102 protein-coding genes and 1 other RNA gene (2 of these 103 only partly in view) are annotated in these 113,789 nt (G+C 60.1%); 58 read left to right on the top strand and 45 right to left on the bottom strand.

Annotated features, from left to right (window positions below; translation table 11 throughout):
• A protein-coding gene (gene zapE / locus AC1Q6Y_RS05210) for a cell division protein ZapE (RefSeq protein ID WP_007998226.1) crosses the window boundary here: on the top strand, positions 1–473 show its 3' portion. The gene continues 622 nt to the left of window position 1, outside the view; the window shows 473 of its 1,095 coding nt (coding positions 623–1,095); its start codon lies off the left edge, out of view; its stop codon occupies positions 471–473.
• Between the two features lie 195 nt (positions 474–668).
• Here the strand turns inward: zapE and AC1Q6Y_RS05205 are convergent, their stop codons facing one another.
• Positions 669–1,589, bottom strand: coding sequence for a GlxA family transcriptional regulator (locus AC1Q6Y_RS05205; protein ID WP_492624138.1), 921 nt, complete (start codon positions 1,587–1,589; stop codon positions 669–671).
• Between the two features lie 221 nt (positions 1,590–1,810).
• On the opposite strand from AC1Q6Y_RS05205, the gene AC1Q6Y_RS05200 reads away from it, so the two are divergent.
• Positions 1,811–2,947 (top strand): acyl-CoA dehydrogenase family protein, encoded by a 1,137-nt coding sequence (locus tag AC1Q6Y_RS05200; RefSeq protein WP_150814948.1) that lies wholly within the window; start codon positions 1,811–1,813, stop codon positions 2,945–2,947.
• A 101-nt stretch (positions 2,948–3,048) separates the two neighbouring features.
• Here AC1Q6Y_RS05200 and AC1Q6Y_RS05195 read toward each other — a convergent pair whose 3' ends face one another.
• Positions 3,049–4,089: an NADP(H)-dependent aldo-keto reductase gene (locus AC1Q6Y_RS05195; RefSeq protein ID WP_057713352.1), complete on the bottom strand. Its 1,041-nt coding sequence runs from the start codon at positions 4,087–4,089 to the stop codon at positions 3,049–3,051.
• A 245-nt stretch (positions 4,090–4,334) separates the two neighbouring features.
• On the opposite strand from AC1Q6Y_RS05195, the gene rplM reads away from it, so the two are divergent.
• The 7 genes from rplM (at position 4,335) to AC1Q6Y_RS05160 (ending at position 9,223) form a co-directional block, all read left to right on the top strand.
• Positions 4,335–4,763 carry a 50S ribosomal protein L13 gene (rplM, locus tag AC1Q6Y_RS05190; RefSeq protein ID WP_007917032.1) on the top strand — a complete coding sequence of 143 codons (429 nt, stop codon included), beginning with the start codon at positions 4,335–4,337 and terminating at the stop codon, positions 4,761–4,763.
• A 14-nt stretch (positions 4,764–4,777) separates the two neighbouring features.
• Complete coding sequence (rpsI, locus tag AC1Q6Y_RS05185; RefSeq protein ID WP_003228056.1) at positions 4,778–5,170, top strand: 30S ribosomal protein S9; 393 nt, start codon at positions 4,778–4,780, stop codon at positions 5,168–5,170.
• Between the two features lie 268 nt (positions 5,171–5,438).
• Entirely contained in the window at positions 5,439–6,032 is a 594-nt protein-coding gene (petA, locus tag AC1Q6Y_RS05180) for a ubiquinol-cytochrome c reductase iron-sulfur subunit (protein WP_057713353.1), read from the top strand.
• On the top strand, positions 6,032–7,243 hold the full coding sequence (locus AC1Q6Y_RS05175) for a cytochrome b (protein WP_034149536.1): 1,212 nt from the start codon (positions 6,032–6,034) through the stop codon (positions 7,241–7,243). The genes petA and AC1Q6Y_RS05175 overlap by 1 nt, the downstream gene beginning before the upstream one ends.
• A complete protein-coding gene (locus AC1Q6Y_RS05170) occupies positions 7,243–8,025 on the top strand; it encodes a cytochrome c1 (protein ID WP_057713354.1) in 783 nt (260 codons plus the stop codon). Before AC1Q6Y_RS05175 ends, AC1Q6Y_RS05170 begins: the two co-directional genes overlap by 1 nt.
• 150 nt (positions 8,026–8,175) lie before the next feature.
• Entirely contained in the window at positions 8,176–8,793 is a 618-nt protein-coding gene (locus AC1Q6Y_RS05165) for a glutathione S-transferase N-terminal domain-containing protein (RefSeq protein WP_007989864.1), read from the top strand.
• A gap of 16 nt (positions 8,794–8,809) precedes the next feature.
• Positions 8,810–9,223: a ClpXP protease specificity-enhancing factor gene (locus AC1Q6Y_RS05160; RefSeq protein ID WP_007998247.1), complete on the top strand. Its 414-nt coding sequence runs from the start codon at positions 8,810–8,812 to the stop codon at positions 9,221–9,223.
• Positions 9,224–9,365: 142 nt separating this feature from the next.
• On the opposite strand, the gene AC1Q6Y_RS05155 is transcribed toward AC1Q6Y_RS05160, so the two are convergent.
• The 4 genes from AC1Q6Y_RS05155 to AC1Q6Y_RS05140 form a co-directional block, all read right to left on the bottom strand.
• A complete protein-coding gene (locus tag AC1Q6Y_RS05155; protein ID WP_057713355.1) occupies positions 9,366–9,944 on the bottom strand; it encodes a BON domain-containing protein in 579 nt (192 codons plus the stop codon).
• Positions 9,941–10,534, bottom strand: coding sequence for a phosphoheptose isomerase (locus AC1Q6Y_RS05150; protein ID WP_007972584.1), 594 nt, complete (start codon positions 10,532–10,534; stop codon positions 9,941–9,943). Before AC1Q6Y_RS05150 ends, AC1Q6Y_RS05155 begins: the two co-directional genes overlap by 4 nt.
• Positions 10,535–10,637: 103 nt before the next feature.
• The gene (locus tag AC1Q6Y_RS05145; protein WP_090457618.1) at positions 10,638–11,000 is read right to left on the bottom strand and encodes a YraN family protein; all 363 of its coding nucleotides are present in this window, start codon (positions 10,998–11,000) and stop codon (positions 10,638–10,640) included.
• Complete coding sequence (locus AC1Q6Y_RS05140; RefSeq protein ID WP_492624117.1) at positions 11,000–12,811, bottom strand: penicillin-binding protein activator; 1,812 nt, start codon at positions 12,809–12,811, stop codon at positions 11,000–11,002. The genes AC1Q6Y_RS05145 and AC1Q6Y_RS05140 overlap by 1 nt, the downstream gene beginning before the upstream one ends.
• Positions 12,812–12,988: 177 nt before the next feature.
• Here AC1Q6Y_RS05140 and rsmI point away from each other — a divergent pair, with 177 nt between their 5' ends.
• From rsmI to lpxC, 18 genes are all read left to right on the top strand, one after another.
• Positions 12,989–13,894, top strand: a complete 906-nt coding sequence (gene rsmI / locus AC1Q6Y_RS05135; RefSeq protein WP_167362876.1) for a 16S rRNA (cytidine(1402)-2'-O)-methyltransferase — start codon at positions 12,989–12,991, stop codon at positions 13,892–13,894.
• 75 nt (positions 13,895–13,969) lie between these two features.
• Positions 13,970–14,323: RNase P RNA component class A (gene rnpB / locus AC1Q6Y_RS05130), an RNA gene on the top strand.
• 356 nt (positions 14,324–14,679) lie between these two features.
• The gene (gene mraZ / locus AC1Q6Y_RS05125; protein ID WP_007917012.1) at positions 14,680–15,135 is read left to right on the top strand and encodes a division/cell wall cluster transcriptional repressor MraZ; all 456 of its coding nucleotides are present in this window, start codon (positions 14,680–14,682) and stop codon (positions 15,133–15,135) included.
• The gene (gene rsmH, locus AC1Q6Y_RS05120) at positions 15,132–16,079 is read left to right on the top strand and encodes a 16S rRNA (cytosine(1402)-N(4))-methyltransferase RsmH (RefSeq protein WP_007972589.1); all 948 of its coding nucleotides are present in this window, start codon (positions 15,132–15,134) and stop codon (positions 16,077–16,079) included. Before mraZ ends, rsmH begins: the two co-directional genes overlap by 4 nt.
• The gene (gene ftsL / locus AC1Q6Y_RS05115; RefSeq protein ID WP_007998257.1) at positions 16,076–16,369 is read left to right on the top strand and encodes a cell division protein FtsL; all 294 of its coding nucleotides are present in this window, start codon (positions 16,076–16,078) and stop codon (positions 16,367–16,369) included. Before rsmH ends, ftsL begins: the two co-directional genes overlap by 4 nt.
• Complete coding sequence (locus AC1Q6Y_RS05110) at positions 16,369–18,108, top strand: peptidoglycan D,D-transpeptidase FtsI family protein (RefSeq protein ID WP_173677933.1); 1,740 nt, start codon at positions 16,369–16,371, stop codon at positions 18,106–18,108. Before ftsL ends, AC1Q6Y_RS05110 begins: the two co-directional genes overlap by 1 nt.
• Positions 18,108–19,571 (top strand): UDP-N-acetylmuramoyl-L-alanyl-D-glutamate--2,6-diaminopimelate ligase, encoded by a 1,464-nt coding sequence (locus AC1Q6Y_RS05105; protein WP_057713360.1) that lies wholly within the window; start codon positions 18,108–18,110, stop codon positions 19,569–19,571. Before AC1Q6Y_RS05110 ends, AC1Q6Y_RS05105 begins: the two co-directional genes overlap by 1 nt.
• A complete protein-coding gene (locus tag AC1Q6Y_RS05100) occupies positions 19,564–20,931 on the top strand; it encodes a UDP-N-acetylmuramoyl-tripeptide--D-alanyl-D-alanine ligase (protein WP_492624116.1) in 1,368 nt (455 codons plus the stop codon). Before AC1Q6Y_RS05105 ends, AC1Q6Y_RS05100 begins: the two co-directional genes overlap by 8 nt.
• Positions 20,931–22,013 carry a phospho-N-acetylmuramoyl-pentapeptide-transferase gene (mraY, locus tag AC1Q6Y_RS05095; RefSeq protein WP_015096766.1) on the top strand — a complete coding sequence of 361 codons (1,083 nt, stop codon included), beginning with the start codon at positions 20,931–20,933 and terminating at the stop codon, positions 22,011–22,013. Before AC1Q6Y_RS05100 ends, mraY begins: the two co-directional genes overlap by 1 nt.
• Before the next feature lie 6 nt (positions 22,014–22,019).
• On the top strand, positions 22,020–23,366 hold the full coding sequence (murD, locus tag AC1Q6Y_RS05090) for a UDP-N-acetylmuramoyl-L-alanine--D-glutamate ligase (protein WP_057713362.1): 1,347 nt from the start codon (positions 22,020–22,022) through the stop codon (positions 23,364–23,366).
• Positions 23,363–24,580 (top strand): putative lipid II flippase FtsW, encoded by a 1,218-nt coding sequence (gene ftsW / locus AC1Q6Y_RS05085; protein WP_056726220.1) that lies wholly within the window; start codon positions 23,363–23,365, stop codon positions 24,578–24,580. Before murD ends, ftsW begins: the two co-directional genes overlap by 4 nt.
• Positions 24,570–25,640: an undecaprenyldiphospho-muramoylpentapeptide beta-N-acetylglucosaminyltransferase gene (gene murG, locus AC1Q6Y_RS05080; RefSeq protein ID WP_218494226.1), complete on the top strand. Its 1,071-nt coding sequence runs from the start codon at positions 24,570–24,572 to the stop codon at positions 25,638–25,640. Before ftsW ends, murG begins: the two co-directional genes overlap by 11 nt.
• Complete coding sequence (gene murC, locus AC1Q6Y_RS05075; RefSeq protein ID WP_007989894.1) at positions 25,633–27,093, top strand: UDP-N-acetylmuramate--L-alanine ligase; 1,461 nt, start codon at positions 25,633–25,635, stop codon at positions 27,091–27,093. Before murG ends, murC begins: the two co-directional genes overlap by 8 nt.
• Positions 27,090–28,073, top strand: coding sequence for a D-alanine--D-alanine ligase (locus AC1Q6Y_RS05070; protein WP_492624115.1), 984 nt, complete (start codon positions 27,090–27,092; stop codon positions 28,071–28,073). Before murC ends, AC1Q6Y_RS05070 begins: the two co-directional genes overlap by 4 nt.
• Positions 28,074–28,077: 4 nt before the next feature.
• On the top strand, positions 28,078–28,947 hold the full coding sequence (locus tag AC1Q6Y_RS05065) for a cell division protein FtsQ/DivIB (protein ID WP_057713366.1): 870 nt from the start codon (positions 28,078–28,080) through the stop codon (positions 28,945–28,947).
• A 15-nt stretch (positions 28,948–28,962) separates the two neighbouring features.
• Positions 28,963–30,222 (top strand): cell division protein FtsA, encoded by a 1,260-nt coding sequence (gene ftsA, locus AC1Q6Y_RS05060; RefSeq protein WP_007989901.1) that lies wholly within the window; start codon positions 28,963–28,965, stop codon positions 30,220–30,222.
• A 73-nt stretch (positions 30,223–30,295) separates the two neighbouring features.
• Complete coding sequence (gene ftsZ / locus AC1Q6Y_RS05055; RefSeq protein WP_008016708.1) at positions 30,296–31,489, top strand: cell division protein FtsZ; 1,194 nt, start codon at positions 30,296–30,298, stop codon at positions 31,487–31,489.
• Positions 31,490–31,601: 112 nt separating this feature from the next.
• Positions 31,602–32,513: a UDP-3-O-acyl-N-acetylglucosamine deacetylase gene (gene lpxC / locus AC1Q6Y_RS05050; RefSeq protein WP_007916984.1), complete on the top strand. Its 912-nt coding sequence runs from the start codon at positions 31,602–31,604 to the stop codon at positions 32,511–32,513.
• Positions 32,514–32,685: 172 nt separating this feature from the next.
• Here lpxC and AC1Q6Y_RS05045 read toward each other — a convergent pair whose 3' ends face one another.
• The 7 genes from AC1Q6Y_RS05045 to AC1Q6Y_RS05015 all read right to left on the bottom strand — a co-directional run bounded on the left by AC1Q6Y_RS05045 (position 32,686) and on the right by AC1Q6Y_RS05015 (position 42,771).
• Positions 32,686–34,188, bottom strand: a complete 1,503-nt coding sequence (locus AC1Q6Y_RS05045) for a sensor domain-containing diguanylate cyclase (protein WP_492624114.1) — start codon at positions 34,186–34,188, stop codon at positions 32,686–32,688.
• A 247-nt stretch (positions 34,189–34,435) separates the two neighbouring features.
• Positions 34,436–34,660 (bottom strand): hypothetical protein, encoded by a 225-nt coding sequence (locus tag AC1Q6Y_RS05040; RefSeq protein ID WP_057713368.1) that lies wholly within the window; start codon positions 34,658–34,660, stop codon positions 34,436–34,438.
• 160 nt (positions 34,661–34,820) lie between these two features.
• A complete protein-coding gene (locus tag AC1Q6Y_RS05035; protein ID WP_492624113.1) occupies positions 34,821–36,185 on the bottom strand; it encodes a heavy metal sensor histidine kinase in 1,365 nt (454 codons plus the stop codon).
• The gene (locus AC1Q6Y_RS05030) at positions 36,175–36,852 is read right to left on the bottom strand and encodes a heavy metal response regulator transcription factor (protein ID WP_056726212.1); all 678 of its coding nucleotides are present in this window, start codon (positions 36,850–36,852) and stop codon (positions 36,175–36,177) included. The genes AC1Q6Y_RS05035 and AC1Q6Y_RS05030 overlap by 11 nt, the downstream gene beginning before the upstream one ends.
• A 9-nt stretch (positions 36,853–36,861) precedes the next feature.
• A complete protein-coding gene (locus AC1Q6Y_RS05025) occupies positions 36,862–39,963 on the bottom strand; it encodes a multidrug efflux RND transporter permease subunit (protein WP_492624112.1) in 3,102 nt (1,033 codons plus the stop codon).
• Entirely contained in the window at positions 39,960–41,120 is a 1,161-nt protein-coding gene (locus tag AC1Q6Y_RS05020; RefSeq protein WP_057713371.1) for an efflux RND transporter periplasmic adaptor subunit, read from the bottom strand. Before AC1Q6Y_RS05020 ends, AC1Q6Y_RS05025 begins: the two co-directional genes overlap by 4 nt.
• A 682-nt stretch (positions 41,121–41,802) precedes the next feature.
• Positions 41,803–42,771: a LysR family transcriptional regulator gene (locus AC1Q6Y_RS05015; RefSeq protein ID WP_150814291.1), complete on the bottom strand. Its 969-nt coding sequence runs from the start codon at positions 42,769–42,771 to the stop codon at positions 41,803–41,805.
• A gap of 332 nt (positions 42,772–43,103) precedes the next feature.
• Here AC1Q6Y_RS05015 and AC1Q6Y_RS05010 point away from each other — a divergent pair, with 332 nt between their 5' ends.
• The 4 genes from AC1Q6Y_RS05010 to AC1Q6Y_RS04995 are packed head-to-tail and all read left to right on the top strand — an operon-like array spanning position 43,104 to position 47,926.
• The gene (locus AC1Q6Y_RS05010) at positions 43,104–44,603 is read left to right on the top strand and encodes an efflux transporter outer membrane subunit (RefSeq protein WP_492624111.1); all 1,500 of its coding nucleotides are present in this window, start codon (positions 43,104–43,106) and stop codon (positions 44,601–44,603) included.
• A 52-nt stretch (positions 44,604–44,655) separates the two neighbouring features.
• On the top strand, positions 44,656–46,848 hold the full coding sequence (locus AC1Q6Y_RS05005; protein ID WP_492624110.1) for an FUSC family protein: 2,193 nt from the start codon (positions 44,656–44,658) through the stop codon (positions 46,846–46,848).
• Positions 46,838–47,038 carry a DUF1656 domain-containing protein gene (locus tag AC1Q6Y_RS05000; RefSeq protein WP_090457594.1) on the top strand — a complete coding sequence of 67 codons (201 nt, stop codon included), beginning with the start codon at positions 46,838–46,840 and terminating at the stop codon, positions 47,036–47,038. The genes AC1Q6Y_RS05005 and AC1Q6Y_RS05000 overlap by 11 nt, the downstream gene beginning before the upstream one ends.
• Positions 47,039–47,062: 24 nt before the next feature.
• Complete coding sequence (locus AC1Q6Y_RS04995) at positions 47,063–47,926, top strand: efflux RND transporter periplasmic adaptor subunit (protein ID WP_057395860.1); 864 nt, start codon at positions 47,063–47,065, stop codon at positions 47,924–47,926.
• Positions 47,927–48,041: 115 nt separating this feature from the next.
• Here AC1Q6Y_RS04995 and AC1Q6Y_RS04990 read toward each other — a convergent pair whose 3' ends face one another.
• The 16 genes from AC1Q6Y_RS04990 to yaaA form a co-directional block, all read right to left on the bottom strand.
• On the bottom strand, positions 48,042–48,431 hold the full coding sequence (locus tag AC1Q6Y_RS04990; protein ID WP_492624109.1) for a DUF4440 domain-containing protein: 390 nt from the start codon (positions 48,429–48,431) through the stop codon (positions 48,042–48,044).
• A gap of 145 nt (positions 48,432–48,576) precedes the next feature.
• Positions 48,577–49,401 (bottom strand): SDR family oxidoreductase, encoded by an 825-nt coding sequence (locus AC1Q6Y_RS04985; protein ID WP_340312935.1) that lies wholly within the window; start codon positions 49,399–49,401, stop codon positions 48,577–48,579.
• Positions 49,402–49,435: 34 nt separating this feature from the next.
• Positions 49,436–49,900, bottom strand: coding sequence for a multidrug transporter (locus AC1Q6Y_RS04980; protein WP_492624108.1), 465 nt, complete (start codon positions 49,898–49,900; stop codon positions 49,436–49,438).
• Between the two features lie 289 nt (positions 49,901–50,189).
• Positions 50,190–51,641 (bottom strand): mannose-1-phosphate guanylyltransferase/mannose-6-phosphate isomerase, encoded by a 1,452-nt coding sequence (locus tag AC1Q6Y_RS04975; RefSeq protein WP_057713378.1) that lies wholly within the window; start codon positions 51,639–51,641, stop codon positions 50,190–50,192.
• A 214-nt stretch (positions 51,642–51,855) separates the two neighbouring features.
• Entirely contained in the window at positions 51,856–52,512 is a 657-nt protein-coding gene (locus AC1Q6Y_RS04970; protein ID WP_057713379.1) for an alginate O-acetyltransferase AlgF, read from the bottom strand.
• A gap of 14 nt (positions 52,513–52,526) precedes the next feature.
• Positions 52,527–53,702 (bottom strand): alginate O-acetyltransferase, encoded by a 1,176-nt coding sequence (locus AC1Q6Y_RS04965; RefSeq protein ID WP_057713380.1) that lies wholly within the window; start codon positions 53,700–53,702, stop codon positions 52,527–52,529.
• 11 nt (positions 53,703–53,713) lie between these two features.
• Entirely contained in the window at positions 53,714–55,279 is a 1,566-nt protein-coding gene (locus tag AC1Q6Y_RS04960) for an MBOAT family O-acyltransferase (RefSeq protein ID WP_340312939.1), read from the bottom strand.
• A 213-nt stretch (positions 55,280–55,492) separates the two neighbouring features.
• Positions 55,493–56,617 carry a mannuronate-specific alginate lyase gene (locus AC1Q6Y_RS04955; RefSeq protein WP_150814295.1) on the bottom strand — a complete coding sequence of 375 codons (1,125 nt, stop codon included), beginning with the start codon at positions 56,615–56,617 and terminating at the stop codon, positions 55,493–55,495.
• Positions 56,618–56,625: 8 nt separating this feature from the next.
• On the bottom strand, positions 56,626–58,074 hold the full coding sequence (locus AC1Q6Y_RS04950; RefSeq protein ID WP_492587611.1) for an alginate O-acetyltransferase: 1,449 nt from the start codon (positions 58,072–58,074) through the stop codon (positions 56,626–56,628).
• Between the two features lie 10 nt (positions 58,075–58,084).
• Positions 58,085–59,659 (bottom strand): mannuronan 5-epimerase AlgG, encoded by a 1,575-nt coding sequence (algG, locus tag AC1Q6Y_RS04945; RefSeq protein WP_492624107.1) that lies wholly within the window; start codon positions 59,657–59,659, stop codon positions 58,085–58,087.
• A 26-nt stretch (positions 59,660–59,685) separates the two neighbouring features.
• The gene (locus AC1Q6Y_RS04940) at positions 59,686–61,170 is read right to left on the bottom strand and encodes an alginate export family protein (protein ID WP_150814297.1); all 1,485 of its coding nucleotides are present in this window, start codon (positions 61,168–61,170) and stop codon (positions 59,686–59,688) included.
• Entirely contained in the window at positions 61,167–62,678 is a 1,512-nt protein-coding gene (gene algK / locus AC1Q6Y_RS04935; protein WP_492624106.1) for an alginate biosynthesis TPR repeat lipoprotein AlgK, read from the bottom strand. The genes AC1Q6Y_RS04940 and algK overlap by 4 nt, the downstream gene beginning before the upstream one ends.
• A 9-nt stretch (positions 62,679–62,687) precedes the next feature.
• Positions 62,688–63,857, bottom strand: a complete 1,170-nt coding sequence (locus AC1Q6Y_RS04930) for an alginate biosynthesis protein Alg44 (protein ID WP_057713387.1) — start codon at positions 63,855–63,857, stop codon at positions 62,688–62,690.
• 36 nt (positions 63,858–63,893) lie between these two features.
• The gene (gene alg8, locus AC1Q6Y_RS04925) at positions 63,894–65,375 is read right to left on the bottom strand and encodes a mannuronan synthase (protein WP_057713388.1); all 1,482 of its coding nucleotides are present in this window, start codon (positions 65,373–65,375) and stop codon (positions 63,894–63,896) included.
• A gap of 95 nt (positions 65,376–65,470) precedes the next feature.
• A complete protein-coding gene (locus tag AC1Q6Y_RS04920) occupies positions 65,471–66,787 on the bottom strand; it encodes a nucleotide sugar dehydrogenase (protein ID WP_057713389.1) in 1,317 nt (438 codons plus the stop codon).
• A gap of 826 nt (positions 66,788–67,613) precedes the next feature.
• Complete coding sequence (yaaA, locus tag AC1Q6Y_RS04915; RefSeq protein WP_057713390.1) at positions 67,614–68,393, bottom strand: peroxide stress protein YaaA; 780 nt, start codon at positions 68,391–68,393, stop codon at positions 67,614–67,616.
• 267 nt (positions 68,394–68,660) lie between these two features.
• On the opposite strand from yaaA, the gene AC1Q6Y_RS04910 reads away from it, so the two are divergent.
• A complete protein-coding gene (locus tag AC1Q6Y_RS04910) occupies positions 68,661–69,785 on the top strand; it encodes a polysaccharide deacetylase family protein (RefSeq protein ID WP_492587607.1) in 1,125 nt (374 codons plus the stop codon).
• Between the two features lie 336 nt (positions 69,786–70,121).
• Positions 70,122–71,516, top strand: a complete 1,395-nt coding sequence (locus AC1Q6Y_RS04905) for a PhoH family protein (protein WP_008050144.1) — start codon at positions 70,122–70,124, stop codon at positions 71,514–71,516.
• A gap of 128 nt (positions 71,517–71,644) precedes the next feature.
• Here AC1Q6Y_RS04905 and AC1Q6Y_RS04900 read toward each other — a convergent pair whose 3' ends face one another.
• Positions 71,645–72,088, bottom strand: coding sequence for an HIT family protein (locus AC1Q6Y_RS04900; RefSeq protein WP_492587605.1), 444 nt, complete (start codon positions 72,086–72,088; stop codon positions 71,645–71,647).
• 736 nt (positions 72,089–72,824) lie between these two features.
• Between AC1Q6Y_RS04900 and moaC the strand changes: the two genes are divergently transcribed.
• From moaC to AC1Q6Y_RS04880, 4 genes are all read left to right on the top strand, one after another.
• Entirely contained in the window at positions 72,825–73,298 is a 474-nt protein-coding gene (gene moaC / locus AC1Q6Y_RS04895; RefSeq protein WP_057713392.1) for a cyclic pyranopterin monophosphate synthase MoaC, read from the top strand.
• Positions 73,295–73,537 (top strand): molybdopterin converting factor subunit 1, encoded by a 243-nt coding sequence (gene moaD / locus AC1Q6Y_RS04890; RefSeq protein WP_057713393.1) that lies wholly within the window; start codon positions 73,295–73,297, stop codon positions 73,535–73,537. Before moaC ends, moaD begins: the two co-directional genes overlap by 4 nt.
• A gap of 3 nt (positions 73,538–73,540) precedes the next feature.
• Complete coding sequence (gene moaE, locus AC1Q6Y_RS04885) at positions 73,541–73,993, top strand: molybdopterin synthase catalytic subunit MoaE (RefSeq protein ID WP_007989960.1); 453 nt, start codon at positions 73,541–73,543, stop codon at positions 73,991–73,993.
• A 305-nt stretch (positions 73,994–74,298) separates the two neighbouring features.
• Positions 74,299–75,075 (top strand): ABC transporter substrate-binding protein, encoded by a 777-nt coding sequence (locus tag AC1Q6Y_RS04880; protein WP_057713394.1) that lies wholly within the window; start codon positions 74,299–74,301, stop codon positions 75,073–75,075.
• Between the two features lie 130 nt (positions 75,076–75,205).
• Here the strand turns inward: AC1Q6Y_RS04880 and AC1Q6Y_RS04875 are convergent, their stop codons facing one another.
• The 5 genes from AC1Q6Y_RS04875 to AC1Q6Y_RS04855 all read right to left on the bottom strand — a co-directional run bounded on the left by AC1Q6Y_RS04875 (position 75,206) and on the right by AC1Q6Y_RS04855 (position 80,619).
• Positions 75,206–75,847 (bottom strand): helix-turn-helix transcriptional regulator, encoded by a 642-nt coding sequence (locus tag AC1Q6Y_RS04875; protein WP_007972668.1) that lies wholly within the window; start codon positions 75,845–75,847, stop codon positions 75,206–75,208.
• A 90-nt stretch (positions 75,848–75,937) separates the two neighbouring features.
• Positions 75,938–77,065, bottom strand: coding sequence for an NAD(P)/FAD-dependent oxidoreductase (locus AC1Q6Y_RS04870; RefSeq protein ID WP_090457579.1), 1,128 nt, complete (start codon positions 77,063–77,065; stop codon positions 75,938–75,940).
• 225 nt (positions 77,066–77,290) lie between these two features.
• Complete coding sequence (locus AC1Q6Y_RS04865; RefSeq protein ID WP_057713397.1) at positions 77,291–78,235, bottom strand: ornithine cyclodeaminase family protein; 945 nt, start codon at positions 78,233–78,235, stop codon at positions 77,291–77,293.
• A gap of 138 nt (positions 78,236–78,373) precedes the next feature.
• Complete coding sequence (gene rhlB, locus AC1Q6Y_RS04860; protein ID WP_492624105.1) at positions 78,374–79,864, bottom strand: ATP-dependent RNA helicase RhlB; 1,491 nt, start codon at positions 79,862–79,864, stop codon at positions 78,374–78,376.
• Positions 79,865–79,962: 98 nt separating this feature from the next.
• Complete coding sequence (locus AC1Q6Y_RS04855) at positions 79,963–80,619, bottom strand: alpha/beta hydrolase (RefSeq protein WP_057713399.1); 657 nt, start codon at positions 80,617–80,619, stop codon at positions 79,963–79,965.
• 469 nt (positions 80,620–81,088) lie between these two features.
• Here AC1Q6Y_RS04855 and AC1Q6Y_RS04850 point away from each other — a divergent pair, with 469 nt between their 5' ends.
• The 9 genes from AC1Q6Y_RS04850 to AC1Q6Y_RS04810 all read left to right on the top strand — a co-directional run bounded on the left by AC1Q6Y_RS04850 (position 81,089) and on the right by AC1Q6Y_RS04810 (position 89,426).
• A complete protein-coding gene (locus tag AC1Q6Y_RS04850; RefSeq protein WP_008018591.1) occupies positions 81,089–82,120 on the top strand; it encodes an amino acid ABC transporter substrate-binding protein in 1,032 nt (343 codons plus the stop codon).
• A 65-nt stretch (positions 82,121–82,185) separates the two neighbouring features.
• Positions 82,186–83,367, top strand: coding sequence for an amino acid ABC transporter permease (locus AC1Q6Y_RS04845; protein ID WP_057713400.1), 1,182 nt, complete (start codon positions 82,186–82,188; stop codon positions 83,365–83,367).
• 10 nt (positions 83,368–83,377) lie between these two features.
• Positions 83,378–84,475: an amino acid ABC transporter permease gene (locus AC1Q6Y_RS04840; RefSeq protein ID WP_057713401.1), complete on the top strand. Its 1,098-nt coding sequence runs from the start codon at positions 83,378–83,380 to the stop codon at positions 84,473–84,475.
• 28 nt (positions 84,476–84,503) lie between these two features.
• A complete protein-coding gene (locus AC1Q6Y_RS04835; RefSeq protein ID WP_007989979.1) occupies positions 84,504–85,268 on the top strand; it encodes an amino acid ABC transporter ATP-binding protein in 765 nt (254 codons plus the stop codon).
• A 255-nt stretch (positions 85,269–85,523) separates the two neighbouring features.
• Positions 85,524–86,183: a FadR/GntR family transcriptional regulator gene (locus AC1Q6Y_RS04830; RefSeq protein WP_492624104.1), complete on the top strand. Its 660-nt coding sequence runs from the start codon at positions 85,524–85,526 to the stop codon at positions 86,181–86,183.
• The gene (locus tag AC1Q6Y_RS04825) at positions 86,173–87,477 is read left to right on the top strand and encodes a CynX/NimT family MFS transporter (RefSeq protein WP_492624103.1); all 1,305 of its coding nucleotides are present in this window, start codon (positions 86,173–86,175) and stop codon (positions 87,475–87,477) included. The genes AC1Q6Y_RS04830 and AC1Q6Y_RS04825 overlap by 11 nt, the downstream gene beginning before the upstream one ends.
• Before the next feature lie 111 nt (positions 87,478–87,588).
• Positions 87,589–88,059: a nuclear transport factor 2 family protein gene (locus AC1Q6Y_RS04820; protein WP_057713404.1), complete on the top strand. Its 471-nt coding sequence runs from the start codon at positions 87,589–87,591 to the stop codon at positions 88,057–88,059.
• 40 nt (positions 88,060–88,099) lie between these two features.
• A complete protein-coding gene (locus AC1Q6Y_RS04815; RefSeq protein WP_223501940.1) occupies positions 88,100–88,402 on the top strand; it encodes a GIY-YIG nuclease family protein in 303 nt (100 codons plus the stop codon).
• A gap of 88 nt (positions 88,403–88,490) precedes the next feature.
• Positions 88,491–89,426 (top strand): glutathione S-transferase family protein, encoded by a 936-nt coding sequence (locus AC1Q6Y_RS04810; RefSeq protein ID WP_057713406.1) that lies wholly within the window; start codon positions 88,491–88,493, stop codon positions 89,424–89,426.
• A 100-nt stretch (positions 89,427–89,526) separates the two neighbouring features.
• Here the strand turns inward: AC1Q6Y_RS04810 and AC1Q6Y_RS04805 are convergent, their stop codons facing one another.
• Both AC1Q6Y_RS04805 and yejK read right to left on the bottom strand, forming a co-directional pair.
• Positions 89,527–89,877: a glutaredoxin family protein gene (locus AC1Q6Y_RS04805; protein WP_492624102.1), complete on the bottom strand. Its 351-nt coding sequence runs from the start codon at positions 89,875–89,877 to the stop codon at positions 89,527–89,529.
• Positions 89,877–90,881, bottom strand: coding sequence for a nucleoid-associated protein YejK (gene yejK / locus AC1Q6Y_RS04800; RefSeq protein WP_008018580.1), 1,005 nt, complete (start codon positions 90,879–90,881; stop codon positions 89,877–89,879). The genes AC1Q6Y_RS04805 and yejK overlap by 1 nt, the downstream gene beginning before the upstream one ends.
• A 396-nt stretch (positions 90,882–91,277) precedes the next feature.
• Between yejK and AC1Q6Y_RS04795 the strand changes: the two genes are divergently transcribed.
• Positions 91,278–91,559, top strand: coding sequence for an HU family DNA-binding protein (locus AC1Q6Y_RS04795; protein ID WP_007905514.1), 282 nt, complete (start codon positions 91,278–91,280; stop codon positions 91,557–91,559).
• 173 nt (positions 91,560–91,732) lie between these two features.
• On the opposite strand, the gene rlmF is transcribed toward AC1Q6Y_RS04795, so the two are convergent.
• From rlmF to AC1Q6Y_RS04770, 5 genes are all read right to left on the bottom strand, one after another.
• A complete protein-coding gene (gene rlmF, locus AC1Q6Y_RS04790; RefSeq protein ID WP_057713408.1) occupies positions 91,733–92,755 on the bottom strand; it encodes a 23S rRNA (adenine(1618)-N(6))-methyltransferase RlmF in 1,023 nt (340 codons plus the stop codon).
• A 269-nt stretch (positions 92,756–93,024) separates the two neighbouring features.
• On the bottom strand, positions 93,025–95,871 hold the full coding sequence (locus AC1Q6Y_RS04785; protein WP_057713409.1) for a valine--tRNA ligase: 2,847 nt from the start codon (positions 95,869–95,871) through the stop codon (positions 93,025–93,027).
• A gap of 239 nt (positions 95,872–96,110) precedes the next feature.
• Complete coding sequence (locus AC1Q6Y_RS04780; protein ID WP_057713410.1) at positions 96,111–97,427, bottom strand: MFS transporter; 1,317 nt, start codon at positions 97,425–97,427, stop codon at positions 96,111–96,113.
• Between the two features lie 260 nt (positions 97,428–97,687).
• Positions 97,688–98,920 (bottom strand): transporter associated domain-containing protein, encoded by a 1,233-nt coding sequence (locus AC1Q6Y_RS04775; RefSeq protein ID WP_492624101.1) that lies wholly within the window; start codon positions 98,918–98,920, stop codon positions 97,688–97,690.
• 12 nt (positions 98,921–98,932) lie between these two features.
• A complete protein-coding gene (locus AC1Q6Y_RS04770) occupies positions 98,933–99,745 on the bottom strand; it encodes a cytochrome C assembly family protein (RefSeq protein WP_154860474.1) in 813 nt (270 codons plus the stop codon).
• Between the two features lie 210 nt (positions 99,746–99,955).
• Between AC1Q6Y_RS04770 and ffh the strand changes: the two genes are divergently transcribed.
• The 5 genes from ffh (at position 99,956) to rplS (ending at position 103,527) form a co-directional block, all read left to right on the top strand.
• Complete coding sequence (ffh, locus tag AC1Q6Y_RS04765) at positions 99,956–101,332, top strand: signal recognition particle protein (protein WP_090457559.1); 1,377 nt, start codon at positions 99,956–99,958, stop codon at positions 101,330–101,332.
• A gap of 250 nt (positions 101,333–101,582) precedes the next feature.
• Positions 101,583–101,834 carry a 30S ribosomal protein S16 gene (gene rpsP, locus AC1Q6Y_RS04760; RefSeq protein WP_007972721.1) on the top strand — a complete coding sequence of 84 codons (252 nt, stop codon included), beginning with the start codon at positions 101,583–101,585 and terminating at the stop codon, positions 101,832–101,834.
• Between the two features lie 5 nt (positions 101,835–101,839).
• Positions 101,840–102,376: a ribosome maturation factor RimM gene (gene rimM, locus AC1Q6Y_RS04755; protein WP_057713414.1), complete on the top strand. Its 537-nt coding sequence runs from the start codon at positions 101,840–101,842 to the stop codon at positions 102,374–102,376.
• A gap of 2 nt (positions 102,377–102,378) precedes the next feature.
• Positions 102,379–103,131 carry a tRNA (guanosine(37)-N1)-methyltransferase TrmD gene (gene trmD, locus AC1Q6Y_RS04750; RefSeq protein WP_007897583.1) on the top strand — a complete coding sequence of 251 codons (753 nt, stop codon included), beginning with the start codon at positions 102,379–102,381 and terminating at the stop codon, positions 103,129–103,131.
• 45 nt (positions 103,132–103,176) lie between these two features.
• The gene (gene rplS / locus AC1Q6Y_RS04745; RefSeq protein ID WP_003175895.1) at positions 103,177–103,527 is read left to right on the top strand and encodes a 50S ribosomal protein L19; all 351 of its coding nucleotides are present in this window, start codon (positions 103,177–103,179) and stop codon (positions 103,525–103,527) included.
• Positions 103,528–103,731: 204 nt separating this feature from the next.
• Here rplS and AC1Q6Y_RS04740 read toward each other — a convergent pair whose 3' ends face one another.
• A complete protein-coding gene (locus AC1Q6Y_RS04740) occupies positions 103,732–105,543 on the bottom strand; it encodes a cation:proton antiporter (RefSeq protein WP_492624100.1) in 1,812 nt (603 codons plus the stop codon).
• A 107-nt stretch (positions 105,544–105,650) separates the two neighbouring features.
• Between AC1Q6Y_RS04740 and xerD the strand changes: the two genes are divergently transcribed.
• From xerD to AC1Q6Y_RS04710, 6 genes are all read left to right on the top strand, one after another.
• On the top strand, positions 105,651–106,547 hold the full coding sequence (gene xerD / locus AC1Q6Y_RS04735) for a site-specific tyrosine recombinase XerD (protein ID WP_056853624.1): 897 nt from the start codon (positions 105,651–105,653) through the stop codon (positions 106,545–106,547).
• Between the two features lie 266 nt (positions 106,548–106,813).
• Positions 106,814–107,545 (top strand): bifunctional protein-disulfide isomerase/oxidoreductase DsbC, encoded by a 732-nt coding sequence (gene dsbC, locus AC1Q6Y_RS04730; RefSeq protein WP_057713416.1) that lies wholly within the window; start codon positions 106,814–106,816, stop codon positions 107,543–107,545.
• Positions 107,546–107,678: 133 nt separating this feature from the next.
• Positions 107,679–108,983, top strand: a complete 1,305-nt coding sequence (locus AC1Q6Y_RS04725) for a homoserine dehydrogenase (protein WP_057713417.1) — start codon at positions 107,679–107,681, stop codon at positions 108,981–108,983.
• Between the two features lie 66 nt (positions 108,984–109,049).
• Positions 109,050–110,459 carry a threonine synthase gene (thrC, locus tag AC1Q6Y_RS04720; RefSeq protein WP_223447165.1) on the top strand — a complete coding sequence of 470 codons (1,410 nt, stop codon included), beginning with the start codon at positions 109,050–109,052 and terminating at the stop codon, positions 110,457–110,459.
• A 119-nt stretch (positions 110,460–110,578) separates the two neighbouring features.
• Positions 110,579–111,934, top strand: coding sequence for a transporter substrate-binding domain-containing protein (locus tag AC1Q6Y_RS04715; RefSeq protein WP_057713419.1), 1,356 nt, complete (start codon positions 110,579–110,581; stop codon positions 111,932–111,934).
• Positions 111,935–112,095: 161 nt separating this feature from the next.
• Positions 112,096–112,383: a DUF3509 domain-containing protein gene (locus AC1Q6Y_RS04710; protein ID WP_046041997.1), complete on the top strand. Its 288-nt coding sequence runs from the start codon at positions 112,096–112,098 to the stop codon at positions 112,381–112,383.
• A gap of 169 nt (positions 112,384–112,552) precedes the next feature.
• Here AC1Q6Y_RS04710 and AC1Q6Y_RS04705 read toward each other — a convergent pair whose 3' ends face one another.
• Together AC1Q6Y_RS04705 and AC1Q6Y_RS04700 are read right to left on the bottom strand one after the other, a co-directional pair.
• The gene (locus tag AC1Q6Y_RS04705; RefSeq protein WP_492587594.1) at positions 112,553–113,521 is read right to left on the bottom strand and encodes a TIGR02285 family protein; all 969 of its coding nucleotides are present in this window, start codon (positions 113,519–113,521) and stop codon (positions 112,553–112,555) included.
• Positions 113,475–113,789, bottom strand: the final stretch of a protein-coding gene (locus AC1Q6Y_RS04700; RefSeq protein WP_492624099.1) for a CaiB/BaiF CoA transferase family protein. The gene runs 885 nt beyond the window's last position; only the last 315 of its 1,200 coding nucleotides appear in the window; its start codon lies beyond the right edge, outside the window; the stop codon is at positions 113,475–113,477. The genes AC1Q6Y_RS04705 and AC1Q6Y_RS04700 overlap by 47 nt, the downstream gene beginning before the upstream one ends.

Here is a 113,789-nt window from a genome sequence, read left to right as displayed (position 1 = left end):
AGGCCGAGCTGTTCCACTACCCACTCGACGAAGCCGCCAACGAAAGCCTGCGCAAGAGCTTCCGTGCACTGACACCGGAATGCACGGCAGCGGTCGAAAATGACGTGCTGATGATCGAAAACCGCGAAATCCGTGCCCTGCGCACCTGCGATGACGTGGCCTGGTTCAACTTCCGCGAACTGTGCGACGGTCCGCGCAGCCAGAACGACTACATCGAACTGGGCAAGATCTTCCACGCCGTGCTGCTCAGCGATGTCGAGCAGATGAGCGTCACCACCGACGACATCGCCCGACGCTTCATCAACATGGTCGACGAGTTCTACGACCGTAACGTGAAGCTGATCATTTCTGCTGAAGTCGAGCTAAAGGATCTCTACACCGGCGGGCGCTTGAATTTCGAATTCCAGCGTACCCTCAGCCGACTGCTGGAAATGCAATCCCACGAATTCCTGTCCAGGGCGCACAAGCCGTAAGACAGTTCGGAAAATGAAAGAGGCCTGCAAATGCAGGCCTTTTTTGTGCGCCGAAGAACCTCTTTTGGGCTCACCAAAGTCCGTGTGGGAGCGAGCTTGCTCGCGATGACGGCGGCACATTCAGTATTGATGTGACTGATGCGCGGCTATCGCGAGCAAGCTCGCTCCCACAGGGGGGCATTTGTATGCCTGTGATTACGCCGCCTGCTGAAACTGCTGCCGATACTGATTCGGTGACAACTCCGTGTGCTGGCGGAACAGCCGCGCAAAGAAGCTCGCATCGTCATAACCAACCTCGTAGCTGATGGTCTTGATGCTCTTGCGGCTGCCGGACAGCAAGCCCTTGGCGGTTTCGATGCGCAGGCGTTGCAGGTAATGCAGTGGCTTGTCGCCGGTGGCGGTCTGGAAGCGGCGCATGAAGTTGCGGATGCTCATGCCGTGTTCGCGGGCGACGTCCTCGAAACGGAACTTGTCGGCGAAGTGTTCTTCGAGCCAGTGCTGGATCTGCAGGATGATCACGTCCTGGTGCAGCTTCTGCCCGCCGAATCCAATCCGTCCCGGTGAATAGCTGCGCTGCACTTCATAGAGGATGTCTCGGGCTACGGCCTGGGACACGTTGGCGCCGCAGAAGCGCTCGATCAGGTAAATGTACAGGTCGCATGCCGAGGTGGTGCCGCCGGCGCAGTACAGGTTGTCGGCATCGGTCAGGTGCTTGTCCTGATTGAGCTGGACCTGGGGGAAGCGTTCGGCGAAGGCATTGAAGAAGCGCCAGTAGGTGGTCGCTTCCTTGCCATTGAGCAGCCCGGCTTCGGCCAGCCAGAAAACACCAGTGGCCTCGCCGCACAGTACGGCACCGCGCGCATGTTGCTGGCGCAGCCAAGGCAGGATTTGCGGGTAACGTTTGCTGAGGCTGTCGAAATCGTCCCAGAACGCGGGAAGAACGATGATGTCGGCGTTTTCCAGTCCGCCATCCACCGGAATAATCACATCGCTGAAGGTGTTGACCGGCTTGCCATCGGGGCTGACCAGGCGGGTTTCGAACGCCGGTGTCAGGCCCTGGCCCAGCTGTTTGCCGTAGCGCAGGCTGGCGAGGTGGAAGAAATCCTTGGCTTGCATGAGGGTGGAAGCGAAAACCCGGTCGATGGCCAGGATGCTGACGCGCCGCAGGGGCGTGGAGGCTTGGTTAGACATAATTCAACTTTATTTTTATAGGGGGAAGTGGTCACCAGACGGCTGGATCGTCTTATTTTTTGTCGGATGTGTCCAGTGTCCTGTATCGGAAGCGAGGCATAGTCTCTGAAGGTCAATTCCTTCTAAAAACAAAGAAAAGGTGCCGCATGATCCCCAGAACCCTGTTCAGTTCCGAGCACGAGCTTTTCCGCGACAGCGTGCGGACGTTTCTCGAAAAAGAGGCGGTGCCGTTCCATGGGCAATGGGAGAAACAAGGCTATATCGACCGCAAACTGTGGAACAAGGCAGGGGAGGCGGGGATGCTTTGCTCGCACTTGCCGGAAGAGTACGGCGGCCTGGGGGCGGACTTTCTCTACAGTGCGGTGGTAATCGAAGAAGTGGGGCGACTTGGCCTGACCGGCATCGGTTTTTCCTTGCACTCGGACATCGTGGCGCCCTACATCCTGCATTACGGCAGTGAGACGCTGAAGCACAAATACCTGCCGAAACTGGTGTCCGGCGAGATGGTTACCGCGATCGCCATGACAGAACCGGGCGCCGGTTCCGATCTGCAAGGGGTGAAAACCACGGCCGTGCTCGATGGCGATGAATACGTGATCAACGGCTCCAAGACCTTTATCACCAACGGCTACCTGGCCGATCTGGTGATCGTCGTCGCCAAGACCGATCCGAAGGCTGGCGCGAAGGGTACGAGTCTGTTTCTGGTGGAAGCCAATACGCCGGGCTTCGACAAGGGCAAGCGCCTGGAGAAGGTCGGAATGAAAGCCCAGGACACCTCGGAGCTGTTCTTCCAGGACGTGCGTGTGCCCAAGGAAAACCTGCTGGGCCAGGCCGGGATGGGCTTTGCCTACCTGATGCAGGAGTTGCCCCAGGAGCGCCTCACGGTGGCCATTGGCGGGCTGGCTTCAGCCGAAGCGGCGCTGCAATGGACGCTGGACTACACCCGTGAGCGCAAGGCATTCGGCAAGTCGATCGCGGATTTCCAGAATACCCGGTTCAAGCTGGCGGAGATGGCCACGGAAATCCAGATCGGCCGGGTCTTCGTCGACCGTTGCCTGGAGCTGCACCTGCAAGGCAAGCTCGACGTGCCGACGGCGGCGATGGCCAAGTACTGGGGCACCGACCTGCAGTGCAAGGTGCTCGACGAGTGTGTGCAGTTGCACGGTGGCTACGGGTTCATGTGGGAGTACCCGATCGCGCGGGCATGGGCGGATGCACGGGTGCAGCGGATCTATGCCGGGACGAACGAGATCATGAAGGAGATTATTGCGCGGTCGCTTTGATTTGCGCTGACCGGGCGGACGCCATCGCGGGCAAGCCCGCTCCCACAGGTATCACCGAACCTGTGGGAGCGGGCTTGCCCGCGATTGGTTTTAAAGATCAATCAAGGCGCAGGATTCGGGTGATCCTTGTGAATCGCCTCGATCCCTTCCAGCACTTCCTCCGACAGCTTCAAGTCGAAACTGGCGATGTTGCTCTCCAGTTGCTCCATCGTCGTCGCGCCAATGATGTTGCTGGTCACGAATGGCTGCTGCGTCACGAACGCCAGGGCCATTTGCGCCGGGTCCAGGCCGTGCTCGCGAGCCAGGGCCACGTAACGGCTGCATGCCGCTTCCGACTGCGGGTTGAAATAGCGGCTGAAGCGACTGTAGAGGCTCAGGCGACCTTTTGGCGGGCGGGCGCCGCCTTCGTACTTGCCTGACAGGAAGCCGAACGCCAGCGGCGAATAGGCGAGCAGGCCGCATTGCTCGCGGATGGCAATTTCCGCCAGGCCGACTTCGAAGCTGCGGTTGAGCAGGTTGTACGGGTTCTGGATCGAAACGGCGCGCGGCCAGCCACGGGCTTCGGCCAGGGCCAGGAAGCGCATGGTGCCCCATGGCGTCTCGTTGGACAGGCCGATGTGGCGGATCTTGCCGGCGCGGACCTGCTCGTCCAGCGCTTCGAGGGTGTCCTCCAGTGGAGTCAGGTTGGCTTCGATCTTGTGCTTGTAGCCCAGTTGCCCGAAGAAGTTGGTGCTGCGCTCCGGCCAGTGCAGTTGGTAGAGGTCGATGTAGTCGGTCTGCAGGCGCTGGAGGCTGGCATCCACCGCTTCGGTGATGTGCTGGCGGTTGTGGCGCAGGTTTTTGTCGCGGATGTAGTCGATGGTGTTGCCGGGGCCAGCGATCTTGCTGGCCAGGATCCAGTCGGCGCGATCGCCGCGGCTTTTGAAATAATTGCCGATGTAGCGTTCGGTGGTTGCGTAGGTTTCGGCCTTGGGTGGCACCGGGTACATCTCGGCGGTGTCGATGAAGTTGATCCCGGCGCTCTTGGCTCGCTCAATCTGGGCGAAGGCGTCTGCCTCGCTGTTTTGCTCGCCCCAGGTCATGGTTCCGAGGCAGAGGGCACTCACGTTCAGATTGGTTCGGCCTAGCTGGCGATAGTCCATCGGGTGCTCCTTGGGCAAAACAATCATAAAAGCAGGTTGAATTATTTTTCGCAATCTGCATAATTGCGCACCTCTTTCTGCAGTGGAAGTGATGCGCCGCCGCCGAAGAATCTTGCCGTTGAACGGACGCGCCGACCCGAGCCCCCGAAAGCGTCTGTATCCGGCTGCCTTTGACTTGTCAAAGTACGCACTATTCAGTAAGATCCGCCGTCTAATTTACAGGGCGGCCCCTGAGGCTATAAAGAATGAAAACTTTTACTGCTAAACCGGAAACAGTAAAGCGCGACTGGTTTGTCGTCGACGCTGCTGGTCAGACCCTGGGTCGTCTGGCCACCGAAATCGCGAGCCGTCTGCGTGGCAAGCACAAGCCTGAGTACACTCCTCACGTTGACACCGGCGACTACATCGTCGTAATCAATGCTGAGCAGATTCGTGTTACCGGTGCTAAAACCACTGACAAAATGTACTACTCCCACTCCGGTTTCCCGGGCGGCATCAAGTCGATCAACTTTGAAAAGCTGATCGCCAAGGCCCCTGAGCGCGTGATCGAGACCGCGGTTAAAGGCATGCTGCCTAAGAACCCACTGGGTCGCGACATGTACCGTAAGCTGAAAGTCTATGCGGGCGCTGCACACCCACATACTGCTCAGCAGCCCCAAGAACTGAAGTTTTAACGGAATAGTACATTATGTCGGCGACTCAAAATTACGGCACTGGCCGTCGCAAGACCGCAACCGCACGCGTTTTCCTGCGTCCGGGTACTGGTAACATCTCCATCAACAACCGTTCGCTGGATAACTTCTTCGGCCGCGAAACTGCCCGCATGGTAGTTCGTCAGCCGCTGGAGCTGACTGAGACCGTCGAGAAGTTCGACATCTACGTCACCGTGATCGGCGGTGGTGTGAGTGGTCAGGCTGGCGCAATCCGCCACGGCATCACTCGTGCTCTGATGGACTACGACGAGACTCTGCGCAGCGCCCTGCGTAAAGCCGGCTTCGTAACCCGCGATGCTCGTGAAGTTGAACGTAAGAAAGTCGGTCTGCGTAAAGCGCGTAAGCGTCCGCAGTACTCGAAGCGTTAATTCGCTTTCACGTTCAAAAAAGAACGCCCAGTTTCCTCACGGAGCTGGGCGTTTTTTTATGTCTGCGATTTATCAAAGAATTGCGCTGTGACAACTTGCCACATCCGCAGACACCCTATACTACAAGGCTTGGGGGTGATGGGTTCCGGTAATTACCTTGTCAGAATTGGGGCTTTTCATTACCATTCGGCAAAATTTTTATAAGTACATAGTTTTACTTAGTAGATGCCTGATTTAACAGGCCACAAAGCTGATGGGAGAGGACTGAATGAGCAATGACGGCGTGAATGCAGGCCGGCGTCGCTTCTTGGTAGCAGCCACATCCGTGGTGGGTGCTGCAGGAGCGGTGGGGGCTGCGGTCCCGTTCGTGGGGTCATGGTTTCCCAGTGCCAAGGCGAAAGCCGCAGGTGCACCGGTGAAAGTGAATGTCAGCAAAATCGAGCCAGGCCAGCAGATGATTGCTGAGTGGCGCGGCCAGCCGGTGTTCATCGTCCGCCGTACACAGGAAATCCTGGGGAATCTTAAGAAGATCGAGGGCCAGCTCGCTGACCCGGCCTCCAAGAACTCGACACAACCGACTTACGTTGATCCGGAAACCCGTTCGATCAAGCCCGAGGTCCTGCTGCTGATCGGTATCTGCACGCACCTGGGTTGCTCGCCGACCTTCCGTCCCGAAGTGGCACCTGCGGATCTGGGTAAGGACTGGGTAGGCGGCTATTTCTGCCCTTGCCACGGTTCCCACTACGATCTGGCTGGTCGCGTCTACAAGTCGCAGCCTGCGCCTTTGAACCTGCCAGTTCCCCCGCATTCCTATGAGACCGATGAAATTATTATCATTGGCGTCGATACGGAGAAAGCGTGATGAGCAAGTTCATGGATTGGGTTGATGCGCGCTTTCCCGCCACCAAGATGTGGGAAGACCATCTCAGCAAGTATTACGCTCCGAAGAACTTCAACTTCTTCTACTTCTTTGGCTCCCTGGCGCTGCTCGTTCTGGTCAACCAGATCGTTACCGGTGTCTGGCTGACCATGAGCTACACCCCGTCGGCGGAAGAGGCATTCGCCTCCGTCGAATACATCATGCGCGACGTCGAGTACGGCTCGATCCTGCGTCTGCTGCACTCCACCGGCGCTTCGGCGTTCTTCATCGTGGTCTATCTGCACATGTTCCGTGGCCTGCTCTACGGTTCGTACCAGAAGCCGCGTGAACTGGTGTGGGTCTTCGGCATGCTGATCTACCTGGCGCTGATGGCCGAAGCCTTCATGGGCTACCTGCTGCCGTGGGGACAGATGTCCTACTGGGGTGCACAGGTGATCATCTCGCTGTTCGGTGCGATCCCGGTCATCGGCAACGACCTGACCCAGTGGATTCGTGGTGACTACCTGATTTCCGGTATTACCCTGAACCGCTTCTTCGCCTTGCACGTGGTTGCCCTGCCGATCGTTATCCTGGGTCTGGTGGTGCTGCACATCCTGGCGTTGCACGAAGTCGGTTCGAACAACCCGGACGGCGTGGACATCAAGAAGCACAAGGACGAAAACGGCATACCGCTGGACGGCATTGCCTTCCACCCGTACTACACCGTGAAAGATATCGTCGGCGTGGTGGTGTTCCTGTTCATCTTCTGCTCGATCGTGTTCTTCTTCCCGGAAATGGGCGGCTACTTCCTCGAAAAGCCGAACTTTGAAGTGGCGAACGCCTTCAAGACCCCAGAGCACATTGCTCCGGTCTGGTACTTCACTCCGTTCTACGCCATCTTGCGTGCGGTTCCGGACAAGCTCCTGGGCGTTATCGCCATGGGCGCGGCCATCGCCGTGCTGTTCGTCCTGCCGTGGCTCGACCGCAGTCCGGTCAAGTCGATGCGCTACAAAGGCTGGCTGAGCAAGATCTGGCTCTGGGTGTTCTGCATTTCGTTCGTAATCCTGGGCGTGTTGGGTGTTCTGGCTCCGACTCCAGGCCGTACGCTGTTGTCGCAGGTGTGTACCTTCCTGTACTTCGCCTACTTCATTCTGATGCCGTTCTACACCAGGCTCGAGAAGACCAAACCGGTTCCGGAAAGGGTGACTGGCTGATGAAAAAACTATTTGCTGTATTGATGCTTGCTGCACTGCCGGTGTTTGCTTTCGCAGCTGAGCACGGTGGCCCCGAGCTGGAAAAAGTCGACATCGACGTTTCCGATAAAGCGGCCATGCAGGACGGCGCGCGTACCTTCGCCAACTACTGTATGGGTTGCCACAGTGCCAAGTTCCAGCGCTATGAGCGTGTTGCCGACGACCTGGGCATTCCCCATGAGTTGATGCTCGAGAAGCTGGTGTTCACTGGCGCCAAGATCGGCGATCACATGAGCATCGGCATGCAGCCAGCGGACGCCAAGGCCTGGTTTGGCGCAGCGCCACCGGACCTGACCTTGGTTGCCCGTGTTCGCGGCACTGACTGGCTCTACGGTTACCTGAAGTCGTTCTACGAAGATCCTTCGCGCCCATGGGGTGTGAACAACAAGGTCTTCCCGAACGTGGGCATGCCTAACGTCCTGGTCGGCTTGCAGGGTCGCCAGGTGGTGGGTTGCAAACAGGTTCAGATCGTCGAAGACGGCAAGAAGCAATATGATCCTCTGACCGGTACGGCGCTGACTCATGAAGCGTGCGATCAGTTGACCATCGTGCCGAAAAGCGGTGCCCTGACTGCAGAGCAGTTCGATGAGAAGGTCAAGAATCTGGTAACCTTCCTGGCTTACTCGGCTAACCCGGTTAAGCTGCAACATCAGCGCATCGGTACGTACGTATTGTTGTACCTGGCGTTCTTCTTCGTCTTCGCTTACCTGCTCAAGCGCGAATACTGGAAAGACGTGCACTGATAAAGCTTCAAGCTATTGCTGTTAATCGCGCGCGCCCAAGGGCGCCTCTGAAGATGTAGCGAAACTGGTGATCCAGTCGTTACGGGAGGCGCCCTCTGGGCGCGCTCGTTTTTCCGCTTTCGATAATTTCTACAAGCGAGGAGGATCGCCATGGGCGTGACCAATCGGTTGGCCTGTTACTCCGACCCCGCCGACCACTATTCCCACCGAGTGCGCATCGTACTGGCAGAGAAGGGTGTCAGCGCCGAGATCATTTACGTGGAGGCTGGTCGCCAGCCACCTAAACTGATTGAGGTGAACCCTTACGGCAGCTTGCCCACGCTGGTCGATCGCGACCTGGCGTTGTGGGAGTCGACTGTGGTGATGGAATATCTGGATGAGCGTTACCCGCACCCGCCGCTACTGCCGGTTTATCCCGTGGCGCGTGCCAACAGTCGCCTGCTGATGCACCGCATTCAGCGAGACTGGTGTGGTCTGGTGGACCTGATTCTGGATTCACGGACCAAGGAAGCGGCTCGTGCCGTGGCTCGAAAAGAGTTGCGCGAAAGCCTGACGGGTGTGTCGCCACTGTTTGCCGACAAACCGTTTTTCCTCAGTGAGGAACAAAGTCTGGTGGATTGCTGCCTATTGCCAATACTCTGGCGATTGCCGATTCTGGGTATAGAACTGCCGCGGCCGGCGAAGCCGCTGCTTGATTATATGGAGCGCCAGTTTGCGCGTGAGGCTTTCCAGGCGAGTCTGTCTGGTGTCGAACGCGACATGCGCTAAGGCTTAAGGAGCCGTTATGAACTCCAGTCGACCTTATCTGGTCCGCGCGCTCTATGAGTGGATTGTGGACAATGATTGCACCCCGCATATGCTGGTCAATTCCGAGTACCCGTCGGTGCAGGTGCCTCAGGGGTTTGCCAGTGACGGACAGATCGTCCTGAACGTATCGCCACAAGCCGTGCGTCACTTGCACATGGATAACGAGGCGGTCAGTTTCGAGGGGCGCTTTGGTGGCGTACCGCACACCTTGTACGTGCCAATTGCTTCGATCCTGGGTATCTACGCCCGGGAGAATGGCCAGGGCATGGTGTTCGATCTGGAATCGCCCATGGGCGAGGACGACGAGATCGAGCCGGATGACGATCTTCCACCACCCGACAGTGAGCCACCGCGTCCAAGCGGTCGCCCGAGTTTGAAGGTGGTGAAGTAATAAAAAGGCGATCCGCAAGGATCGCCTTTTTTATTACGTTGTAGGAGCGAGCCTGCTCGCGATGGGCGTGAACGATGACGCGTGCAGTCTGAATGAACGCATTCGCCAAACGTTTTTCGCGAGCAAGCTCGCTCCTACAGGGTCAGTCGATGTACTCGAACAATTTCACGATCTTCTGCACACCGGAAACCCCTTGCACCAGGTTGGTCGCCTGCGCGGCTTCCTGCTTGGTCAGCAGGCCCAGCAAGTAGACGATGCCGTTTTCAGTGACTACCTTGATGCGCGAGCCAGGGATGTTCGCATCGGCGAGCATCTGGGTCTTGATCTTGGTGGTCAGCCAGGTGTCGTTCTGGCGTGCCAGCAACGAAGAGGGTGGCAGGACTTGCAGTTCGTTGTGCACCTTTTTCACGCGCTGGACAGCGGCGGCAGCCTGTTCGGCCTTGGCCTTGAGGTCTGCGCGTGGCGTTTGCCCGGCGAGCAGTACGACACCGTTGAAGCTGGTGACGACGATATGCGAATCCTTATCCAGGGCCGGGTCGGCCTTGGCGACGTTCACGCCAACCTTGGTGTCGATCAGGGAATCGTCGATCTTGCTGCCCAGTGTGCGAGTGCCGCGGTCATCTTCAATCGGTGCTTCACGGCTGGCAGTCACCACCGAGGTGCAACCGCTGATGCTGAGGCACAGGGTCAAGGCCAGTAGGCCAAGGCGATTAGGGGTCATTCTTCACTCCCGAACAATTGGCTGTCGATCAAGTCGCAAAGGCAATGGATCGCCAGCAGGTGGACTTCTTGAATACGAGCGGTGACGTTGGCCGGTACGCGAATCTCGACGTCCTCGGGCAACAGGAGCGACGCCATGCCGCCGCCGTCACGTCCCGTCAATGCTACGACAATCATTTCGCGATCATGTGCGGCCTGAATCGCTTGAATTATGTTGGCCGAGTTGCCGCTGGTGGAGATAGCCAGCAACACATCGCCCGGTTGGCCGAGTGCACGGATCTGCTTGGAGAAAATTTCGTTGTAGCTGTAGTCGTTGGCAATCGAGGTGATCGTCGAGCTGTCGGTCGTAAGGGCGATGGCCGGCAGGCTTGGGCGTTCGCGCTCAAAGCGATTGAGCAGCTCGGAGGAGAAGTGCTGGGCATCGCCGGCAGAGCCGCCATTGCCGCAGGAAAGCATTTTGCCTTCGTTGAGCAGGGCGTTGACCATGACCTGGCTGGCTTGCTCGATGTGCGGTGCAAGTACTTCCATCGCCTGTTGCTTGGTGTCGATACTGGCCTGAAAAAGCTGGCGAATTCGGGATTGCATGTCCATCTGTGTGACCTTAAGTAGCGCGGCTGTTCGGCACGTGAATGTGCAGCCCGCAAAGCAAAGAGCAAAATGTTGGGTGATAGTGTCCGGTTCGCAATGCCGGCGATCAGCCGTCGAAGGCATTCTGTAGCCAGTTCAACTGATCGAGGTGGCTGTCGATGGCAATCACGTCGAAGCGGCAAGGGGAATTGGCCCAGCGCGGCTCGCGCTGAAGATAATATTGCGCGGCGAAAATCAGTTTTTGCCGTTTGCGCTCATCGATGCTATCGAGCGCGCCACCCCATTGAGTGTTTTTTCTGTAGCGGACTTCAACGAATACTACTGTATCGCCATCTAGCATGACCAGATCAAGCTCGCCGCGTTTACACAACCAGTTCTGCGCCAGCAGGCGCAGACCCTGTTGTTGAAGATGCTCGAGCGCATGGCGCTCGGCATCCTTGCCGCTTTGCTGGCGTGACCTGTCAGGCATCAGCGAGCGGTGTCCGGCAGGCGCTGAATCTGGCCATTGGCGAACTCGGCCCATGGTAACTGGCGCACGACCCGCTGGCTCTGGGACATCCCAAGGCTGCCCGATTCACCGTCGATGCGGCTGTCCGGCAGTGACTTGAGCTGGCCCAGGCGTGGCGCCAGACGATAGGCGTCCACACCCATGGCATACAGGCGCCCCAGGCTACCGGCGGCTTGTGGCCACTGGGCAGTGACCTGGCGGCGTAGTGGATCATTGGCGTCCAGCAACCATGGCGTCTCGCAGAAGCGAATGCCATTCATGTCGTTGTACTGGTTGACGTCACCGTTGGCGCTGAACACGTGGGAGGTGGCGTAGACCGGAACATCGCCGGCGTACTGGAAGTTCAGGGTCGGTTTGATCTGCTGGGCCTGTTGCGGTGTAGCGGCGAGGAAAATGAACTCGATGTCCTGGCGGCGCGATGGCTGGGCAGCCACCTGTGAGCCAACGGTGCTTTGCAGGCTCTTGGCGCGACCTTCGCTCTGACGCAGCTGGAACATGTCGGCAATTTGCTGGGCCAACTGGACCGGTTGGTCGACGCGTTCGGTGGCGACGATGGTGCCGCCATTGGCTTGCCAATCCTGGCTGAACGCCTTGAGCACGCGGTCGCCCCATTCACCTTTCGGCACCATGATGGCTGCGCGATGCAGGCCGTCGGCGCGAGCGCGGCGCGACACTTCGCGGGCTTCGTCTTCAGCGGCAAGGCCGAACTGGAACAGTTGCGCCGGGCCTTGATCGCCCTCGCTGTAATTCAATGCCAGGGTGGTGATCGGCAACTGCGGGCGAGTGCTCAGCTGTTTGACCAGCGGCTTCTCCAGCGGGCCGACGACCAGTTGCACGCCATCGGCCTGGGCCTTGCGGTAGAACTCGTCCATGGAAGTCAGGCGCGAGCTGTCATAAAACTCGATGGCGGGTGGTTTCTGCCCGGCCTGTTGGGCCTGGTAGTGAGCGGCCATGAAGCCGTCGCGCAGTGCTTTGCCAGCCGCCGCCAGTTGGCCGTCCTGAGGCAGCAGCAGGGCGATCTTGTTCAGGGGCTGGCTGGCCAGTTCCTTGAGTTGGGTCAGTGGCTGCGGCAATTGAATGGCTGCCGGGTGCTTCGGATTCTGCGCGCGCCAGTTGTCGATGGCGGCCTGTTGCTGCTCCAGGGTGCCGGCGGATTTCACGGCCAGTGCCAGGGCCATCCAGCCGCCGAGATCGTCGGTGGCACTTGGCTGCAACTGATTGGTCGGCAGCGAAGCGATCAGGGTCCAGATGGCTTCGTGGTTTTTGCTCGCGGCTTCGCCTTCGAGCATCGGGGCGATGAAAATGCGCTGGCGAGCGGCGGCAAGGGTCTGGCCATCGGCTTCAAGTGCGCGGGCGTGGATGGTGCCGGTGCGGACCTGTTGTTCCTCGGGCAGTTCGCTCAAGTATTGCAGGCTCGGATGGCTCAAGGCGGCCAGCGCGGCCTTGGGCTGATTGCGCGTCATGGCCAGTTCCGCCGCCAGGGTGTTGGCGAAAACCTGTGGGCCCGGCTTGAGCTGTTCGACAGGAACCTGTTGCAGGATTTGCGCGGATTGGCCGGCATTGCCCTGGCGATAAGCCAGGTCGGCGGCGCTCAGGCGCAGCAGGGCGGCATCTTCCGGTGATTTGCTTTGGGAGGCCTTCTCAAGCAGTTGCTCGATACTGGCGTCCGGTGTCCGTGGAAGCTCGCCAAGGCTGGAGGAGGGCGAGCTGGCGCAAGCCGTCAGCAAGGCAGCGAGGCAGAGGGCAGATAACAGCCGCAGGCAAGCGATCATGTAAGCGTTCCTGATACTCGATCAAATTAGCGTGGAATTGTACCCAAGCACTGGCCGGGGTGCGATGTTACTGGCGTGAATCAATCAATTTAGCTGGTGTAAATGTTGCGCCAGCGCACAAACGGTCACCGATACCTCGTTTGCTTGCGGGTATCGTGAGTCTCGCTACGCGCTACAATGGCGACTTTTACCGATCATGAGGTGTGCGCTTTGACTGCTCCAGGTGCTTTGAATTCCGCTGCTGGCTCGCTTTATGTGGTGGCGACGCCCATCGGCAACCTGGATGACATCAGTGCGCGGGCGCTGAAGATTCTACGTGAAGTGGCCCTGATCGCCGCGGAAGACACCCGTCATTCCCAGCGCTTGATGCAGCACTTCGGCATTGCGACGCCATTGGCGGCCTGCCATGAACACAACGAGCGGGATGAAGGTAGTCGCTTTATCACTCGTCTGCTTGCCGGTGACAATGTGGCGTTGATCTCGGATGCCGGGACGCCGCTGATTTCCGATCCGGGTTATCACCTGGTGCGGCAGGCCCGGGCAGCGGGCATTAATGTAGTGCCGGTTCCGGGTGCCTGCGCGTTGATTGCAGCGCTGTCGGCAGCAGGGCTGCCTTCCGACCGCTTCATATTCGAAGGTTTTCTGCCTGCAAAGGCTGTGGGGCGACGTGCGCGTCTCGAGCAGGTAAAGGAAGAGCCTCGCACATTGATCTTCTATGAGGCCCCGCATCGCATCCTCGAATGTCTGCAAGACATGGAGCTGGTGTTCGGTCCAGAGCGCCCGGCGCTGCTTGCCCGCGAGCTGACCAAGACGTTCGAGACCCTCAAGGGGCTGCCTCTGGCTGAGCTGCGCGAGTTCGTCGAGTCGGATAGCAACCAGCAGCGCGGTGAGTGCGTGGTACTGGTGGCGGGCTGGTCCGCGCCCGAAGAGGAAGGTGCCGTCAGCAGCGAAGCGATGCGTATCCTCAACCTGTTGCTTGAAGAAATGCCGCTCAAGCGTGCGGCGGCATTGGCGGCGCAAATCACCGGCGAGCGAAAGAATGTGCTGTACCAAATCGCGCTGGATCAGCAGAAGGGCGAGTAAAACCCGACGCGCAGGCGTGCCCAATGGCGCTTGGTGCTTGTTCTTCGGGCGCTCTGCCGGTAACCTTCGCGGCGGAGAGTCGATCGGACAGTCGCTGCCCCCTATGAAAATTAGGGGGGGGAGGAAAGTCCGGGCTCCATAGGGCGAAGTGCCAGGTAATGCCTGGGAGGCGTGAGCCTACGGAAAGTGCCACAGAAAATAACCGCCTAAGCGCTTCGGCGCCGGTAAGGGTGAAAAGGTGCGGTAAGAGCGCACCGCACGTCTGGCAACAGTTCGTGGCTAGGTAAACCCCACTTGGAGCAAGACCAAATAGGGTCCCAAGGCGTGGCCCGCGCTGGGACCGGGTAGGTTGCTAAAGATGTCCAGTGATGGCCATCGTAGACGAATGACTGTTCAAGACAGAACCCGGCTTACAGATCGACTCTCCACCTTTTTCTTTCCTCTGCTTGAATCATTGAGCAGGGGGTTGGGTGATAGCAATTTCCCTCCTTACACATTCATCCGCAGAACCTCTTTTGTAATACCAAAAAAATCTTACTCTTAATAAATTACTTTAACTTTCGAACGCAGCCTTCTGTGCTGATTCAAGTTATCGATCAGTTTCATCTGCCGGATTCTCGTTGTCCCTCCGTTAATGCTCCTAAATCTCAGTTCTGTAAGGGTTTTCCTTTACTCCGCGCCTTGACGGTGTGGTGGGCGCATTCCTATAGTGTGCGCAAGTGGCGGAAAGTGGCATGAAGTGGGTTTTTTGAACTCAAAACGCTAGAATTTGGAGAAACGCAGACGTGTTTCGCGGAGCCAACGCTATCAGTCTCGATGCAAAGGGCCGTCTCGCAATGCCGAGCCGGTACCGTGACGAGCTCGATTCGCGCAGTTCCGGGCAATTGATCGTGACAATTGATGCCGTTGATCCTTGTTTGTGTGTTTACCCCCTCGATGAGTGGGAAATTATTGAAACCAAACTGCGCGCACTGCCTTCGCTTCGCGAAGAGAACCGCCGCCTGCAACGTTTACTGATTGGTAATGCCGTCGACCTCGAGCTCGATGGCAGTGGTCGTTTTCTGGTTCCGCCGCGTCTTCGTGAATATGCCAAGTTGGATAAGCGCGCGATGTTGGTAGGCCAACTGAACAAGTTCCAATTGTGGGACGAGGATGCCTGGAACGCGGTTTCTGCCGCTGACCTGGCTGCCATTCAACAACCGGGCGCGATGCCTGATGAACTGCGTGATTTGATCCTGTGACTATTGATAGCGGCTTTAACCACATCACCGTACTGCTTGACGAAGCCGTCGAGGCTCTCGCCGTACGTCCTGATGGCTGCTATCTGGACGGCACGTTCGGGCGCGGCGGACACAGCCGGTTGATCCTCAGTCAGCTCGGTCCCGATGGTCGGTTGCTCGGATTCGATAAAGATCCACAAGCGATTGCCACCGGGCAGACGCTAGCGGCCGAAGACGGCCGCTTTGTCGTTGTGCAGCGCAGCTTTGCCGAGCTCGGTTCGGAAGTCGCCGAGCGCGGTCTGGCCGGCAAGGTCAGCGGCGTGTTGCTGGATCTTGGCGTGTCCTCGCCACAGCTCGACGACCCTGAGCGCGGCTTCAGCTTCCTCAACGACGGTCCGCTGGACATGCGCATGGATCCGTCCCGTGGCATCAGCGCCGCCGAATTCGTCAACACCGCGCCCGTGGAAGAAATCGCCCGGGTGTTCAAGGAATACGGCGAAGAGCGTTTCTCCGGCCGCATGGCCCGTGCTGTGGCCGAACGTCGCGACATCAAGCCATTCGAGCGCACCGGTGACCTGGCAGAAGTCCTGAAAGTCGCCAACCCAGCCTGGGAAAAGGGCAAGAACCCCGCAACCCGCGCGTTCCAGGGGTTGCGTATCCACGTCAACAACGAACTGGGTGATCTGGAAACCGGCCTCGAAGCCGCGCTGGAGTGCCTGGAAGTGGGCGGTCGCCTGGTGGTGATCAGCTTCCATTCGCTGGAAGACCGTATCGTCAAACTGTTCATGCGCAAGCTGGTGAAAGGCGAAGCCGACAACCTGCCGCGCAACCTGCCGGTTCGGCATGTCGCCTTCGAACCGAAAATCAAAGTCCATGGCAAAGCGCAGACGGCCTCCGACGCCGAACTCAAAGCCAACCCACGTTCCCGTAGCGCTGTCATGCGTGTGGCGGAGAAGCTGCGGTGAGCAAGCTTTTCGCCAAGCCATTGCCCGGCGGAAGCTTCTTCATGCTGCTGCTGTTTGTCGGCGTGCTCGTGTCGGCCATCGGCGTGTCTTACAGCGCGCACTGGAACCGTCAGCTATTGAATTCGCTGTACAACGAACTGAGCGTGCGCGACAAGGCGCAGGCGGAGTGGGGCCGGTTGATTCTGGAGCAGAGCACCTGGACCGCCCACAGCCGTATCGAAGTGCTGGCCACCGAACAATTGAAAATGCACATCCCCGGTGCCGCTGACGTGAAGATGGTGGCGCCATGATGAAACTCGAAGGTGCACTCTTTCCTTGGCGGTTCCGCGTGGTGCTGGGTTTGCTCGGCATCATGGTGGCCGCGATTGCCTGGCGCATCATCGATTTGCAAGTGGTCGACCGTGCCTTCCTTAAAGGTCAGGGCGATGCCCGCAGTGTTCGTCATATTCCGATTCCGGCTCACCGTGGTCTGATCACCGACCGTAACGGCGAGCCTTTGGCCGTGAGTACTCCGGTCACCACCCTCTGGGCCAATGCCAAGGAAATGCAAACGGCCAAAGAGAAGTGGCCGGCACTGGCGGCTGCCCTGGGGCAGGACCCGAAAGCCCTGGCTGAGCGCCTTGAAGCGCAGGCCAACAAGGAATTCATTTATCTGGTGCGCGGGCTGACGCCTGAGCAGGGCCAGGCGGTGCTCGATCTCAAAGTGCCTGGCGTCTATGGCATCGAAGAGTTCCGCCGTTTCTATCCGGCCGGTGAAGTGACCGCGCATATGGTCGGCTTTACCGACATCGATGACCATGGCAAGGAAGGTATCGAGCTGGCCTATGACGAATGGCTGGCCGGGGTGCCGGGTAAACGACAAGTCATCAAGGACCGGCGCGGCCGGTTGATCAAGGATGTCCAGGTCACCAAAAACGCCAAGGCCGGCAAGCCCTTGGCGTTGTCCATTGACCTGCGCCTGCAATACCTGGCCAACCGCGAACTGCGTAACGCGATCATCGAGAACGGCGCCAAGGCCGGCAGCCTGGTGATCATGGACGTGAAGACCGGCGAGATTCTCGCGATGGTCAACCAGCCGACCTACAACCCGAACAACCGCCGCAACCTGCAGCCGGCGATGATGCGTAACCGCGCGATGATCGACGTGTTCGAGCCAGGCTCGACCATGAAAGCGATCTCGATGAGCGCCGCCATCGAAACCGGCCGCTGGAAACCGAGCGATACCGTCGAGGTGTATCCGGGCTCCCTGCAGATTGGCAAGTACACCATCAAGGACGTATCCAAGACCGAAGGCCCGGTGCTCGACCTGACCGGCATCCTGATCAATTCCAGTAACGTCGGCATGAGCAAGGTCGCGTTCGATATCGGCGGCGAGACCATTTTCCGTCTGGCGCAGAAAGTCGGCCTCGGCCAAGACACTGGCCTGGGCTTCCCGGGCGAGCGCGTCGGCAATCTGCCGAACTACCGCGAATGGCGCAAGGCAGAAACCGCCACGCTGTCCTACGGCTACGGTGTTTCCGTGACCGCGATCCAGCTGGTCCACGCCTTCTCGGCCCTGGCCAACAACGGTCGCCTTGCACCGTTGACCCTGATCAAGACCGACAAGGCGCCGCAAACCACCCAGGTGCTGCCGGAGGCCGTCGCAAAAACCATGCAAGGCATGCTGCAACAAGTGATCGAAGCCCCGCGCGGGGTGTTCCGTGCGCAGGTGCCGGCGTATCACGTGGGCGGCAAGTCGGGTACTGCGCGTAAAACCTCGGTCGGCACCAAGGGTTACGCCGTGAACTCCTACCGCTCGCTGTTCGCCGGTTTCGGCCCGATGAGCGATCCGCGTTACGCCATCGTGGTGGTCATCGACGAGCCGACCAAGGCCGGTTACTTCGGCGGCCTGGTTTCCGCACCGGTGTTCAGCCGTGTGATGTCGGGCACCCTGCGCCTGATGAACATTACCCCGGACAACCTGCCACCTACTCAACAAGCGAACGCAACACCGGTCGTTCCGCTGAAAGCCAATGGAGGGCGCGGCTGATGTCCCTGAGCCTGAACAAGATTTTCCCTCACGCCGGCCACGATCTGCTGATTCGCGAACTCGCCCTGGACAGCCGCAATGTGCGTGCGGGTGATCTGTTCCTCGCTGTGCCGGGCGGGAAGTTCGATGGGCGCGCGCATATGGTTGACGCCTTGCAGCGTGGTGCTGCCGCGGTGGCCTATGAAGTAGAAGGCGCCACGGTCCTGCCGATCACTGAAGTGCCGTTGATTCCGGTCAAAGGTCTGGCGGCTCAGCTGTCGGACATCGCCGGGCGTTTTTATGGCGAGCCGAGCCACCACCTGAACCTGGTGGGCGTGACCGGTACCAACGGCAAGACCAGCGTGACTCAATTGATCGCCCAGGCGCTGGACCTGCTCGGCCAGCACTGCGGCCTGGTCGGCACGCTCGGTTCGGGTTTCTATGGGGCGCTGGAAAGTGGCCTGCACACCACGCCGAACCCGATTGCCGTGCAAGCGACCCTGGCGGACCTGAAAAAGGCCGGGGCCAAGGCCGTGGCGATGGAAGTTTCTTCCCATGGCCTGGATCAGGGGCGCGTGACTGCCCTGGCGTTCGATGTGGCAGTGATGACCAACCTGTCCCGCGATCACCTGGATTATCACGGCACCATGCAGGCCTACGGCGAAGCCAAGGCCAGGCTGTTTGACTGGAATGACTTGAAATGCCGCGTGGTCAACCTCGACGACAAGTTCGGCCGGCAACTGGCCGCCGACAAGCGCGAGTCGCGGTTGATCACCTACAGCCTGGAAGACTCCAGCGCCTACCTGTATTGCCGTCAGGCGCAATTCGACGACGAAGGCGTGCGCGCCACGCTGGTCACGCCACAGGGCGAGCACCACTTGCGCAGCACCTTGCTCGGTCGCTTCAACCTGAGCAATGTCCTGGCGGCGGTCGGTGCGTTGCTCGGTCTGGATTACGCCCTGGACGAAATTCTCAAGGTGCTGCCGAAGCTTGAAGGCCCTGCCGGGCGCATGCAGCGCTTGGGCGGTGGCTCGCAGCCGCTGGTGGTGGTCGATTACGCCCACACCCCGGATGCCCTGGAAAAAGTGCTGCTGGCTCTGCGTCCACACGCCAAGGGCCGGTTGCTGTGCCTGTTCGGCTGTGGCGGCGACCGCGATCGCGGCAAGCGTCCGTTGATGGCCGAAGTGGTTGAGCGCCTGGCCGATGGCGTGCTGGTGACCGATGACAATCCGCGCACTGAAGACCCTGCAGTGATTTTCGATGACATCCGCGCCGGTTTCACGGCTGTGGATAAAGTGGAGTTCGTTGCCGGTCGTGGTCAGGCGATTGCCCGGTTGATCGCCAGTGCCTCGGCGGATGACGTGATTGTCCTGGCCGGGAAAGGTCACGAGGACTATCAGGAAATCAACGGCGAACGCCATGCCTTTTCCGATCTGGTCGAGGCCGATCATGCCTTGACCGCGTGGGAGGTGGCCCATGCTTAAGGCCTTGAAACTGAGTGAACTGACCGGTGCGCTGAGTGCTCGCCTGGTGTCCGCCGATGCCAGCTTCGACGGCGTTAGCATCGACAGCCGTGCAATCAAGCCGGGCCAGCTGTTTATTGCCCTGACCGGCCCGCGTTTTGACGGTCATGACTATCTGAATGAAGTCGCCGCCAAGGGCGCCGTGGCTGCGCTGGTCGAGCGTGAAGTCGCTGGCAGCACGCTGCCGCAGTTACTGGTCAGCGACACTCGCCAGGCCCTCGGTCAGTTGGGCGCGCTCAATCGCGCCGCCTACACCCATCCGGTCGCGGCCGTCACCGGTTCCAGCGGCAAGACCACGGTCAAGGAGATGCTTGCGAGCATTCTGCGCACCCGTGGTCCGGTGCTGGCGACCCGTGGCAACCTGAACAACGACCTCGGCGTGCCGCTGACCTTGCTCGAACTGGCACCGGAACACACCGCTGCCGTGATCGAACTGGGTGCCTCGCGCCTGGGTGAAATTGCCTACACCGTCGGCCTGACCCGGCCGCACGTGGCCATTCTCAACAATGCCGGGACCGCCCACGTCGGCGAGTTCGGCGGCCCGGACAAAATCGTCGAAGCCAAGGGCGAGATCATCGAAGGGCTGGATGCCGATGGCGTCGCCGTTCTCAATCTTGACGACAAGGCATTCGGTATCTGGAAGGCACGCGCCGGTGACCGCAAAGTGCTGACGTTTGCGTTGAGCAACGCCAGCGCCGATTTCTACGCCAGTGACCTGACTACCGATGCCCGCGGCTGCCCGGCGTTCAACCTGCACAGCCCTGAAGGCGTGGAGCGCGTTCAATTGAACCTGCTCGGCACCCATAACGTCGCCAATGCCATGGCCGCAGCCGCAGCCGCCCATGCCCTGGGTGTGTCGCTGTTCGGTATCGCCACCGGCCTTGGCGCGATGCAACCGGTCAAGGGGCGCACCGTCGCGCAACTGGCCAGCAACGGCATGCGCGTGATCGATGACACTTACAACGCCAACCCCACCTCCATGTGCGCTGCCGTTGATATACTGGCCGGCTTTTCCGGTCGCACCGTCCTGGTGCTCGGGGATATCGGCGAGTTGGGCGAATGGGCGGAGCAGGGGCACCGCGACGTGGGCGCGTACGCCCGTGGCAAGGTTTCTGCGCTGTACGCCGTCGGGCCAATGATGGCTCACGCCGTGAACGCATTCGGTCCACAGGCTTTTCATTTCAGCACGCAGGCTGAACTGATCAAGGCCCTGGGTGCCGAGCAAGACACAAACACCACCATTTTGATCAAGGGGTCGCGCAGCGCTGCGATGGAAAACGTCGTCGCCGCCTTGTGCGGGTCCAGTCTGGAGAAACATTAATGCTGCTGCTGCTAGCGGAGTATCTGCAACAGTTCTACAAAGGCTTCGCGGTCTTCCAGTACCTGACCCTGCGCGGGATTCTCGGTGTACTGACCGCGCTGGTCCTGTCGCTGTGCTATGGCCCATGGATGATCCGCACGTTGCAGAACCGTCAGATCGGTCAATCCGTTCGCAACGACGGCCCACAGTCGCACCTGTCCAAGTCGGGTACACCGACCATGGGCGGCGCGCTGATTCTGTCGTCCATCGGTGTCAGCACCCTGCTGTGGGCTGACCTGAGCAACCGTTACGTCTGGGTCGTTCTGCTGGTGACCTTGCTGTTCGGCGCCATCGGCTGGGTCGACGACTACCGCAAGGTCATCGAGAAGAACTCCCGTGGCTTGCCGAGCCGCTGGAAATATTTCTGGCAATCGGTATTCGGTCTGGGCGCGGCGATCTTCCTTTATATGACTGCCGCCACGCCGGTGGAAACCACGCTGATCCTGCCGATGCTCAAGGACTACAGCATTCCGCTGGGCGCCGGCTTCATCGTGCTGACCTATTTCGTAATTGTCGGTTCGAGCAACGCGGTCAACCTGACCGACGGCCTCGACGGCCTGGCGATCATGCCGACCGTGATGGTTGGTGGTGGCCTGGGCATTTTCTGCTACCTGTCGGGTAACGTGAAGTTCGCCGAATACCTGCTGATTCCTTACGTACCGGGCGCAGGCGAGTTGATTGTGTTCTGTGGCGCGTTGATCGGAGCCGGCCTGGGCTTCCTGTGGTTCAACACCTATCCGGCACAAGTCTTCATGGGTGACGTCGGCGCACTGGCGCTGGGCGCGGCCCTGGGCACCATCGCGGTGATCGTCCGTCAGGAAATCGTCCTGTTCATCATGGGCGGCGTGTTCGTGATGGAAACCCTGTCAGTCGTCATTCAGGTCGCCTCTTTTAAACTGACCGGTCGCCGCGTATTCCGCATGGCGCCCATTCACCACCACTTTGAACTCAAGGGCTGGCCCGAGCCGCGCGTGATCGTCCGTTTCTGGATCATCACCGTGATTCTCGTGCTGATCGGCCTTGCCACCCTGAAGCTGAGGTAGAAACAAGTGTCTCTGATCGCTTCTGACCACTTCCGCATCGTTGTCGGCCTCGGCAAGAGCGGCATGTCCCTGGTTCGCTTCCTGGCGAACCGGGGCGTGGCGTTTGCCGTGGCCGATACGCGGGAAAATCCACCGGAACTGGCCGCGCTCAAGCGTGACTATCCGCACGTGGAAGTGCGTTGTGGCGAGTTGGATGTCGAGTTCCTGTGCCGCGCCGACGAGCTCTACGTGAGCCCCGGCCTGGCGCTGGCGACCCCGGCCCTGCAGGCCGCCGCCGCCCGTGGCGTGAAATTGTCCGGCGACATAGAGCTGTTCGCGCGTAACGCGAAGGCGCCGATCGTGGCCATCAGCGGCTCCAATGCAAAAAGCACCGTGACCACGCTGGTCGGCGAAATGGCGGCTGCGGCTGGCAAGCGAGTTGCCGTCGGCGGCAACCTCGGCACCCCGGCGCTGGACCTGCTCAGCGACGATATCGAGTTGTACGTGATGGAGCTGTCGAGTTTCCAGCTGGAAACCACCGACCAACTCAACGCCGAAGTGGCGACCGTGCTCAACATCAGCGAAGACCACATGGACCGTTACAGCGGTCTGCCGGCCTACCACCTGGCCAAGCACCGGATCTTCCGTGGCGCCAGGCAGTTTGTGGTCAATCGCCAGGACGCTTTGAGTCGTCCGCTGATGGGCGAAGGGCAGCCATGCTGGACCTTCGGCCTGAGCAAACCCGATTTCAAGGCTTTCGGTATTCGTGAAGAAGACGGCGAGAAATACCTGGGCTTCGAATTCCAGAACCTGATGCCAGTGCGCGAATTGAAGATTCGCGGCGCCCACAACCAGTCCAACGCCCTGGCGGCCCTGGCCCTGGGCCATGCGGTCGGCCTGCCGTTTGATGCCATGCTGTCGAGCCTACGCACCTTCGCCGGTCTCGAGCATCGCTGCCAATGGGTCCGCGACCTCGACGGCGTGGGTTACTACAACGATTCCAAGGCCACTAACGTCGGTGCCGCACTGGCGGCCATCGAAGGCCTCGGCGCGGACATCGACGGCAAGATCGTGCTGATCGCCGGTGGCGACGGCAAGGGTGCCGAGTTCAAGGACCTGCGCGATCCGGTGGCGGCCAACTGCCGCGCCGTGGTCCTGATGGGGCGTGACTCCGACAAGATCGGTGAAGCCATCGGCGATGCCGTGCCGCTGATCCGCGCCGGCTCCCTGGTCGAAGCCGTCGAGCAATGCCGCGCTGCAGCCCAGCCGGGCGACGTGGTTCTGCTGTCGCCTGCCTGCGCCAGTTTCGACATGTTCAAGAACTACGAAGACCGTGGTCACCAGTTCGTCCAAGCCGTGGAGGATCTGGCATGAGCCTCAAAGGCATCATCAAGCCGTATCCATCGCCGCTCATCACCGGGCGCGGTATCGACCTCGACTTCCCGATGCTCGCCGGCTGCCTGACGCTGCTCGGCCTGGGGCTGATCATGATCGCCTCGGCATCGACCGAAGTGGCGGCCGTGCAGTCGGGCAGCGCCCTGTATTACATGATTCGCCACCTTATTTACGTGGTGCTGGGCCTGGGTGCCTGCATCGTCACCATGATGATCCCGATTGCCACCTGGCAACGCCTGGGCTGGCTGATGCTGCTGGGGGCGTTCGGCCTGCTGGTGATGGTGATCATCCCGGGGATCGGCCGTGAAGTGAACGGTTCGATGCGCTGGATCGGATTCAGTTTCTTCAACGTCCAGCCATCCGAGATCGCCAAGGTGTTCGTGGTGATCTACCTCGCCGGTTATCTGGTGCGTCGCCAGAAAGAAGTGCGTGAAAGCTGGATGGGCTTCTTCAAGCCGTTCATCGTGCTGCTGCCGATGGCGGGCCTGCTGCTGATGGAGCCGGACTTCGGTGCCACCGTCGTGATGATGGGGGCCGCGGCGGCGATGCTGTTCCTTGGCGGCGTCGGGTTGTTCCGCTTTTCCCTGATGGTGGTCCTGGCCGTCGGCGCAGTGGTGCTGTTGATTCAAATGCAGCCGTATCGAATGGCGCGTCTGACCAACTTTGCCGACCCATGGGCCGACCAGTTCGGTGCTGGCTATCAGTTGTCCCAGGCATTGATCGCCTTCGGTCGCGGCGAATGGCTGGGCGTGGGCCTGGGCAACAGCGTGCAGAAACAGTTCTACCTGCCGGAAGCCCACACTGACTTCGTGTTCTCGGTCCTGGCCGAAGAGCTGGGTGCGGTGGGTTCGTTGTGCACCGTGGCACTGTTTGTCTTCGTGTGTATTCGTGGCATGTACATCGGTTTGTGGGCTGAAAAGGCCAAGCAGTTTTTCGCAGCTTATGTGGCATACGGTCTGTCGTTCCTGTGGATCGGCCAGTTCCTGATCAACATCGGCGTGAATGTCGGCCTGCTGCCGACCAAGGGGCTGACCCTGCCGTTCCTCAGTTATGGCGGTAGTTCGTTGGTGATTTGCTGCGCCTGTCTCGGCTTGTTGCTGCGCATCGAGTGGGAAAGTCGAACCCACTTGGGCAGCGAAGAGATGGAGTTCCATGAGAGCGACTTCGCCGAGGAGCCGAACCATGGGCGCTAACGTCATGATCATGGCTGGCGGTACCGGTGGCCACGTGTTCCCGGCGCTGGCCTGTGCCCGCGAATTCCAGGCGCGCGGCTACACCGTGCACTGGCTCGGCACCCCGCGTGGGATCGAGAACGAACTGGTGCCGGCGGCCGGTATCGAACTGCATCGGATCAATGCCAGCGGTCTGCGCGGCAAGGGCAAATTGTCCCTGCTAAAGGCACCGTTCATGTTGTTCAAGTCGGTCTGGCAGGCGCGGGCGATCATTCGCCGTCTGCAGCCGGTCTGCGTCGTTGGCTTTGGTGGGTTTGTGACCGGTCCTGGCGGCGTCGCGGCCAAACTGGCCGGTGTACCGGTGATCGTTCACGAACAGAACGCCGTTGCCGGTACCGCCAATCGGTTGCTGGTGCCGTTGGCCGCCCGAGTCTGTGAAGCGTTCCCCGACACCTTTACCCTGTCGGACAGCCGCCGAACCACCGGTAATCCGGTGCGCACCGAGCTGTTCCTCGAGACATCGCGACCTGCCCTGGCCGGTCGCAAGGCGCGTTTGCTGATCCTGGGCGGAAGTCTGGGCGCAGAACCGTTGAACAAGTTGCTGCCTGAAGCCCTGTCGCAAGTCGCTGCCGATTTGCGTCCGGAAGTGTTCCATCAGGCCGGCAAAAACCACGATGAAGTGACTGCAGAGCGTTATCGCGCGGCTGGCGTCGAGGCGCAGGTGCAGCCCTTCATCAAAGACATGGCCCAAGCCTACAGCTGGGCCGACCTGGTGGTATGTCGCGCCGGCGCGCTGACCATCAGTGAACTGGCCGCCGCCGGTCTGCCCTCGATGCTGGTGCCTTTGCCTCACGCCATCGATGATCACCAGACCCGCAACGCCGAATATTTGGCCCGTGAAGGCGCAGCCTTCCTGATGCCACAAAGAACGACTGGCGCAGCGGATCTTGCCGCTCGCCTGACAGAGGTCCTGATGCAACCACAACGACTCAACGAAATGGCTACCGCGGCACGCCGCCTGGCCAAACCCGATGCCACCCGTAACGTGGTCGATAGCTGCCTGGAGGTGGCCCATGGTTGAGAGTCAGAAAGCCATGCCGCAACCGGAAATGCGCCGTATCCGTCGCATCCACTTCGTCGGTATCGGCGGTGTGGGCATGTGCGGGATTGCCGAAGTGCTGCTGAACCTGGGTTATGCCGTGTCCGGCTCTGACCTGAAGGCTTCGCCGGTGACTGAACGCCTGGAGTCCTTCGGCGCGCAGATCTTCATCGGCCATCGCGCCGAGAACGCCGCGGCCGCCGACGTGCTGGTGGTGTCGAGCGCCGTGAACACGTCCAACCCGGAAGTCGCTACCGCGCTGGAACGCCGTATCCCGGTGGTGCCACGTGCAGAGATGCTGGCTGAGCTGATGCGTTATCGCCACGGTATCGCCGTTGCCGGTACCCACGGCAAAACCACGACCACCAGCCTGATCGCTTCGGTGTTCGCCGCCGGTGGCCTGGACCCGACATTCGTGATCGGTGGTCGCCTGAATGCCGCGGGCACCAATGCCCAGCTTGGCACCAGCCGCTACCTGATCGCCGAAGCCGACGAAAGCGACGCCAGCTTCCTGCACTTGCAGCCGCTGGTGGCTGTGGTCACCAACATCGACGCCGATCACATGGCGACCTACGACGGTGACTTCAACAAGCTGAAGAAAACCTTCGTCGAATTCCTCCACAACCTGCCGTTCTATGGCCTGGCCGTGGTGTGCCTGGACGATCCGGTGGTGCGTGAAATCCTCCCGCAGGTCAAGCGTCCGACCGTTACTTACGGCTTCGGCGAAGACTGCGACGTGCGCGCCATCAACGTGCGCCAGCAAGGCATGCAGACCTTCTTCACCGTACTGCGTCCCGACCGCGAGCCACTTGATGTTTCGGTGAACATGCCGGGCAACCACAACGTATTGAATGCCCTTGCGACCATCTGCATCGCCACCGACGAAGGCGTCAGCGATGAAGCCATCGTCCAGGGCCTGTCCGGGTTCCAGGGGGTCGGCCGACGCTTCCAGGTCTACGGCGAACTGCCGGTGGACGGCGGCAATGTGATGCTGGTCGATGACTACGGTCACCACCCGACGGAAGTCGCGGCCGTGATCAAGGCCGTACGCGGTGGCTGGCCGGAGCGCCGCCTGGTGATGGTCTACCAGCCGCACCGTTACAGCCGCACCCGTGACCTGTACGACGATTTCGTCAATGTGCTGGCCGACGCCAACGTACTGCTGCTGATGGAAGTCTATCCGGCCGGCGAAGAGCCGATTCCGGGCGCCGACAGCCGCAAGCTGTGCAACAGCATCCGTCAGCGTGGCCAGCTCGACCCGATCTACATCGAGCGTGGCGTCGACCTCGCGCCAGTGGTCAAGCCGCTGCTGCGCGCCGGCGACATCCTGCTGTGCCAGGGCGCCGGTGATATCGGCGGTCTTGCACCAAAACTGTTGAAAAGTGAGTTGTTCGCCGGTGCCGTTGCCGCGCCGGAGAAGGGGAAGTTGAAATGACTGTTGCCTACGCCAACCTGGTCTCCACGATCGCGCCGAAAGACTTCGGCCGCGTCGCCGTGCTGTTCGGCGGCAAGAGCGCCGAGCGTGAGGTCTCCCTGAAGTCGGGTAACGCCGTTCTGGACGCACTGCAAAGCGCCGGTGTGGACGCGTTCGGCCTCGACGTGGGCGATGACCTGCTGCAGCGTCTGCTCAACGAAAAAATCGACCGCGCCTTCATCATCCTCCACGGCCGTGGTGGTGAAGACGGCAGCATGCAGGGCTTGCTCGAATGCCTGGGCATTCCGTACACCGGCAGCGGCATCCTGGCTTCGGCCCTGGCCATGGACAAACTGCGCACCAAGCAGGTCTGGCACAGCCTGGGCATTCCAACCCCACGTCACGCGGTACTGAGCAGCGAGGCCGATTGTATTTCGGCGGCGACGGAACTGGGCTTCCCTTTGATCGTCAAACCGGCCCATGAAGGTTCAAGTATCGGTATGGCCAAAGTGAGTTCCGCGTCCGAATTGATCGACGCATGGAAAGCGGCCAGTACCTACGATTCGCAAGTGTTGGTCGAGCAATGGATTCACGGTCCGGAGTTCACCATCGCCACCCTGCGTGACCAGGTGTTGCCACCGATTGCCCTGGGTACCACGCACAGCTTCTACGACTACGACGCCAAGTACATCGCCAACGATACCCAGTACCGCATTCCGTGCGGTCTGGACAGCGCCAAGGAAAAGGAACTCATGGACCTCACGGCGAAAGCCTGTGAAGCGCTGGGTATCGCCGGTTGGGGCAGGGCAGACGTGATGCAGGACGCCGAAGGGCAGTTCTGGTTCCTGGAAGTCAACACCGCACCGGGCATGACCGATCACAGCCTGGTGCCGATGGCGGCCCGTGCCGCCGGTCTGGATTTCCAGCAACTGGTTCTGGCCATTCTGGCCGAGAGCGTTGCCGGCAAGACTGCCGGTAACCAAGAGTCGACGAGAGGTTAAGGCCATGCAAGGCGCTCAGCTCAGACATCAGCCCACCGCACCGACCGGCCGCAAGCCGGTACCGCGGGGTGCCAGCCGAATGGTGGCCAAAGAGCCGATGTCCGCGCGCCTGCCGAAAGCCAACTTCGGTTTTCTCAAAGCGTTGTTCTGGCCGGTACTGCTGGTGGCTTTGGGGTTCGGTACTTACGAAGGCGCGACACGGTTGTTGCCGTATGCCGACAGGCCGATCACCAAGATCAACGTGCAGGGCGACCTGAGTTACATCAGCCAGCAAGCGGTGCAGCAGCGGATCGCCCCTTACGTGGCGTCGAGCTTCTTCACCATCGACCTGGCGAGCATGCGCACCGAGCTGGAACAGATGCCATGGATTGCCCACGCCGAGGTGCGCAGGGTGTGGCCGGATCAAGTGGTGATCCGCCTGGAAGAACAACTGCCGGTGGCCCGTTGGGGCGACGAGTCGCTGTTGAACAACCAGGGCCAGGCCTTCACCCCGCGCGAGCTGGCGAACTATGAACACCTGCCACAGCTGTTCGGCCCACAGCGGGCTCAGCAGCAAGTGATGCAGCAATACCAGGTACTGAGCCAGATGCTCAGGCCGCTGGGCTTCTCGATTGCACGCCTCGAACTGCGTGATCGCGGCAGCTGGTTCCTGACCACCGGCCCCGGCAGTGCGGGTCCCGGGATCGAACTGCTGCTGGGACGCGGCAACCAGGTGGAAAAGATGCGCCGTTTCATCGCCATCTATGACAAGACGCTCAAAGAACAGATTACGAACATTGCGCGCATCGATCTGCGCTACGCCAACGGCCTCGCTGTTGGCTGGCGGGAACCTGTAGCGCCCACGGCAGCCCAACCCGCTGTCGCGAAGAATTAAGAAGAGGCAGGACCCATGGCAAACGTGCAAAGCGGCAAAATGATCGTCGGTCTCGATATCGGCACCTCCAAGGTGGTGGCGCTGGTGGGCGAGGTCGCGGACGACGGCACGCTGGAAATCGTCGGGATCGGCACCCATCCGTCCCGTGGCCTGAAAAAAGGCGTGGTGGTGAACATCGAGTCCACCGTGCAATCGATCCAGCGCGCCATCGAAGAAGCGCAGCTGATGGCTGGTTGCCGCATTCACTCGGCGTTCGTCGGCGTGGCCGGTAATCACATCCGCAGCCTGAACTCCCACGGCATCGTGGCGATTCGTGATCGCGAAGTCAGCTCGGCGGACCTTGAGCGTGTGCTCGACGCTGCCCAGGCCGTGGCGATCCCGGCTGACCAGCGCGTGCTGCACACCCTGCCGCAGGATTACGTAATCGATAACCAGGAAGGCGTCCGCGAACCGCTGGGCATGTCCGGCGTACGTCTGGAAGCCAAGGTCCACGTGGTCACCTGCGCCGTCAACGCTGCGCAGAACATTGAAAAATGCGTGCGCCGCTGCGGTCTGGAAATCGACGACATCATTCTCGAGCAACTGGCTTCCGCGTACTCGGTACTGACCGATGACGAGAAAGAGCTGGGCGTGTGCCTGGTGGACATCGGTGGCGGTACTACCGACATCGCGATCTTCACCGAAGGCGCGATCCGTCACACCGCGGTGATCCCGATTGCCGGTGACCAGGTGACCAACGACATCGCCATGGCGTTGCGCACTCCGACCCAGTACGCCGAAGAAATCAAGATCCGCTACGCCTGTGCCCTGGCCAAACTGGCCGGTGCCGGTGAAACCATCAAGGTACCAAGCGTTGGCGACCGTCCACCGCGTGAGCTGTCCCGCCAGGCCTTGGCCGAAGTAGTCGAGCCGCGCTACGACGAGCTGTTCACGCTGATCCAGGCCGAACTGCGCCGCAGCGGCTACGAAGACCTGATCCCGGCCGGCATCGTGCTGACCGGCGGTACGTCGAAGATGGAAGGCGCTACCGAACTGGCCGAGGAAATCTTCCACATGCCGGTGCGCCTGGGCGTGCCTCACGGCGTGAAAGGTCTGGATGACGTGGTACGCAACCCGATCTATTCCACCGGCGTCGGCCTGTTGATGTACGGCCTGCAGAAGCAGTCCGACGGCATCTCGTTCTCGGGCATCGGCAGTCGCGACAGCTACAGCAACGAAGAGCCACAGGCTCCGCTGCTGGACCGCCTGAAGAAGTGGGTCCAGGGCAATTTCTGAAGATTTACCGCAATACCGTTACACCGAAGCACGCAGTAGGCGAAAAAACTAGAGAATGTAAAGGAGAGGGAAAATGTTCGAACTCGTAGACAACATCCCCGCAAGCCCGGTAATCAAAGTTATCGGTGTCGGCGGTGGCGGCGGCAACGCTGTCAACCATATGGTCAAGAGCAACATCGAAGGCGTCGAATTCATCTGCGCCAACACCGATGCTCAAGCGCTGAAAAACATCGGCGCGCGGACCATCCTGCAACTGGGCACCGGCGTGACCAAGGGCCTGGGCGCTGGCGCCAACCCTGAAGTCGGCCGTCAAGCCGCTCTGGAAGACCGTGAGCGCATTGCCGAAGTGCTGGCCGGCACCAACATGGTGTTCATCACCACTGGCATGGGCGGCGGTACCGGTACCGGTGCTGCGCCGATCATCGCCGAAGTGGCCAAGGAAATGGGCATCCTGACCGTTGCGGTCGTGACCCGTCCGTTCCCGTTCGAAGGCCGCAAGCGTATGCAGATCGCCGACGAAGGCATCCGCATGCTCTCCGAAAGCGTCGACTCGTTGATCACCATTCCCAACGAGAAGCTGCTGACCATCCTCGGTAAAGACGCCAGCCTGCTGTCGGCTTTCGCCAAGGCAGACGATGTACTGGCCGGTGCCGTCCGCGGTATCTCCGACATCATCAAGCGTCCGGGCATGATCAACGTCGACTTCGCCGACGTGCGTACCGTGATGAGCGAAATGGGCATGGCAATGATGGGCACTGGCTGCGCCAGCGGTCCGAACCGTGCACGTGAAGCCACCGAAGCGGCCATTCGCAACCCGCTGCTCGAAGACGTGAACCTGCAAGGCGCTCGCGGCATCCTGGTGAACATTACCGCCGGTCCGGATCTGTCCCTGGGTGAATACTCCGACGTGGGTAGCATCATCGAGGCATTCGCCTCCGAGCACGCGATGGTCAAGGTCGGTACCGTTATCGATCCGGACATGCGCGACGAGCTGCACGTGACTGTCGTTGCCACAGGTCTGGGCGCTAAAATCGAGAAGCCTGTGAAGGTCATCGACAACACCGTTCACACTTCGATGGCTGCACAGCCACAACAACAGGCCCCTGTTCGTCAGGAAGCTCCAGCGGTGAACTACCGTGACCTGGACCGTCCGACCGTCATGCGCAACCAGGCTCAGGCCGGGGCTGCGACTGCCGCGAAGATGAATCCGCAAGATGATCTGGACTACCTGGACATCCCGGCTTTCCTGCGTCGTCAGGCCGATTGATGGAATGTATCAGGGCTATGAAGGTGATTGGTGTTCAGCAAAGGCGTGGTCTGCTATCATCGCCAGCCTTTGTTGATACCAGTTCGCAATTTGCGCTGAAGCGGCCCAAGCCATGATTAAACAACGCACACTGAAAAATATTATCCGTGCCACAGGTGTAGGCCTGCACTCCGGGGAGAAGGTCTACCTGACCCTCAAGCCTGCGCCTGTCGACACTGGCATTGTGTTTTGTCGCGCTGACCTCGACCCTGTGGTGCAAATTCCTGCCCGCGCGGAAAACGTCGGTGAAACCACTATGTCGACCACGCTGATAAATGGCGACGTCAAAGTGGACACGGTAGAGCACTTGCTCTCGGCCATGGCTGGCCTGGGCATCGATAACGCCTACGTCGAGCTCTCCGCGTCCGAAGTCCCGATCATGGATGGTAGCGCTGGACCCTTCGTATTCCTGATTCAATCGGCAGGCCTGGAAGAACAGGACGCCGCCAAGAAATTCATCCGCATCCTGCGTGAAGTGACAGTGGAAGACGGCGACAAGCGCGCCACTTTCGTCCCTTTCGAAGGGTTCAAGGTGAGCTTCGAGATCGATTTCGATCACCCGGTTTTCCGGGACCGCACCCAAAGTGCAAGCGTGGATTTTTCCAGCACTTCGTTCGTAAAAGAAGTCAGCCGCGCCCGTACTTTCGGTTTCATGAGTGATATCGAGTACCTGCGCAAGCACAACCTCGCACTCGGCGGCAGCGTTGAAAACGCTATTGTGGTCGACGCCGATGGCGTACTGAACGAAGACGGCCTTCGCTATGAAGACGAATTCGTGAAGCACAAGATTCTCGATGCAATTGGTGACCTCTACCTGCTGGGCAATAGCCTGATTGGTGAGTTCAAGGGCTTCAAGTCCGGCCACGCACTGAACAACCAGCTGCTGCGCAAGTTGATTGAGCAGACAGATGCCTGGGAAGTCGTGACGTTCGAAGACGCCAGCACTGCACCGATCTCTTACATGCGCCCGGTTGCGGCCGTGTAAGCAAAAAACCTCTCTAGTTTTTAAAGGCTACCTTCGGGTGGCCTTTTTTTATGTCCGAAGTTTGTAGTGCCTGGGCTGGCCTCATCGCGAGCAAGCTCGCTCCCACAGTTGATTGCATTCCCCTGTGGGAGCGAGCTTGCTCGCGATGGCGTTCTCCCATCCAATGAAAATCCTATTCGACACAAACCACCCGGTTACGCCCCCCTTCCTTGGCCTGATACAGCGCCTTGTCGGCACTGAACAGCAATTGCTCCAGGTTGATATCGCTGGCCGCCGTCCAGGTGGCAATACCGATACTCACACTCATCGGCGGTCCACCGACGTCCACCAGTGGCAGTTTCTGCACCGCCTCGCGGATGTGCTCGGCGATCTGCTTCGCGCCTTCACTGTCAGTTTCGGCCAGGATCACCGAAAACTCCTCGCCGCCATAGCGAGCCACCAGATCCGTCGGGCGATGGACATTGGCGCGCAGGACCCCGGCCAACGCCCGCAAGGCTTCGTCGCCGGCCTGATGCCCGTGCCGGTCATTGAAGGCCTTGAAGTGATCGGCATCGATCATCAGCAACGACAACGGCCTGCCACTGCGCTGCGCACGAAACCATTCATGGCGCAGGGTCTGATCAAGGGATCGACGGTTGGCCACGCCGGTCAAGGCATCGGTGGCCGCCAGTTGCGCCAATTCCTGCTCGGCACTTTGGCGCCGTCGCAGCTCGCGGCAGAGCAGCCAGGTCAGCCACAACAGGCCGATGCACAAGACCCCTGTTGCACCGCTGATCACATAGGCCGTGCGGTTCCAGGTGGCGAACACTTCGTCGATGGAAAGGGCCACGATGACGGTCAGCGGCAGATTGCCGACCCGGGTAAAGGTGTACAGGCGCCGTTGATGATCGACACTCGACACGCTTTCAAAGGTACCACTGCGCTCGCGCAGCATGCGTGCGACGTTGGGACGGCTGGAGAAGCTTTTGCCGATGGCGTTTTGCTCCCGGTACGGTTTCTGCGCCAGGAGGATCCCGTCATCGTTAATGATGCCCAGCGTACTGCCGTTGCCGATGTCGAGGCTGTTGAACAGTTGGTCGAAGTAGCTCATGCGCATCGACGCCACCGCGACCCCCAGAAACTCACCCGTGGGCGAAGAAATGCGCCGGCTGAAACTGATGCGCCATTCGTCGCTGTCATCGCAGTCGCAGCGTGGCTTGAACGGTCGGCTGATAAACATGCCGGTGTCGCGATTGGAGACATGGGCCAGGAAATAATCGCGGTCAGCGAAGTTGCCCGGTTTCGGCTCGATCAATGATGAGTCGGCCAGCACGTCGCCGTGCTTGTCCAGCAGCAGGATGTCGCCCTTGTAGCGCGCAGTGGTGGAGCGGTCGAACAGCACCAGATGACGGATCTGCGGTGCAACCTGTTTAAGGTCGTCCCGTTGGGCGGCGGCGATCAGGCCCTGCAAGGTCAAGTCATAGAGCTCGACCGTACGCAGGACATCGGTATCGATCAGTTGCGCAATGGTGGTCGCGCTGCGTGTGGCGGTCTGCTGGGCGTAGGCGTGTTCGCGGATCAGCAGGAAAGTGACGATGCACAGGATCGAGATGACGGTCAGGGTACTGCCGAAGATCACCATGATCTCGGGTCGCCCGGTCGGGCCTTGAAAATGTGCAGTGCGGCTTGCGGTCATAGGGCTGACGTTCGCTAAAGGGACGCTCTAAGCGTAGTTGCATAAACGTAGCAGCCGAGTGAATCGTTCCCGTTGCTCGAACGATTGATCCTGGGTGTGGGCATCAGTGACTTTCGTTGCGCAAATTGCAATGAAGGCCGAGTCGCCACTATAAAAAAAGCCGCTGACAGCAGCGGCTTTGAAGACAACTTCTCAAAGGGAAGAGCCGATGAAAAGTGTCGAGGGAAACGGGAGTGATCGGTGCGGGTCAGCTGTCTTTCTCGGCCAGTGGCTGGGCCTGGATGCTGGATGCCTGCGGGGCTTGGGAGTCTTGAGCAGCCTTGGCCGTCATCTCGATCTGATGCTCTTCGAACGTTGCAGCGCGTGCGGCGTTATGCGCGACGAAAGTCTGCGATTCTTCCGCCATCGCCAATGGCGACAGGAACAAAGAGGACAAAACGAAAGCGCTGGCAATACCCATACTGTTGGACATTTTTAAAACCTTCTTGCTTGGCAAGTGCTGTTTGGTGCGGGCAAAGATAAGGATATGAGGCGAGGGGAAAAAGAGCGGATTCATGAAAGGACTGTTGCGCTTATGGCAATAGTTGATTGGCCGCTTATATGTGTTCAACCCAATCCAATGTGGGAGGGTTTCAGACGGGAAGATGAATCCCGAAAGTATTCATCCCATGATCACTGCGCACGAACACATCGCCGCCATGCATCAGCGCAATTGCCTTGACGATGGCCAGCCCCAGACCGTGATTGTGGCCGCTGTTGCTGCGCGACGCATCGACCCGGTAGAAGCGTTCGAACAGGCGCGGCAGATGTTCGTTGGCAATCGGCGAACCCGGGTTGGCGACGCCGATGCTGACTTGATGCTCCTGGGCTTCGATCCGCACTTGAATCACCTGCCCGGGCGCGGTGTGCTGCACCGCATTACTCAGCAAGTTGATCAACGCCCGGCGCAGATGGGCGATCTCGATGCGCACCTGCGCGTCACCATTGACCTCAACCTGGACCTGAGCGTCTTCGAGAATGAAATCCAGATATTCCAGGGTCGTGGCCACCTCATCGGCCAGCGAGGTTGAGGTGAGCTTGGTCGCCTTGCTGCCCTGGTCGGCGCTGGCGAGAAACAGCATGTCGTTGATGATCGAACGCAGTCGCTCAAGCTCTTCGAGGTTCGATTGCAGCACTTCGAAGTAGTGCTCGGCGGAGCGCCCGCGGGTCAATGCGACCTGGGTCTGGCCGATCAGGTTGGTCAGTGGCGAGCGCAGTTCGTGGGCGACATCGGCGTTGAATGACTCAAGGCGCGAGTAGGCTTGCTCGACCCGTTCCAGGGTCGAGTTGAACGAGCTGACGAATTGATCGAGTTCCGGCGGCAACGGTGACAATCGCAAGCGCCCCGAGCGCAACGGCGGGGCCAGGCGCTGGGCTTCCTGGGACAGTTTGATCAGCGGCTTGAGCCCGATCCGCGCCACCCAATAACCCAGTGCCGAGGCCAGCAGAACACCGGCAATCGCCAGGCTGATCAGTGCGACCAGCAGGTGATGCTGGGTATGGAAAAACGTTTCGGTGTCGATGGCGATCATGAAGCGCAACGCTGGGCGCTGGTCCTTGGCCGGAAACTCGCTGACCAGCACTTTCAGCGGATACGGGTGCTCCGGCAGATGCATGTCGCGCGTGCCCAGCGGGCCTTGGGCAAAGGCACGGATCTGCGAGGTCAGGTTGCCGTATTCGTAGTGTGGATCGCCGCTGATGATCCAGAAACTGATGCGCTTGTCTTCTTCGCTCAGCAGGTTGAGCTTGTTGTTGATCTTCACCCAGTGCTCAGGCGTGCCGTAACGGCCGACCGTGGATTCGAGCACGCTGTAGCGCGCATCGAGTTCGGCTTCTGGCAGCAGGCCCAGGCCCTTGTCGACCTGCTGGTACAGCGCCCAGCCGATCAGCAGGAACACCAGCAGCGCCACCAGCGTGAACATTGCGCTCAGACGCAGGGCGATGGAATTACTGGACACCACGGCTCTCCAGCACATAACCCATGCCACGAATGGTGTGCAGCAGTTTCTCTTCGAACGGCCCGTCGAGCTTGGCCCGCAGGCGTTTGATCGCGACTTCGACGACGTTGGCATCGCTGTCGAAATTGATGTCCCAGACCATCTCGGCAATGGCGGTTTTCGAGAGGATTTCACCCTGGCGCCGGGCCAGCACACTGAGCAGCGAGAACTCCTTGGCGGTCAGGTCCAGGCGTGTACCGGCGCGGGTGGCCTTGCGGCTGATCAAATCTATCCACAGGTCGGCGATGCTCACTTGCACCGGTTCATGACCGCCGCTGCGCCGGGTCAGCGCTTGCAGGCGTGCCACCAGTTCAAGGAAGGAAAACGGTTTGCCCAGATAGTCATCGGCGCCTTCACGCAAGCCCTTGATGCGGTCTTCCACACGCTCGCGGGCGGTGAGCATGATCACCGGGGTTTGCTTGCGCGCACGCAGGGCGCGCAACACACCGAAGCCGTCGAGGCCCGGCAGCATGACGTCGAGGACGATCACCGCGTAGTCGCTCTCCAGCGCCAGGTGCAGACCTTCCACACCATCGCGGGCCAGATCCACGGTGAAACCCTGTTCCGTCAGGCCGCGATGTAGATAGTCCGCGGTTTTTTCTTCGTCTTCGATAATCAGAACGCGCATGACCCCGCCTCAGTCTGTGGTCGCCAGCACCGGTTCTGGCGCAGGTTTAGGTCGATGGAATAGCCGCTCAAGCCACAAGTATATGACCGGCGTGGTGAACAGCGTCAGTGCCTGGCTGACCAGCAAACCGCCGACCACCGCGATCCCCAGGGGCTGGCGCAATTCGGCGCCGGTGCCATAGCCGAGCATCAACGGCAGAGCGCCGAGCAGGGCGGCGAGGGTGGTCATGATGATCGGCCGGAACCGTGTGATGCAGGCCTTGAAAATCGCTTCCTCAGGCGACATTCCGCCATTGCGCTGCGCTTCGAGGGCGAAGTCGATCATCAGGATGCCGTTCTTTTTCACGATACCGATCAGCAACACCAGCCCGATCAGCGCCATGATCGAAAAGTCCTGGCCGCAGATCCACAGCATGATCACCGCGCCGAGGCCCGCCGAAGGCAAGGTCGAAATGATCGTCAGCGGGTGCACGAAGCTCTCGTAGAGCACGCCGAGAATGATGTACACCGCCAACAGCGCCGCCAGGATCAGCCACGGCTGGCTGGCCAGCGAACTCTGGAACGCCTGGGCCGCGCCCTGGAAATTACCGCTGATGGCGGTCGGCATGCCAATGTCGGCCTTGGCCTGGTTGAGCATGATCACCGCATCGCCCAGTGCCACGCCGGGGGCCAGGTTGAACGACAGGTTGGCGGCGGGGAACATCCCGTCATGGGCGATGGACAGCGGGCCGACAGTCGGCGCATCGAACCTGGCCAGGGCCGACAGCGGCACCATTTCCCCGCTCAGGGGCGAGCGCAGGTAGAAGTAGTTGAGGCTTTCGGCCTTGCCGCGCTGCTTTGTATCCAGTTCCAGGATCACGTTGTACTGGTTGATCTGGGTCTGGAATTCATTGACCTGACGCTGGCCGAAAGCATCGTACAGGGCTTCGTCGACGTCACTGGCGGTGAGGCCGAAACGTGCAGCGGCGCTACGGTCGATGCTGATGTGGGTGATGCTACCGCCCAGTTGCAGGTCGTTGGAAATATCGCGGAACGCCGGGTTGCTGCGCAGTTTTTCCGTCAAGCGTTGGGTCCAGGTGCTGAGGGTCGCACCGTCGTTGCTCTTGAGCACGTATTGGTACTGGGCGCGGCTCGGGCCGGAGCTGAGGTTGATGTCTTGCCCTGCACGCAGGTACAGGACGATGCCCGGGACTTTCATCAGTTGCGGGCGAATCCGGTCAATGAATTCGCTGGCCGAAACATCACGGTCGCCGCGCTTTTTAAGGGCGATCCAGAAGCGACCGTTAGCGATGGTCTGGTTGCTGCCCGAGACGCCGACCGAGTGGGAAAATGCTTGAACCGCAGGATCAGCGGCGACGATTTCGGCCATCACCAGGTGTTTTTTCACCATGTCGCCGTAGGAAATATCCGCAGCTGCTTCGGTGGTACCGAGAACGAAGCCAGTGTCCTGAATCGGGAAGAAACCTTTAGGGATAAAGATGTACCCGGCGACGGCCAACCCCAGGGACAAACCGAACACGCCGATCATCAATTTCTGGTGGGCGAGGGCGTGGCGCAGGCCTTTTTCGTACCACGCCAACAGGCGCTCACCGAACCCCGGTTTGTCGTGGGCATGATGCACGGGCGCGCGCATGAACAGCGCAGCGAGGGTCGGTGCCAACGTCAGCGAAACCACCACCGAAATCATGATGGTGGAGGTGGCGGTCAGGGCGAACTCCTTGAACAGCCGGCCGACCACACCGCCCATGAACAGCAGCGGAATGAACGCCGCCACCAGCGAGAAACTAATCGACACCACGGTAAAACCGATCTCGCCGGCGCCCTTGATCGCCGCCTCGCGCATGCCGTCGCCGGCCTCCAGATGCCGGTGAATGTTCTCCACCACCACGATCGCATCGTCCACCACAAAGCCCACGGCGACCACGATCGCCACCAGCGTGAGGTTGTTCAGGCTGAAGCCCATGACGTACATCAGCGCAAAGCTGGCGATCAGCGACACACCGAGCACTGCCGACACGATCAGCGTGGCCGACAGTTGGCGCAGGAACAGCGCCATCACCGCCACCACCAGCATTACAGCGATCATCAAGGTGATTTCCACCTCGTGCAGCGAAGCGCGGATGGTCTGGGTGCGGTCGATCAACACCTTGACCTGCACCGAGGCGGGCAACATCGCTTGCAGCGCCGGCAGCGCGGCCTGAATGCGATCCACGGTCTCGACGATGTTGGCGCCTGGCTGGCGGAAAATCACAAGGTTCACGCCCGGTTGCGAACCCGCCCAGGCCTGAACGTAGGCATCTTCCGAACCGTTGACGACTTTCGCGACATCCTTGAGGTGAACCGGTGCACCGTCCTTGTAGGAAACGATCAACTGGCTGTATTCGTCGGGGTGGAACAACTGGTCGTTGGTCGACAGGGTTGAAATGCTTGATTCGCCGTACAGCGCCCCTTTGGCCAGGTTGAGGCTGGTCTGCTGGATCGCCAGGCGAATGTCCGCCAGGGTCAGGCCGATGGCGGCGAGTTTGTCGGCGGACACCTGGACACGGATCGCTGGACGCTGCTGACCGGTGATGACGACCTGTCCTACACCGTCGACCTGACTGAGCTGACGGGACAACAGGGTTTCCGTCAGGTCGCTGAGCTCCGGGCCAGGCATCAGCGAGGAGTTGACGCTGAGGATCAGCACCGGGCTGTCGGCCGGGTTGACCTTGCGCCAGGTTGGCAGGTTCGGCATGTCCTTGGGCAGTTTGCCCGCGGCGGTGTTGATCGCCGCCTGCACTTCCTGGGCGGCGGTGTCGATGCTCTTGTCGAGGGTGAATTGCAGGGTCAGGTTGGTCGAGCCCAGTGCACTGCTCGAGGTCATCTGGGTTACGCCGGGAATGGCACTGAATTGCACTTCAAGGGGCGTGGCCACCGAGGAAGCCATGGTTTCCGGGCTGGCGCCGGGCAGTTGCGCGGCCACCTGGATGGTCGGGAATTCTGCCTCCGGCAACGGCGCTACCGGCAGGCGCGGAAACGCGATGACACCCAGCAGCACCAGGGCGAACGTCAGCAGGACCGTGGCCACCGGGTGGTCGATGCACCAGGCTGAAATCGAACCATGGCCCTTCATTGCGCCGCCTCCGATCGCACCACCTGAGGTGGCTCGGTCAGCACTTGCACAGTAGCGCCGGGCTTGAGCCGCGACTGACCATCGCTGACCAGTACATCACCCGGCTTCACACCCTTGATGATGTCCTGGCCGCTGCCTTGATAGACCATCTGCACCTGCACGGCTTCGACCTTGTCCCCATTGACCCGGTACACGAAGTGCTGGTCGAGGCCGCGTTGTACGACTGTCGGCGGCACCACCAGCGCGTCTTTATCCAGGGCTGTCTGAATCTTTACCGTCACCAGCAGGCCCGGCCAGAGTTTCTGTGCGTCGTTGTCGAATTCGGCTTTGGCGCGGATGGTGCCGGTGTTGGCGTTGATCTGGTTGTCGATCAGGGTCAGGTGACCTTCGCCGAGCAGGTTGCCGGTTTCGCCGTCGGTGTCGGCCCCGATGTAGGCCTTGACCCGAGCGTGCTGTGGGTCGTTGATCAGGCCTTGCAGGGTCGGCAGCATTTGCTGCGGCAGGGAGAATTCCACAGCGATCGGGTCGATCTGGGTCACGGTGAACAGGCCTTGGGTGTCGGTCATGCGCAGGAAGTTGCCTTCGTCGACGGTACGAATGCCGACACGACCGCTAACCGGGGAGCGAATTTGTGTGTAGGAAAGCTGTACCTCGGCGGAGTCAATCGAGGCCTGGTTACCTTGGGCGGTGGCCTTGAGCTGGTTGACCAGGGCTTGTTGCTGGTCGTAAGTCTGCTTGGACACGCCGTCGTCGACACTCAACAGCTTGTAGCGCTTGAGGTTGACCAGCGCCACTTGCAGTTGCGCCTGGCTTTCGCCCAGTTGTGCCCGGGCCTGGTCGAGGCTGGCGCGGATCGACCGGTCGTCGATGGTGGCCAGCAGGTCGCCTTTTTTCACCAGTTGGCCTTCCTTGACCAGCAATCTGGTGAGGATGCCGTCGATTTGCGGGCGGACCACGACGCTGTGCAGGGACAGTACCGAACCGATGCCGCTGACGTAGCGCGGTACGTCTTTTTCGGCGACGGCGACCACGCGCACCGGGATGGCGGTGGGGGTGGCGAGTTTGGCCTTGGCCGGTTTGGTGGCGTACCACAGGCCCAGCGCTGCCAGGACGATCAGAAGGGCGACGAGCAGGGCGGATTTTTTCTGGATTCGCATGCGAGTGGGGCGCCGGGGCTGGGTGGTCGGTAGGTGGGTAAGGTAGTTTCCTTTATAAACCTGTTTGCTGGTCAGGAGGGTGACGGCTAACTGACGGCGCTGTCAGTTTGCGGTTTGGTTTGGTCTTGGCGGCCTCTGGGCCGACCATGTTGTGGGTGACCGTGTGCATATCCGTTTCTTCGGTCACGGCGGCTATCGGTTCCGCCCTTACGGCGGGTCACTTGGAAAAGCCCCAAGTAACCAAGGGCTCTTGCCCCTTACGTTCGGCCCTTCGCTTAGGCTCAGGGTGCCCTCGCTCCGGTCCTGCTCCGTGGGCCCGCCGCCATCGGCCATCCATGGCCGGGGGCGGCTAACCCGGCATCCATGCCGGGTTGCCCACTCCGCAGAACCTGCGCTCAGCCTCTCGAGGGGGCGTGTACCGCAAAAGCAAAAGCGAGGCGGCCTACCGGCCGGCCTGATTTTCCTGACCGTGCATAATTCAAAATGTGGGAGCGGGCTTGCTCGCGAAGGCAGCCTGACAGCCGGCCAATTTCTGACAGATTGATGCAAATCCAACTGTGGGAGCGAGCTTGCTCGCGAAAGTGGTGTATCTGCTCACAGAGATTTGAATGTGAGAACGCTATCGCGAGCAGGCTCGCTCCCACAATGAATCAATCTGATGTGAGCCGGGTTTGGGCATCCATCAATTCGCCACCCGAACCCCACCCAGACTCCCGCTCAATTCATACGCCGCCAATTCCGCCTGATGCGCCGCCAGCAATTCCGGCAACGATCCACGCAAATACTCGACCCAGGTCTTGATCTTCGCATCCAGGTACTGGCGCGACGGGTAGATCGCATACAGGTTCAGTTCCTGGGAGCGGTAGTTGGGCATCACGCGCACCAGTGTGCCGTTGCGCAGGCCTTCTATCGCGGCGTACAGCGGCAGCACCCCAACGCCCATGCCGCTGATGATCGCGGTTTTCATCGCGTCGGCGGAGTTCACCAGGAAGGGTGAGCTGTTGATGGTGACCATTTCCTGGCCATCAGGGCCGTCGAAGGCCCATTTCTCCAGCGGAATCACCGGGCTGACCAGGCGCAGGCAGGCGTGGTTGAGCAGGTCGCTGGGTTTTTGTGCGCAGCCGTTGGCTTTGACGTAGGCCGGCGAGGCGCAAACGATGCTGTAGGTGATGCCCAGGCGCTGGGAGACGAAACCCGAATCCGGCAGTTCGCTGGCGAGGACGATGGACACGTCGTAACCCTCGTCGAGCAGGTCCGGCACGCGGTTGGCCATGGTCAGGTCGAAGGTCACGTCCGGGTGGGTCTTGCGGTAGCGGGCGATGGCGTCGATCACGAAGTGCTGGCCGATGCCGGTCATGGTGTGCACTTTCAGTTGCCCGGCCGGGCGTGCGTGGGCGTCGCTGGCCTCGGCTTCGGCTTCTTCGACGTAGGCCAGGATCTGTTCGCAGCGCAACAGGTAGCGCTTGCCGGCTTCGGTCAGGGCGATGCGGCGGGTCGTTCGGTTGAGCAGGCGGGTTTGCAGGTGGGCTTCCAGGTTGGAGACCGCGCGCGAGACGTTGGCCGTGGTGGTGTCCAGTTGCACGGCGGCGGCGGTGAAGCTGCCGGCTTCGGCCACGTAACTGAAGGCGCGCATGTTTTGCAAAGTGTCCATGGGGGGCTCTCGGGTGCGATGGCAAATTGTGACACGAAGTTTCAGAGTCTGAGACCCCAGACTTAAGGATTATCTCGTTAACGGTAACAAAGATTCACAGGAATCCCAGCTTATCGCCATTCAGACCGCCCCATAGAATTGCGCAACTTGGCAAACCGGGGCTCGACCCACCGCATAACCTGTGGGAGCGGGCTTGCTCGCGAAGACGGTCTGACATTCACCATCAATGTCGACTGATGTACCGCTTTCGCGAGCAAGCCCGCTCCCACAAAAGCGGAACTCCAGTTTCCAGAAAATCTCGTACCTCCCCCCTATTTCAGGAAATCGCAGCAGTGCCGCGTCGCATCAGCAGAGCGCTTCAGCCGCTCAGTGTTTTGGCTTTAACCCTGGCAATCAGCGGCTGCATCGGAACCGGAGGTATTGCCCCACAGGGCAAGGCGCTGGAAGCCAACTCACTGGCTACCGACGAAGCGATCCAGAGCGCCGCGCAGGATGCCCACTGGCCCACCGCACAATGGTGGCAAGCCTACGGCGACCCGCAACTGAATCGCTGGATCGACCTCGCCCTGCAAGACAGCCCGAGCCTGGCCATGGCCGCCGCCCGGGTGCGTCAGGCCAGGTCCATGGCCGGCGTGGCCGAAGCGGCCGAATCGCTGCAGATCAATGGCGAGTCCACCCTCAAGCGTCACAACTGGCCTACCGACCAGTTCTATGGCCCCGGTGAGCTGGCCAACAGCACCACCTGGGACAACAATGCCGCGCTGGGTTTCAGTTATGCCCTCGACCTCTGGGGCCGCGAAAGCAATGCCACCGAGCGCGCCGTGGACATGGCGCACATGACCGTCGCCGAGGCTCGTCAGGCCCAGCTCGAATTGCAGGACAACATCGTCCGGGTCTACATCGAGTTGTCGTTGCACTACGCCCAGCGGGACATCGTTGAAGCGACCTTGAAGCAGCAACAGCAGATTCTCGAACTGGCGCAAAAGCGTCTGGACGGTGGCATCGGCACCCATTTCGAAGTCAGCCAAGCTGAAACACCGTTGCCGGAAACCCATCGTCAGATCGACGCCCTCGACGAAGAAATCGCCTTGAGCCGCAACCAACTCGCCGCCCTCGCCGGCAAGGGCCCGGGGGAGGGCGCGCAGTTGCAGCGGCCGACGCTGTCACTGGGTGCGCCACTGAAACTGCCGTCGTCGCTGCCGGCGCAATTGCTCGGCCAACGCCCGGACGTGGTCGCCAGTCGTTGGCAAGTGGCGGCGCAGGCGCGGGGTATCGATGTCGCCCATGCCGGTTTCTACCCGAACGTCGATCTGGTCGGCAGCCTTGGCTACATGGCCACCGGCGGTGGAGCCCTGGAGTTCTTGACCGGCAAGAAACTCAACTACAGCGTGGGGCCGGCGATTTCGTTGCCGATCTTCGATGGCGGGCGCTTGCGCTCGGAGTTGGGCGAAGCCTCGGCGGGTTATGACATCGCCGTGGCCAAGTACAACCAGACCCTGGTCAACGCCCTGAAAAACATCTCCGACCAGTTGATCCGCCGCGAGTCCATGGACAAGCAGCAGGCATTCGCCGCCGAGTCGGTGGCCACTGCGCAGAAGACCTACGACATCGCGATGATCGCCTACCAGCGTGGCCTGACCGACTACCTCAACGTGCTCAATGCCCAGACCTTGTTGTTCAAGCAGCAGCAAGTGCAGCAGCAGGTTCAGGCGGCGCGCCTCAGTGCCCATGCCGAACTGGTGACGGCGTTGGGCGGTGGTCTCGGTGCCGGTATTGACGTGCCGAACGCCGAACAGACTCAAGTGCCGAAAACCCCGAGCCTTTTGCGTTGAACACGAACCCACAGGTCCTGAGTCTGACCTTATTTTTATTGAGCAGGATTTCATGACTCCCTTGCCCGCACCCTTGCGCTGGCTGTACTCCCTGGAATGGCGCCGGGGTTTCTTCGACTGGGCACGCAGCGATGGCGTGACTTGGGTCTACATTTTCAAGGTACTGTTCGCGGCATTCCTGGCGTTATGGCTGGCCATGCGCCTGGAGCTGCCGCAACCGCGTACGGCGATGATCACGGTGTTCATTGTCATGCAGCCGCAAAGCGGCCAGGTGTTCGCCAAGAGTTTCTATCGTTTTCTCGGCACCCTGGCCGGTTCGGCGGTGATGGTCGCGCTGATCGCCCTGTTTGCGCAGAACACTGAGCTATTCCTCGGTTCGTTGGCGATCTGGGTCGGTATCTGCACGGCCGGCGCCGCCCGCTGCCGCAACTTCCGCGCCTACGGTTTCGTCCTCGCTGGATACACCGCGGCGATGGTCGGCTTGCCCGCGCTGGCCCATCCGGAGGGGGCGTTCATGGCGGCGGTCTGGCGGGTGCTGGAAATCTCGTTGGGCATTCTCTGTTCGACCCTGATCAGTGCCGCCATCCTGCCGCAATCGGCTAGCGCGGCGATGCGTAATGCCTTGTATCAGCGCTTTGGCGTGTTCGCCCTGTTCGTCACCGATGGCTTGCGCGGACGCAGTCAGCGGGAGGCGTTCGAGGCCGGCAACGTGCGTTTCATCGCCGAAGCCGTGGGCCTGGAAGGCTTGCGCAGCGTGACTGTTTTTGAAGACCCGCACATGCGTCGGCGCAATGGCCGGCTCAGTCGCCTGAACAGTGAGTTCATGGGCATCACCACGCGCTTCAATGCCTTGCACCAGTTGCTCGAACGCTTGCGCAGCAGCGCGGCGGACACCGTGGTTGCGGCCATCAAGCCGGGTCTGCAGGACCTCGCCGAGTTGCTCGACGGCTTCAGCGGTCGTGCCCTGACCAGCGCCGATGCGGCGCGTCTGGTCATGGTGCTGAGCGCCTACAAGGAAGGTTTGCCGGCGCGGGTGCGTTGTCTGCGGGCAACGTTCCAGCAGAGCGATCCGAGCGATGCCGAGCAACTGGATTTCCACACGGCGTACGAGCTGCTCTATCGTTTCGTCGACGACTTGCACGGTTATGCACAGACCCACGCCTCCCTGGCCGATCACAGTCACGAACGGGAGCGCTGGGACGAGCCGTTCACCCCGCAAACCAACTGGATGGCAGCGGCAGCATCGGGAATTCGCGCAGCGTTCATTCTGGCGGTATTGGGCAGCTATTGGGTGGCAACCGCCTGGCCGAGCGGGGCGACCATGACCCTGATTGCCGCCGCGACGGTGGGCCTGTCCGCCGCCACCCCGAACCCGAAACGCATGGCCTTTCAGATGGCGTGCGGGACATTGCTCGGGGCGCTGATCGGCTTCGTCGAGATGTTTTTCATTTTCCCGTGGATCGACGGATTTCCGTTGCTGTGCGTGATGCTCGCGCCGGTGATCGTGCTGGGCTCGTTCCTGACTTCGCGGCCGCAATACGTCGGCGTCGGCCTGGGTTTGCTGATCTTCTTCAGCACCGGTTCGGTGCCGGACAACCTCACGGTCTACAACCCCTACACCTTCATCAACGACTACATCGCCATGGTGCTGGGCATGCTGGTGTGCGCAGCGGCCGGGGCGATCATTCTGCCGCCCAACAGCCGCTGGCTGTGGCGTCGGCTGGAGCAGGATTTGCGCGGCCAGGTGGTGTACGCCATCAGCGGCAAGCTCAAGGGATTGGCGTCGAGTTTCGAAAGCCGCACCCGCGATCTGGTGCATCAGGCCTACGGCTTCGCGGCGGGCCAACCGCAAGTGCAGCGGGACTTGCTGCGCTGGATGTTCGTAGTGCTGGAAGTCGGCCACGCGATCATCGAGTTGCGCAAGGAACAGGCGATTTTGCCGGTGCATCCGGCCTATGCCGAATCCCAGCCGTGGCGCCAGGCGATCCGGGTGATGGGGCGTGCGCTGGTGCGGCTGTTCCTGCAACCGAACAGCAGCAATCTCGAACGCGCGCTGATTGCCGTCGATCACGCGATCAGCCGTGTGCAGTCCACCGACGAACCCTTCGCCCCGCACTTCGATACCTCGGCGTTGCGCCGGGTGAAGAGCTACCTGCACTTCATCCGCACCTCTCTGCTCGATCCGCAATCACCGCTCGCCGCCTTCGCAAACAGCCAGCCCCAAGGACTTGAACATGCCTCGTGAAATCGCCTTCCACGGCGTGTACATGCCGACCATGACCCTGATGTTTTTCATCGCCGCGGCGCTTTCCTGGGCGCTGGACCGGTTCCTGTCCGGGTTCGACCTGTACCGTTTTTTCTGGCATCCGGCGTTGCTGCGCCTGAGCCTGTTTACCTGTCTGTTCGGCGCGTTGGCGCTGACTGTCTACCGTTGACTCTCTATCACTGAGAATGCCCCGATGAAAAAGTTTTTCAGCCTGCTCGCGACCTTGCTGGTGCTGGCCCTCGCGCTGTGGATCGGCCGCTCCTTGTGGGAGCACTACATGAACACGCCATGGACCCGCGACGGCCGCGTGCGCGCTGACATCATCAACGTCGCCGCCGACGTCACCGGCGAAGTGGTGGACGTGCCGGTGCGCGACAACCAGTTGGTGAAGAAGGGCGATTTGCTGATGCAGATCGACCCCGAGCACTACCGTCTCGCAGTGAAACAGGCACAGAGTCTGGTGGCATCGCGCAAGGCGACCTGGGAGATGCGCAAGGTCAACGCCCATCGTCGCGCCGATATGGACAACCTGGTGATCTCCCGGGAAAACCGTGACGACGCCAGTAACCTCGCCGACTCGGCCCTGGCCGATTACCAGCAGGCCCAGGCGCAACTGGAAGCCGCCGAGCTCAATCTCAAGCGCACTGAGGTGCGCGCGGCGGTGGATGGCTACGTGACCAACCTCAACGTGCATCGCGGCGACTACGCGCGCATCGGCGAGGCGAAAATGGCCGTGGTCGACATGAACTCGTTCTGGGTCTACGGCTTCTTCGAGGAAACCAAGCTGCCCCACGTGCGCGTGGGTGATAAAGCCGACATGCAACTGATGAGCGGCGAAGTGCTCAAGGGCCACGTGGAAAGCATCTCGCGTGGCATCTACGACCGCGACAACCCGGAGAGTCGAGAGCTGATTGCCGATGTGAACCCGACGTTTAACTGGGTGCGTTTGGCGCAGCGAGTACCGGTGCGGATTCACATCGATGAAGTGCCGGAGGGTGTGCTGTTGGCGGCGGGGATCACTTGTACGGTGGTGGTGAAACAAGGCGATGGTGCTTAACCCATTCCCCTGTAGGAGCGAGCCTGCTCGCGAAAAACCTGAGAGCGACGCGTGCTTTCTGAATGCCTGCGTTATCGTTGACGTCCATCGCGAGCAGGCTCGCTCCTACAGTTGATTAGCAAAACGTCTCCTGCAAATGCCGCCAAAGGATCTTGCCATCCACCTGCTCGAACACCACGGTCGAGCGACGATCCGAGTGCAGTCCGGTGGCATCGGTCTGTTGTTCGCGGTAACTCACGGTCGCGCCACCATCATGCAACGCAATACCACGCAACTCACTGAGCTCGATGCGGAACCCGAGCTTCTTGCCGCCCGCCAGCGAGAACAATTCGTTCAGCGCGTCAAAGTCCAGCACCCGGCCGAGCGGCGAGACCATGGAGAACTGCGGCGAAAAACGTGTCAGCAGTTTTTCGAGTTCACACGCGTCACGTTCTTCGGCCAGCCATTGTTCGATGGCCACGTGGGCCTGGATCACTTCTTCGAAGTATTCGGTGTAGTCGGGCATGTTGATACCTGAGTTCTGTGGTGTTTGTTCCGGCGCCATCGCGAGCAAGCTCGCTCCCACAGGGGGGCATCTGGGTGGCATAGATGGCATTCATACCCACAATCCCTGTGGGAGCGAGCTTGCTCGCGATAGGGGCACCGTGGTCTCAGAGCTGCCCACGCAGCCCGAACCGCTTCATCAGCCCGGACTCGAGCCAACCCTTGGGCAACAAACCCGCCAGCAGCGGCAACGCGCGGCTGCCATTGCCCAGTCGAATCAGTCGCGGTGGCTTGTCCTGCTGCACAGCCTTGAGCAAACCGACGGCAAATTCACTGGCCGGGGTCGGGTTGTCCTGAGAGGCTTTGGCCCGGGCGCGTATGCCTTCGCGCAGCGGAAACCATGGCGACTGTTCGCTGATCAGTTGCTCGGCTTCGTGCCCGGCATTCCTGGCGAAACTGGAAGCGATGGCTCCCGGCTGGACTTCCATGACCCGCACACCGAACGGCGCCAGTTCCATGCGCAAGGCATCGCTCAAGGCATGCACGGCGGCTTTCGAGGCACAGTAGGCGCCGGCGAATGGCGTGACCAACACACCCGAAACGCTGCCGATATTCACGACCAATCCTTTGGTCCGGCGCAGCACGGGAAACATTGCGCGAGTGACGCCGACGACGGCGAACACATTGGTTTCGAACTGGCGCTGCATGGCTGGTACGCCACCATCGAGCAGCGGTCCCATGGCGCCATAACCTGCGTTGTTGATCAGCACGTCGAGACCACCGCGCTCCTGGTTGATGCGCTCGCTCAACTGCTCAAGGGCAACACCGTCGTTTACGTCAAGTTGCACGGCGGTAAAACCGGCAGCGCTCAGCATGGCAACATCTTCGGTCTTGCGCGCACTGGCCCAGACTTCATAGCCGGCGACTTTGAATGCGTCGGCAAGGGCGCGGCCAATGCCGCTGGAGCAACCGGTAATCAACGCAACGGGCATGGCGCATTCCTTGTGCAAAAAAGGGGGGGAGGGATCAGTCGGAAAAACTACCCTGCAATCGCTCGGCGCGAAACTCCAGGGTTTCCGGACGGTAGCCAGGGCGCAGTGGCGGCAGCGGCAAACAGTCTTCCCAGTTGCCACCGGCCTGCAATTCACCAGGGCCACGATAACGCGGGGCGGTGTATTGATTGTCGGCCAGGTTCACCGTATCGCCCGGTGCATAAGCCGCGACCCGCCAGCGCAACTCAGTGAGCGGCACGTCATTGCCGTTGTTCAGGGTCAATTGCAATGGGCGGTCGGCGGGACACTGTTGCGGTGCGTAACTGATGCGCAACTCCAGGCGTTGCAGTTGCTTGAGTTCGTGGTGGTCCATCCAGATGACCCAGGTGGCGACGATGCCCAGCCCCACGGCGGCAGCCATGGATACGGGCAAGGCCTTGGCCGGATAGCGCAGCAACAGGATCAGCCAGGTGATGACCAGCAGGACGCCGATGAACATGACGTGAAATCTCGGGAATAGAGAGGGTCATCCTACCTAAGCGCAGGTGGGGTTGGCGATGGGCGATTCGGTGGTGTGCCGACTGGCCCCATCGCGAGCAAGCTCGCTCCCACAGTGTACCGAGCCGAGCACAAAATCCGTGATCAACCCAACACCCTGTGGGAGCGAGCTTGCTCGCGATGGGGCCAGGCAAGGCACTACAAAAACTCAGTACAAAAAAAGCCCCCGCCCAGCCTGCTGCGGATAGGGAACGCAGCAGGCTGGACGGGGGCTTCTGTTTTACTGAACGTTACTGCGCGATGGTTTTCACCGACACGCCACGCTCGACCGGCGTCGAGCGCCCGTAGATATCTTCAAACCGCTCGATATCGTCTTCGCCCAGGTAGCTGCCCGATTGAACTTCGATGATCTCCAACGGAATCTTGCCCGGGTTGCGCAAACGGTGAACCGAAGCGATCGGAATGTAGGTCGACTGGTTCTCGGTCAGCAGGAACACGTTCTCGTCACAGGTCACCTCGGCGGTGCCGCTGACCACGATCCAGTGCTCGGCGCGGTGGTGGTGCATCTGCAGGGACAGGCAAGCCCCCGGTTTGACCGAGATGTGCTTGACCTGGAAGCGACCGCCCATGTCCACCGAGTCGTAGGAGCCCCACGGACGGTAGACCTCGCAGTGGTTCTGGGTTTCGCTGCGGCCTTGTTCGTTGAGGGTGTTGACCATCTGCTTCACGCCTTGGACCTTGTCCTTGTGGGCGATCATCATGGCGTCCTTGGTTTCGACCACGACGATGTTTTCCAGGCCGATCACCGACACCAGCTTGCCGTTGCCGTGGATCATGCAGTTTTTGCTGTCCTGGATCACCACGTCGCCTTTGGTGACGTTGCCGTTGGCGTCTTTTGCATTGACTTCCCACAGCGACGACCAGCAGCCGACATCGCTCCAGCCCGCGGTCAGCGGCACGACGCAGGCGCGTTGGGTTTTTTCCATCACCGAGTAGTCGATGGAATTGTCCGGGCAGCACGCGAAGGTGGCTTCGTCGAAGGTGATGGTGTCGGCATCCTGGTGGCTGCGCTCCAGGGTCAGCACGCAGGTGTCGTAGATGTCCGGATCGTGCTTCTTCAGCTCTTCAAGGAAGCGGCTGGCGCGGAACAGGAACATGCCGCTGTTCCAGAAGTAACCGCCGGACTGGACGAACTCGGTGGCGCGCTTCACGTCGGGCTTTTCGACGAAGTGCGAGACGCGGCTGACGCCTTCAGGCAGCAGCGAGTCGTTGGTCGACTTGATGTAGCCATAACCGGTTTCCGGCTTGGTGGCCGGCACGCCGAACAACACCATTTCACCGTTTTCTGCGGCGACGGTGGCCAGGGCCAGGGCGCGTTGCAGGGCTTTCTGGTCTTCCAGCACGTGGTCCGCCGGCAGCACCAGCATCAGCTCGTCGCGACCTTCATTGACCAGCATCAGCGCGGTCAGGGCCACGGCCGGCGCGGTGTTGCGACCGAACGGTTCCATCAGGATGCGCTGGGTTTCCAGCTTGCGCGCGGCCAACTGCTCGTTGACGATAAAGCGGTGGTCCTTGTTGCAGACCACGATTGGCGAATCCATGCCTTCGAACACCAGGCGTTCCAGGGTTTGCTGGAACAGGGTGTGTTCGCCGGTCAGGGCCAGGAACTGCTTGGGGAATTGCTTACGGGAAAGCGGCCAAAGACGTGAGCCACTACCACCTGACAAGATCACCGGAATCATGTTTTTACTCCTTGAAAATCGATTGGTTAGAGCTACTGCGTTCTGTCGTTTCACTCTTGTTTTTGTTCCGTGTCCGGATTGACTACTCGATCTACTGTGGGAGCGGGCTTGCTCGCGAAAGCGGTGGGTAAGTCAACATCATCGTTGAATGTGAATCCGTATTCGCGAGCAAGCCCGCTCCCACAAGGGGATTGGGGTCAATCCGGCAAATTCATTAGCGCGTCGACACCGGGCGTTTCACCCAGACCGGCGACAGGCTGCTGCCGCTGCCAGTGACGTACAGCACTGCGGCTTCACCGCGTTCCAGGGCGACCGGTTTTACGTCGCCGACTTTGGTGGTGCCGTCGTACAAGGCCAGGCTGACCTTGACCGGGTTGATTTCACGCTCGCCGCGGCCCTTGGGCGCAACGTTCGGGACCACGTCGGTCTTACCGTCGGCGGTCTTCAGGGTCAGCGCCTTGTCGCTGAGGTTTTGCACGCGTACCAGGGACTTCTGTTTGTTCTTGAACGGCGGCTCTTCGATCAGTTGCGGGGCGCCGCTGGCGTTGTTGACCAGGGTGTAATAGTGGTCGCCGGCCAGTTTCACCGGCAGGGTCTGGCTGCCAACCTTGGCGCTGTAGTCGCCGCCCGGCATGAAGCTGAAGTCAGTGCTGGACAGTGGCGCGACGTCGCTCAGGTTGGTGCTGCCGACGGTGGCGCTGACTTCGGCGTTGCCGGCGTTGTAGATACGCACGAAGGTCGAGCCTTTCGGTGCGGTCGGGCCGTACAGGGCGGCGTCGCCTGCGGCGAAAGCCTGTACCGACAGCACGCTGAGGCCGGCAACCAGGGCAAAGCTTTTAGCGAGACGACGAGGAGTTGTAGTGAAAGTCATGGTGTACCTCTCTTTCAGTTTTGCGCCCGGTCGGGCGTCTCGGATTTAGTGTTTGCAGCTACGTTTTGTTGGCGGGCGCCGGCTTGTTTAAGCTCTGCGACCCACTGCGGGTCGGCGTCGCCGATTTCGTTGTTCACGGGCAGATATCGTTCAGGGAACTCCCAGATCAGCACCTGTGGCGGGCTGTTCTTGAAGGCGTCGCTCTTGAGGTAGCTGAGCATCGGCAGAATCGGGCCGTGGCCGTCTTCGGCGTAATTGACCACGTCGCTGTTCAGCGCTTGCTTGAGCGCACCGACGAAGTTCCAGTTGGGGTTGGCGCTGTAGCTGGTGCCGATCAGGGCCACCGGCACTTCGGTGTTGGCGAACAGCGCGTCGTCACCGGCGGATTGATCTTCAGCCACGACCGTATTGCGCTTCTGCAATTGCTCCTGTTTAGGCATCAGGTTTTCGAACAGCGGGTCCAGTGGCAGGAACAGACGCAGGTCGCCCTTGTGCGTAATGGTTTCGGCAGGTTCAGTGACGAAACGCTGGGGTTCGCCGCTCAGCGGGTACTTGTCGGCAATGGTCCTGGCCAGACGGTTGGCGGCGATCTCGGCACCTTGCGGCGTCCAGTGGGTGTCGGTGCGCAGGAACACTTGCTGGCCATTCTGCTTGGCCTGTTGCAGCGGGCCGAGCAGGTCAGGGGCCGGAATACGGTCGGCGGCCAGGCGCTGGTGGAAGTCCTTGTAGAGGTTGGCGTGGATGCTCGCCGGTTTCACTTCACCGAGGTGTTCCGGGTACAGGCGCACCTTGGCCGGCACCACAGCCATCACCAGTTGCACGCCTTTTTCCTTCAAGGTCTGGCGTACGCCTTCGACCAGCGCGTAGTTGCCTTGCAGGTTCAGCTCTTCGTTGACTACCGGGTGGAATTCTTCATCGCTGTACAACCACTGGTCGCGACCGAGCACCACGCCCGGACGACCTTCGTTGAACAGTTTGAAATCCAGCGCGGCCCAGAGGTTGGTGCCCAGGCGTTTGATCGGGAACTCGTCGTCGTAGTGCGTTTCCACGGCTTTGCTCCAGCGGCCGTTGAGCACCGTCGCATCGGCGTTGGTGCTGAAGCCGAAGAAGCTGCGCACCGACCACAGACCGAGCACCAGCAAGGTCACCAGGAACAGCGCGATGTAGAAGATGCGTAATGAGCGGGTCATGGTCAGATCCCTCAGAACTGGAAGTAAAGGAACGGCGAGAAGCTCTGCGCCGAGAGTTTGAGAATCGAGGCAATGAACAGCAGCAGCACCAGCGCACGCATCACGTAACGCGACCAGTCAGCGGTCCAGTAGGCCGGTTGCACCTGGGCTTCGACGCCGACGGTGTAGCCTGGCTGGTGGATGCTCGCCGGGTTATCCCCTGGCACGGCCTTGATCGTTCCCGGTGTCGCAGCGGCCGGGCCGTCGGTGTCGGCGCTCACGGCAGGCTTGGTCTTGACCGGAGGCTGGTTGGTGTAGAAATCGCGCAGGCCGAAGAACGCCAGGGTCACGTAGGCCACGATCAGGGTCGCCACTTGCAGACCGGTGAGGCTGGCCTGGTTGAGTTCCGACAGCGACCAGTCGCCGAAGCTGAACATCGCGCCGTACATGCGCCCGGCGACGTGCAGGTTTTCCGCGCGGAAGATCACCCAGCCCATCACCACCAGCAGGAAGGTCAGTGCCCAGCGGATCGGGTTGAAACTGCGTGGCGAGGTGTTCAGGCCGATGGCTTTTTCAATCGCCAGCCACATGCCGTGCCACGCACCCCAGACGATGTAGGTGATGTTCGCGCCGTGCCACAGACCACCAAGCAGCATGGTCAGGAACAGGTTGCGATAGGTCATCAGCGTGCCTTTGCGGTTACCGCCGAGGGTGATGTACAGGTAGTCACGCAGCCAGGTCGACAGGCTGATGTGCCAGCGCCGCCAGAACTCGGTGATCGACTGGCTGATGTACGGCTGCTTGAAGTTTTCCATGAAGCGGAAACCCATCATCAAGCCCAGGCCGATGGCCATGTCGCTGTAACCGGAGAAGTCGAAATACAACTGCGCGGTATACGCCAGGGCGCCGAGCCAGGCATCGCCCGTGCTCGGGTTTTGCAGGGCAAAGCAGTGGTCGGCCACCACCGCCAGGGTGTCGGCGATGAAGACTTTCTTGATGAAACCCTGCATGAACCGCGTGCAGCCCTCGGAGAACTTGTCGAGGGTGTGGGTGCGGTTGTTGAACTGGTCGGCCAGGTCACGGAAACGCAACACGGGGCCTGCGATCAAGTGCGGGAAGATCGCCACGAACGCTGCGAAGTCGATCAGGTTGCGGGTCGCCGGGGTGTCGCCACGGTAGACGTCGATGATGTAGCTGATGGACTCGAAGACGTAGAACGAGATCCCGATCGGCAGCAGCACGTGGGTCAGGATGAAGGGTTCCAGGCCCACCGACGTCATCATTGCGTTGATGCTGTCGACGCCGAAGTTGGCGTACTTGAAGTAGCCGAGGATGCACAGGTCGACAGCCACGCCGAGCAGCAGCCAGCGCTGCGCCGGTTTGGTCCTGACCCCGGCGGCACCGACTTTCAGGCCGATCCAGTAGTTCCACAGCGTAACGCCGGCGAACAGCGCGAGGAAGTCCACACGCCACCAGGCGTAGAACACGTAACTGGCAATCAGCAGCAGCAAATTGCGATAGCGTTGCCCGCTCAGATAGTACAAGCCGAGGAAGATCGGCAAGAATAAAAACAGGAACACGTTGGACGAAAAAACCATCCCGATCTCTCCTTGTTTGAACCAACAGTCAAGGGCCAACGGCCCCCCCAAACCCCCCACGGAAATCCGGGGGGCTAACTCACAAAACTCACTTTCGACACCGACCCTGTGGGAGCGAGCTTGCTCGCGATGAGGGAGTGTCAGTCGACATCGATGTTGAATGTCAGACCGCTATCGCGAGCAAGCTCGCTCCCACAGGTTTTGTGTCTGTCTTCAAGAACCCTTGCTGCCCTTTTCATTGGCCGGGTCGTAGACCTTGGTCAGGTCACCGCCGAGGCGGAAGGTCTTGAACGGTTGCATCTTGTGCTTCTTCGCCAGCACCTCGGGCGAGCAGGTGTAGAGCGAGCAGAACGGTTCGAGCCAGGCGAATTTCGAGTCGACCTTCAAGTCGGTCATGTCCTGTTCCTTGCCGTTCTTTTCCTCGAACTCATCCGGGTCTTTCACCCCGGCGAGCACGCGATCACCCAGGCGTTTCAATGCGCCGTTGTTTTCCTGGCGCAAATCCACACCGTTGACCTGGGCGAAACTGGCGATCATCGCCAGCGGCGGCAGGGCGTAGTTGTGGTAGGCCAGGGCCCGTTGCTGACGCTTGAGTTCGTTGGGCAGGTAGCCGTCGGCGTCGACCTGGTTGGCGCCGACCTTGTATTCCTTCACTGCCCAGTCGAACAGGTCGCGACGGTTGGTGGCGACGGACGTGGCCATCACCGACCAGGCGGCCCAGTACGAGTGGTTGTTGGTCTGGTCGAGCGGCAGGTTGTCCCAGTCGCTGACCACCTGGTCGGCCATCTTGCTGAACCAGGCTTCGATCAGCTGCGACTCTTGCTGATGGTTGGCCAGCGGACGGGAGTCGGAGAATTTCAGGCGAATGTACGACGACGCCATGCTGCCCAACGCCCATTTGCGCATGGACTTGCCGGTGTGGTTGAAGTCCTTGGACATCAGCGCATCGGCCTTGGCCCAGGCGGTCAACCAGGTCAGCGTGCACTCCAGTTGTTCCGGGCGGCCGTCACGCATGAACTGCATCACGCGCTTACTGATGCCTCGCTCGATCTTGGTGATGTCGGCGGTGCTTTCGCGGAAGGCTTTTTCCGACTGCTCGTTCAGGGTCGCGCGGGCCTTGTCCGAACCTTCGTATTTGCTGCGAAATTGCAGCGAGCCGGTGTACGGCGTCGGCATCGCATCGCAGCCTTCGCTCTTGTCGCCGGTTTTGATTTTTTCAATCGGCGCGAAGTATCCCTGCGGCGGGCGCAGTGGCGCCGCAGCCTGCGCTGCACCGGCGAACATCGCCAGGCTTAACAGGGTGGGTGCCAACAATTTTGAAAGTATCGGATTTCGCATAGCAGACCTCATTGCCCGACCGAAGCAGTACGCTGTTCGGCGCTCGGGAATACGTTGCGTTTGCAGATTTTCGCTTCGACTTTCTGTGGCGTGGTGGCGTTTTCAGGCCCCTGGATTTCGACGGCCAGCAGATTCTGCGTGGCCCAGTCTTCGTCCGTGCGCAACTCGAAGGCGAAACGCCCGTCGGTATCGGAGGTTTCCGGTTTTTCGATCTTGATGTCCTCGTGGCGTCCGTTCATGTACCAGAGGGTGGCTTGCAGGGTTTTCACCGAGGTGTCGGCGAAGCGGATGTCGACCTGGTGACTGCCGTTTTGCAGGTTCAGGTTTTTGCTGTTGACCATCAGTTCATTCTTGCCCGGCTTCAGGGTGGTGCTGCCGGACATCTGTGCATCCTTGCCTTCGCAACCGTTGTCCAGCAGCGCCATCATCTGGCGGTAGATGGTTTCCTGGTCGAGGCGATACAGCGGCGAGAATTCCCAGATGAGAATCTTCGGCGGGTTCTTCTGGAACTCGTCGCTGCCCAGGTACTGCAGCATCGAACCTTCCAGGCCGCCGCCGGGGAACGCCACGTTGAGAATGTCGGCGCCGATGGCCTCTTCGAGGAAACCGGCGAAGTTGTAGTTCTTGCCGCTGTGGGAGGTACCGACCAGGGTGATTTCCGGATTGCCGGAATCACCGAACAGATCGCCATCGCCCGCTTCGCCCTTCGGCTCGGTGGTGAACTGATCCATGTACTGGATCGCATAGCTGGTGCCACAGAGTTGACCGGCCATGTTGTGCAATGTTCCGGTCTTGCCCATGCGCCCCGACTTTTTGGTCTCGAATTCGCGCTTGGGAATGTCGGCGAATTCAGGCAACTGTTTGACTTTCTCGGCGACGATTTTCGCCGTGCGCTGGGCACCGTACGGGGTCCAGTGCTGGTCGCCACGGAAGTAGAAATCGTGGGCGGGCAGGGTGTCGGGCAGTTGCTCGTTGGTCAGCGGCGACAGGTCCGGAACGACATAGCCCATCTGCGCAAAACGACCGAGCATGGACTTGTAGTTCCTCAGCGCCTTGTCGAAGTCGAAGCTGGCTTTCTCTGCCGGATTGAGCTTGTTGCGGTTCACCAGGCCACGGGTCGGCTGATAGACCACGACCAGTTCGACGCCTTTGCTCTTGAACGCATCGTGCAGTTGTTTCATGCGTTTGTAGCCGGCGGGCGTGGTGTCGAATTCGGTGCGCAGGTCTTCCTGGGTCCGGAACAGCCAGTCGCCCTGGGCCTGTACCAGGGTGGTGAAGTTCTGCTGATAACGGGTGGTGTAGTTCTTCGCATCGTGGGCGGCCGGGCACAGGCTGCAGCACGGTTCTGCGGTGAAGCTAGGCGCTTTGACCTCATCGGCGCGAGCACCACCGCTGGCGGCGAGAATGCCGGCGGTCAGGGCCGACAGGCTGAGTAATTTGATCAAGTGTGGGTGCATAAGATTGTCCTCAGTCCCGCATTTCGGTCTGGCGTTCGACGGGGTCGATCAGCACGGCTTTCTGCTGGCGCACCAGCAGGTCGAGAATTTCATCCTGGCGCTCGCCGAGAATCCCCGAAAAGCTGATGCCGCTGGATTTGGTCGGGGCGAGCATGGACACGCGATACAACTCGACACTCAGCGGCGAGTCGATGGACAGCGGCCCGCTACCGTTGGCCGCCAACTCACCGCCGACCACGATCAGCGACACCTGGGCGTCGAACGGGTCGAGCTTGATGTCACGGTCGGTGTTGCTCAGGTCCTTGATGTGGCCATAGACGCCGGTCAGGCCGTTGGCCATGGCGACGTTTTCGTACAGGCGAATGTTCACGCTGTTACGAATGCGGATGCCGTGGCGACGGTTGCTGACGACTTTGTTGCCCCACAGCAGGTTGTCGGCACTCTCGTAGAGGGTGATGCCGTCGGTGTGGTTCTGGTAGATCTCGTTGTGGGCGATCAGGTTGTTCACGCTGTTACGGTCGATCACCAGGCCTGACAACTTGTTGTCGTAGCTGCGGTTGTTGAAGATGAAGCTGTCGTTGACCTCACGGGAAATAATGATCCCGTGCTTCTTCTTGGTCCCGTACACCGTGTTGTCGGCAATGATCAGACCGTGGGAACGGTCGTGGGGGTCGATGCCGTAGACGATGTTGTCTTTGTAGGTGTTGCCCTTGACCACGAAGTCGCGGGTTTCATAGCAGTAGAAGCCGTACCACATGTCCGAGAACTCGGAGCCGACGATCCAGCCGGTCGGCTCAGGGCGCTTGAGCACCTTGGCCATGTTCGGCGTGTACTGGGAAATACTCACGCCGTAGGATTTACTGTTGGCGTAGCCGAAACTGGCGATCTTGCTGTTGGCGATGTAGGTCTCGGTGCCGCCCCAGGACAGCAGGAACGGACGGAATTCCTTGGGCGAATTGAACGTCGCCGGGCCGTTGTCCTTCTCGCGCCAGCCAGTGATTTTTGTGTCACGCACGAACAGCTGGCCGTCGTTGACCAGGAACGAGCCGGCTTCCTGGGACAGGCGCAGTTCCTGGGTCTGCTTGTCGATTTCCAGGATGCCGTGGCGACCGACCACGATCGGCAACTTCGACAGGAACACACCCGGCGAGGTTTCGCTGAAGTACTGCTTGGGGACCTTTTTCGCCAGATCCTTGAGGTTCATGTAGCCGTCGTCGACGAAGATCGCCTGGGGGATGCCGTGCTGACGCACTACCCACTCGGCCATCTTGTTGTCGCCACCGATGAAGTCCTTCAGGGCGTCTTCCTGCATCATCCGGCGCAGGCTGATCTTGCCCGGTTTGCTGCGCACGATCTTCGCGGCTATGGCTTCGGCTGTGTAGCCGGAAACGTCCGGCAGTTTCGGCGTGGCCAGTTCCAGCGGCGCGGTCGGTGCGCTGCTGACGGTGTAGGTCTTGGCCTGTTGCAGTTCCTTGGCCGTGGTTGCCGGCTTCGCCGGCTCCACATTGGCGAAGCCAGTCGCACTGGCCAGCAGCATCGCGCCGGCCAACAGGCTGATCGAGCCTTTTCGGGCTGGATGATTCATCTGGGAGACTCCCTTCGCAATGTGCATCAGAAGCGCCAGATCACGTCGATGAACGCGCGGTGCATGTACGAATCGACTTCCTTGCCGTACGCATCGCCTGGCTTGAACACTCCGCCACGAAAGCGCACCAGGGCCGAAGGCTCATCGATCGCCTGACTCATCGAAGCTGGCAACAGGCCTTGCTTGAAGTACTTGGTCACCACCAGGTCCATTTCCTGACCGAGGTCTTTCTCGCCATCGTTCAGTGGCAGGGACGTACTGGAGAGGATCGCGCCAGTCACGTCATCGGTATTGTTCTGCACAGCGTCGATGCCGTTGCTGCCGACCGGCTTGTTGCCGTCGACGCGCCAGAATTTGTGGTAGATCAGGCTGGCGTCGTATTCGTCGTTGAGCATCCACGAACCGAACAGAGTGGCGCTCTGCATGTTGTTCATTTCGCCACGGAAGGCCTCGCCGAAGCGGTGCACGCGCGAGCGGGTACCGGTGTAGTTCGAGCGGTTACTTTCCAGACCGTTCTGTTCATAGTCTTCGCTGGCGCGGGCGTAGGCCGCACCGACTTGCCATTGCGGATCGAGACGCAGGCGAACACCCAGATCGGTGGCCCAGCCATCGACATCGCCGCTGCGCTTGGCTTGTGCGGGAGCGGTGCCATCGGCGTTCAGCGGATTGACCGTGTCGCGGTCGCCACTCATGCCGGTGATGCTGCCCCAGTAGTTGACTGTGTTGGTATTGCGCCAGTTGTAGGCGTCGCTGTCGGCGGTGAGGCCGAGCCAACTGATGTCGCCGTTCTGTTTCTTGTCCAGCGAATCGCTCGGCACGCCCGGTTGTGCGTAGTCGAGTTTGCCGTCGTCGTGGGTGTGATGACCGCGGATGCCCACCCAGTTGCCCGGTGTCCACTGGTACGCCGCATCGGCGTAAGCGTGCAGGCGATCCTTGTCCTCTGGCGCAAGCTCCTTGAGGTCGGTGCGGTACTCGCTGAAGCGTTCGGCGATACCGACGTTGGCGCGCAGCAGGGTGGTGTCGAAGGTCCAGTTAAGGGCTTCGATGTTGGTGTCGCGCCATTGGCCGTCGTCATTGCGCAGGCGCTGGCGACCGAACTTCAGGATCTCGCCGGGGTAGGGCGTGAAGCCGCTGTAGCCGACCCAGAACTCACGCATCGCCAGGTAGTTTTTCTTGGTCTCGCGATCACCATTGTCGGTGTTCTCGGCGCCATCGGATTGTTGCAGGGTGTCGGTCTCGATGATGTCGGTGGACGTCACCGCCTGACCCATGGCGTAGGCGCTCCACGCGCCGCTTTCGCCATAGACCCACGGACGCAGGTCGAGACCGACGCCGTTGACGTCGCCGCCGTCGGCGGTGCCGAGGTCACGGTCGTCTTCGGACTGGCCGGTGATTTTTACGTCCAGACCGAAGTTCTTGGTCTCTTCAGTCATCGCAGCCAGCGTCGGGCAAGACCAGATCAGCGCGAATGTCAGGCCGATGCCGGCCTTCATGAATGGATTCAACTTCATTGGGATTCCTCGCCATCTTCTTCTTGCAGGGCATGCAGTTCCGGCGTGTTCGGGCTCAGGGCACCGCGCACGGCCTGTTCTTGTTTCAACAGGCGTTGGGCTTCGGCCAACCGGTCGGGCGGCAATTGCGTTTGGATTGTTTGCGCAAGCTCGGTGGCTTGCGGAGTGTTCTGGGCCAAGGCCAGTTGGCTGAAAACGTAGGCGTTCAGCGGATCAGGCTTGGTGCCCTTGCCTTGGGAAAATAGTTGGGCAATGGCGAAGTCGGCGCTGTTCTGGCCGTTGCGCGCAGCGGTCAACAGATGGTCGAGGGCCTTCTGCGGATAGACCTTGCCCAGGTAGCCACGGCGATAGATCTGGCCGAGGTAGTAATCGGCAGCGACTTCACGGCCGACGGCTTTCTGGAAATGCGCTTCGGCAACCTTGGCGTCGGCCGGTACCAGTTTGCCTTCGAAGTAGAGCTTGCCCAGCAACAGCTCGGCGCGGGGCTGGTCGGCAGCGCGACCGTTGTCCAGGTACTTCATCATCTGGTCGACGTCGCCGAGTTCCGGGAAGTCGTAGAGCAGTTGCGCGAGGGTGACCCACGACGCCGGGTAGCCCGGTGCGATCGGTTCGAGCAGCGACTGTGCGGTCTTCTCGTCGGTCTTGCCCAGGGACGCATCGGCAAGCACGCGGGCGACGCTGTCGACGCGCTGCGCCGAAACGGTGCCTTGGGCATGAGCCGCTTGCATCTGCTTGATCAGCTCGGCCTGTTGCTCTGGCTTGGCCTGTTTCTGATAGACCGTGGCCAGTTCGACGTAGCAGATGTCGCTGGTGTTGAGCGCGGCCTTGCAGATTTTTTCCACGTCATCCAGATGCTGGTCGTAGGTGCCCTGGGTGCGATAGAGCAGCACCTGCGCCAGACCCGCTTCCGGCTTGCCTTCGGCGCGCCATTGGCTGATCTGCTGCTGGGCATTCACGTTGGGGAAGCTGTGCGGGTATTGCAGGTACAGCATCGCCAACGGGATCAGCGTATTGCCTTCGCCCGCCGCAGCGGCTTTTTTCAACAGGGTTTCGGCTTCGTGTTGTTCCGCTTCGGTGGAGCCGGGCTTGGCCACCAGCAGACGACCGAGGCGTGCCTGGGCGCGCGGCGAAACGCTGGCCGCGGCGCGGTAAGTCGCCTCGGCCTGTTTCATCTGCGCCGGGTCACGGCTGTCGACCTGGAGATCGGCCAGGCCGACCTGGGCTTCGCTGTAGCCCAGGTCTGCCAGTTGCCGGTAGTTCTGCGCGGCGGTGGCGGTATCGCCACGTTTGAGCGCTTCGTTGGCCAGGCGCTGGTCGGGCAGGCCGGCGCAGCCGGCCAGGCTCACCGCCAATGCCACAGCACACAGAGACCCCATGTGGGAGCGGGCTTGCTCGCGAAAGCGGTGTGTCATCCCACATTGATGTTGAATATTAAACCGCATTCGCGAGCAAGCCCGCTCCCACAGGGGCTGCGGCGTGTTTTGAATTTTTGTGATAGTCACAGGCATGTCCTCGACTTAAAGACCGACAGCCATGGCTTTGTCGATCAGCCAGTTCAGGTTCGGGCCACGGTCGCTGTTCACTTCCACCGGGCGGCCGGCGAGGGAGCTGTCCAGGGTTTCGTCCGGCTGGATCAGCACGCGGATGTCCGAAGACAGGTCGGCGCTTTTCAGGCTGGTGCTGCTGACGATCTTGCCGGTGCGGCTCTTGTCCTCGCCGGCGATCTGGAAGCGCACCGAAGTACCCGGGCGCACGTCGCCGAACTGGCGATAGGAGAAGCGCGCTTCAACATTGGCTTCGCTGTTACGCGGCACCAGTTGGAAGATCACGTCGCCCTTGCTGGCGTACTGACCGTTGGCGACCATTTGCTGGGCCACGGTGCAGTCGCAAGGCGAGGTCAGGGTACCGGTCATCTGCTTGCCGAACAGTTCTTCAACCTTGGCCGGTTGCAGTTGGTCTTCGTCCAGATGGCCCTTGAGCACGTCGAGCATGCTGGTGCTGAAGGTCGCCAGCGGTGCGCCCTTGGCGGCCACGCCGTCGGCTTTCACCAGGCTCTGCACGGTGCCGTCGCGGGGCATGGTGATGTTCACGCCCGGCACGCTGACCAGACCGGCCTGGGCGTGGCTGACGAAGTACATGCCATACACCGATTTGAAGACAAAGCCGAATGCAGCCACGCCGACAACGAAGATCCCCAGGCTGAAGGTCACGGCTTTCAGGCGTCCGAACGCGGACATGCCGTGGCCGCCGTCCTTGACCTTGCGCGCCTTGGTGAAGTTGTCGCGCTGCAGGGTCGCCAGCATTTCACCCACGCTGACGATGTCGCCAGCCAGGTGCGAAGTGATCAGGTGGCGCAGGGTCGAGATGTCCCGTGGTTCCAGGTTCTGGAACTGGCAGCCGGCGCGTCCGGTCTCGCGATCGAAAGAGCGGACCTGCAACTCGACGTCCATGGCCAGGCCGAGGTTGTCGATGACGAATTGCAGGCGGGCCTTGTACACGTCACCCATCTTCAGCGGCAATTGACCGGCGTTGAACGCCAGGCCACCGGCGGACAGGTCGATCACCCGGGCTTCGACCGGCGTCCGGTCAGGGCCGAAGAAACGCAACTTGGCCGGGATTTTCACTCGGGCGTGTTGGCGCTGGGCTTCGGATTCATGCACTACGTTGGCGTTGACGGCGGTATTCATAAAGGCGATTTCCTGGTTAATTCAATAAGGGGGCGGTCAGACCATCAACAGCAGCACGGCGACAAAAATGCTGCCGGCAGAGAAGGTCATGGTCCGAGACGACCAGGTGTTGAACCAACGTTGAAAGCTGGCGAGATCACGGGTCAGAGACGTGGGTTGGCGGGTCCAGGACTGTTGGTCGAGGCGGAAGAACACGTAGATCTTCACCAGCGCGCCGACGATCTGGTTGTAATAGAGAATCGCCGGGTAAGCCGGGCCGATCCGGTGTCCGGAGCACGACAGCAACAAGGTCAGGATGAACCGGGTGATGCCGATCCACAGCAGGTACACCAGGATGAACGCGGTGCCGTACTTGAAGCTGGCGATCAACGCCACGGTCAGGCCCAGCAGCGAGGTCCACATCGACACGCGCTGGTCGAACAGCACCACCGAAGTGAACACGCCGAGGCGTTTGACCCCCAGGCCCAGGGCACGGGAGTTCTGCCGCAGGTTGTTGCCGTACCAGCGGAACATCAGTTTGCGGCTGGCCTTGATGAAGCTCTTTTCCGGCGGGTGTTCAACGGTGTTGATCGCCGCGTCGGGCACGTAGAACGTGTCGTAGCCCAGGCGCATCAGGCTGAACCAGCTCGACTTGTCATCGCCGGTAAGGAACTTGAAGCGACCCAGGCGCCAATGTTGCAGCGAGTCGCTTTCCACGTCGGCGATGAAGTCCGGGTTGGTGACCACGGTGGCGCGGAACACCGACATGCGGCCGGTCATGGTCAGCACGCGCTTGGACAAGGCCATCGAGCACATGTTGATGTGACGCTGGGCGAAACGCAGCTTGTGCCATTCGCTCATGATGTAGCCGCCGCGCACTTCGCAGAATTCGTTGGTGGTCAGGCCACCGACGTTGCCGAACATCTGGAACCACGGCACGGTCTTGAGCACCACGCCTTCGGCCAGCACGGTGTCGCCATCGATCACCGCGACCACGGCGCGATCATCCGGCAGGTGCCGGGAGATGGCGCGGAAGCCGTAGGCCAGGCCATCGCGTTTGCCGGTGCCGGGAATGCGCACGAAGTCGAGCTTGACCCGGGACGGCGGGTTCATCCGTTTCCACAGGCTTTTGACCAGCAGCTCATCGGACATTTCCACGATGGAGCAGACCACGGTGGTCGGCAGACCGCAGTCGATGGCCTCGCGGATCACCGAGCTGTAGACCTGCGCGGTGGTCAGGGCGTCGATGCGGAAACTGGTGACCATCAGGAACACGTGGGACGGGTCAGCCGCTTTGCCCAGCTTGCGCACTTTGCGCCGCAGGTGCGGGTAGACGATGTACAGAAAAATCATGCCGCGCACAAAGTGGGTGGCACCCATCGAATAGCGCCAGATACCCACGGCGCCAATCAGGAAAATAAAGTCCTTCGACTCGGAGTCGAACGTGGACACGGGCAACGCCATGGCGAGGCCCATCAGTAAACTCAGGTAGAACAGCCAACCGGCGGCCTGGAGTAGGCCGTGTTTTAGCCTGTGCATAATCGGAATCCTAAAGTCAGTTGCAAGCCCCAAGCTTCAAGCCCCAAGCGAGGAGCTTTGAACTTGCGGCTTGGAGCTTGAAGCTTGCGGCTGCTTTACCAGCAGATACCTTCAGTCCGGCCAGTCACGCTGGTGGCCTTGGACATGAAACCGACCAGGTCGATCACTTGCTTGCCGTGTGGAACTTCCTGCACCAGCGCGCGGAACTTCTCGTCGCGGTTGCCGAGGATGATCACGTCGGAGTTGTTGATCACCGCGTCGAAGTCGGAGTTGAGCAAGGACGAGACGTGAGGGATCTTCGACTCGATGTAGTCCTTGTTCGCACCGTGAACGCGGGCGTACTCGACGTTGCTGTCGTAGATGCTCAGGTCATAGCCCTTGCCGATCAGCATTTCCGCCAGGTCGACCAGCGGACTTTCGCGCAGGTCGTCGGTGCCGGCCTTGAAGCTCAAGCCCAGCAGGGCGACTTTGCGTTTGTCGTGGCTGGAAACGATGTCGAAAGCGTTCTGCACCTGGGATTCGTTGCTGCGCATCAGCGAGTTGAGCAACGGGGCTTCCACGTCCAGGGAACCGGCGCGGTAGGTCAGGGCACGTACGTCTTTTGGCAGGCACGAGCCGCCGAAGGCGAAGCCTGGGCGCATGTAGTACTGGGACAGGTTGAGGGTCTTGTCCTGGCAGACCACGTCCATCACTTCACGACCGTCGACGCCGACCGCCTTGGCGATGTTGCCGATTTCGTTGGCGAAGGTGACCTTGGTGGCGTGCCACACGTTGCAGGTGTACTTGATCATCTCGGCGACCGCGATGTCCTTGCGGATGATCGGTGCGTCGAGCTCTTCGTACAGCGATTGCAGAACGTCGCCGGACGCCTTGTCGAATTCACCGATGACGGTCATTGGCGGCTGGTCGTAGTCGGCGATGGCGGTGCTTTCGCGCAGGAACTCAGGGTTCACGGCCACGCCGAAATCAACACCGGCCTTCTTGCCGGAGCAGTCTTCGAGAATCGGGATGACCACATTGGCCACGGTACCCGGCAGTACGGTGCTGCGCACCACGATGGTGTGGCGGGTGGTCTTGTCACGCAGGACAAAACCGATTTCGCGGCACACTGCCTCGATGTAGTTCAGTTCCAGATCGCCGTTCTTCTTGCTCGGCGTGCCTACGCAGATCATCGACAGGTCGGTGTCGCGAATCGCCTCGGCGAAGTTGGTGGTGCCACGCAGACGACCTGTCTGGATGCCCTGGGCCAGAAGTTCACCCAGGCCTGGTTCAACGATCGGCGATTTGCCGGCATTGATCATATCGATCTTGTCTTTGGCCACATCGACGCCAACGACGTCATGGCCCCGTGCAGACAGGCAACCGGCACATACTGCGCCGACGTAACCCAAACCAAAAATGCTGATGCGCATCGCAATTACCTCTCTGTTATCAAGCCTGTAAACATCAAGCCATTAAATGGCCGGAGTTAATGGTATTCAGCGTGTTTTAGTGCACTCGCAAGTGTGCCTTACAGGCACGACAATGCCCTGTGCTGGCATATAAGTTACGAGTGTCTAAATAAATGCACTCAAGGGGTGCGCAACTAGGCCTTGTTGTTATGATTTGCCCTGTTATGCAGCCGATCCTCCTGTCGGAAGGATGCAGGTGCAACAGCCTTGCACGCCTGATGTCAGGCCGAAAGCCCGTGGATCAAGCGGTTGGGTGCTCGGGTGAGCACGTTTATAGGGGCGCTGTCGTGGCCTTGTAGGGGATAGTCATACCGCGTTATCTCCTGTCCGATTGCTGTTGTCCAAATCGGTGATTAGTCAGCGCAAGTTAATATTACAACTTCGCTACACGAATCGCTTATCTGCGTAAGTTATCTCGTACACGCTCGGCGAGAATCGTTACCGGTGGTATGAGCGGCTCGTTTGGACATAGTTCCAGCCCACTCATCGCGAAATCTGAAATTTCTTGAAATATTGAGAAAGATGGCACTGCTCTCAAATTGATAGCACTTGCCGTTTCGCCCTTTATATATAGGCGGCTCAACAGAGGGGATATTTTTTTGCCACTACTGTTAAAAAAAGTCAGTGCCACTACGCAAAAAAATGATTGAAGTCGAGTGAAACTAAAGTTAGAAAATTAGTTGGTGTTTTTATGGCGCCAAAAAAATGGCGAAATGACAGGGAAGTCTGAAGTGAATCAAGGGTCGGCGCACGAGGGTTTGTGGAGGTCGTGCACCGACCGGATGCATCACTCTGGTGCGTGATCGCGTAGAAACACCAGATTGTCCGGCTTGGACTGTTCGGCGCTGTAGCGATAGCCTTGAACGTCGAACTGCTTGAGGGTGGCCGGGTCGTTAATGCGTTCTTCGATGACGAAGCGACTCATCAAGCCACGGGCCTTTTTCGCGTAGAAGCTGATGATCTTGTACTGGCCGTTCTTCAGGTCCTTGAATTCGGTATTGATGATGCGCGCGTTCAAGGCGTTGCGTTTGACGGCCGAGAAGTACTCGTTGGACGCCAGGTTGAGCAGCACGTCATCGCCTTGATCGACCAAGGCTTCGTTCAGCCACTCGCTGATGCGCGTGCCCCAGAAGGCATACAAATCCTTGCCCCGAGCGTTGGCCAGTTTGGTGCCCATTTCCAGGCGATAGGGTTGCATCAGGTCCAGCGGGCGCAGCAGGCCATAGAGGCCAGAGAGCATGCGCAGGTGTTTTTGGGCGTAATCGAAATCCGCTTCGCTGAGGGTTTGCGCATTCATGCCGGTGTACACATCGCCCTTGAAGGCCAGCAGCGCCTGCTTGGCGTTTTCCGGGGTGAACGCGGGCGTCCAGCTGCCGAAACGCGCGGCGTTGAGCCCGCCGATCTTGTCGGACACGTGCATCAATTCGCTGATTTGCGCGGGCGTCAGCTCGCGCAATTGCAGGATCAACTCCTGGGAGTGGTCGAGGTACTGCGGCTGGGTGAAGCGCTGGGTCGCCGGCGGTGTTTCATAGTCGAGGGTCTTGGCGGGTGAAATCACCATCAGCATGAAGTCGTCTCCTTTAATCGTGGCGGCGATTCTAGGGGGTTGTCCTCGTTGACTCCAGCTATCGCGTCCATAGGTGATGACTGGTGGCATAGCACAAAACCTGTGGGAGCAAGCTTGCTCGCGATGACGGTGTGTCAGCTGACATCATTGTTGAATGTCAGATCGCTATCGCGAGCAAGCTCGCTCCCACAGTGGTTCAGTGTTGCTGCAGGAGGTGTGTGTGGATCAGCTATAGTGCCGCGCGGGTTTTGTTATGGAGACATCCCATTGCGTATCGCTTTTCTCATTTCGATCTGGCTACTGAGCTTCGGCGCCATTGCGGCTCCGGGCGATGTGGCGACGCTCGATCGCAGCACCTGGCCGGAGAAACTCGGCAACCCGACACTGTTCGACGTGGCGTCCAGGGCCGAGATCCTCATGTTTTCCAGTGTCCTGTTGGCCAGCGAGTCGCTGGATGAGCCCGCCCTGGCCCAGCGCCTGGGCCTGCGCACGATCAATCTGGAGTCGGTCGACCGGGTTCGTCAGCGCATGTGGCAACGGCTGCTGGCCAACTACAACTTCGCCCAACAGAGTTGCGACCAGGATGCCTCCTTCTGTTTTCTGGTCGAAGACATGCCCACCTTGCGCGAGCAGGCTGCCAAATTCCAGGTCGGCGCAGACAGCTATTACATCAAGTGGGCCGAGCCGAGCCGTGCGTTCCACACCCAGTACCTGGACGAACAGTTGCGCAAGGCCGCTTTGTTCCCGCAAACCAGCAGCGAAGTCGATCATTTTGGCGACTATGAGCGCAGCGGCGACGGGATGCATGACCGGCTGTTTCTGCTGACCTTCGACAGTGCCGCCAACGCCGCACCGGATAACACCGCCTGGGTCGCCGAGTACCTGCGCAAGTCGAACATGAGCGGGACGTTCTTCGTCCTCGGCAAGGACATCCAGGCCCGTTTGGCCGAACATTCTGTGAGTAACCTGCAAGCGACCTACTCGAGCCAGTGCATCGGCGTACAAGGCTGGGAGTTCCGTTCCCACAGCCACTGGCAGGACTGGCAGGACTCGGTGCGCCGCAGCGCCGAACTGGTCAAGAGCAAGCTGCCGGAGAACTACGTGCCCCTGTTCCGTCCGCCCGACGGTCAGCGCCGTTCCGATGCCGAAGGCTTCTTCAAGACTCAGGGGTTGCAGGTAGCGTTGTGGGACATCGACGCCCAGGATGGTGCCGGCAAACTCAAGGGCAACCCGAGTGCGCAACGGGTGCTGACCCTGATGCTGCTGTGGCGGCACGGAGTGATCAATTTCAATGTGAAACAGGATGCAGTGAAAACGGCGTTGCCGTGGCTGGTCACGCAAACGGCGCCTGTCGGGATCGGCTGGGAGGATTGCCAGGATGCGTTTCGCTGAAAATGACAAAACCCCGTAAACATTGGGTTTTTGGCAATTTTGGAAGGGGATTCGTTGCAGGTGGACTTCCGACTTTAAACGGGTGATGGCAGTCCGCCAAGTGCTATTGGTCAATCTGCAAAATAAACTTCAAAAAAGCGTCAAAGTACTTTTTTCTGTCACACGTTTTGGAGTATTACGAAGACAGACCGCCGAAACCTGCAACACAGGTGGCGTCTTCCAAGACCCCGCATGTATGCAGAACACTTGAGTCCCCGCAGGTGTATTCGGCAGTCACTTCGAGGCGCAGCACCGTCAAGGTATTGCGTCGAATGGCTCCCACAAAGGTGACCGAGTATGGATGATCACGGACGTAGCTCTTCTTCCAACCAGCCAATCCTTTATGTACTCGATACCAACGTATTGATTCACGATCCAAACGCGCTGCTTAACTTCGAAGAACACCACGTCGCGATCCCGATGACCGTGCTTGAAGAGCTCGACAAGCTCAAGAGCGGGCATCACAGCGTAGCCGCCGAATGCCGCCAGGCCATCCGCCTGATCGACAAGACTCTGGGCGATGCCTCACCCGAGGACGTCGAGCAGGGTGTGCCGATCCAGCGTGGCAAAAGCGGACCCAAGGGTTTGCTGTCAATTCTGATGAGCAAGCATGCCGAGCCGAATCTGATTCTGCCCGAGCACCTGAACGACAACAAAATCATCAATCAACTGATCGACCTGCACGCGCGCGATCCGAAGAAGCCCGTAGTGCTGGTCACCAAAGACATCAACATGCGCCTCAAGGCGCGCGCCTGCGGAATCGCGGCCGAGGACTACAGCACCGACCAACTGGTCGACGACGTGTCCTTGCTGCCCAATGGCTACCACAACATGACCGGCTCTTTCTGGGACCGCGTGAGCAAGGTTGAAACCCGTCAGGACCACGGCCGCACCTGGCATCAGGTGCAATTGATCGACAACCTGCCGGCGGTGCACATCAACGAATTCATCATTGATGAACAGGGCTTTGTCGGCTGGATCAAGGAGATTGAAGAGGACCGCTTGCTGATCCTCGACCTGCACCAGGAACCGCTGCTGCACCAGGAAGCCTGGGGCCTCAAGCCGCGTGATATCTATCAGAGCCTGGCGTTGTACGCCTTGCTCGATCCGGATATCCACCTGGTCAACCTGTCGGGTGCCGCGGGTTCGGGTAAAACCATCCTGGCGCTGGCCGCTGCGATCGAGCAGACCATGGTCAGCAAACGTTATCGCCGCATCATCGCTACCCGTAGCGTGCAGGGCCTGGATCAGGAAATCGGCTTCCTGCCCGGTACCGAGGCGGAAAAAATGGAGCCGTGGCTGGGCGCCATCACCGACAACCTCGAAGCCTTGCACATGGATGACGAAAGCACCCATGGCAGCGTCGACTACATCCTCAGCAAAGTGCCGTTGCAGTTCAAATCCCTCAACTACATCCGGGGCCGCAGCTTCCAGCAGAGCCTGATTCTGATCGACGAATGCCAGAACCTCACGCCGCACCAGATGAAAACCATCATCACCCGTGCCGGTGCCGGTTCCAAAGTGGTGTGCCTGGGCAACCTGGCACAGATCGACACCCCTTACCTGTCCGCGACCAGCTCCGGGCTGACCTACCTCACTGAACGCTTCAAGGACTTCCCGAACGGGGTGCACATCACCCTGCAAGGGGTACCACGTTCGATCCTGGCCGAATACGCCGAATCGCATCTGTAACAGTCCACCGGAACCGGGCGGCCGCAAGGTTGCCCGGTTTTTTGTACGCGACGTAAAGGCTGTGCCTCAGGGCAGACCCAATACCGATGAGTGTGTTTCTGCAAAGCCTGGGGCGAAAGCAGTCTTGTTTACAGAGGTTGCGAAAAATAGCCCTTGAGGGTTTCCGTAAGAATTGATTGAGCGTTCAATACCACTTGGGTCGGCTCAGACTGTGAGCTACTAAACTTTTTTCGCGCCCAACTGAAAAAGAAGGGGCCATCAATAATATGTTCATTGTGTTCCGACAAATATAACTTGGTCACGGAAGCATATCTGGGGAAAACGTGAAAATGCAGTTCATGATTGAGTTCGGAAATACGCATTATGTATACTTTTTCAGGAGAAAATAGAGTGTTTAAGGCTCGCTCCGTAAATGCTAGCCCACTCATCAGTTCGGCACTTTCCTCTGCGCTTAGTTCTGCAAGTCTTGTTATGTCCCGCTTAAGAGAAATAATCATGTAGCCAGGGATATCACAGTCCCGGCAATGAGAGATTATGATGTGTTTTCCTGAGTAAATTGTCCGTGCTGACATGACTAACCTTCCGTGTGCCAACCATGGTTAGCGTGTAGGGCCCGCGCCGTTGAGCTCCTGCCGGAGGTCGGCAGAAAAGGGCGCGTGTTCATGATTTCTTCAGGAGATCCTGGCTGATGACTGCCGGAAACTGCGCCGGGAGCAATAGCGTAGACTTGGATATTGGATTTACTGAATTCGCGTGCCAAAGACCTTTTGTGATACCACTGACTTGAGTTTGTAGGGTCGTGAATTTTGTTGGTCAGTTTTTCTCGAATTAACAACTCGGTCAATCATTCAGTTGTAGGAAGTTTCACGGCAGGTTATGGGTGCGGACTTTCGGAGAGTTCTTACGTCGAGATTTGTTATAGGATAATCAGTAAGTTATCAACTGGTGAACAAGGTTGAGTCGTTCGGCGATGTCAAAAAAGCGCATTTTCAGTAGGGTTTTGTTACATGTGTTTCTGTTATTTGGTAATGCTTGTAAGCTTAATAAGGAATCGCATCTGTAACTGTCCACCGGAACCGGGCGGCCGCGAGGTCAGCCGGTTTTTTATGCCCAACACAAATCCAACTGTAGGAGCGAGCCCGCTCGCGATGGACGTCAACGATAACGCGTGTTGTCTGAATGCCCGCGTTGTTCCTGCGTTCTTCGCGAGCTGGCTCGCTCCTGCAGGGGATGTGTGACCCGATAATCGTGCGTGCGGAAAATTGACCCGCAGGTTTACAATCGACGCTCCTGATCAGGAGTAATCCCGTGCTGACTCATCTCGATTCCCAAGGTCGCGCCAATATGGTCGACGTCACTGAAAAAGCTGTGACGTTCCGTGAGGCGACCGCTCAAGCGCTGGTGCGCATGCTGCCCGAAACCCTGCAGATGATCGTCAGTGGCGGCCACCCCAAGGGTGATGTGTTTGCCGTGGCACGCATTGCCGGTATCCAGGCGGCGAAGAAAACCAGCGATCTGATTCCCCTGTGCCATCCGCTGATGCTGACCGGTGTCAAGGTCGAGCTCAGTGCCGAAGGCGAGGATTCGGTGCGCATCGTGGCGCGTTGCAAGCTGTCAGGGCAGACCGGCGTGGAGATGGAGGCCCTGACCGCTGCCAGCGTCGCCGCGCTGACGATCTACGACATGTGCAAAGCCGTGGACCGCGGCATGACCATCGAAAGCGTGCGTCTGCTGGAGAAGGTCGGCGGCAAGAGCGGACATTTCCAGGCGGAGCAGTCATGAACGTTACCGTAAAGTTTTTCGCCCGTTATCGTGAAGCGTTGGGTCTGGATTCGGTGAAAGTAGAAGGCAACTTCGCCACCGTCGACGACGTCCGCGCACTGTTGGCCCAACGTGACGGTGCCGAGGTGTTGAGCGAGCAGAACCTGATGTGCGCCCGCAACGAAGACCTGTGCCAGCTCGACGAACCGGTCAGCGACGGCGATGAAGTGGCGTTCTTTCCGACTGTGACCGGAGGCTGAACCATGGCGATTCGCGTGCAGTCCACGGCGTTCGACCCTGGGGCCGAAGTCAATGCCATGCACGATGCCAATGTCGGCGTGGGTGCAGTGGTGAGTTTTGTCGGCTACGTGCGCGACTTCAATGACGGCCTCGACGTCGCCGGGATGTTCCTCGAGCACTATCCCGGCATGACTGAAAAAGCGTTGGGCAAGATCGCCATCGAGGCAGAGCAGCGCTGGCCGCTGCTCAAGCTGGAAGTGCTGCACCGCATCGGCGCCCTGGAGCCGGGCGAGCCGATAGTCTTCGTCGGCGCGGCCAGCGCCCATCGTCAGGCGGCATTCGACGCCTGCGCCTTTGTCATGGATTACCTGAAAACCCGTGCGCCGTTCTGGAAGAAAGAAAACACCAGTGACGGGCCGCGTTGGGTCGAGGGGCGTGACAGTGATCATGCGGCGGCGGATCGCTGGAAGCAGTAGTTTCTGCGGCGTTCTTTAGTTCGTCTTCGCGAGCAAGCCCGCTCCCACAATGGATCTGGTTGAACACAAATTTTGTGTACGACACAGAACCCTGTGGGAGCGGGCTTGCTCGCGAAGGGGACATCCGACTCACCCAATACCTTGCAGAACCACCACCCGACCACCGGCCGGCGCGAGCTGCATTTGCCTGATTGACGACTTATACATAAAAGTCCAGTATGGAATTATAAGTACAAAAAAGTTTCCACCCGTTTCAGCTTTTTCTTCTGTCTTGCCAAACCAACAACAACCGCGAGAAAACGAACATGAAGAAGTTCCCCCTCATCACCGGTCTGGCCCTGAGCCTGTTGGCGTGCAGCTCTGTGTTCGCCGCCGAGAAAACCCTGCGCATCGGTATCGAAGCGGCGTATCCACCGTTCGCCTCGAAAACCGACAAAGGCGAAATCGTCGGTTTCGACTATGACATCGGCAATGCCTTGTGCGCACAGATGAAGGCCAAGTGTGTGTGGGTCGAAGGCGAGTTCGATGGTCTGATTCCGTCCCTGAAGGTGAAGAAAATCGACATGGCGCTGTCGTCCATGACCATCAATGAAGACCGCAAGAAGTCGGTGGACTTCACCCACAAGTACTATTTCACTTCGTCGCGTCTGGTGATGAAGGACGGCGCGGTAGTGGATGACCAGTACGCCAGCCTCAAGGGCAAGACTGTCGGTGTGCAGCGCGCCACCACCACCGACCGTTACGCCTCCGAGGTGTTCGAGCCCAAGGGCATCAACGTCAAGCGCTACAGCAACAACGAAGAAATCTACATGGACCTGGCCGCCGGTCGCCTCGACGCGATTTTTGCCGACACCATTCCACTGAATGACTTCCTGTCGATGCCGCGAGGCAAGGGTTACGCCTTTGTCGGGCCGGAGCTGAAAGATCCGAAATATGTGGGCGAGGGTGCCGGGATTGCGGTGCGCAAGGGCAACACCGAGTTGGTCAGCGAGCTGAACACGGCCATTGATGGCATTCGCGCCAGTGGTGAGTACCAGAAGATTTCCGAGAAGTACTTCAAGTCTGATATCTACGGCGACTGACAAACCGCCATCGCGAGCAAGCTCGCTCCCACAGGTTCAGTGGTGTACATATCTCTTGCGCACGACTCGGACACTGTGGGAGCGAGCTTGCTCGCGATGAGGCCCTTCCAGCCAATACATTTCTCAGGGCTCAGCCCTTCAATTCCTTCAAATGCTTGTACACCGTCGCCCGGCCCATGTTCAGCACATTGGCCACGTAGTTCGAGGCGCTTTTGCCCTTGAACGCGCCTTCGGCGTGCAACGCCAGCACCAGTTCACGCTTGTGGTCGCGGGTCAGCAGATTCAGGCTCAACTGGCGCTCACGCAGCCAGGCGTGGAGGAAGGTGTTGATCCGCTCCTGCCAGTCATCGCGGAACAGTGCATCCGGTTGCGGGATCAGCTTGGTCGGCGACAGGAACAGGTCCAAAGCGGCCTTGGCATTTTCGAACAACGAAATATTCAGGTTGATGCACAGCACCGCCAGCGGATGACCTTCGCTGTCCCGTAGCACCGTGCTGAGGCTGCGAATCTTCTGACCATCCCAGTTGAGCTTTTCGTACGGCCCGATATTTCGTTCGCTGACATCGTCGCTGAGCATGTCTTCCAGCGCCGAGTCGTCGCCGATTTCCCGCTTGGACAGGTTGTTGGCGATGTAGTCGACCTTTTGCGTGCGCAGGTCGTGCAGCACCACTTCGGCGTGGGGAAAAAACAACGTGGCGATGGCGTCGGCGATCGCGTGGAAGTTATCCAGGGACGTGTCGTCCAGGGCCGAGTCTTTTTCGGGGGCGTTCATACAGTGGAACTCCAGGCAGCGTCAGCGCCCCATCAAAGGGGCGCTGAAAGTGTGCCGTAATCGTGTGGACACGTCACCTGAGGATCAGGATCAGCCGAGGCGGGCAGGGGAGAGCATTTCGGCATTCAGGCCGAAACGGCCGAGCGACTCGGGCAACGCTGCACCGCGCACCAGTGCCGCGCTGGCCTGGCCCATGGCCGGCGAAGTCTGGATGCCATAACCGCCTTGTGCCGCGACCCAGAACAACCCCGCTACCTGTGGGTCGAAGCCGGACAACAGGTCGCCGTCGCTGACGAAGCTGCGCAGGCCGGCCCAGGTGCGGGTCGGGCGGCGAATGGTCAGGGTCGTGGCTTCTTCGATCTGGTAGATGCCCATGGCGATGTCCAGCTCTTCGGGCTGCACGTCGTGGGGTTCCACCGGGTCGGCGTTGGCCGGCGAGCCGAGGAACATCCCGGCATCGGGTTTCATGTAGAAGGATTCGTCGAGGCTGACCAGCATCGGCCAATGGTGGATGTCCACGCCTTCGGGGCCGGCGAAGATGAACGCGGCACGGCGTTTGGGTTGCAGGCCCAGCGGTTTGGCGCCGGCCAGTTCGCCGATCTTGTCGGCCCAGGCGCCGGCGGCGTTGATGATGATTGGCGCGCTGAACGTCTGGCTGTTGGTCTGAACGTGCCATACACCTTGGCCGTCGCGGCTCAGGCCGACGACTTCGCTGTCGGTATGCACTTCGCCCTGGTTGCGGCGGATACCGCGCAAATAGCCCTGGTGCAGGGCGTCGGTGTCGATGTCGCTGGCGGTCGGGTCGTAGATGGCGCCGTGGACCTTTTCCCGGCGCAGGATCGGCACCAGCGCGCAGGCCTCGTCGGCACCGAGCAATTGCATCTCCGGCACCGTGGTTTTTGCGCTCTGGTATTGCCTGTTCAGTTCGTCCGGGTCGCCGGTCAAGTCCACGGTCATTTCGCCCCGCGGGGTCAGCAGCGGGTGTTCGCAGAAACCGCTGGGCGGGTTGTCGAAAAAGTCCCGGCTGGCCAGGGTCAACGCCCGCACTTGCGGGGTGCCGTAGGCCGCGGTGTACAGCGCCGCCGAACGGCCGGTGGAGTGATAGGCCGGATGGGATTCGCGTTCGAGCACGATCACGCGGCCGTGCTGCGACAACCAGAAACCTGTGGAAGCACCGGCAATTCCGCCGCCGATGATGATGAAATCTGCCTGGCTCATGAACGTCTCCTGGTGGGGCGAAAATGCCAAAATTGTGGTTGCTACCTGTGGGAACCGGACTCTGTGGCGAGGGGGCTCGCCCCCGTTCGACTGCGCAGCAGTCGCAATTCCCGAGCATGGGGTTTTACTGAGTGACCACCGCCGTCGATTTTGGGGCGGCTTCGCCACCCAACGGGGGCAAGCCCCCTCGCCACAAAAGCTCGCTCCCACAGATGAGTGGTGGTGTCAGTGAGATAGGCGATAGATCGCATTGGCCAGCGCAATGTCTTCCAGGCCCAGGCCGATGGAGCGGAAAAACACGTGACGGTCGTAGTCGGGGCGCTGCACCTTCTCGCTGAGCAGGTCGGGCAGGTCGCCAACAATCGCGCCCTTGTCCCAGCCGTGCCGTTCGGCGGCGATCAGCATTTCGCCGGCCGAGCCCGGGGTAGTCAGGCGATAGTCACAGAACACCTGCATGTCGTTGAGGCTCTGCGGCGGCACTTCGTGGGCACGCGGCGCATTGGTGCTGATGGAGGTGATCAACGCCGGTTTGCGCAAGCTCGATGGATCGATCACCGGACCGGCGGACGAGGTGCAGAGCATGATCACGTCGGCGTCCTGAACGGCAGCTTCGCGACTGTCGACGATGTTCAGGCGTGGCTCGATGTTTTTCAGCAGGCTCACGGTTTCGGCATCTTCGCTCAAGCTCGGCGAGTACAGGCAGATGCTCTGCCAGTCGCGCAGGCCTTTCACGTAGTGCAGGTGCGCCTGGGCCACTTTACCGCTACCGATGATGGCCAGGCGATTGGCTGTGAGTGGCGCGAGGGCGTCGACCGCCACGGCGGTGGTGGCCGCTGTGCGCGCGGTGGTCAGTTCTCCGGCATCGCACAGCAACAGCGGCTGGCCGGTCTGCATCGACATCAGCAGCGTCCATGCAGTCACCAGCGGCCCCTGCTCACGGACGATGTACGGTGACGTCTTGATCCCGTACACGCCGTCTTCAGCCAACACGCCCAGGTAGTTGATGAAATCGCCGGCGCCCTGTGGAAACTCCACCAGTTGCTGCGCCGGTTGTACGGCCTGCCCAGCGGCCAGCTCGCGGAACAGTTTGCGCAGGATCTGCGGTACATCGACCTGCGCCAGTAGCTCGCGAGCCTGGGCTTGGGGGATCACTTGGGGCGTGCTGGACATGGTCGGCTCCGGAGTTGGAATTAAACTAATTTGTCTATTATGGACTTTTAGTTATCGCGAGCAAGCTCCTGTTGAAAAAAAGCCGGGCGAAAAAAAAGCGCAGTCCGTTTCCGGCTGCGCTTGTCTTTTCAGCGTCGCTTAATGAGGACGCTTGCGTTCAACGGCCCGCAACAGATGCGTCGGTGGCGTTTCACAGCTGATCTTGCGCCCCAGCTTTTCCTCGATGGACGGTAGCTGGTAGGAGTCGTCTTCACCGGCAAAGCTGATGGATACGCCGTCGGCACCCGCACGACCGGTACGACCAATGCGGTGCACGTAGTCGTCCGGCACTTCCGGCAGGGTGAAGTTGATCACGTGGCTGATGCCGTCGATGTGGATACCGCGACCGGCCACATCGGTGGCGACCAGTACGCGGATCTTGCCTTCGCGGAAGCCTTCGAGGGTTTTGATGCGCTTGTGCTGCGGCACGTCGCCGGACAGTTGCGCGGCGTTGATGCCGTCGCGCACCAGGCGTTCTTCGATGCGCCGCACTTCATCCTTGCGGTTGGCGAAGACAATGACCCGCTCCCAACTATTGTCGTTGACCAGGTTGTAGAGCAGCTTGTACTTGTCGGCACCGGCCACCGCGTAGATGTGCTGCTCGACGTTTTCGTTGGCAACGTTCTGCGATTCGATCTCGACGATCGACGGATCGGTGGTCCATTGCTTGGCCAGGTTCATCACGTCTTCGGTGAAGGTCGCGGAGAACAGCAGCGTCTGGCGCTCGGACTTCGGCGGCGTCTGTCGAATGATCTGGCGCACTTGCGGGATGAAGCCCATGTCGAGCATGCGGTCGGCTTCGTCCAGCACCATCACTTCGACCATGTCCAGATGCACGTCGCCGCGCTGGTTGAAGTCCAGCAGGCGGCCCGGCGTGGCCACGAGGATGTCGCAGTGGCGGGCTTCGAGGTGCTTGAGCTGCTTGTCGAAGTCCATGCCACCGACGAACGTCATGACGTTTAGGCCGGTGTACTTGGTCAGGTCGGCGGCGTCCTTGGCGATCTGCACCACCAGTTCGCGGGTCGGCGCGATGATCAGTGCCCGTGGCTCACCCATGTAGCGCTCTTTCGGCGGCGGGGTTTGCAGCAACTGGGTGATGATCGAGATCAGGAACGCAGCGGTCTTGCCGGTACCGGTCTGGGCGCGGCCGATGGCGTCTTTGCCCGCGAGGGTGAAGCCCAGCACCTGTGCCTGGATCGGCGTGCAATACGGGAAGCCCAGATCCTGGATGGCGTGCATCAGTTCAGGGGCGAGTTTGAAATCGTGGAAGCGGGTCTTGCCTTCCTGGGGTTCGACGACGAAGTCTTCGAGTTTCCATGGGATGACCGGTGCCTTGGGCTTGGGTTCGCGGCGCGGTTTGGCGGGTTTCGGCGTGTCGCTGCGCGGCTGCTCCGGGGCTGTGATCGCCGCAGGCTGGGCGTCTTCTACGGTCTTCGGCTCGTGCTTGGGTGCAGTCGTGGTGGCGGTCCGTTCAGACTGATTGCCGTCGGTGCGGTGGCCGGGAGCGTGAGACGGAGCGCTGGGGACTGGCGCGAGTTGCTCAGTCTCGCTTTTACCGAACATTTTCTTGAGTGCTTTGAGCACGGTCATCTCATCAATTGGTTAAGGAATGTACGCCGGGCAGTGTAATGCAAGAATCGGGCGCGGCGTAGTGGGATGGATCAAAGGGCGCTTTTAAACAGAAATGCTTAACGCAAGCGCTCGGCGAGCCAGACGCCGATGTCGCGAATTTCTTCGGGTAACACTTCGTGACCCATTGGGTATTCCTGCCATGTCACGGTGACACCACGCAGCTTCAAATGCTCGTAGGCGCTGCGCCCCATCGAGTTCTGCACCACATCGTCGTACTGGCCGTGCAGGCACAGCACTGGAATGCGCTGCTGGCTGGCGGACATTTCCAGTTGGTCACTGAAAGTCGGTGCATAAGTGGAGAGGGCGAGTACGCCACCCAGTGGTCCCTGCCATTTCAGAAACGCGGTGTGGAGCACCACCGCACCACCCTGTGAAAAACCTGCCAGGAAAATCCGCGAGGCGTCTATTCCGCTGGCCTTCTGCGTTTCGATCAGTTCGATGATCCAGTTGGCAGATTCTTCCAATTGCTCGCGGTTGATCGCGCGCGCGGGGCTCATGGCCAATATGTCGTACCAGCTCGGCATCTCGTATCCGCCATTGATGGTGACGGCGCGGCTCGGCGCCTGGGGCAAAACAAAGCGGGTGCTCAACAGGGTTTCCTGCAGGGCTTCGGCCACTGGCAGGAAGTCGTAGCGATCGGCACCCAGGCCGTGCAGCCAGATAACGCAGGCATCTGCGGTCTTGACGGGTTCAAGAATCAAGGGGTTGGTCATGGCTGCTCCAAAAGTGTGCGTGCGCTCTCATTGAGTGCTAAGGCTGAGTGCGTGTCTGGTTGATCAGTTACGAAGATGTCGCAAGGTTACAAGTTTTGCTATTGACCTGCAGCTGAACCGCTTCGGAGAGCAGTGTGGTACGGGCTTTGCTATGGCGAAGTCTGTATGAAAAATCCCACGCCTGTCGGTAACACTATCAGGCCAAGGTTATTAGTGGGATTGAAAAGAATCCGGTGATGGATGTTCGCCAAAGGCCGATATGGGGCTTCGCGAACGTGAAAGGGCTACAGCCCGTTCGGCCGACTGGTGAGAGTGAGTTTTCCATGACGTGGATTTTCTCCTACTAGACTCATAGCTAACGTCTTACGTCGGTTGACCCCCAAAACAAGCCAACACGGGTCGACTACGCCTCAAAAGGGTGCGACAGGACTCACGCTCCGACACAACAAGAGCAAAACTGGAGGTTTGAATGAAGATGTTGAAATCCACCCTGGCTATCGTGACTGCAGCCGCAGTACTCGGTGTCAGCGGGTTTGCCCAGGCGGGCGCAACCCTGGATGCAGTGATGAAGAAAGGTTTCGTGCAGTGTGGCGTCAGCGATGGCTTGCCAGGCTTCTCGGTTCCGGATTCCACCGGCAAGATCGTGGGTATCGATGCTGACTACTGCCGTGCAGTAGCGGCGGCAGTCTTCGGCGACGCGACCAAGGTCAAGTTCAGCCAGTTGAACGCCAAGGAGCGCTTCACCGCGCTGCAGTCCGGCGAAATCGACATTCTGTCGCGCAACACCACCATGACCAGCTCCCGTGACGCGGGCATGGGCCTGAAATTCCCGGGCTTCATTACCTACTACGACGGTATCGGCTTCCTGGTAAACAACAAGCTGGGCGTCAAGAGCGCCAAGGAACTGGACGGTGCAACCATCTGCATCCAGGCCGGTACTACTACCGAGCTGAACGTTTCCGACTACTTCCGCGGCAACGGCCTGAAATACACCCCGATCACCTTCGACACCTCCGACGAAAGCGCCAAGTCGCTGGAATCCGGTCGTTGCGACGTACTGACCTCCGACAAATCCCAGCTGTTCGCCCAGCGCAGCAAGCTGGCTTCGCCGAAGGACTACGTGGTTCTGCCGGAAACCATTTCCAAGGAGCCTCTGGGCCCGGTCGTGCGTAATGGCGACGACGAGTGGCTGGCCATCGTGCGCTGGACTGGCTACGCCATGCTCAACGCTGAGGAAGCCGGCATCACTTCGAAGAACGTCGAAGCCGAAGCCAAGGGCACCAAGAACCCTGACGTTGCCCGTCTGCTGGGTACCGACGGTGAATACGGCAAAGACCTGAAAGTGAAGAAAGACTGGGTCGTGCAGATCATCAAGCAAGTCGGCAACTACGGCGAAGTGTTCGAGAAAAACCTCGGCAAGAGCACTCCGCTGGAAATCGACCGCGGGCTGAACGCTCTGTGGAACGCTGGCGGCATTCAATACGCACCACCAGTGCGCTGATGGTTCTATCACCCGGTGGGCCAACCACCGGGTGATGTTCTGTTCCATTATTTCCGGGGCACTTCATGCAAAATTCAATCGGCGCACCAAAGCAGAGGCTCAGCCTCAGCGATCCGCGAGTGCGTGCGTGGGTATTCCAGATCATCACGATTATCGCGGTGGTCTCGCTGGGCTGGTATCTGTTCGATAACACCCAGACCAACCTGCAACACCGGGGCATTACCTCCGGTTTCGACTTTCTGGAGCGCAGTGCCGGTTTCGGCATCGCTCAACACCTGATCGACTACACCGAAGCGGACACATACGCCCGGGTGTTTGTCATTGGTCTGCTCAACACCTTGCTGGTGACCTTCATCGGCGTGATCCTGGCGACGATCCTGGGTTTCATCGTGGGTGTGGCGCGGCTGTCGAAGAACTGGATCATCGCCAAGCTGGCGACGGTGTATGTGGAAGTCTTCCGCAACATTCCGCCGCTGCTGCAGATCCTGTTCTGGTACTTCGCGGTGTTCCTGACCATGCCGGGGCCGCGTAACAGTCATAACTTCGGCGACACCTTCTTCGTCAGCAGCCGTGGCCTGAACATGCCGGCCGCGTTGATGGCGGACGGCTTCTGGCCGTTTATGACCAGTGTTGTAGTCGCCATCGTCGCCATCGTGCTGATGAGCCGCTGGGCCACCAAGCGCTTCGAAGCCACCGGTGTGCCGTTCCACAAGTTCTGGGTTGGCCTGGCGATGTTCCTGGTCATCCCTGCGCTGTGCGCGCTGATTTTCGGTGCACCGGTGCACTGGGAAATGCCGAAGCTGCAAGGCTTCAACTTCGTCGGCGGCTGGGTGTTGATCCCGGAACTGCTGGCGCTGACGCTGGCTTTGACCGTGTACACCGCGGCGTTCATCGCCGAGATCGTGCGTTCGGGCATCAAGTCGGTCAGCCACGGCCAGACCGAGGCGGCGCACTCCCTCGGCCTGCGCAACGGTCCGACCCTGCGCAAGGTGATCATCCCGCAAGCCCTGCGCGTGATCATCCCGCCGCTGACCAGCCAATACCTGAACCTGGCGAAGAACTCCTCGCTGGCGGCCGGTATCGGTTATCCGGAAATGGTCTCGCTGTTTGCCGGGACCGTGCTCAACCAGACCGGCCAGGCGATCGAGGTGATTGCCATCACCATGAGCGTGTACCTGGCGATCAGTATCAGCATTTCCCTGCTGATGAACTGGTACAACAAGCGCATTGCGCTGATCGAGCGGTAAGGAAAAGCGCATGAGTACTCATACTTTCAAACCCGACATGCCACCGCCGGCCAAGGTCTTCGGCCCGATGGCGTGGATGCGCGCGAACATGTTCTCCAGCTGGCTCAACACCCTGCTGACCCTGTTTGCGTTCTACCTCATCTACCTGGTGGTACCGCCGATCCTGCAGTGGGCGATCCTTGACGCCAACTGGGTCGGCACCAGCCAGGCCGATTGCACGAAGGAGGGCGCCTGCTGGGTGTTCATCCAACAGCGCTTCGGCCAGTTCATGTACGGCTACTACCCGCCGGTACTGCGCTGGCGCGTGGACCTGACGGTGTGGCTGGCGATTGTCGGCGTGGCGCCGTTGTTCATCTCGCGCTTTCACCATAAGGCGGTGTACGGGCTGAGCTTCCTGGTGCTGTACCCGATCATTGCCTGGTGTCTGCTGCATGGCGGCGTATTGGGTCTGGACGCCGTGGCGACCAGCCAGTGGGGCGGCCTGATGCTGACCCTGGTGATTGCCACCGTCGGCATCGCCGGTGCGTTGCCACTGGGGATCGTCCTGGCGCTGGGCCGTCGTTCGAACATGCCGGCGATTCGCGTGGTCTGCGTGACCTTCATCGAGTTCTGGCGCGGCGTGCCGTTGATCACGGTGCTGTTCATGTCCTCGGTGATGCTGCCGTTGTTCCTGCCGGAAGGCATGAACTTCGACAAGCTGCTGCGGGCGCTGATCGGCGTGATCTTGTTCCAGTCGGCCTACGTGGCCGAAGTGGTGCGCGGTGGTCTGCAAGCAATTCCCAAGGGGCAGTACGAAGCGGCGGCGGCGATGGGCCTGGGTTACTGGCGCAGCATGGGGCTGGTGATTCTGCCGCAGGCCCTGAAACTGGTGATCCCCGGCATCGTCAACACCTTCATTGCGCTGTTCAAGGATACGAGCCTGGTGATCATCATCGGCCTGTTCGACTTGCTCAACAGCGTCAAGCAAGCCGCCGCCGACCCGAAATGGCTGGGCATGGCCACCGAAGGCTATGTGTTCGCCGCCCTGGTGTTCTGGATTTTCTGTTTTGGTATGTCGCGCTATTCCATGCATCTGGAACGCAAGCTCGACACTGGCCACAAGCGCTAAGTCGCTACCTAATTTAGGAAGTTTTGTGATGAGCGAAGCAATCAAACAGCCTGTGAGCCCTGAAGGCATTATTCAGATGCAGGGCGTGAACAAGTGGTACGGTCAGTTTCACGTACTCAAGGACATCAACCTCAACGTCAAGCAGGGCGAGCGTATCGTGCTGTGCGGCCCGTCGGGTTCCGGAAAGTCCACCACCATCCGCTGCCTCAACCGTCTGGAAGAGCACCAGCAGGGCCGCATCGTGGTCGATGGCGTGGAGCTGACCAACGACCTCAAGCAGATCGAAGCGATCCGCCGTGAAGTCGGCATGGTGTTCCAGCACTTCAACCTGTTCCCGCACCTGACCATCTTGCAGAACTGCACCCTGGCGCCGATGTGGGTGCGCAAGATGCCCAAGCGCAAGGCCGAGGAAATTGCCATGCACTACCTGGAACGCGTACGCATTCCGGAGCAGGCGCACAAGTACCCGGGGCAACTGTCCGGCGGTCAGCAACAGCGTGTGGCGATCGCTCGCGCGCTGTGCATGAAGCCGAAGATCATGCTGTTCGACGAACCGACGTCGGCACTCGACCCGGAGATGGTGAAAGAGGTACTGGACACCATGATCGGCCTGGCCGAAGACGGCATGACCATGCTCTGCGTGACCCATGAAATGGGCTTCGCGCGCACCGTGGCCAACCGCGTGATCTTCATGGACAAGGGCGAAATCGTCGAACAGGCTGCGCCGAACGACTTCTTCGACAAGCCGCAGAACGAGCGCACCAAGCTGTTCCTGAGCCAGATCCTGCATTGATCAGCCCCTGGCACTGAAATAAACCCGGACTGAGTTCCGGGTTTATTTTTGTCTGCGGAAAACTCATACCCCTGTAGGAGCGAGCTTGCTCGCGATGGACTGGAGAGCGCTGCGGGGTGCCTGCCAACCAGCGTTATCGTTGACGACCATCGCGAGCAAGCTCGCTCCTACAGGGGGAGGGCTGTTGCCGTTCTGGGATATGTTGACTAACATGTCAGAAAATTCATCCTATGATTGGATGACAGGGCGAATTCCATGTCAGAAATTTCTCCATTAGTGAAACGATCCCTGGTCGATCAGGCCCTGGATCAGTTGCGCCAGCGCATCAACCAGGGCACCTGGGTCGTGGGTCAGCGCTTGCCCACGGAGCCTGAGTTGTCCGCCGAGCTGGGCATCAGTCGCAACACCGTGCGCGAAGCCATGCGCGTGTTGGCGTTTTCCGGGTTGATCGAAATCCGTCAGGGCGACGGCAGTTACCTGCGGGCGGTGGTCGATCCGCTCGATACTTTGAAGGCGCTGTCCCGTTGTTCTCTTGAGCAGGCCCGGGAAACCCGGCACATCCTCGAAGTCGAGGCCATTGGCCTGGCGGCAGTGCGCCGAACCGATGAAGACCTGGTGGCATTGCGCGAGGCCCTGAGTGTCAGCGGCAGCCACTATCACGGCGATCTCGACACCTACATCGCCTGCGACCTGGTATTTCACCGCCGTCTGGTGGACGCCGCACACAACCCGACTCTCAGCGAGTTGTATCGCTATTTCTCCAGCGTCGTCGGCGCCCAATTGCGCCAGATCCTGAACATCGTCCCGCGCCGTCAGGAAGTGTTCGACCTGCATATCGAGTTGCTCGATGCCGTTGAGCAACGCGACCCGGAACGAGCCAAAGCCCTGTCGAGGCAGTTGATCAATGAACCTTGAAACCGAGAAGTCCATGCACCGCAGTGAGTTATCCACAGCCCTCAAACGTTCGGCCGAGCTGGAAGAGTTGCTGATCGATGCCGAGGCCGATGACGAACAGGTCCAGCAAGCTCACCCGGTTCTGCACCGGCCCTGGCTGTTGCTGCTGGGCCTGATTCTGGTGGCGCTGAACCTGCGCCCGGCGCTGTCGAGCATGGCGCCGATGCTCAGCGATGTCTCGAAGTCCCTTGGCTTGTCGGCGTCCGCGGCGGGGTTGCTGACCACGTTGCCGGTGCTTTGCCTTGGCCTGTTTGCGCCGTTGGCACCCGTGCTGGCGCGGCGATTTGGTGCGGAGCGGGTGGTGCTGGGCATTCTTCTGACCCTGGCGGGCGGGATCATCCTGCGCAGTTCGTTCGGTGAAATCGGTCTGTTTGCCGGCAGTGTGCTGGCCGGTGCCAGCATCGGCGTGATTGGCGTGTTGCTGCCGGGCATCGTCAAGCGCGACTTCCCGAAACAGGCCGGGACCATGACCGGTGTCTACACCATGGCTCTGTGCCTGGGCGCGGCGATGGCGGCGGGTGCGACCGTGCCGTTGAGTGAACACTTCGACAAGAATTGGGCGATGGGCCTCGGCTTCTGGGTTATTCCGGCATTAGCGGCCGCACTGTTCTGGTTGCCGCAAGTCGGCCAGAAACACGGCGCGCACAACGTCGCCTACCGGGTTCGCGGATTGCTGCGCGATCCGCTGGCCTGGCAAGTGACCTTGTACATGGGCCTGCAATCGTCCCTGGCCTACATCGTGTTCGGCTGGTTGCCGTCGATCCTGATCGGACGCGGCCTGACTCCGACCCAGGCCGGTCTGGTGCTGTCGGGTTCGGTGATCGTTCAACTGGTCAGCTCCCTCGCCGCGCCATGGCTGGCGACGCGCGGCAAGGATCAACGCCTGGCGATTGTGATCGTGATGGCCCTGACCCTCGGCGGTCTGTTCGGTTGCCTGTACGCCCCGATTGAAGGTCTGTGGGGCTGGGCGATTGTGCTGGGGCTGGGGCAGGGCGCCACGTTCAGCCTGGCATTGACCCTGATCGTGCTGCGCTCGCGGGACTCCCACGTTGCGGCGAACCTGTCGAGCATGGCCCAGGGCTTCGGTTACACCCTGGCGTCCATGGGGCCGTTCGCGGTCGGCATCGTGCATGACTGGACCGGCGGCTGGACGGCCGTGGGCTGGATCTTCGGTGTCATCGGCCTTGGTGCGATCCTCGCCGGCCTGGGGGCCGGACGTGCGTTGTACGTGCAGGTCGAAAGCGAAAAGGTCTGATTCCCGCACACTGTCGGTATTCGTCTTGCGAATGCCGATAGTGTTCGACCCGTTTGCAGACTATCGTGCAGGCAATCTTTCGATACCCATTGCACAACAGGGAGTCTGCCCATGAGTGAAGTCCACAGCGCCTTGATCACCCGTTTCTACCAGGCCTTCCAGCGTCTCGACGGCGAGGCGATGGCTGCCTGCTACACCGATGACGTGGTGTTCAGTGACCCGGCGTTCGGCGAGCTTCGTGGTCGTGATGCTGGCGATATGTGGTGCATGCTCACCACCCGCGCCAAGGATTTCTCCCTGACCTTCGATCATGTCCGTGCCGATGATCGTATCGGTAGCGCCCATTGGGTCGCGACCTATCTGTTCAGCCAGACTGGCAATACCGTGGTCAATGACATCCAGGCACGCTTTGTCTTTCGCGATGGCAAGATTTGCGAACATCACGACAGTTTCGACCTGTGGACATGGTCACGCCAGGCCCTGGGTTTCAAAGGTCTGCTGCTGGGCTGGACGCCACTTGTTCGCAACGCCGTTCGCTCACAGGCCCTGAAGGGGCTGAAGGCATTCCAGGCCAGTCGCTGATAAGATCGCGGCTTGTTTTCCTTCAAGCCCTGATCGTTACGTGACCACCCTCAGCGAAAGCCCTGTCGACAAAACCTGGTTCGTCTACCTCGTTCGCGCGGCCAACGGCTCGCTCTATTGTGGGATCAGCGATGATCCCGTGCGTCGCTTCGCCAAGCATCAAAGCGGCAAGGGCGCGCGATTCTTTCTTTCCAGCCCGGCCATGGCCCTGGTCTACACCGAACGCTGTCGCGACAAAAGCGATGCATTGCGTCAGGAGCGGCTGATCAAGAAACTCAAGAAGAGCGCCAAGGAATGCCTGGTGGCGAGCGCAGCGAGCGCCGCCCCAGGCTTATCACTCTGACTGATCGGTTCCCATCAGGCAGATCTGTAGGCTGCCAGGTGATTGCGCGCTAAGCTGCGGACTCCTGATCCTTGCGGCGGAGCCGAGCATGTCCGAGTTGATTCTGCATCATTACCCGACGTCCCCCTTTGCCGAGAAGGCCCGCCTGCTGCTGGGCTTCAAGGGCTTGTCCTGGCGCTCGGTGAAGATCTCGCCAGTGATGCCAAAACCGGATCTCACGGCGTTGACCGGTGGCTACCGCAAGACACCGGTGTTGCAGGTCGGTGCCGATATCTATTGCGACACGGCATTGATTGCCCGGCGACTGGAGCAGGAAAAGGCCTTGCCGGCGTTCTTCCCGGAAGGTCAGGAAATGATCGCCGCGTCCTTTGCCGCCTGGGCTGATTCGGTGGTGTTCCAGCATGCGGTGAGCCTGGTGTTCCAGCCGGAATCGATTGCCGTGCGTTTCGGTAATTTACCGCAGGAAGCGATCAAGGCGTTCCTGGCCGACCGCGCCGGATTGTTCAGTGGTGGTAGCGCGACAAAATTGTCTACCGAACAGGCGAAGCACCAGTGGCCGACGATCATGTCGCGTCTGGAACAGCAGTTGCAGCGCGAGGAGGGGGACTACCTGTTTGGCGAGCCGTCGATTGCCGACTTCGCCCTGGCTCATTGCCTCTGGTTCCTCAAGGCCACGCCGGTGACGGCTCCGCTGGTCGAAGCTTATCCGGCAGTCAATGCATGGCATGCGCGGGTATTGGGCTTCGGTCATGGCGCATCCAGCGAGATGAGCTCCGAGGAGGCTCTGGCAGTGGCGCGCACGTCCACGCCAGCGGCATTGCCGGATGAGCAGTTCGTCGATCCCAACGGGTTCACGGCGGGTCAGCAGGTGGTCATCGCGGCCACGGACTATGGTGTTGATCCGGTGGCGGGGGAATTACTGTTTGCCGGCCGCGAAGAACTGATTGTGCGGCGCGAGGACGAGCGCGGCGGTGTGGTGCATGTGCACTTCCCGCGGTTTGGTTTCCGGATCGAAGCCTGCTGAAAAAAACTTTGTGGGAGCGAGCTTGCTCGCGATGGCGGACTGACATTCGACAAAATTGTTGGCTGTGTTGGCCTCATCGCGAGCAAGCTCGCTCCCACAGTTACTTCAGCGCTGCCAGAATCGCATCCGGGTCATACCCGCGAATCAGCGTCCCGTTCACATCGATGATCGGAATGCCCCCACCACCCAGCGCCTGATAGTCCTCGCGCGCGGCAGCATCCTTCTCGATGTCGAACTCCTTGTACGCAATGCCTTTCTGATCGAGGAAGCGCCGGGTCAGCTTGCAGTAACCACACCATTCGGTGGCGTAGAGCACAACGTTGGCCTTGGCCTGCGTCTGCGCCGACACCACTTGCAATGGATTGAACACCCGCTCGATCTTGCCCCAGTTCTGATAGGCCACGACCACCAGCAGGATCAGCAGGAATTTCTTCAGCACGCCGCCGAGCATCAGTTGCGACGCTTCAGCTGATCGGTGAGCGAAGTGGGCAGGCCCTTGATGATCAACGTGCCGGCTTCCTCGTCGTACTCGATCTTCGAGCCCAGCAGGTGTGCTTCGAAACTGATCGACAGGCCTTCGGCGCGACCAGTGAATCGGCGGAACTGGTTCAGGGTGCGTTTATCGGCCGGGATTTCCGGCGAGAGGCCGTAATCCTTGTTGCGGATGTGATCGTAGAAAGCCTTCGGGCGTTCTTCGTCGATCAGCCCCGACAACTCTTCCAGGCCCATCGGCTCACCGAGCTTGGCCTGGCTACTGGCGTAATCCACCAGGGTCTTGGTCTTCTCGCGGGCGTCGTCTTCCGGCAGGTCTTCGCTTTCAACGAAATCACTGAAGGCCTTGAGCAGGGTGCGGGTTTCACCCGGACCGTCGACGCCTTCCTGGCAGCCAATGAAGTCGCGGAAATACTCCGAAACCTTTTTGCCGTTCTTGCCTTTGATGAACGAAATGTACTGCTTGGATTGTTTGTTGTTCTGCCACTCGGAAACGTTGATCCGCGCCGCCAGGTGCAACTGGCCAAGGTCGAGGTGGCGGGATGGGGTCACGTCCAGTTCGTCGGTTACGGCCACGCCTTCACTGTGGTGCAGCAGGGCGATGGCCAGGTAGTCGGTCATGCCTTGCTGATAGTGTGCGAACAGCACGTGGCCACCGACCGACAGGTTCGACTCCTCCATCAGTTTCTGCAGATGCTCGACCGCCACGCGGCTGAACGCAGTGAAATCCTGACCGCCCTCGAGGTACTCCTTCAGCCAGCCGCTGAACGGGAACGCGCCGGATTCCGGATGGAACAGGCCCCAGGCTTTACCCTGTTTGGCGTTATAGCTTTCGTTGAGGTCGGCGAGCATGTTCTCGATGGCCGCAGACTCAGCCAGTTCAGAGTCGCGGGCGTGGAGAACTGCAGGTGTGCCGTCGGGTTTTTTGTCGATCAGGTGGACGATGCAATGACGGATCGGCATGGGCTTCTCGGCTGAATGAAGAGAGGAGGGCGCGCTCCCCCGAAAAAGCACCCAGTGTACCGCAACCACTGGTTTTGGCGCGGTGCGAAGGGCAATTCCCGGGCGACCGGCGGCGCTTATGCGATTTTTTCCCGATTTAGAGCAATAAAGCTGACCAAATGGGTAGCTGGAGGCGGATATTTCCCCGTCTCTGTGCTAGCTTTGCCCGGTCTTGCGCGAAGTCACTGCGTTAAGCGTGCAGTCAGCATTTGTCAGGTCGAACCAAACCCTGATTTCGGTATCTATAACCCCGATCCCGAGGTTATTTGGCCGAGGGTGCCAGATCCAGAAGATCGGGCTCGATAGCTGACATTGCACTCTGCAATCCATATGAATTTGATAGGGAAGGAACACTAAATGGCTCTTACTAAAGACCAACTGATCGCCGACATCGCTGAAGCTATCGACGCGCCGAAAACCACCGCGCGTAACGCTCTGGACCAACTGGGCCAAATCGTTGCCGATCAGCTGGAAAACGGCGGCGAAATCACTCTGCCAGGTATCGGCAAGCTGAAAGTGACTGAGCGCCCTGCCCGTACTGGCCGTAACCCTTCGACTGGCGCTGCCATCGAAATCGCTGCCAAGAAAGTGATCAAGCTGGTTGTGGCCAAAGGCCTGACCGACGCTGTTAACAAGTAAGACTTGTTAAAAAAAACCGTGCACCGGAGCGATCCGGGCACGGTTTTTTTGTGCCTGCGATTGTAGGAGCGAGCCTGCTCGCGATGGGCGCAAACGATAACGCGGGCAGTCTGAATGAACGCGTTGCTCTCAGGTTTTTCGCGAGCAGGCTCGCTCCTGCAGGTGGACGTGTTTTAGTTTTTAGGCGCCCAACGTTCGCGCCAAACCTGTTGCTGGACTGGAGTCTGGAAGGTCCACGCCACGAAGCGGCTCTGCTTCTGTCCCTGACCCATTTCCACTACCTGACTATCCAGCGCGCCGGCCTTGTTCAGGGCCGCCTGGATCGCCGGCAGGTTCGACGCCTTCGACACCAGTGTGCTGAACCACAGCACTTGTTGCGCCACCTGCACACTCTCGCTGACCAGTTGCGTGACGAAACGCACTTCTCCGCCCTCACACCACAATTCCGCCGCTTGGCCGCCAAAGTTCAATACCGGCAGCTTGCGTTTCGGATCGGCCTTGCCCAGGGCTCGCCATTTGCGTGTGCTACCCCGTGTGGCCTCGTCCAGCGAGGCGTGGAATGGCGGGTTGCACATGGTCAGGTCGAACCGCTCTGCGCTCTCCAGCAGGCCTGTGAGGATCTGCTTGGGGTTGCTCTGCTGGCGTACCTGGATCGCTTTGTTCAGGCCATTGGATTGAATGATCGCCTTCGCCGCGGCGATGGCGGTCGCATCGATATCGGAACCGAGGAACTGCCAGCGATAGTCGCTGTAACCGATCAGCGGATACACGCAGTTGGCGCCCATGCCGATGTCCAGCACCTTCACGGCGGCGCCACGGGGGATCACACCGTCATTGCCACTGGCCAGCAGGTCGGCGAGGAAGTGCACGTAATCGGCGCGGCCTGGCACCGGTGGGCACAAGTAGTCGGCCGGAATGTCCCAGTGAGCGATGCCATAGAACGACTTGAGCAGTGCTCGGTTGAACACCCGCACGGCTTCCGGGCTGGCGAAGTCGATGCTTTCCTTGCCGTACGGATTGATGATTACGAATTTCTTCAGTTCCGGGGCACTTTTGATCAGCGCCGGAAAGTCGTAGCGACCCTGATGGCGATTGCGCGGGTGCAGGCTGGCCTTTTCCTTCGGGGCGACGGCCGTGGCCGGGGTCTTCGGGGCAGGCTTTTTGCGCGCAGGCTTGGGGGAGCGGGGGGCGGTCATGGCGGTGGTCGATTCGGGTATGGCTAAAAGTGGCGGGCATTGTCCCACATCCGGCCCGTGTGAACCCAATTGTGGCAAACACCGCTGTCCCTTGTGGGAGCGAGCTTGCTCGCGATGGCGGTCGGTCAGTCAATATTGATGTTGAATGTTATGGCCTCGTCGCGAGCAAGCTCGCTCCCACAGGGGATTTTTGGCGTTTGGGAAAATGGGACAGCAGGCACAAAAAAGGGAGGCCATTGCTGGCCTCCCTTTTTCATTGCGACTCGCCGTTACAGGCTGGCAATCCGCGCATGCTGCTCGGCCAGCTTGCCCAGGGCCTGTTCGGCCTCGGCCAGTTTGGCGCGTTCTTTCTCGATGACTTCAGCCGGTGCCTTGTCAACGAAACCGGCGTTGGACAGCTTGCCGCCGACTCGTTGCACTTCACCTTGCAGACGCTGGATTTCCTTGTCCAGACGCGCCAGTTCCGCACCTTTGTCGATCAAGCCGGCCATTGGCACCAGCACTTCCATCTCGCCGACCAGCGCGGTGGCGGACAGCGGTGCTTCTTCGCCAGCAGCCAGCACGGTGATCGATTCCAGGCGCGCCAGCTTCTTCAGCAGGGCTTCGTTCTCGGTCAGGCGACGCTGGTCCTCGGCGCTGACGTTCTTCAGGAACAGCGGCAGCGGTTTGCCCGGGCCGATGTTCATTTCGCCGCGGATGTTACGGGTGCCGAGCATCAGGCCCTTGAGCCATTCGATGTCATCTTCGGCCGCCTGATCGATGCGTGTTTCATTGGCCACTGGCCAAGGTTGCAGCATGATCGTCTTGCCTTCGATGCCGGCCAGCGGCGCGATGCGCTGCCAGATTTCTTCGGTGATGAACGGCATGAACGGGTGCGCCAGACGCAGGGCGACTTCCAGTACGCGCACCAGGGTGCGACGGGTGCCGCGCTGGCGTTCGACCGGTGCGTTTTCGTCCCACAGCACAGGCTTGGAGAGTTCCAGGTACCAGTCGCAATACTGGTTCCAGATGAACTCGTACAAGGCTTGTGCTGCCAGGTCGAAACGGAACTGGTCAAGCTGGCGGGTCACTTCGGCTTCGGTGCGCTGCAGCTGCGAAATGATCCAGCGGTCAGCCAGGGACAGCTCAAAGGCTTCGCCGTTCTGGCCGCAGTCTTCGCCCTTGTCCAGTACGTAGCGCGCCGCGTTCCAGATCTTGTTGCAGAAGTTGCGATAACCTTCGACGCGGCCCATGTCGAACTTGATGTCACGACCGGTGGACGCCAGCGAGCAGAAGGTGAAGCGCAGGGCGTCGGTGCCGTAGCTGGCGATGCCTTCGGCGAACTCGTCGCGGGTCTGCTTCTCGATCTTCTTCGCCAGTTTCGGCTGCATCATGCCGGAGGTGCGCTTCTGCACCAGGGCTTCGAGTTCGATGCCGTCGATGATGTCCAACGGGTCCAGGACGTTGCCCTTGGACTTGGACATCTTCTGGCCCTGGCCATCGCGCACCAGGCCGTGGACGTAGACGGTCTTGAACGGAACCTGCGGAGTGCCGTCTTCGTTTTTCACCAAATGCATGGTGAGCATGATCATCCGGGCAACCCAGAAGAAAATGATGTCGAAGCCAGTCACGAGGACGTCGGTGGAGTGGAATTTCTTCAGGAACTCGGTTTTTTCCGGCCAGCCGAGGGTGGAGAACGTCCACAGGCCCGAGCTGAACCAGGTGTCGAGAACGTCGTTGTCCTGTTGAAGCGCAACGTCCGGGCCGAGGTTGTGCTTGGCCCGCACTTCGGCTTCGTCGCGACCGACGTAGACCTTGCCCGACTCGTCGTACCAGGCCGGAATCCGGTGGCCCCACCACAACTGGCGGCTGATGCACCAGTCCTGGATGTCGCGCATCCACGAGAAGTACATGTTTTCGTACTGCTTCGGCACGAACTGGATACGGCCGTCTTCAACGGCGGCAATCGCAGGCTCGGCCAAAGGCTTGGTGGACACGTACCACTGGTCGGTCAGCCAAGGCTCGATGACGGTGCCGGAGCGGTCGCCTTTCGGTACCTTCAGGGCGTGATCGTCAACGCTGACCAACAGGCCGGCGGCGTCGAATGCGGCCACGATCTGCTTGCGCGCTTCGAAGCGGTCGAGACCGGCGTATTCGGCCGGGATCTTGCCGTCGATGGTTTCGTTCAGCGTGCCGTCGAGGTTGAACACCTGGCAAGCCGGCAGGACCGATGCGTTCTTGTCGAAGATGTTCAGCAGCGGCAGGTTGTGACGCTTGCCGACTTCATAGTCGTTGAAGTCGTGGGCCGGGGTGATTTTCACGCAGCCGGTGCCGAATTCAGGGTCGCAATAATCGTCGGCGATGATCGGGATGCGGCGGCCAACCAGTGGCAGCTCGACAAATTTGCCGATCAGGGCTTTGTAGCGTTCATCGTTCGGGTTAACGGCCACGGCGGAGTCGCCGAGCATGGTTTCCGGGCGAGTGGTCGCGACGATCAGGAAGTCGTTGCCTTCAGCGGTCTTGGCGCCGTCGGCCAGCGGGTATTTCAGGTTCCACAGGAAACCTTTCTCGTCGTGGTTCTCCACTTCGAGGTCGGAAATCGCCGTGTGCAGCTTGGTGTCCCAGTTGACCAGGCGCTTGCCGCGGTAGATCAGGCCGTCTTCGTGCAGGCGGACGAAAGCCTCTTTAACGGCCTCCGAGAGGCCGTCGTCCATGGTGAAGCGCTCGCGGCTCCAATCTACGGACGAACCGAGGCGACGGATCTGACGGCTGATGTTGCCACCGGACTCATCTTTCCACTCCCAGACTTTCTCGAGGAATTTCTCGCGGCCCAGGTCATGGCGGCTCTGGCCCTTGGCTTCGAGCTGACGCTCCACCAACATCTGCGTAGCGATACCGGCGTGGTCGGTGCCCGGCTGCCACAGGGTGTTGCGACCCTGCATGCGGCGGAAACGGATCAGGGCGTCCATGATCGCGTTGTTGAAGCCATGACCCATGTGCAGGCTGCCGGTGACGTTCGGCGGCGGGATCATGATGGTGTAGGACTCGCCCGCGCCTTGCGGGGCGAAGTAATTCTCTGACTCCCAGGTGTTGTACCAGGAAGTTTCAATGGCGTGCGGCTGGTAGGTCTTATCCATGCGCGGCGGGACCCTATTGGCATTTATTCAGGAAAAGCCGGGAAGTATAGCGGGGATGAGCCCATGCGCGTAGAGCGAGGTGACAATGGGTGGGGGAAAAGTTGTGGTTTTTTGGGGGAGTGTTTTGTCTGCAATGACGCCATCGCGGGCAAGCCACGCTCCCACAGGATCAGTGTCGATCACAAAATAGTGGTTCGACAAAAAACTGTGGGAGCGGGCTTGCCCGCGAAAGCAATCTGTCAGGCGACCTGATTCAAATCGTTATGTCGCGTTTCCTTCAGGCACAGCACCGCGATCAAACTCAGCACCGCCGCCGCGGACACATAACCGCCGACATAACTCAACCCGCCCATCGCCACCAGTTTCTGGGCGAAGAACGGCGCCGCGGAAGCACCGACGATACCGCCCAGGTTGTAGGCCGCCGAGGCGCCGGTGTAGCGCACGTGGGTGGGGAACAGCTCCGGCAGCAACGCCCCCATAGGCGCAAATGTCACACCCATCAGAAACAGTTCGATGCACAGGAACAACGCCACGCCCCAGGTCGAGCCTTGGGTCAACAGTGGTTCCATGAGGAAGCCGGACAGGATCGCCAGCACACCGCCGATGATCAGCACCGGCTTGCGCCCATAACGGTCGCTGGCCCAGGCCGACAGCGGGGTGGCGGCAGCCATGAACAACACCGCGAAGCACAACAGGCCGAGGAAGGTTTCGCGGCTGTAGCCGAGCGTTGCCACGCCGTAACTCAGGGAAAACACGGTGGAGATGTAAAACAGCGCGTAGCACACGACCATCGCGCCGGCTCCCAGCAAGACGGGTACCCAGTATTGGCCGAACAGCTCGAACAGCGGGATCTTCACTCGTTCCTGGCGCGCCATGGCGTTGGCGAATACCGGGGTCTCATGCAGCTTGAGACGAACGTACAGGCCGACCATCACCAGTGCGGCGCTGAGCAGAAACGGAATACGCCAGCCCCATGAGCGGAACTGTTCGTCATCCAGCACCACGGCCAGGGTCAGGAACAGGCCGTTGGCCGCCAGAAAGCCGATGGATGGACCCAGCTGCGGGAACATGCCGAACCACGCGCGCTTGCCTTTCGGCGCGTTCTCCGTGGCCAGCAATGCCGCGCCGCCCCATTCGCCGCCCAATCCAAGGCCCTGGCCGAAGCGCAGGACGCAAAGCAGGATCGGTGCCCAGGCGCCAATGCTGTCGTATCCCGGCAGCACGCCGATCAGCGTGGTGCACACGCCCATCAGCAGCAGCGAGGCGACCAGGGTCGACTTGCGGCCGATACGGTCGCCGAAGTGACCGAAAAGGGCCGAACCCAAGGGGCGTGCAAGGAAGGCGATGCCGAACGTGAGAAAAGCCGAAAGCATCTGGGCGGTGCCGGATGTCTGCGGAAAGAACACCGGGCCGATCACTAGCGCGGCGGCGGTGGCATAGACGTAGAAGTCGTAGAACTCGATGGCGGTACCGATGAAGCTTGCGGTGGCCACGCGGGTGGCGGAGTTCGTCGGTTGCGCAGGTGTGGAGTCGCTGTAAGTCGTGCTGGTCGTCATGCGGTTATCCCTGACAGTCATGTGCTCCAGTGGAGCGAATTATTATGGTCGAGAACCCAGGGATGTGGGCGGAGGCACGGTCGCTGTTCAAGGTAGGAACAGTCGTCGGTTTGTTGCGGACTTTGCTGGTGGACAGGCCGGATGCTGCGACGTGCGGGGTAAGCACGGGGCCGGCGAGGCTTGGGTAAGCGTTTCGATTATAGGAAGGTGGCTAACGATCGAACAAGAGGGCTTGCGAGGACAGGGATTTTTGTCGGGTTTTAGATAACGACAGGCATCGGGCTGGTCTGCCAGATCAGCACTCGCGTGACACGGTTTTCCTCGGTCTCGAGAATTTCCAGGCGATACCGGCCGATCTTCAGGCACACCGCGCTTTCGGGAATGGTTTCCAGGGCCTCGGTGACCAGACCGTTCAGGGTTTTCGGGCCATCGCTGGGCAGGTGCCAGCCGAGGCTCTTGTTCAGCTCGCGAATGGACGCGGCACCGTCGATCACCAGGCGTCCGTCGGCTTGCGGATGTATGTGTGGGTTGTCCAGGCTCTGCTGGCTTTCGAACTCGCCGACGATTTCTTCGAGAATGTCTTCCAGGGTGACGATGCCCAGCACTTCGCCGTATTCGTCGACCACCATGCCCAGGCGCCGCTGCTGCTTGTGAAAGTTGAGCAGTTGCAGTTGCAACGGGGTACTTTCCGGCACGAAGTACGGCTCGTGGCTGGCCGCCAGCAACGCTTCCCTGGTCAGGCTCGCATCGGGCAGCAAGTGAAGGATGTGTCGGGTGTTGAGGACGGCTTCGACCTGGTTGATATCACTGTGGAACACCGGCAGGCGCGTGCGCTTGTTGTGGCGCAGTTGTTCGATGATTTCCTCGATGGAGTCATCGAGATTGATGCCGTCCACGTCGCTACGCGGTACCAGGATGTCATTGACGGTAATGTTGTCCAGCGCGTGGATGCCTGGCAGCGGGTGGGGGCGGCTTGCGGTTTCGGAGGGCGCATGCCGCTCCGTCAGCGTTTCGTCCTCGCTTTGTTGCACCACTTTGGCTTTACGGGCGAATGGGCGCGTCAGCAGCTGACTGATGCTGTTGAGCAGCCATGCCGCGGGATAGATGATTTTCAGCGGCAACCGCAGCAGGTTGTTGCCCTGGGCCAGGATCGCATCCGGATAGCGGGTGGCGAGGGCGCGTGGCAAATAGTCGGAAAACACCAGCAACATGGCGCCCGCTCCGAGGCAGGCGACCCACGGGCCGTTCTCGGCCCAGGTGAACAAGGCCAGCAAGGTGCTGATGACCACCACGAGTGCACGGCAGAGGGTGTTGCAAAAAATCAGGCTGGCCAGTGGGAAGCTGAGTTTCGCTACCGGTTTGTCGCTGGAACGCGTTGCGGTGCGCTGGGCCAGCAAATGCTGGTGCGCCGCTTCGATGGCGGTAAACAGCCCTGACCATAAAACCAGCAGGGTCAATACCGCGAGCATCGGCCCTATGGGCAAGTCGTCCATTAATGCCGCCCGTCAGATATGCAGGATGTATTCACGAACCAGCTTGCTGCCGAAATACGCCAGCATCAACAGGCAAAAACCGGCCAGGGTCCAGCGAATGGCTTTGTGCCCGCGCCAGCCAAGGCGATTGCGTCCCCACAGCAGCACGCTGAAAACGACCCAGGCCAGGCAGGCCAGCAGTGTTTTGTGCACCAGATGCTGGGCGAACAGGTTCTCGACGAACAGCCAGCCGGAAATCAGCGATAGCGACAACAGCGTCCAGCCGGCCCAGAGGAAACCGAACAGCAGGCTTTCCATGGTTTGCAGTGGCGGGAAGTTCTTGATCAGCCCGGATGGGTGCTTGTGCTTGAGCTGATGGTCTTGAATCAGCAGCAACAAAGACTGGAACACCGCGATGGTGAACATGCCGTAGGCCAGGATCGAAAGCAGGATGTGGGCGAGGATGCCCGGCTCCTCAACGATGACCTGTACCGTGCCGGCGGGAGCAAAATGCGCCAGCAACACGGTCAAGGCCCCAAGCGGGAGCAGCAGGACCAGCAGGTTCTCCACCGGAATCCGCGAGCAGGCCAGCAGGGTCAGTGCGATGACCGCCACGGCTATCAGGCTGGCGGCACTGAAGAAGTCCAGGGCCAGGCCGGTCGGGGTCAGCAGGTGGGTGAGCAGGCTGGCGCTGTGGGCCAATACGGCGAGCACGCCGAGCATGACCAGCAGGCGTTTGTTGACCTTGGCGCCGGACGCCAGGCGAGTGCCCTGGTAAATGGTCGCAGCGGCGTACAAGCAGGCGGCGGCGAGAGTAGTTAGCAAGCTGGGTGACAAGGGGAGCATAAATCCTGTTAGGCAAGCCCGAAAGTCGCTGAGTTTGGCATAGAACCCCCGCCACACGAAAGACCGCGCAACCCGACGGCGAGGTGTCCGCCGGCCGCAGTCTTCGCTATAATCCGCGACCTGCCCACGCCGCAGGCTCGCCGAGCACACGTTTAGTCCGGTCCGGGCCGCCATTATCCCGGTCTACACAGGGCCTGAAAGGATCGCGCAATGTTTGAAAACTTAACCGACCGTCTCTCGCAGACGCTGCGCCATGTCACCGGCAAGGCCAAGCTGACTGAAGACAACATCAAAGACACCCTGCGTGAAGTGCGCATGGCGTTGCTCGAAGCCGACGTCGCCCTGCCGGTGGTCAAGGACTTCGTCAATTCGGTCAAGGAACGCGCCGTCGGCACCGAGGTGTCACGCAGCCTGACGCCGGGCCAGGCCTTCGTGAAGATCGTCCAGGCCGAACTCGAAAGCCTGATGGGCGCGGCCAACGAAGATTTGAACCTGAGCGCAGTGCCGCCAGCGGTCATCCTCATGGCAGGTTTGCAGGGCGCTGGTAAAACCACCACCGCCGGCAAGCTCGCGCGCTTCCTTAAAGAGCGCAAGAAGAAGTCGGTCATGGTCGTGTCCGCCGACGTTTATCGTCCAGCGGCGATCAAACAGCTGGAAATGCTCGCCGGTGAAGTCGGCGTTACCTTCTTCCCGTCCGACCTGAGCCAGAAGCCGGTCGCGATCGCGCAAGCGGCTATTAAGGAAGCCAAACTCAAATTCATCGACGTGGTCATCGTCGATACCGCCGGTCGCCTGCACATCGATGAAGAGATGATGGGCGAGATCAAGGCCCTGCACGCCGCGATCAACCCGGTCGAAACCCTGTTCGTGGTCGACGCCATGACCGGCCAGGACGCCGCCAACACGGCCAAGGCCTTCGGCGATGCATTGCCGCTGACCGGTGTGATCCTGACCAAGGTCGACGGTGACGCCCGTGGCGGTGCCGCACTGTCGGTGCGCGCCATCACCGGCAAGCCGATCAAGTTCATCGGTATGGGCGAGAAGAGCGAAGCGCTCGATCCGTTCCATCCTGAGCGTATCGCCTCGCGCATCCTCGGCATGGGCGACGTGCTCAGTCTGATCGAGCAGGCGGAAGCGACCCTCGACAAGGACAAGGCCGACAAACTGGCCAAGAAGCTGAAGAAGGGCAAGGGCTTCGACCTCGAAGACTTCCGCGATCAGCTGCAACAGATGAAGAATATGGGCGGCCTCGGCGGGCTCATGGACAAGCTGCCGAACATGGGTGGCGTGAACCTGGCGCAAATGGGCAACGCCCAGGGTGCGGCAGAGAAGCAATTCAAGCAGATGGAAGCCATCATCAACTCCATGACCCCGGCCGAGCGCCGCGACCCTGAGATGATCAGTGGTTCGCGCAAGCGCCGGATCGCCATGGGTTCCGGCACCCAGGTGCAGGACATCGGCCGCTTGATCAAGCAGCACAAGCAGATGCAGAAGATGATGAAGAAGTTCTCTGCAAAAGGCGGAATGGCCAAGATGATGCGCGGCATGGGCGGAATGTTGCCCGGCGGCGGCATGCCAAAGATGTAAAAAATCCGCGCCGGTCATCGCACCGGCGCAGACCCGCAAGGAAGCGGGATCTCCAGCAAACCCGCACTTGGCGGGAGCTGACCGGCCGTTTTCAACGACGGCTCTATAGCAAATCTGCATGGCGGCCGATAGACCGCCGGAAAAAGTCATTTGCAAAAGTCCGGATATTCCTTAGAATATGCGGCCTTTCGGGCACCCATGCCCGCTGTGCCTTTAGATTTGCAGCACCGACTACAGGAACGATGTTCACATGCTAACAATCCGTCTTGCCCTTGGCGGCTCCAAAAAGCGCCCGTTTTACCACTTGACCGTAACCGACAGCCGCAACCCGCGCGACGGTTCGCACAAGGAACAGGTTGGCTACTTCAACCCTGTTGCCCGTGGTCAGGAAGTTCGTCTGTCTGTGAACCAAGAGCGCGTAGCCTACTGGCTGAGCGTTGGTGCACAACCTTCTGAGCGCGTTGCTCAGTTGTTGAAGGAATCTGCTAAGGCTGCGGCCTGAGCAATATGAACGCGACGCCAGCCATTGCTGATGATTTGATCGTTATCGGCAAGATTTATTCTGTTCACGGCGTTCGCGGCGAAGTGAAGGTGTACTCCTTTACTGATCCGATTAAAAACCTGCTGGACTACAAAACCTGGACGCTCAAGCGTGACGGTAATGTAAAGCAGGTAGAGCTGGTCAGCGGACGCGGGAATGACAAGTTCCTGGTCGCAAAGCTCAAGGGTCTCGATGATCGCGAAGAAGCTCGTCTTCTGGCCGGTTATGAGATCTGCGTGCCGCGCAACCTGTTCCCTGAACTGACCGACGGCGAGTACTACTGGTACCAGCTGGAAGGTCTCAAGGTCATCGATACGCACGGACAACTGTTCGGAAAAATCGATCACCTGCTGGAGACCGGCTCGAACGATGTCATGGTGGTCAAGCCTTGCGCTGGCAGCCTGGATGATCGCGAACGCCTGTTGCCCTATACGGAGCAATGCGTGTTGGCCGTCGACCTGGCCGCGGGCGAGATGAAGGTGGATTGGGACGCGGATTTCTAAGCGTGGCTAACTTGCGCGTAGAAGTGATCAGTCTGTTTCCCGAGATGTTTTCCGCCATCAGCGAGTACGGCATCACCAGTCGGGCGGTGAAACAGGGGCTCTTGCAGCTCACCTGTTGGAATCCGCGAGACTACACGACGGATCGACATCACACTGTGGACGATCGCCCGTTTGGCGGTGGTCCGGGCATGGTGATGAAGATCAAGCCCCTGGAAGATGCTCTGGTTCAGGCCAAGGCAGCAGCCGGGGAGGCGGCGAAGGTGATTTACCTGTCCCCCCAAGGCCGTCAACTGACTCAGTCGGCGGTACGCGAGTTGGCGAATCTGGATGCATTGATCCTGATTGCCGGCCGCTATGAAGGCATTGACGAGCGTTTTATTGATGCTCATGTCGATGAAGAGTGGTCGATTGGCGACTATGTACTGTCTGGCGGCGAGCTGCCGGCGATGGTCCTGATCGATGCGGTTACACGACTGCTGCCTGGAGCTTTAGGGCATGCGGACTCCGCCGAGGAAGATTCCTTTACGGATGGTTTGCTGGATTGCCCGCACTACACCCGACCGGAGGTGTATGCGGATCAGCGTGTTCCCGACGTATTGCTAAGTGGCAATCACGCGCACATCCGGCGTTGGCGTTTACAGCAGTCCCTTGGTCGGACCTTTGAACGACGCGCCGATCTTCTGGAAAGCCGCTCGCTTTCTGGAGAAGAGAAGAAGCTGCTCGAGGAATACATCCGCGAGCGGGACGATAGTTAACAACGTATCGATGGTAGATCCGACGATTTACCTTAGGAGCACAGCATGACTAACAAAATCATCCTTGCACTCGAAGCAGAGCAGATGACCAAAGAGATCCCTACCTTTGCCCCGGGCGACACCATTGTCGTTCAGGTGAAAGTGAAGGAAGGCGACCGTTCGCGTCTGCAAGCGTTCGAAGGTGTTGTTATCGCCAAGCGTAACCGCGGCGTAAACAGTGCATTCACCGTTCGTAAAATCTCCAACGGTGTTGGCGTAGAGCGTACTTTCCAGACCTACTCCCCGCAAATCGACAGCATGGCTGTCAAGCGTCGCGGTGACGTACGTAAAGCCAAGCTGTACTACCTGCGCGACCTGTCGGGCAAAGCAGCTCGCATCAAGGAAAAACTGGCTTAAGTCCAGCTTCCGATGCAAAAAAAAGCAGCCTGCGGGCTGCTTTTTTGTTGCCTGCGGTTTAACGAATTCTCCGGATCGCGGCCTGACGCGAGACCGGGTTGCGGCCATCGCGAGCAAGCTCGCTCCCACAGTAGATCTACTGCGAGCACAATGCCTGTGAACGCCATAGATCCCCTGTGGGAGCGAGCTTGCTCGCGATGCGATTTACATAGCGTCGCTGGTTTCAGGCTGAATCAACGCCAACAACGTCCACCCTGCTGAAGGCTTGACCGCACTGTCCGGCGTCACCACATGCACCCAGCCACTGTCATCACGAGCAAACAGCAGAGTCGCACGCTCGCCATGCAACGCCTGATAATCCTCCCAGCCAAAGCCCTCGGTCAGGTTCGTGCTGTACAACTCAGTCCCCTGATGCAACTGATTGGCCAGCTTGATGTAGGTTAACTCCTCATTGCCTAGCAAACGCCCGCGATGTTCATGGCTGGCGCGATGTTTGTCGGTGCGTCGGCTCTCCTGGCCGCTGGCCAGTCCGAACAGCCGTTGATGGCCGAAATCATGGCGAAAACGCATTGCGGCGAGGGTGTTCAACTCCCCGGACGGTGACAACGCCAGCAAATGCCCGAGGCCGACCAGATCCAGATGCGCATCGGCATGTTGCGAGGCCGGGTTGCCAAAATAGGTCGGCAAGCCTTCCATCCGGGCTGCGCGAATGTTTTCCCAGCTCGAATCTGTCAACAGTACGCGACTGCCCAGTTGCTGCAGGGCCTTGCCCAGCGTGCGCGCAGGTCCGTTGGCGCCGATGATCAGAAAGCCGCTCGGTGCCGGTTCCGCCACCTTCAGCAGGCGCGCCAGCGGTCGTGCCGTGGCGCTTTGCAACACCACCGTGCCGATGATCACCGCAAAGGTGAGCGGCACCAGCAGCAACGCTCCCTGGTGACCGGCCTCATGCAGGCGAATGGCGAAGATTGCCGACACCGCCGCTGCCACGATGCCCCTTGGGGCGATCCACGCCAGCAGCGCCCGTTCGCGCCAACCCAGGCTGGAGCCCGCCGTGCTCAGCAGCACATTCAAAGGGCGGGCGATGAACTGAATGACCAGCAGCAAAATCAGCACCAGAGGCCCGAGGCCGATCATGGCGTTCAGGTCCAGCCGTGCCGCCAGCAGAATGAACAGGCCGGATATCAGCAGCACGCTGAGGTTTTCCTTGAAATGCAGGATGTGCCGTACATCCACGCCTTTCATGTTGGCCAGCCACATGCCCATCAGTGTCACGGCCAGCAACCCGGATTCATGGGTGACCTCGTTGGAGGCAATGAAAATACCCAGGACTGCCGCGAGCGCCGCCAGGTTGTGCAGGTATTCCGGCAGCCACTGGCGGCGAATCAGGGTGCCGAGCAACCAGCCACCCAAAATACCGAACAGGCTCCCGCACAAAATCACGCCACCGAAGGTCAGCAGGCTTTCCTTGAGGCCGTTACCTTCGGCACTGGCAATGATGAAGCTATAGACGACTACCGCCAGCAGGGCGCCGATGGGGTCGATGACAATGCCTTCCCAGCGCAGGATATTGGCAATCGACGCTTTCGGGCGCACGACGCGCAGCATCGGTACGATCACAGTTGGCCCTGTCACCAGGGTCAGGCTGCCGAACAGGATGGCCAGCAACCAGTCGAACCCCAGCAGCCAGTGAGTGGCGACAGCAATGACCACCCAGGTGGAGAGGGCGCCAATGGTGACCAGGCGATGGACGACGCTGCCGATTTCGCGCCACTCAGACAGATGCAGGGTCAGGCTGCCTTCGAACAGGATCAGCGCCACAGCCAAGGACACCAGCGGCATCAGTAATGGCCCGAACATTTCTTGCGGGTCGAGCAAGTGCAGCACGGGGCCAGCCAGGATGCCGGTCAGCAGCAGAAAAAGAATCGCCGGCAATTTCAAGCGCCAGGCCAGCCATTGGCAAAGCAGCGCCGCCGCTCCTATGCCGCCAAATGCCAATAAAATCTGCTGCTCGCTCATTGCTGCTCCCTGTTCCTTGAAATGGCGGCCTATGAAAGACTAGCGGCCGTTTTCATGTCCAATTTTAATTTTGCGTGCAGCCTCAAGGCTGCATGATTCGAGTACCCATGCCTGCCATCGATCACCCGCTGATAGACCAATTCCTCGATGCCCTGTGGTTGGAAAAAGGTCTTTCCGACAACACCCGCGATGCCTATCGCAGTGACCTGGCGCTGTTCAACGGCTGGTTGCAGGAAAAAGGGCTGGAGCTGATCAACGCTGGCCGCGAACTGATCCTTGATCACCTGGCTTGGCGTCTGGAACAAAACTACAAGCCTCGTTCCACTGCGCGATTTCTCTCCGGTGTGCGTGGGTTCTATCGCTATTTGCTGCGGGAAAAACTCATCGCCGTCGATCCGACCCTTCGCATCGACATGCCGCAGCTGGGTAGGCCGCTGCCGAAATCCTTGTCGGAAGCCGACGTGGAGGCGCTGTTGAAAGCGCCGGACCTGAGCGAAGCCATTGGCCAGCGTGACCGGGCCATGCTTGAAGTCCTGTACGCCTGCGGCCTGCGAGTGACAGAGCTGATCAGCTTGACGCTGGAGCAGGTCAATCTACGTCAGGGCGTGCTGCGTGTGATGGGCAAGGGCAGCAAGGAGCGTCTGGTGCCGATGGGTGAAGAGGCAATTGTCTGGGTCGAGCGCTACATGCGCGATGGCCGTGGCGAACTGCTCGGCGGGCGTCCCAGCGATGTGTTGTTCCCGAGTCAGCGTGGCGAGCAGATGACCCGTCAGACCTTCTGGCACCGGATCAAGCACCAGGCCAAGGTGGCCGGGATCGGCAAGTCGCTGTCGCCGCACACCTTGCGCCATGCCTTCGCCACGCATCTGCTCAATCACGGTGCAGACCTGCGGGTGGTGCAAATGCTGCTGGGGCACAGCGATTTGTCTACGACGCAGATCTACACCCATGTTGCCCGGGCGCGCTTGCAGGATTTGCACGCCAAGCATCATCCACGCGGGTGAACTTCCCGAGATCCGCTTTTCTGTGGGAGCGGGCTTGCCCGCGAAGAGGTCGGCACATACAACATTGATGTCGCCTGATACGACGATTTCGCGAGCAAGCCCGCTCCCACAGGAGATTGTGTCGCCACAAATGTCTTGCATCAGGTGCATTCGGCCATGTGGGCCTTATGTGATAGGCTGGGCCGGTTTGCACGATGGGCGTTTATGACCCGGTGTTTCGGCACGGGCGTTCTGATCGTCCCATTTGTCCGTCTTCAGGAGTTCTCATGCGTCTGACCCAGATTTTCGCCGCCGCAGCCATTGCGTTGGTCAGCACCTTTGCCGTCGCCGATGACGCGGCCGACAAAGCCATTCGTAAAAGCCTGGAAAACCTCCAGCTCGAAGTGCCGGTGGAGACCATCACCGCCAGCCCGTTGCCAGGCCTGTACGAAGTCAAGCTCAAGGGCAGCCGTGTGCTGTACGCCAGCGCCGACGGCCAGTACGTGGTTCAGGGCTACCTGTTCGATCTCAAGGACGGCAAGCCGGTCAACCTGACCGAGAAGACCGAGCGCCAGGGCATCTCCAAGCTGATCAACGCCATCCCGGTTGCCGAAACCGTTGTCTACCCGGCCATTGGCGAAACCAAGTCGCACATCACCGTATTCACCGACACCACTTGCCCGTACTGCCACAAGCTGCACGCCGAAGTGCCTGAGCTGAACAAACGCGGCATCGAAGTGCGTTACGTCGCGTTCCCGCGTCAGGGCCTGGGCTCGCCGGGTGACGAGCAACTGCAAGCGGTGTGGTGCTCGAAAGACAAGAAAGCGGCCATGGACAAAATGGTCGACGGCAAGGAAATCAAGGCCGCCAAGTGCGATAACCCGGTCTCCAAACAGTTCGCCCTCGGCCAGTCGATCGGCGTGAATGGCACACCGGCCATCGTTTTGGCCGACGGTCAGGTCATTCCGGGCTACCAGCCTGCGCCACAAGTCGCCAAACTGGCGCTGGGCGCGAAGTAAATTCGCATCGTCACGGCAAGCCTTGACGATCATGGTCCGGTAGCGACATTCGCCGGGCCATCAATAGAGAGCCGCGAGTCTGCGGTTGTTTTCACGGCCGGCCTCGAGTCGGCCGTTTTATGGGGAGTTCACAGTGAAACCGGTCAAAGTAGGCATCTGTGGGTTAGGAACCGTCGGTGGCGGTACCTTCAACGTACTTCAGCGCAACGCCGAGGAAATTGCTCGTCGTGCCGGGCGTGGAATCGAAGTGGCACAAATTGCCATGCGCACGCCAAAGCCTCAGTTCCAAACGACCGGTATTGCGATTACCAACGATGTCTTCGAAGTGGCCACGAACCCTGAGATCGACATCGTCATAGAGCTGATGGGCGGCTACACCGTTGCCCGCGAGCTGGTACTCAAGGCCATCGAGAATGGCAAGCATGTGGTCACCGCGAACAAGGCGCTTATCGCCGTTCACGGTAATGAAATTTTCGCCAAGGCCCGCGAGAAGGGCGTGATCGTTGCGTTCGAAGCGGCGGTGGCCGGTGGCATCCCGGTGATCAAGGCGATCCGCGAAGGCCTGTCCGCCAACCGCATCAACTGGGTAGCCGGCATCATCAACGGCACCGGCAACTTCATCCTGACGGAAATGCGCGAGAAGGGTCGCACCTTCGAAGACGTATTGGCCGAAGCCCAGGCCCTGGGTTACGCCGAAGCCGATCCGACCTTCGACGTCGAGGGTATCGACGCCGCTCACAAGCTGACGATCCTGGCATCCATCGCGTTCGGTATTCCGTTGCAGTTCGACAAGGCTTACACCGAAGGCATCACCAAGCTGACCACCGCCGACGTGAACTACGCCGAAGCGCTGGGCTACCGCATCAAGCACCTGGGCGTGGCGCGCAGCACCGCGGCCGGTATCGAACTGCGCGTGCACCCGACGCTGATCCCGGCCGATCGCCTGATCGCCAACGTCAACGGCGTGATGAACGCGGTGATGGTCAACGGCGATGCTGCCGGTTCGACCCTGTTCTACGGCGCTGGCGCCGGCATGGAGCCGACCGCTTCGTCGGTGATCGCCGACCTGGTGGACGTGGTCCGCGCCATGACTTCCGACCCGGAAAATCGCGTACCACACCTGGCGTTCCAGCCGGATTCGCTGTCGGCTCACCCGATCCTGCCGATCGAAGCCTGCGAAAGCGCCTACTACCTGCGCATCCAGGCCAAGGACCATCCGGGCGTATTGGCTCAGGTCGCGAGCATCCTTTCGGAGCGCGGCATCAACATCGAGTCGATCATGCAGAAGGAAGCCGAGGAGCACGACGGCCTGGTGCCGATGATCCTGCTGACCCACCGTGTGGTGGAACAGCGCATCAACGACGCCATCGCTGCTTTGGAAGCCTTGGCGGGTGTGGTCGGTCCAGTTGTACGGATCCGTGTCGAGCACCTGAACTAAGCCGATATCGTTGACCGGGCTCGCTTGCGGGCCCGGCACTACGAACACTGTCCATTGGAGTCAGTCATGCGTTACATCAGTACCCGCGGCCAGGCACCGGCCCTGAATTTCGAAGACGTCCTGCTGGCTGGTCTTGCCACCGACGGCGGTCTGTACGTCCCGGAAAACCTGCCACGTTTCACCCAGGAAGAAATCGCTTCCTGGGCCGGCCTGCCGTATCACGAACTGGCCTTCCGCGTCATGCGCCCGTTCGTCACCGGCAGCATTCCAGACGCCGATTTCAAAAAGATTCTTGAAGAAACCTACGGCGTGTTCGCCCACAGCGCCGTTGCGCCGCTGCGTCAGCTGAACGGCAACGAATGGGTGCTGGAGCTGTTCCACGGCCCGACCCTGGCGTTCAAGGATTTCGCCCTGCAACTGCTCGGTCGTCTGCTCGACTACGTGCTGGAAAAGCGCGGCGAGCGCGTGGTAATCGTCGGCGCTACTTCCGGTGATACCGGCTCGGCCGCCATCGAAGGCTGCAAGCATTGCGAAAACGTCGACATCTTCATCCTGCACCCGCACAACCGTGTGTCCGAGGTGCAGCGTCGCCAGATGACCACGATTTTCGGCGAGAACATCCACAACATCGCCATCGAAGGCAACTTCGATGACTGCCAGGAAATGGTCAAGGCGAGCTTCGCCGACCAGGGCTTCCTCAAGGGCACTCGCCTGGTCGCGGTGAACTCGATCAACTGGGCGCGAATCATGGCCCAGATCGTTTACTACTTCCACGCAGCCCTGCAACTGGGCGGCCCGGCGCGTTCGGTGTCGTTCTCGGTGCCGACCGGCAACTTCGGCGACATCTTCGCCGGTTACCTGGCGCGCAACATGGGCCTGCCGATCAATCAGTTGATCGTCGCCACCAACCGCAACGACATCCTGCACCGCTTCATGAGCGGCAATCAGTACGTCAAGGACACCCTGCACGCCACGCTGTCGCCGTCGATGGACATCATGGTCTCGTCGAACTTCGAACGCCTGCTGTTCGACCTGCACGGTCGCAACGGCGCGGCCATCGCCGGGCTGATGGATTCGTTCAAGCAGGGTGGCGGTTTCAGCGTCGAGCAAGAGCGCTGGACCGAAGCCCGCAAGTTGTTCGACTCGCTGGCCGTGGATGACGCGCAAACCTGTGAAACCATTGCCGAAGTCTACGAGCAGACTGGCGAAGTGCTGGATCCACACACGGCCATCGGCGTGAAAGCTGCCCGGGAATGCCGTCGCAGCCTGGATATTCCAATGGTGATCCTGGGCACCGCCCACCCGGTCAAATTCCCGGACGCCGTGGAAAAAGCCGGTGTAGGAAAAGCGCTCGAACTGCCGGTACATCTTTCTGATTTGTTTGAGCGAGACGAACGTTGCACCGTATTGCCAAATGACCTGAAGGCCGTGCAGGCCTTTGTCAGCCAGCATGGCAACCGCGGCAAGCCGCTGTAACCGGTCAGCGCTGTTACATTTTGAAGCCCGTCTCCTGACGGGCTTTTTCATTTCTGCATGCACACTTGTCGTGTTATCGCCGCGAAGGGACAGGCGAATGGATCACCAAGGACGTGGGAATGCTGTTTACAAGTGTGTTCAAGCCAGTCGCGCGCTGGCTGTTTTTATTCGGCATGCTGGGAATCGCCGAATGGGGAGGGGCAAGCCCTGCATCGATTCAGGAGCGTGGGAAGTCTGCCGCACGGTCAATGGTCGTGCTGGATGACCAGGAGTTGCAGTGGATGGCCAAGCATCCTCGGGTCGTGGTCACGGCGCTGGAATACCCGTTGTACCTGTTCAAGGATGAACATGGCCAATGGACGGGCTTGAACAGTGACCTGCTCAAGCGCATCAGTGACATGACGGGGTTGCAGTTCGTTTACCAAGAGTCTTTTTCCACCGATCAGATGCTGGCCCATCTGGAAAGCGGCGCTGCGGATTTGAGTACGACCCTGGCGATGAATGACGAACGCAAGGCGTTTCTCGATTTCAGTCATGCGTTCGGCGGTGCAGGATGGGTCTTTCTCGGGCAGGCCGGAGCACCACCGGTGCAGTCGCTGGAGGATCTGGCGAAGCGGGTACTGGTGCTGCCGACCCGGCATGCACTGGAAGCGATGATCCGTCGCAATTATCCGTCCATCGAGTTGCGTTCGGTTAAAACCTACGCCGAAGCCCGTGCCTGGGTGGAAAGCGGCGAAGCCTACGCCACCATCGAAAGCGAAATCGGCGCCCAGCTTATTCCGTCGGGCCGGCTAAAGATCGACGCCGTGGTGCCGGGAAAATGGGATGCGGATTATCTGGCGGTGCGCAAAGGCCAGCCGCAGTTGCTGAGTATCCTCAACAAGGCGCTTGAGGCGTTTCCTGAACAGGAGTTGCGCGGCCTTCGCCTGAAGTGGTTCGGCGGCGCTACCGCGCCACAGGCGCCTGGCCTCTGGCAGCGGATTGACCAGTGGGTTTGCTGGGGCGTGTTGGTGGTCAGCCTGTTCGGTCTGTTGTCCCTGCTCTGGAATCGGCGGTTGGCGGTGGTGGTCAGGCAACGGGTCGAGGCTCAAAGCAGTCTGCGCGATCAGCTCGCCTTCCAGCATGCCCTGATGGATGCCATGCCTGACCCGATGTTTGTCCGTGATCTGCAAGGGCGTTTGATCATGTGCAACAAAAGTTATGAGGACGCCTTGTCGACGCGTTTTGACCGGATGCAGGGGCGGCAGTTGATCGAGGTCGATGCCATGCCCAGACAAACCGCGGAACTGCTGCATGCCGAGTTCATGGCGCAATTGAGTACGCGCAGGACGCGCTTTTTCGAGCGTCAATTGATGTTCAAGGACGGTGTCAGGGATATCTACCAGTGGACAGTGCCCTTTTATACGGCGGATGGCCAGCTACGAGGATTGTTGGGGGGATGGGCCGACATCGCCCGGCGCACCCGACAGACGTGATGGTTGGGTTTTTTCTCTGTCATGTTCGCCGTGCATGCTCTCTTGACTGGGCTGCAGGTTCGCCTGCAGTCAGTACCCAGAACTTTCTTCTCGGGCCAGCGGTCATTTGTAGTAGGCATGCCCCAGGCACGTTGTTTTCGGACTATTGAGTGGTGATCGGGATGGAAAGTATCAGTCTGTTGCTCGGTGAGGCGCTAAGCCCGTATCAGGTTACGTTGACCCCGTCAGGCATTCGTGGCGAATGCCGGGTGACCCTGAAGAATGCTATCGGCGCGACCGTGGTCGAGCGCGAGTTCAATCAGGCCCAGTTGAATGACAAACGCCTGCTGACGGATGTGGTCGACGGTTTGCATCGCGACGTGCTGATTGCTGAAGGACGTCTTGAGCCTTGTGTGATCGCGGCATTGCGTAATGCGGCGCAGGACAAGCTGCTGGCCAGCCGCAATTGAACGGTTTTTTGCGGGAACCTTCCCGCGCCCAGGTCAGTCAGACTTTGTAACAGCAGGATCAAGCATTGTGCTCCGGTGCTTGTAGCTTGCTGTTACTGGTCTCCAAGCAGACCACGTTTGACCCCGAGTCGTCTCCCCACTTCTCGGGGTTTCTTTTGCCCGGGATTTGTCAGGGGTGCGCCAGATTGTCGAAAAACGCCTTGGTGTCTTTCAGGTAGTCGCTGCGGCTTTCGGGATCCAGCCAGGCGGCGTAGGCCTCATCTAGGCGTTCACGGGGAAGGGTGCGCAACACCTGATTGATTTCGACAATGGCCTGCCGGCCCTTTGGCGTGTCGGTGCAACCGATATAACCGGACAGGTATTTGCCCGTGCCACGGATCGGATAGAACTGCAATTCATCCTCGGCAATGCCTTGCAGCGAGGCCTGGTAACGTATTTCCGGGCGATAACCCAACAGCAGGCGCAAGCGTCCCAGGCGCTGCATCTGCAGCAGGCTGCCCAAGGCGTCGTTACCGTAATGAGGGGCCAGCGCGTCGACTGGCGCTTGCTTGAGCAGTCCGTCGAGGTATTCGCCGTAATTGCGCTCGGCAATAATTCCCAGTTTTTCGTTACCGCTGGCGAGCAGCGCTGCCAGGTCCACTTCGTCGTCCTTGATAAAGGGTGTCAGCACTTTCTGGTCGACGCGCCGCACGGCCAGGCCATTGCTCATGGCGCGGAAGACCGGAATGGAAAAGGCGATCCACTTTTCCCGTTCCTTGCTCCAGTTCAGCGCCGCGTCGCAGACGAGGGACGGTTCGTGGAGCATTTGCAGGCCACGCGCGCGATTGACCCTCATCACGCTGTGCTGGTATTGCGGCATGCCGGCAATCAACATTGGAAGCAATTGATCGATAACGCCCAGACCCTTTTTCGGCCCGTCGAAAATCGTCAGCGGCGGCAGGTCGCGCTTGAGCCAGATCAGGGGTTCCCCGGTTTGCGCCAGGGCTGACGGGATCGGTCCAGGGAGCAGGAACAAGATCGCCAGCATGCACAGCAGCCGCCCGCCGCGTGGCGGGCAGTGTCGAGTGGGCCATGCGGGCAGGTGCCTCAGCCTAGATGGCTCCGTCTTTGCGCAACTGTGCAATCTGCGTCGCGTCATAGCCAAGTTCCTGGAGTACCTGTGTGTTGTGCTCACCCAGTTGTGGCCCGACCCATTCACATTCCCCGGGTGTCTCTGAGAGTTTCGGCACAATACCCGGCATCTTGAAGTCTTTGCCATCCGGCAGCTTGGCTTGCAGGAACATTTCCCGCGCCAGGTACTGGGGGTCATTGAACATGTCTTCGGCGCTGAAGATCCGGCTGGCCGGCACCTCGGCCTGATTGAGCTGCGCCAGCACCCTGTCCAGCGGCAACGAGTTGACCCAGCG

Source organism: Pseudomonas sp. GW823-FHT06E10, assembly GCF_058794995.1.
This window is presented reverse-complemented; position numbering and strand designations above follow the sequence as displayed.

What these genes read in the sequence shown, in the direction of transcription:
- AC1Q6Y_RS05205 (WP_492624138.1), bottom strand. Translation starts at nt 1,589, where the DNA reads ATGCAAGCCAAGGATTTCTTCCACCTCGCCAGCCTGCGCTACGGCAAA.
- AC1Q6Y_RS05200 (WP_150814948.1), top strand. Translation starts at nt 1,811, where the DNA reads ATGATCCCCAGAACCCTGTTCAGTTCCGAGCACGAGCTTTTCCGCGAC.
- AC1Q6Y_RS05195 (WP_057713352.1), bottom strand. Translation starts at nt 4,089, where the DNA reads ATGGACTATCGCCAGCTAGGCCGAACCAATCTGAACGTGAGTGCCCTC.
- rplM (WP_007917032.1), top strand. Translation starts at nt 4,335, where the DNA reads ATGAAAACTTTTACTGCTAAACCGGAAACAGTAAAGCGCGACTGGTTT.
- rpsI (WP_003228056.1), top strand. Translation starts at nt 4,778, where the DNA reads ATGTCGGCGACTCAAAATTACGGCACTGGCCGTCGCAAGACCGCAACC.
- petA (WP_057713353.1), top strand. Translation starts at nt 5,439, where the DNA reads ATGAGCAATGACGGCGTGAATGCAGGCCGGCGTCGCTTCTTGGTAGCA.
- AC1Q6Y_RS05175 (WP_034149536.1), top strand. Translation starts at nt 6,032, where the DNA reads ATGAGCAAGTTCATGGATTGGGTTGATGCGCGCTTTCCCGCCACCAAG.
- AC1Q6Y_RS05170 (WP_057713354.1), top strand. Translation starts at nt 7,243, where the DNA reads ATGAAAAAACTATTTGCTGTATTGATGCTTGCTGCACTGCCGGTGTTT.
- AC1Q6Y_RS05165 (WP_007989864.1), top strand. Translation starts at nt 8,176, where the DNA reads ATGGGCGTGACCAATCGGTTGGCCTGTTACTCCGACCCCGCCGACCAC.
- AC1Q6Y_RS05160 (WP_007998247.1), top strand. Translation starts at nt 8,810, where the DNA reads ATGAACTCCAGTCGACCTTATCTGGTCCGCGCGCTCTATGAGTGGATT.
- AC1Q6Y_RS05155 (WP_057713355.1), bottom strand. Translation starts at nt 9,944, where the DNA reads ATGACCCCTAATCGCCTTGGCCTACTGGCCTTGACCCTGTGCCTCAGC.
- AC1Q6Y_RS05150 (WP_007972584.1), bottom strand. Translation starts at nt 10,534, where the DNA reads ATGGACATGCAATCCCGAATTCGCCAGCTTTTTCAGGCCAGTATCGAC.
- AC1Q6Y_RS05145 (WP_090457618.1), bottom strand. Translation starts at nt 11,000, where the DNA reads ATGCCTGACAGGTCACGCCAGCAAAGCGGCAAGGATGCCGAGCGCCAT.
- AC1Q6Y_RS05140 (WP_492624117.1), bottom strand. Translation starts at nt 12,811, where the DNA reads ATGATCGCTTGCCTGCGGCTGTTATCTGCCCTCTGCCTCGCTGCCTTG.
- rsmI (WP_167362876.1), top strand. Translation starts at nt 12,989, where the DNA reads ATGGCGACTTTTACCGATCATGAGGTGTGCGCTTTGACTGCTCCAGGT.
- AC1Q6Y_RS05110 (WP_173677933.1), top strand. Translation starts at nt 16,369, where the DNA reads ATGAAACTCGAAGGTGCACTCTTTCCTTGGCGGTTCCGCGTGGTGCTG.
- AC1Q6Y_RS05105 (WP_057713360.1), top strand. Translation starts at nt 18,108, where the DNA reads ATGTCCCTGAGCCTGAACAAGATTTTCCCTCACGCCGGCCACGATCTG.
- AC1Q6Y_RS05100 (WP_492624116.1), top strand. Translation starts at nt 19,564, where the DNA reads ATGCTTAAGGCCTTGAAACTGAGTGAACTGACCGGTGCGCTGAGTGCT.
- mraY (WP_015096766.1), top strand. Translation starts at nt 20,931, where the DNA reads ATGCTGCTGCTGCTAGCGGAGTATCTGCAACAGTTCTACAAAGGCTTC.
- ftsW (WP_056726220.1), top strand. Translation starts at nt 23,363, where the DNA reads ATGAGCCTCAAAGGCATCATCAAGCCGTATCCATCGCCGCTCATCACC.
- murG (WP_218494226.1), top strand. Translation starts at nt 24,570, where the DNA reads ATGGGCGCTAACGTCATGATCATGGCTGGCGGTACCGGTGGCCACGTG.
- murC (WP_007989894.1), top strand. Translation starts at nt 25,633, where the DNA reads ATGGTTGAGAGTCAGAAAGCCATGCCGCAACCGGAAATGCGCCGTATC.
- AC1Q6Y_RS05070 (WP_492624115.1), top strand. Translation starts at nt 27,090, where the DNA reads ATGACTGTTGCCTACGCCAACCTGGTCTCCACGATCGCGCCGAAAGAC.
- AC1Q6Y_RS05065 (WP_057713366.1), top strand. Translation starts at nt 28,078, where the DNA reads ATGCAAGGCGCTCAGCTCAGACATCAGCCCACCGCACCGACCGGCCGC.
- ftsA (WP_007989901.1), top strand. Translation starts at nt 28,963, where the DNA reads ATGGCAAACGTGCAAAGCGGCAAAATGATCGTCGGTCTCGATATCGGC.
- ftsZ (WP_008016708.1), top strand. Translation starts at nt 30,296, where the DNA reads ATGTTCGAACTCGTAGACAACATCCCCGCAAGCCCGGTAATCAAAGTT.
- lpxC (WP_007916984.1), top strand. Translation starts at nt 31,602, where the DNA reads ATGATTAAACAACGCACACTGAAAAATATTATCCGTGCCACAGGTGTA.
- AC1Q6Y_RS05045 (WP_492624114.1), bottom strand. Translation starts at nt 34,188, where the DNA reads ATGACCGCAAGCCGCACTGCACATTTTCAAGGCCCGACCGGGCGACCC.
- AC1Q6Y_RS05040 (WP_057713368.1), bottom strand. Translation starts at nt 34,660, where the DNA reads ATGTCCAACAGTATGGGTATTGCCAGCGCTTTCGTTTTGTCCTCTTTG.
- AC1Q6Y_RS05030 (WP_056726212.1), bottom strand. Translation starts at nt 36,852, where the DNA reads ATGCGCGTTCTGATTATCGAAGACGAAGAAAAAACCGCGGACTATCTA.
- AC1Q6Y_RS05025 (WP_492624112.1), bottom strand. Translation starts at nt 39,963, where the DNA reads ATGAAGGGCCATGGTTCGATTTCAGCCTGGTGCATCGACCACCCGGTG.
- AC1Q6Y_RS05020 (WP_057713371.1), bottom strand. Translation starts at nt 41,120, where the DNA reads ATGCGAATCCAGAAAAAATCCGCCCTGCTCGTCGCCCTTCTGATCGTC.
- AC1Q6Y_RS05015 (WP_150814291.1), bottom strand. Translation starts at nt 42,771, where the DNA reads ATGGACACTTTGCAAAACATGCGCGCCTTCAGTTACGTGGCCGAAGCC.
- AC1Q6Y_RS05005 (WP_492624110.1), top strand. Translation starts at nt 44,656, where the DNA reads ATGACTCCCTTGCCCGCACCCTTGCGCTGGCTGTACTCCCTGGAATGG.
- AC1Q6Y_RS05000 (WP_090457594.1), top strand. Translation starts at nt 46,838, where the DNA reads ATGCCTCGTGAAATCGCCTTCCACGGCGTGTACATGCCGACCATGACC.
- AC1Q6Y_RS04995 (WP_057395860.1), top strand. Translation starts at nt 47,063, where the DNA reads ATGAAAAAGTTTTTCAGCCTGCTCGCGACCTTGCTGGTGCTGGCCCTC.
- AC1Q6Y_RS04990 (WP_492624109.1), bottom strand. Translation starts at nt 48,431, where the DNA reads ATGCCCGACTACACCGAATACTTCGAAGAAGTGATCCAGGCCCACGTG.
- AC1Q6Y_RS04985 (WP_340312935.1), bottom strand. Translation starts at nt 49,401, where the DNA reads ATGCCCGTTGCGTTGATTACCGGTTGCTCCAGCGGCATTGGCCGCGCC.
- AC1Q6Y_RS04980 (WP_492624108.1), bottom strand. Translation starts at nt 49,900, where the DNA reads ATGTTCATCGGCGTCCTGCTGGTCATCACCTGGCTGATCCTGTTGCTG.
- AC1Q6Y_RS04975 (WP_057713378.1), bottom strand. Translation starts at nt 51,641, where the DNA reads ATGATTCCGGTGATCTTGTCAGGTGGTAGTGGCTCACGTCTTTGGCCG.
- AC1Q6Y_RS04970 (WP_057713379.1), bottom strand. Translation starts at nt 52,512, where the DNA reads ATGACTTTCACTACAACTCCTCGTCGTCTCGCTAAAAGCTTTGCCCTG.
- AC1Q6Y_RS04965 (WP_057713380.1), bottom strand. Translation starts at nt 53,702, where the DNA reads ATGACCCGCTCATTACGCATCTTCTACATCGCGCTGTTCCTGGTGACC.
- AC1Q6Y_RS04960 (WP_340312939.1), bottom strand. Translation starts at nt 55,279, where the DNA reads ATGGTTTTTTCGTCCAACGTGTTCCTGTTTTTATTCTTGCCGATCTTC.
- AC1Q6Y_RS04955 (WP_150814295.1), bottom strand. Translation starts at nt 56,617, where the DNA reads ATGCGAAATCCGATACTTTCAAAATTGTTGGCACCCACCCTGTTAAGC.
- AC1Q6Y_RS04950 (WP_492587611.1), bottom strand. Translation starts at nt 58,074, where the DNA reads ATGCACCCACACTTGATCAAATTACTCAGCCTGTCGGCCCTGACCGCC.
- algG (WP_492624107.1), bottom strand. Translation starts at nt 59,659, where the DNA reads ATGAATCATCCAGCCCGAAAAGGCTCGATCAGCCTGTTGGCCGGCGCG.
- AC1Q6Y_RS04940 (WP_150814297.1), bottom strand. Translation starts at nt 61,170, where the DNA reads ATGAAGTTGAATCCATTCATGAAGGCCGGCATCGGCCTGACATTCGCG.
- algK (WP_492624106.1), bottom strand. Translation starts at nt 62,678, where the DNA reads ATGCCTGTGACTATCACAAAAATTCAAAACACGCCGCAGCCCCTGTGG.
- AC1Q6Y_RS04930 (WP_057713387.1), bottom strand. Translation starts at nt 63,857, where the DNA reads ATGAATACCGCCGTCAACGCCAACGTAGTGCATGAATCCGAAGCCCAG.
- alg8 (WP_057713388.1), bottom strand. Translation starts at nt 65,375, where the DNA reads ATGCACAGGCTAAAACACGGCCTACTCCAGGCCGCCGGTTGGCTGTTC.
- AC1Q6Y_RS04920 (WP_057713389.1), bottom strand. Translation starts at nt 66,787, where the DNA reads ATGCGCATCAGCATTTTTGGTTTGGGTTACGTCGGCGCAGTATGTGCC.
- yaaA (WP_057713390.1), bottom strand. Translation starts at nt 68,393, where the DNA reads ATGCTGATGGTGATTTCACCCGCCAAGACCCTCGACTATGAAACACCG.
- AC1Q6Y_RS04905 (WP_008050144.1), top strand. Translation starts at nt 70,122, where the DNA reads ATGGATGATCACGGACGTAGCTCTTCTTCCAACCAGCCAATCCTTTAT.
- AC1Q6Y_RS04900 (WP_492587605.1), bottom strand. Translation starts at nt 72,088, where the DNA reads ATGTCAGCACGGACAATTTACTCAGGAAAACACATCATAATCTCTCAT.
- moaD (WP_057713393.1), top strand. Translation starts at nt 73,295, where the DNA reads ATGAACGTTACCGTAAAGTTTTTCGCCCGTTATCGTGAAGCGTTGGGT.
- moaE (WP_007989960.1), top strand. Translation starts at nt 73,541, where the DNA reads ATGGCGATTCGCGTGCAGTCCACGGCGTTCGACCCTGGGGCCGAAGTC.
- AC1Q6Y_RS04880 (WP_057713394.1), top strand. Translation starts at nt 74,299, where the DNA reads ATGAAGAAGTTCCCCCTCATCACCGGTCTGGCCCTGAGCCTGTTGGCG.
- AC1Q6Y_RS04875 (WP_007972668.1), bottom strand. Translation starts at nt 75,847, where the DNA reads ATGAACGCCCCCGAAAAAGACTCGGCCCTGGACGACACGTCCCTGGAT.
- AC1Q6Y_RS04870 (WP_090457579.1), bottom strand. Translation starts at nt 77,065, where the DNA reads ATGAGCCAGGCAGATTTCATCATCATCGGCGGCGGAATTGCCGGTGCT.
- AC1Q6Y_RS04865 (WP_057713397.1), bottom strand. Translation starts at nt 78,235, where the DNA reads ATGTCCAGCACGCCCCAAGTGATCCCCCAAGCCCAGGCTCGCGAGCTA.
- rhlB (WP_492624105.1), bottom strand. Translation starts at nt 79,864, where the DNA reads ATGACCGTGCTCAAAGCACTCAAGAAAATGTTCGGTAAAAGCGAGACT.
- AC1Q6Y_RS04855 (WP_057713399.1), bottom strand. Translation starts at nt 80,619, where the DNA reads ATGACCAACCCCTTGATTCTTGAACCCGTCAAGACCGCAGATGCCTGC.
- AC1Q6Y_RS04850 (WP_008018591.1), top strand. Translation starts at nt 81,089, where the DNA reads ATGAAGATGTTGAAATCCACCCTGGCTATCGTGACTGCAGCCGCAGTA.
- AC1Q6Y_RS04845 (WP_057713400.1), top strand. Translation starts at nt 82,186, where the DNA reads ATGCAAAATTCAATCGGCGCACCAAAGCAGAGGCTCAGCCTCAGCGAT.
- AC1Q6Y_RS04840 (WP_057713401.1), top strand. Translation starts at nt 83,378, where the DNA reads ATGAGTACTCATACTTTCAAACCCGACATGCCACCGCCGGCCAAGGTC.
- AC1Q6Y_RS04835 (WP_007989979.1), top strand. Translation starts at nt 84,504, where the DNA reads ATGAGCGAAGCAATCAAACAGCCTGTGAGCCCTGAAGGCATTATTCAG.
- AC1Q6Y_RS04830 (WP_492624104.1), top strand. Translation starts at nt 85,524, where the DNA reads ATGTCAGAAATTTCTCCATTAGTGAAACGATCCCTGGTCGATCAGGCC.
- AC1Q6Y_RS04825 (WP_492624103.1), top strand. Translation starts at nt 86,173, where the DNA reads ATGAACCTTGAAACCGAGAAGTCCATGCACCGCAGTGAGTTATCCACA.
- AC1Q6Y_RS04820 (WP_057713404.1), top strand. Translation starts at nt 87,589, where the DNA reads ATGAGTGAAGTCCACAGCGCCTTGATCACCCGTTTCTACCAGGCCTTC.
- AC1Q6Y_RS04810 (WP_057713406.1), top strand. Translation starts at nt 88,491, where the DNA reads ATGTCCGAGTTGATTCTGCATCATTACCCGACGTCCCCCTTTGCCGAG.
- AC1Q6Y_RS04805 (WP_492624102.1), bottom strand. Translation starts at nt 89,877, where the DNA reads ATGCTCGGCGGCGTGCTGAAGAAATTCCTGCTGATCCTGCTGGTGGTC.
- yejK (WP_008018580.1), bottom strand. Translation starts at nt 90,881, where the DNA reads ATGCCGATCCGTCATTGCATCGTCCACCTGATCGACAAAAAACCCGAC.
- AC1Q6Y_RS04795 (WP_007905514.1), top strand. Translation starts at nt 91,278, where the DNA reads ATGGCTCTTACTAAAGACCAACTGATCGCCGACATCGCTGAAGCTATC.
- rlmF (WP_057713408.1), bottom strand. Translation starts at nt 92,755, where the DNA reads ATGACCGCCCCCCGCTCCCCCAAGCCTGCGCGCAAAAAGCCTGCCCCG.
- AC1Q6Y_RS04785 (WP_057713409.1), bottom strand. Translation starts at nt 95,871, where the DNA reads ATGGATAAGACCTACCAGCCGCACGCCATTGAAACTTCCTGGTACAAC.
- AC1Q6Y_RS04780 (WP_057713410.1), bottom strand. Translation starts at nt 97,427, where the DNA reads ATGACGACCAGCACGACTTACAGCGACTCCACACCTGCGCAACCGACG.
- AC1Q6Y_RS04775 (WP_492624101.1), bottom strand. Translation starts at nt 98,920, where the DNA reads ATGGACGACTTGCCCATAGGGCCGATGCTCGCGGTATTGACCCTGCTG.
- AC1Q6Y_RS04770 (WP_154860474.1), bottom strand. Translation starts at nt 99,745, where the DNA reads ATGCTCCCCTTGTCACCCAGCTTGCTAACTACTCTCGCCGCCGCCTGC.
- ffh (WP_090457559.1), top strand. Translation starts at nt 99,956, where the DNA reads ATGTTTGAAAACTTAACCGACCGTCTCTCGCAGACGCTGCGCCATGTC.
- rpsP (WP_007972721.1), top strand. Translation starts at nt 101,583, where the DNA reads ATGCTAACAATCCGTCTTGCCCTTGGCGGCTCCAAAAAGCGCCCGTTT.
- rimM (WP_057713414.1), top strand. Translation starts at nt 101,840, where the DNA reads ATGAACGCGACGCCAGCCATTGCTGATGATTTGATCGTTATCGGCAAG.
- rplS (WP_003175895.1), top strand. Translation starts at nt 103,177, where the DNA reads ATGACTAACAAAATCATCCTTGCACTCGAAGCAGAGCAGATGACCAAA.
- AC1Q6Y_RS04740 (WP_492624100.1), bottom strand. Translation starts at nt 105,543, where the DNA reads ATGAGCGAGCAGCAGATTTTATTGGCATTTGGCGGCATAGGAGCGGCG.
- xerD (WP_056853624.1), top strand. Translation starts at nt 105,651, where the DNA reads ATGCCTGCCATCGATCACCCGCTGATAGACCAATTCCTCGATGCCCTG.
- dsbC (WP_057713416.1), top strand. Translation starts at nt 106,814, where the DNA reads ATGCGTCTGACCCAGATTTTCGCCGCCGCAGCCATTGCGTTGGTCAGC.
- thrC (WP_223447165.1), top strand. Translation starts at nt 109,050, where the DNA reads ATGCGTTACATCAGTACCCGCGGCCAGGCACCGGCCCTGAATTTCGAA.
- AC1Q6Y_RS04715 (WP_057713419.1), top strand. Translation starts at nt 110,579, where the DNA reads ATGCTGTTTACAAGTGTGTTCAAGCCAGTCGCGCGCTGGCTGTTTTTA.
- AC1Q6Y_RS04710 (WP_046041997.1), top strand. Translation starts at nt 112,096, where the DNA reads ATGGAAAGTATCAGTCTGTTGCTCGGTGAGGCGCTAAGCCCGTATCAG.
- AC1Q6Y_RS04705 (WP_492587594.1), bottom strand. Translation starts at nt 113,521, where the DNA reads ATGACGCGACGCAGATTGCACAGTTGCGCAAAGACGGAGCCATCTAGG.